113 protein-coding genes, 1 tRNA gene and 2 riboswitches (1 of these 116 only partly in view) are annotated in these 111096 nt (G+C 68.7%); of the genes, 73 read left to right on the top strand and 41 right to left on the bottom strand.

Annotated elements, in window-relative coordinates:
- Positions 1–55, top strand: the final stretch of a protein-coding gene (locus tag BUB76_RS13675) for a hypothetical protein (protein WP_073129349.1). The gene continues 293 nt to the left of window position 1, outside the view; the window shows 55 of its 348 coding nt (coding positions 294–348); the start codon falls outside the window, past its left edge; it ends in the stop codon at positions 53–55.
- Between the two features lie 59 nt (positions 56–114).
- On the top strand, positions 115–864 hold the full coding sequence (locus BUB76_RS13670; protein ID WP_073129348.1) for a YebC/PmpR family DNA-binding transcriptional regulator: 750 nt from the start codon (positions 115–117) through the stop codon (positions 862–864).
- Positions 865–959: 95 nt separating this feature from the next.
- Here the strand turns inward: BUB76_RS13670 and BUB76_RS13665 are convergent, their stop codons facing one another.
- Positions 960–1187: a cytochrome oxidase subunit III gene (locus BUB76_RS13665; protein ID WP_236737920.1), complete on the bottom strand. Its 228-nt coding sequence runs from the start codon at positions 1185–1187 to the stop codon at positions 960–962.
- Positions 1184–1456 (bottom strand): DksA/TraR family C4-type zinc finger protein, encoded by a 273-nt coding sequence (locus BUB76_RS13660; protein ID WP_073129347.1) that lies wholly within the window; start codon positions 1454–1456, stop codon positions 1184–1186. The genes BUB76_RS13665 and BUB76_RS13660 overlap by 4 nt, the downstream gene beginning before the upstream one ends.
- 99 nt (positions 1457–1555) lie before the next feature.
- Between BUB76_RS13660 and BUB76_RS13655 the strand changes: the two genes are divergently transcribed.
- Together BUB76_RS13655 and BUB76_RS13650 are read left to right on the top strand one after the other, a co-directional pair.
- Positions 1556–2152, top strand: coding sequence for a LysE/ArgO family amino acid transporter (locus BUB76_RS13655; RefSeq protein WP_073129346.1), 597 nt, complete (start codon positions 1556–1558; stop codon positions 2150–2152).
- Complete coding sequence (locus BUB76_RS13650; RefSeq protein ID WP_073129345.1) at positions 2149–3039, top strand: DMT family transporter; 891 nt, start codon at positions 2149–2151, stop codon at positions 3037–3039. Before BUB76_RS13655 ends, BUB76_RS13650 begins: the two co-directional genes overlap by 4 nt.
- Here BUB76_RS13650 and BUB76_RS13645 read toward each other — a convergent pair.
- A complete protein-coding gene (locus BUB76_RS13645; RefSeq protein ID WP_073129344.1) occupies positions 2984–3622 on the bottom strand; it encodes a gamma-glutamylcyclotransferase family protein in 639 nt (212 codons plus the stop codon). The genes BUB76_RS13650 and BUB76_RS13645 overlap by 56 nt on opposite strands.
- Positions 3623–3682: 60 nt before the next feature.
- Positions 3683–3768, top strand: a riboswitch (glycine riboswitch).
- A gap of 1 nt (position 3769) precedes the next feature.
- Positions 3770–3841: riboswitch (glycine riboswitch) on the top strand.
- Positions 3842–3888: 47 nt separating this feature from the next.
- Here BUB76_RS13645 and gcvT point away from each other — a divergent pair.
- Genes gcvT through gcvP form a run of 3 tightly spaced genes read left to right on the top strand, consistent with a single transcriptional unit; the run spans position 3889 to position 8293 of the window.
- Positions 3889–5025 (top strand): glycine cleavage system aminomethyltransferase GcvT, encoded by a 1137-nt coding sequence (gene gcvT / locus BUB76_RS13640; protein ID WP_073129343.1) that lies wholly within the window; start codon positions 3889–3891, stop codon positions 5023–5025.
- Positions 5026–5030: 5 nt separating this feature from the next.
- A complete protein-coding gene (gene gcvH / locus BUB76_RS13635) occupies positions 5031–5396 on the top strand; it encodes a glycine cleavage system protein GcvH (protein WP_073129342.1) in 366 nt (121 codons plus the stop codon).
- Between the two features lie 53 nt (positions 5397–5449).
- The gene (gcvP, locus tag BUB76_RS13630) at positions 5450–8293 is read left to right on the top strand and encodes an aminomethyl-transferring glycine dehydrogenase (RefSeq protein WP_073129341.1); all 2844 of its coding nucleotides are present in this window, start codon (positions 5450–5452) and stop codon (positions 8291–8293) included.
- A gap of 99 nt (positions 8294–8392) precedes the next feature.
- Here the strand turns inward: gcvP and BUB76_RS13625 are convergent, their stop codons facing one another.
- On the bottom strand, positions 8393–9724 hold the full coding sequence (locus BUB76_RS13625) for a DUF2254 domain-containing protein (RefSeq protein WP_175550317.1): 1332 nt from the start codon (positions 9722–9724) through the stop codon (positions 8393–8395).
- A gap of 68 nt (positions 9725–9792) precedes the next feature.
- Between BUB76_RS13625 and BUB76_RS13620 the strand changes: the two genes are divergently transcribed.
- A tRNA-Ala gene (locus tag BUB76_RS13620) sits at positions 9793–9868 on the top strand.
- Positions 9869–9941: 73 nt separating this feature from the next.
- Positions 9942–10985 carry a dipeptidase gene (locus BUB76_RS13615; protein WP_073129339.1) on the top strand — a complete coding sequence of 348 codons (1044 nt, stop codon included), beginning with the start codon at positions 9942–9944 and terminating at the stop codon, positions 10983–10985.
- A gap of 34 nt (positions 10986–11019) precedes the next feature.
- Here BUB76_RS13615 and argE read toward each other — a convergent pair whose 3' ends face one another.
- On the bottom strand, positions 11020–12177 hold the full coding sequence (gene argE / locus BUB76_RS13610; RefSeq protein ID WP_073129338.1) for an acetylornithine deacetylase: 1158 nt from the start codon (positions 12175–12177) through the stop codon (positions 11020–11022).
- Complete coding sequence (locus tag BUB76_RS13605) at positions 12174–13355, bottom strand: M24 family metallopeptidase (RefSeq protein WP_073129337.1); 1182 nt, start codon at positions 13353–13355, stop codon at positions 12174–12176. The genes argE and BUB76_RS13605 overlap by 4 nt, the downstream gene beginning before the upstream one ends.
- Before the next feature lie 146 nt (positions 13356–13501).
- Between BUB76_RS13605 and BUB76_RS13600 the strand changes: the two genes are divergently transcribed.
- Positions 13502–14872 (top strand): aspartate aminotransferase family protein, encoded by a 1371-nt coding sequence (locus BUB76_RS13600; RefSeq protein ID WP_073129384.1) that lies wholly within the window; start codon positions 13502–13504, stop codon positions 14870–14872.
- A 9-nt stretch (positions 14873–14881) separates the two neighbouring features.
- Entirely contained in the window at positions 14882–16081 is a 1200-nt protein-coding gene (locus BUB76_RS13595; RefSeq protein WP_073129336.1) for an oxidoreductase, read from the top strand.
- Positions 16082–16119: 38 nt separating this feature from the next.
- On the opposite strand, the gene BUB76_RS13590 is transcribed toward BUB76_RS13595, so the two are convergent.
- The gene (locus tag BUB76_RS13590; protein ID WP_073129335.1) at positions 16120–17322 is read right to left on the bottom strand and encodes a phospholipase effector Tle1 domain-containing protein; all 1203 of its coding nucleotides are present in this window, start codon (positions 17320–17322) and stop codon (positions 16120–16122) included.
- A 339-nt stretch (positions 17323–17661) separates the two neighbouring features.
- Here BUB76_RS13590 and uxaC point away from each other — a divergent pair, with 339 nt between their 5' ends.
- Together uxaC and BUB76_RS13580 are read left to right on the top strand one after the other, a co-directional pair.
- Positions 17662–19068 carry a glucuronate isomerase gene (uxaC, locus tag BUB76_RS13585; protein ID WP_073129383.1) on the top strand — a complete coding sequence of 469 codons (1407 nt, stop codon included), beginning with the start codon at positions 17662–17664 and terminating at the stop codon, positions 19066–19068.
- A complete protein-coding gene (locus BUB76_RS13580) occupies positions 19065–20489 on the top strand; it encodes a mannitol dehydrogenase family protein (protein ID WP_073129334.1) in 1425 nt (474 codons plus the stop codon). The genes uxaC and BUB76_RS13580 overlap by 4 nt, the downstream gene beginning before the upstream one ends.
- Positions 20490–20514: 25 nt before the next feature.
- Here the strand turns inward: BUB76_RS13580 and uxuA are convergent, their stop codons facing one another.
- Positions 20515–21732: a mannonate dehydratase gene (gene uxuA / locus BUB76_RS13575; RefSeq protein WP_073129333.1), complete on the bottom strand. Its 1218-nt coding sequence runs from the start codon at positions 21730–21732 to the stop codon at positions 20515–20517.
- Positions 21733–21853: 121 nt separating this feature from the next.
- Between uxuA and BUB76_RS13570 the strand changes: the two genes are divergently transcribed.
- The 5 genes from BUB76_RS13570 to BUB76_RS13550 are packed head-to-tail and all read left to right on the top strand — an operon-like array spanning position 21854 to position 26661.
- The gene (locus BUB76_RS13570; protein ID WP_073129332.1) at positions 21854–22579 is read left to right on the top strand and encodes a GntR family transcriptional regulator; all 726 of its coding nucleotides are present in this window, start codon (positions 21854–21856) and stop codon (positions 22577–22579) included.
- Positions 22576–23793: an AGE family epimerase/isomerase gene (locus tag BUB76_RS13565; protein WP_175550316.1), complete on the top strand. Its 1218-nt coding sequence runs from the start codon at positions 22576–22578 to the stop codon at positions 23791–23793. Before BUB76_RS13570 ends, BUB76_RS13565 begins: the two co-directional genes overlap by 4 nt.
- On the top strand, positions 23793–24773 hold the full coding sequence (locus BUB76_RS13560; protein ID WP_073129382.1) for a C4-dicarboxylate TRAP transporter substrate-binding protein: 981 nt from the start codon (positions 23793–23795) through the stop codon (positions 24771–24773). Before BUB76_RS13565 ends, BUB76_RS13560 begins: the two co-directional genes overlap by 1 nt.
- Positions 24774–24787: 14 nt before the next feature.
- A complete protein-coding gene (locus tag BUB76_RS13555; RefSeq protein ID WP_084140665.1) occupies positions 24788–25378 on the top strand; it encodes a TRAP transporter small permease in 591 nt (196 codons plus the stop codon).
- Positions 25375–26661, top strand: a complete 1287-nt coding sequence (locus tag BUB76_RS13550; protein ID WP_073129330.1) for a TRAP transporter large permease — start codon at positions 25375–25377, stop codon at positions 26659–26661. Before BUB76_RS13555 ends, BUB76_RS13550 begins: the two co-directional genes overlap by 4 nt.
- A 98-nt stretch (positions 26662–26759) precedes the next feature.
- Here BUB76_RS13550 and BUB76_RS18190 read toward each other — a convergent pair whose 3' ends face one another.
- The 4 genes from BUB76_RS18190 to BUB76_RS13535 form a co-directional block, all read right to left on the bottom strand.
- Complete coding sequence (locus BUB76_RS18190) at positions 26760–27206, bottom strand: hypothetical protein (RefSeq protein WP_236737919.1); 447 nt, start codon at positions 27204–27206, stop codon at positions 26760–26762.
- Positions 27200–28057: a glycoside hydrolase family 3 N-terminal domain-containing protein gene (locus BUB76_RS18185; protein WP_236737918.1), complete on the bottom strand. Its 858-nt coding sequence runs from the start codon at positions 28055–28057 to the stop codon at positions 27200–27202. The genes BUB76_RS18190 and BUB76_RS18185 overlap by 7 nt, the downstream gene beginning before the upstream one ends.
- Positions 28058–28411: 354 nt before the next feature.
- On the bottom strand, positions 28412–29686 hold the full coding sequence (gene rhaI, locus BUB76_RS13540; RefSeq protein ID WP_073129329.1) for an L-rhamnose catabolism isomerase: 1275 nt from the start codon (positions 29684–29686) through the stop codon (positions 28412–28414).
- A 79-nt stretch (positions 29687–29765) separates the two neighbouring features.
- Positions 29766–31868 carry a bifunctional rhamnulose-1-phosphate aldolase/short-chain dehydrogenase gene (locus BUB76_RS13535; RefSeq protein WP_073129328.1) on the bottom strand — a complete coding sequence of 701 codons (2103 nt, stop codon included), beginning with the start codon at positions 31866–31868 and terminating at the stop codon, positions 29766–29768.
- A 173-nt stretch (positions 31869–32041) separates the two neighbouring features.
- Here BUB76_RS13535 and BUB76_RS13530 point away from each other — a divergent pair, with 173 nt between their 5' ends.
- From BUB76_RS13530 to BUB76_RS13500, 7 genes are all read left to right on the top strand, one after another.
- On the top strand, positions 32042–32848 hold the full coding sequence (locus BUB76_RS13530; protein WP_073129327.1) for a DeoR/GlpR family DNA-binding transcription regulator: 807 nt from the start codon (positions 32042–32044) through the stop codon (positions 32846–32848).
- A 21-nt stretch (positions 32849–32869) separates the two neighbouring features.
- The gene (gene rhaS / locus BUB76_RS13525) at positions 32870–33865 is read left to right on the top strand and encodes a rhamnose ABC transporter substrate-binding protein (RefSeq protein ID WP_073129326.1); all 996 of its coding nucleotides are present in this window, start codon (positions 32870–32872) and stop codon (positions 33863–33865) included.
- A gap of 74 nt (positions 33866–33939) precedes the next feature.
- A complete protein-coding gene (locus BUB76_RS13520; protein WP_073129325.1) occupies positions 33940–35460 on the top strand; it encodes a sugar ABC transporter ATP-binding protein in 1521 nt (506 codons plus the stop codon).
- On the top strand, positions 35457–36431 hold the full coding sequence (locus BUB76_RS13515; RefSeq protein ID WP_073129324.1) for an ABC transporter permease: 975 nt from the start codon (positions 35457–35459) through the stop codon (positions 36429–36431). Before BUB76_RS13520 ends, BUB76_RS13515 begins: the two co-directional genes overlap by 4 nt.
- Complete coding sequence (locus tag BUB76_RS13510) at positions 36428–37435, top strand: ABC transporter permease (protein WP_073129323.1); 1008 nt, start codon at positions 36428–36430, stop codon at positions 37433–37435. The genes BUB76_RS13515 and BUB76_RS13510 overlap by 4 nt, the downstream gene beginning before the upstream one ends.
- On the top strand, positions 37432–37749 hold the full coding sequence (rhaM, locus tag BUB76_RS13505; RefSeq protein WP_073129322.1) for an L-rhamnose mutarotase: 318 nt from the start codon (positions 37432–37434) through the stop codon (positions 37747–37749). Before BUB76_RS13510 ends, rhaM begins: the two co-directional genes overlap by 4 nt.
- Entirely contained in the window at positions 37746–39110 is a 1365-nt protein-coding gene (locus BUB76_RS13500) for an FGGY-family carbohydrate kinase (protein WP_073129321.1), read from the top strand. Before rhaM ends, BUB76_RS13500 begins: the two co-directional genes overlap by 4 nt.
- Before the next feature lie 56 nt (positions 39111–39166).
- Here the strand turns inward: BUB76_RS13500 and BUB76_RS13495 are convergent, their stop codons facing one another.
- Genes BUB76_RS13495 through BUB76_RS13485 form a run of 3 tightly spaced genes read right to left on the bottom strand, consistent with a single transcriptional unit; the run spans position 39167 to position 40830 of the window.
- A complete protein-coding gene (locus BUB76_RS13495; protein ID WP_073129320.1) occupies positions 39167–40150 on the bottom strand; it encodes an ABC transporter ATP-binding protein in 984 nt (327 codons plus the stop codon).
- 6 nt (positions 40151–40156) lie between these two features.
- Positions 40157–40468, bottom strand: a complete 312-nt coding sequence (locus BUB76_RS13490) for an ABC transporter permease subunit (RefSeq protein ID WP_236737922.1) — start codon at positions 40466–40468, stop codon at positions 40157–40159.
- Between the two features lie 32 nt (positions 40469–40500).
- Entirely contained in the window at positions 40501–40830 is a 330-nt protein-coding gene (locus BUB76_RS13485) for an alpha-L-rhamnosidase N-terminal domain-containing protein (protein WP_073129319.1), read from the bottom strand.
- Positions 40831–41009: 179 nt separating this feature from the next.
- Between BUB76_RS13485 and BUB76_RS13480 the strand changes: the two genes are divergently transcribed.
- Positions 41010–41996: a LacI family DNA-binding transcriptional regulator gene (locus BUB76_RS13480; RefSeq protein ID WP_214607542.1), complete on the top strand. Its 987-nt coding sequence runs from the start codon at positions 41010–41012 to the stop codon at positions 41994–41996.
- A gap of 33 nt (positions 41997–42029) precedes the next feature.
- On the opposite strand, the gene BUB76_RS13475 is transcribed toward BUB76_RS13480, so the two are convergent.
- The 7 genes from BUB76_RS13475 to BUB76_RS13445 form a co-directional block, all read right to left on the bottom strand.
- Positions 42030–43238: a TCR/Tet family MFS transporter gene (locus BUB76_RS13475; protein ID WP_073129318.1), complete on the bottom strand. Its 1209-nt coding sequence runs from the start codon at positions 43236–43238 to the stop codon at positions 42030–42032.
- A gap of 65 nt (positions 43239–43303) precedes the next feature.
- Positions 43304–44011, bottom strand: coding sequence for an alpha/beta fold hydrolase (locus tag BUB76_RS13470; RefSeq protein ID WP_073129317.1), 708 nt, complete (start codon positions 44009–44011; stop codon positions 43304–43306).
- Positions 44004–44792, bottom strand: a complete 789-nt coding sequence (gene pcaD / locus BUB76_RS13465) for a 3-oxoadipate enol-lactonase (RefSeq protein ID WP_073129316.1) — start codon at positions 44790–44792, stop codon at positions 44004–44006. The genes BUB76_RS13470 and pcaD overlap by 8 nt, the downstream gene beginning before the upstream one ends.
- An 83-nt stretch (positions 44793–44875) precedes the next feature.
- Positions 44876–45844, bottom strand: a complete 969-nt coding sequence (locus BUB76_RS13460; protein WP_073129315.1) for a threonine ammonia-lyase — start codon at positions 45842–45844, stop codon at positions 44876–44878.
- Entirely contained in the window at positions 45841–46659 is an 819-nt protein-coding gene (locus BUB76_RS13455) for an alpha/beta fold hydrolase (protein WP_073129314.1), read from the bottom strand. Before BUB76_RS13455 ends, BUB76_RS13460 begins: the two co-directional genes overlap by 4 nt.
- On the bottom strand, positions 46652–47341 hold the full coding sequence (locus BUB76_RS13450; RefSeq protein ID WP_073129313.1) for a haloacid dehalogenase type II: 690 nt from the start codon (positions 47339–47341) through the stop codon (positions 46652–46654). Before BUB76_RS13450 ends, BUB76_RS13455 begins: the two co-directional genes overlap by 8 nt.
- Before the next feature lie 66 nt (positions 47342–47407).
- Positions 47408–48421 (bottom strand): serine hydrolase domain-containing protein, encoded by a 1014-nt coding sequence (locus BUB76_RS13445; RefSeq protein WP_073129312.1) that lies wholly within the window; start codon positions 48419–48421, stop codon positions 47408–47410.
- 146 nt (positions 48422–48567) lie between these two features.
- On the opposite strand from BUB76_RS13445, the gene BUB76_RS13440 reads away from it, so the two are divergent.
- Positions 48568–49002: an FKBP-type peptidyl-prolyl cis-trans isomerase gene (locus BUB76_RS13440; protein WP_073129311.1), complete on the top strand. Its 435-nt coding sequence runs from the start codon at positions 48568–48570 to the stop codon at positions 49000–49002.
- A gap of 86 nt (positions 49003–49088) precedes the next feature.
- Here the strand turns inward: BUB76_RS13440 and BUB76_RS13435 are convergent, their stop codons facing one another.
- Genes BUB76_RS13435 through fabA form a run of 3 tightly spaced genes read right to left on the bottom strand, consistent with a single transcriptional unit; the run spans position 49089 to position 51671 of the window.
- Positions 49089–49877 carry an enoyl-ACP reductase FabI gene (locus BUB76_RS13435; RefSeq protein WP_073129310.1) on the bottom strand — a complete coding sequence of 263 codons (789 nt, stop codon included), beginning with the start codon at positions 49875–49877 and terminating at the stop codon, positions 49089–49091.
- Positions 49878–49882: 5 nt separating this feature from the next.
- Positions 49883–51109, bottom strand: a complete 1227-nt coding sequence (gene fabB, locus BUB76_RS13430) for a beta-ketoacyl-ACP synthase I (RefSeq protein ID WP_073129309.1) — start codon at positions 51107–51109, stop codon at positions 49883–49885.
- Between the two features lie 52 nt (positions 51110–51161).
- Positions 51162–51671, bottom strand: a complete 510-nt coding sequence (fabA, locus tag BUB76_RS13425; protein ID WP_073129308.1) for a bifunctional 3-hydroxydecanoyl-ACP dehydratase/trans-2-decenoyl-ACP isomerase — start codon at positions 51669–51671, stop codon at positions 51162–51164.
- 137 nt (positions 51672–51808) lie between these two features.
- Here fabA and irrA point away from each other — a divergent pair, with 137 nt between their 5' ends.
- Positions 51809–52249 carry an iron response transcriptional regulator IrrA gene (irrA, locus tag BUB76_RS13420; protein ID WP_073129307.1) on the top strand — a complete coding sequence of 147 codons (441 nt, stop codon included), beginning with the start codon at positions 51809–51811 and terminating at the stop codon, positions 52247–52249.
- A 9-nt stretch (positions 52250–52258) separates the two neighbouring features.
- Here irrA and BUB76_RS13415 read toward each other — a convergent pair whose 3' ends face one another.
- Complete coding sequence (locus BUB76_RS13415) at positions 52259–53131, bottom strand: hypothetical protein (RefSeq protein WP_073129306.1); 873 nt, start codon at positions 53129–53131, stop codon at positions 52259–52261.
- A 140-nt stretch (positions 53132–53271) separates the two neighbouring features.
- On the opposite strand from BUB76_RS13415, the gene miaB reads away from it, so the two are divergent.
- From miaB to metK, 8 genes are all read left to right on the top strand, one after another.
- Positions 53272–54588: a tRNA (N6-isopentenyl adenosine(37)-C2)-methylthiotransferase MiaB gene (gene miaB / locus BUB76_RS13410; protein ID WP_073129305.1), complete on the top strand. Its 1317-nt coding sequence runs from the start codon at positions 53272–53274 to the stop codon at positions 54586–54588.
- A 257-nt stretch (positions 54589–54845) separates the two neighbouring features.
- Complete coding sequence (locus BUB76_RS13405; RefSeq protein ID WP_139250875.1) at positions 54846–55343, top strand: OmpA family protein; 498 nt, start codon at positions 54846–54848, stop codon at positions 55341–55343.
- A 5-nt stretch (positions 55344–55348) separates the two neighbouring features.
- Positions 55349–55645: a hypothetical protein gene (locus tag BUB76_RS13400; RefSeq protein WP_073129378.1), complete on the top strand. Its 297-nt coding sequence runs from the start codon at positions 55349–55351 to the stop codon at positions 55643–55645.
- 207 nt (positions 55646–55852) lie between these two features.
- A complete protein-coding gene (locus BUB76_RS13395; RefSeq protein WP_073129377.1) occupies positions 55853–56827 on the top strand; it encodes a PhoH family protein in 975 nt (324 codons plus the stop codon).
- Entirely contained in the window at positions 56820–57389 is a 570-nt protein-coding gene (gene ybeY, locus BUB76_RS13390) for an rRNA maturation RNase YbeY (RefSeq protein ID WP_073129304.1), read from the top strand. The genes BUB76_RS13395 and ybeY overlap by 8 nt, the downstream gene beginning before the upstream one ends.
- On the top strand, positions 57386–58246 hold the full coding sequence (locus BUB76_RS13385; RefSeq protein ID WP_073129303.1) for a CBS domain-containing protein: 861 nt from the start codon (positions 57386–57388) through the stop codon (positions 58244–58246). Before ybeY ends, BUB76_RS13385 begins: the two co-directional genes overlap by 4 nt.
- The gene (lnt, locus tag BUB76_RS13380) at positions 58239–59768 is read left to right on the top strand and encodes an apolipoprotein N-acyltransferase (RefSeq protein WP_073129302.1); all 1530 of its coding nucleotides are present in this window, start codon (positions 58239–58241) and stop codon (positions 59766–59768) included. The genes BUB76_RS13385 and lnt overlap by 8 nt, the downstream gene beginning before the upstream one ends.
- Positions 59769–59846: 78 nt before the next feature.
- The gene (gene metK / locus BUB76_RS13375; protein WP_073129376.1) at positions 59847–61028 is read left to right on the top strand and encodes a methionine adenosyltransferase; all 1182 of its coding nucleotides are present in this window, start codon (positions 59847–59849) and stop codon (positions 61026–61028) included.
- Between the two features lie 26 nt (positions 61029–61054).
- On the opposite strand, the gene BUB76_RS13370 is transcribed toward metK, so the two are convergent.
- Positions 61055–62044, bottom strand: a complete 990-nt coding sequence (locus BUB76_RS13370; protein ID WP_073129301.1) for a glutathione S-transferase family protein — start codon at positions 62042–62044, stop codon at positions 61055–61057.
- A gap of 279 nt (positions 62045–62323) precedes the next feature.
- Between BUB76_RS13370 and BUB76_RS13365 the strand changes: the two genes are divergently transcribed.
- The 8 genes from BUB76_RS13365 to BUB76_RS13330 all read left to right on the top strand — a co-directional run bounded on the left by BUB76_RS13365 (position 62324) and on the right by BUB76_RS13330 (position 69466).
- The gene (locus BUB76_RS13365) at positions 62324–62539 is read left to right on the top strand and encodes a DUF6732 family protein (RefSeq protein ID WP_073129300.1); all 216 of its coding nucleotides are present in this window, start codon (positions 62324–62326) and stop codon (positions 62537–62539) included.
- A gap of 14 nt (positions 62540–62553) precedes the next feature.
- On the top strand, positions 62554–63744 hold the full coding sequence (locus tag BUB76_RS13360) for a sirohydrochlorin chelatase (protein WP_073129375.1): 1191 nt from the start codon (positions 62554–62556) through the stop codon (positions 63742–63744).
- A gap of 64 nt (positions 63745–63808) precedes the next feature.
- The gene (locus tag BUB76_RS13355; protein ID WP_073129299.1) at positions 63809–64450 is read left to right on the top strand and encodes a precorrin-8X methylmutase; all 642 of its coding nucleotides are present in this window, start codon (positions 63809–63811) and stop codon (positions 64448–64450) included.
- A complete protein-coding gene (cbiE, locus tag BUB76_RS13350; protein ID WP_073129298.1) occupies positions 64443–65645 on the top strand; it encodes a precorrin-6y C5,15-methyltransferase (decarboxylating) subunit CbiE in 1203 nt (400 codons plus the stop codon). The genes BUB76_RS13355 and cbiE overlap by 8 nt, the downstream gene beginning before the upstream one ends.
- 97 nt (positions 65646–65742) lie before the next feature.
- Positions 65743–66444, top strand: coding sequence for a precorrin-2 C(20)-methyltransferase (gene cobI, locus BUB76_RS13345; RefSeq protein WP_073129297.1), 702 nt, complete (start codon positions 65743–65745; stop codon positions 66442–66444).
- Complete coding sequence (gene cobJ, locus BUB76_RS13340) at positions 66435–68213, top strand: precorrin-3B C(17)-methyltransferase (protein WP_073129296.1); 1779 nt, start codon at positions 66435–66437, stop codon at positions 68211–68213. The genes cobI and cobJ overlap by 10 nt, the downstream gene beginning before the upstream one ends.
- 43 nt (positions 68214–68256) lie before the next feature.
- Entirely contained in the window at positions 68257–69027 is a 771-nt protein-coding gene (gene cobM / locus BUB76_RS13335) for a precorrin-4 C(11)-methyltransferase (RefSeq protein WP_073129295.1), read from the top strand.
- Positions 69028–69115: 88 nt separating this feature from the next.
- A complete protein-coding gene (locus tag BUB76_RS13330; RefSeq protein ID WP_073129294.1) occupies positions 69116–69466 on the top strand; it encodes a hypothetical protein in 351 nt (116 codons plus the stop codon).
- Here BUB76_RS13330 and BUB76_RS13325 read toward each other — a convergent pair.
- Genes BUB76_RS13325 through BUB76_RS13315 form a run of 3 tightly spaced genes read right to left on the bottom strand, consistent with a single transcriptional unit; the run spans position 69457 to position 72274 of the window.
- Complete coding sequence (locus BUB76_RS13325) at positions 69457–70560, bottom strand: thiolase family protein (RefSeq protein WP_073129293.1); 1104 nt, start codon at positions 70558–70560, stop codon at positions 69457–69459. The genes BUB76_RS13330 and BUB76_RS13325 overlap by 10 nt on opposite strands.
- Positions 70557–71636 (bottom strand): AMP-binding protein, encoded by a 1080-nt coding sequence (locus BUB76_RS13320; RefSeq protein ID WP_073129292.1) that lies wholly within the window; start codon positions 71634–71636, stop codon positions 70557–70559. The genes BUB76_RS13325 and BUB76_RS13320 overlap by 4 nt, the downstream gene beginning before the upstream one ends.
- Positions 71633–72274 carry a ribonuclease T2 family protein gene (locus BUB76_RS13315; RefSeq protein WP_073129291.1) on the bottom strand — a complete coding sequence of 214 codons (642 nt, stop codon included), beginning with the start codon at positions 72272–72274 and terminating at the stop codon, positions 71633–71635. Before BUB76_RS13315 ends, BUB76_RS13320 begins: the two co-directional genes overlap by 4 nt.
- Before the next feature lie 135 nt (positions 72275–72409).
- Between BUB76_RS13315 and BUB76_RS13310 the strand changes: the two genes are divergently transcribed.
- The 15 genes from BUB76_RS13310 (at position 72410) to BUB76_RS13240 (ending at position 87775) form a co-directional block, all read left to right on the top strand.
- The gene (locus BUB76_RS13310; RefSeq protein WP_073129290.1) at positions 72410–73168 is read left to right on the top strand and encodes a DUF1013 domain-containing protein; all 759 of its coding nucleotides are present in this window, start codon (positions 72410–72412) and stop codon (positions 73166–73168) included.
- A 361-nt stretch (positions 73169–73529) separates the two neighbouring features.
- Positions 73530–74201, top strand: coding sequence for a hypothetical protein (locus BUB76_RS13305; RefSeq protein ID WP_073129289.1), 672 nt, complete (start codon positions 73530–73532; stop codon positions 74199–74201).
- Between the two features lie 3 nt (positions 74202–74204).
- Positions 74205–76631 carry a UDP-forming cellulose synthase catalytic subunit gene (gene bcsA / locus BUB76_RS13300; RefSeq protein WP_073129288.1) on the top strand — a complete coding sequence of 809 codons (2427 nt, stop codon included), beginning with the start codon at positions 74205–74207 and terminating at the stop codon, positions 76629–76631.
- Complete coding sequence (locus BUB76_RS13295; protein ID WP_073129287.1) at positions 76628–79060, top strand: cellulose biosynthesis cyclic di-GMP-binding regulatory protein BcsB; 2433 nt, start codon at positions 76628–76630, stop codon at positions 79058–79060. Before bcsA ends, BUB76_RS13295 begins: the two co-directional genes overlap by 4 nt.
- On the top strand, positions 79060–80130 hold the full coding sequence (locus BUB76_RS13290) for a family 8 glycosyl hydrolase (protein ID WP_073129286.1): 1071 nt from the start codon (positions 79060–79062) through the stop codon (positions 80128–80130). Before BUB76_RS13295 ends, BUB76_RS13290 begins: the two co-directional genes overlap by 1 nt.
- Complete coding sequence (locus tag BUB76_RS13285; RefSeq protein WP_073129285.1) at positions 80115–81545, top strand: hypothetical protein; 1431 nt, start codon at positions 80115–80117, stop codon at positions 81543–81545. Before BUB76_RS13290 ends, BUB76_RS13285 begins: the two co-directional genes overlap by 16 nt.
- 130 nt (positions 81546–81675) lie before the next feature.
- Positions 81676–82380 (top strand): ABC transporter permease, encoded by a 705-nt coding sequence (locus BUB76_RS13280; protein WP_073129284.1) that lies wholly within the window; start codon positions 81676–81678, stop codon positions 82378–82380.
- On the top strand, positions 82374–83087 hold the full coding sequence (locus BUB76_RS13275; protein ID WP_073129283.1) for an ATP-binding cassette domain-containing protein: 714 nt from the start codon (positions 82374–82376) through the stop codon (positions 83085–83087). Before BUB76_RS13280 ends, BUB76_RS13275 begins: the two co-directional genes overlap by 7 nt.
- Positions 83084–83887 carry an ABC transporter substrate-binding protein gene (locus BUB76_RS13270; RefSeq protein ID WP_073129282.1) on the top strand — a complete coding sequence of 268 codons (804 nt, stop codon included), beginning with the start codon at positions 83084–83086 and terminating at the stop codon, positions 83885–83887. Before BUB76_RS13275 ends, BUB76_RS13270 begins: the two co-directional genes overlap by 4 nt.
- The gene (locus BUB76_RS13265) at positions 83884–84342 is read left to right on the top strand and encodes a hypothetical protein (RefSeq protein WP_073129281.1); all 459 of its coding nucleotides are present in this window, start codon (positions 83884–83886) and stop codon (positions 84340–84342) included. Before BUB76_RS13270 ends, BUB76_RS13265 begins: the two co-directional genes overlap by 4 nt.
- A complete protein-coding gene (acpS, locus tag BUB76_RS13260) occupies positions 84339–84755 on the top strand; it encodes a holo-ACP synthase (RefSeq protein WP_073129280.1) in 417 nt (138 codons plus the stop codon). The genes BUB76_RS13265 and acpS overlap by 4 nt, the downstream gene beginning before the upstream one ends.
- Positions 84756–84910: 155 nt before the next feature.
- The gene (locus BUB76_RS13255) at positions 84911–85390 is read left to right on the top strand and encodes a nucleoside deaminase (protein WP_073129279.1); all 480 of its coding nucleotides are present in this window, start codon (positions 84911–84913) and stop codon (positions 85388–85390) included.
- A 53-nt stretch (positions 85391–85443) separates the two neighbouring features.
- On the top strand, positions 85444–86229 hold the full coding sequence (gene lepB, locus BUB76_RS13250) for a signal peptidase I (RefSeq protein ID WP_073129278.1): 786 nt from the start codon (positions 85444–85446) through the stop codon (positions 86227–86229).
- Positions 86226–86903, top strand: a complete 678-nt coding sequence (gene rnc, locus BUB76_RS13245; RefSeq protein ID WP_073129277.1) for a ribonuclease III — start codon at positions 86226–86228, stop codon at positions 86901–86903. Before lepB ends, rnc begins: the two co-directional genes overlap by 4 nt.
- Positions 86900–87775, top strand: a complete 876-nt coding sequence (locus BUB76_RS13240) for a DMT family transporter (protein WP_269085825.1) — start codon at positions 86900–86902, stop codon at positions 87773–87775. The genes rnc and BUB76_RS13240 overlap by 4 nt, the downstream gene beginning before the upstream one ends.
- Here the strand turns inward: BUB76_RS13240 and BUB76_RS13235 are convergent.
- On the bottom strand, positions 87760–88716 hold the full coding sequence (locus BUB76_RS13235) for an NAD(P)H-binding protein (RefSeq protein ID WP_073129276.1): 957 nt from the start codon (positions 88714–88716) through the stop codon (positions 87760–87762). The two genes, BUB76_RS13240 and BUB76_RS13235, sit on opposite strands and share 16 nt — an antisense overlap.
- A 99-nt stretch (positions 88717–88815) precedes the next feature.
- On the opposite strand from BUB76_RS13235, the gene era reads away from it, so the two are divergent.
- From era to recO, 3 genes are read left to right on the top strand one after another with little or no spacing between them, the layout of a single operon-like run.
- Positions 88816–89721, top strand: coding sequence for a GTPase Era (gene era, locus BUB76_RS13230; protein ID WP_073129275.1), 906 nt, complete (start codon positions 88816–88818; stop codon positions 89719–89721).
- A gap of 36 nt (positions 89722–89757) precedes the next feature.
- Positions 89758–90087 (top strand): DUF1491 family protein, encoded by a 330-nt coding sequence (locus BUB76_RS13225; RefSeq protein ID WP_073129274.1) that lies wholly within the window; start codon positions 89758–89760, stop codon positions 90085–90087.
- Positions 90084–90815 (top strand): DNA repair protein RecO, encoded by a 732-nt coding sequence (gene recO, locus BUB76_RS13220; protein ID WP_139250873.1) that lies wholly within the window; start codon positions 90084–90086, stop codon positions 90813–90815. Before BUB76_RS13225 ends, recO begins: the two co-directional genes overlap by 4 nt.
- Here the strand turns inward: recO and BUB76_RS13215 are convergent.
- Both BUB76_RS13215 and BUB76_RS13210 read right to left on the bottom strand, forming a co-directional pair.
- The gene (locus BUB76_RS13215) at positions 90800–91198 is read right to left on the bottom strand and encodes an META domain-containing protein (RefSeq protein ID WP_073129273.1); all 399 of its coding nucleotides are present in this window, start codon (positions 91196–91198) and stop codon (positions 90800–90802) included. The genes recO and BUB76_RS13215 overlap by 16 nt on opposite strands.
- Positions 91199–91316: 118 nt before the next feature.
- Complete coding sequence (locus BUB76_RS13210; protein WP_073129272.1) at positions 91317–93008, bottom strand: acyl-CoA dehydrogenase family protein; 1692 nt, start codon at positions 93006–93008, stop codon at positions 91317–91319.
- A 163-nt stretch (positions 93009–93171) separates the two neighbouring features.
- Here BUB76_RS13210 and BUB76_RS13205 point away from each other — a divergent pair, with 163 nt between their 5' ends.
- Entirely contained in the window at positions 93172–93942 is a 771-nt protein-coding gene (locus tag BUB76_RS13205; protein ID WP_073129271.1) for a sulfite exporter TauE/SafE family protein, read from the top strand.
- A gap of 75 nt (positions 93943–94017) precedes the next feature.
- Here BUB76_RS13205 and BUB76_RS13200 read toward each other — a convergent pair whose 3' ends face one another.
- The gene (locus BUB76_RS13200; RefSeq protein ID WP_073129270.1) at positions 94018–95616 is read right to left on the bottom strand and encodes a phosphoenolpyruvate carboxykinase; all 1599 of its coding nucleotides are present in this window, start codon (positions 95614–95616) and stop codon (positions 94018–94020) included.
- A gap of 332 nt (positions 95617–95948) precedes the next feature.
- Here BUB76_RS13200 and BUB76_RS13195 point away from each other — a divergent pair, with 332 nt between their 5' ends.
- The 6 genes from BUB76_RS13195 (at position 95949) to BUB76_RS13170 (ending at position 100606) form a co-directional block, all read left to right on the top strand.
- Complete coding sequence (locus tag BUB76_RS13195; protein WP_073129269.1) at positions 95949–96650, top strand: response regulator transcription factor; 702 nt, start codon at positions 95949–95951, stop codon at positions 96648–96650.
- Between the two features lie 4 nt (positions 96651–96654).
- The gene (locus BUB76_RS13190; protein ID WP_073129268.1) at positions 96655–98376 is read left to right on the top strand and encodes a sensor histidine kinase; all 1722 of its coding nucleotides are present in this window, start codon (positions 96655–96657) and stop codon (positions 98374–98376) included.
- Positions 98376–98807 carry an HPr kinase/phosphorylase gene (locus tag BUB76_RS13185; RefSeq protein ID WP_073129267.1) on the top strand — a complete coding sequence of 144 codons (432 nt, stop codon included), beginning with the start codon at positions 98376–98378 and terminating at the stop codon, positions 98805–98807. The genes BUB76_RS13190 and BUB76_RS13185 overlap by 1 nt, the downstream gene beginning before the upstream one ends.
- Positions 98808–98963: 156 nt before the next feature.
- A complete protein-coding gene (locus BUB76_RS13180; RefSeq protein ID WP_073129266.1) occupies positions 98964–99383 on the top strand; it encodes a PTS sugar transporter subunit IIA in 420 nt (139 codons plus the stop codon).
- Positions 99384–99653: an HPr family phosphocarrier protein gene (locus BUB76_RS13175; RefSeq protein ID WP_073129265.1), complete on the top strand. Its 270-nt coding sequence runs from the start codon at positions 99384–99386 to the stop codon at positions 99651–99653.
- Positions 99654–99682: 29 nt separating this feature from the next.
- Positions 99683–100606 (top strand): lysophospholipid acyltransferase family protein, encoded by a 924-nt coding sequence (locus BUB76_RS13170; RefSeq protein WP_073129264.1) that lies wholly within the window; start codon positions 99683–99685, stop codon positions 100604–100606.
- Positions 100607–100622: 16 nt separating this feature from the next.
- Here the strand turns inward: BUB76_RS13170 and BUB76_RS13165 are convergent, their stop codons facing one another.
- Positions 100623–101498 carry a 3-hydroxybutyryl-CoA dehydrogenase gene (locus BUB76_RS13165; protein ID WP_073129263.1) on the bottom strand — a complete coding sequence of 292 codons (876 nt, stop codon included), beginning with the start codon at positions 101496–101498 and terminating at the stop codon, positions 100623–100625.
- A 180-nt stretch (positions 101499–101678) separates the two neighbouring features.
- On the opposite strand from BUB76_RS13165, the gene BUB76_RS13160 reads away from it, so the two are divergent.
- Positions 101679–102551, top strand: a complete 873-nt coding sequence (locus tag BUB76_RS13160; RefSeq protein WP_073129262.1) for a DUF6473 family protein — start codon at positions 101679–101681, stop codon at positions 102549–102551.
- Between the two features lie 62 nt (positions 102552–102613).
- Here the strand turns inward: BUB76_RS13160 and BUB76_RS13155 are convergent, their stop codons facing one another.
- From BUB76_RS13155 to BUB76_RS13130, 6 genes are all read right to left on the bottom strand, one after another.
- Positions 102614–103540: an electron transfer flavoprotein subunit alpha/FixB family protein gene (locus BUB76_RS13155; protein ID WP_073129261.1), complete on the bottom strand. Its 927-nt coding sequence runs from the start codon at positions 103538–103540 to the stop codon at positions 102614–102616.
- Positions 103540–104301: an electron transfer flavoprotein subunit beta/FixA family protein gene (locus BUB76_RS13150; protein ID WP_073129260.1), complete on the bottom strand. Its 762-nt coding sequence runs from the start codon at positions 104299–104301 to the stop codon at positions 103540–103542. Before BUB76_RS13150 ends, BUB76_RS13155 begins: the two co-directional genes overlap by 1 nt.
- A 152-nt stretch (positions 104302–104453) precedes the next feature.
- Positions 104454–105026: a cob(I)yrinic acid a,c-diamide adenosyltransferase gene (locus BUB76_RS13145; protein ID WP_073129259.1), complete on the bottom strand. Its 573-nt coding sequence runs from the start codon at positions 105024–105026 to the stop codon at positions 104454–104456.
- A gap of 3 nt (positions 105027–105029) precedes the next feature.
- Complete coding sequence (locus BUB76_RS13140; protein ID WP_073129258.1) at positions 105030–105236, bottom strand: twin transmembrane helix small protein; 207 nt, start codon at positions 105234–105236, stop codon at positions 105030–105032.
- A gap of 87 nt (positions 105237–105323) precedes the next feature.
- Entirely contained in the window at positions 105324–106151 is an 828-nt protein-coding gene (locus tag BUB76_RS13135) for an SDR family NAD(P)-dependent oxidoreductase (protein ID WP_073129257.1), read from the bottom strand.
- A 75-nt stretch (positions 106152–106226) separates the two neighbouring features.
- Positions 106227–106697, bottom strand: coding sequence for an SH3 domain-containing protein (locus tag BUB76_RS13130; protein ID WP_175550315.1), 471 nt, complete (start codon positions 106695–106697; stop codon positions 106227–106229).
- Between the two features lie 124 nt (positions 106698–106821).
- Here BUB76_RS13130 and BUB76_RS13125 point away from each other — a divergent pair, with 124 nt between their 5' ends.
- The 3 genes from BUB76_RS13125 to tuf all read left to right on the top strand — a co-directional run bounded on the left by BUB76_RS13125 (position 106822) and on the right by tuf (position 111063).
- Positions 106822–109137 (top strand): DNA topoisomerase IV subunit A, encoded by a 2316-nt coding sequence (locus BUB76_RS13125; RefSeq protein ID WP_073129255.1) that lies wholly within the window; start codon positions 106822–106824, stop codon positions 109135–109137.
- An 11-nt stretch (positions 109138–109148) separates the two neighbouring features.
- Positions 109149–109757 carry a hypothetical protein gene (locus tag BUB76_RS13120; protein ID WP_073129254.1) on the top strand — a complete coding sequence of 203 codons (609 nt, stop codon included), beginning with the start codon at positions 109149–109151 and terminating at the stop codon, positions 109755–109757.
- A 130-nt stretch (positions 109758–109887) separates the two neighbouring features.
- Positions 109888–111063, top strand: a complete 1176-nt coding sequence (gene tuf, locus BUB76_RS13115) for an elongation factor Tu (protein WP_073127489.1) — start codon at positions 109888–109890, stop codon at positions 111061–111063.
- The last annotated feature ends 33 nt before the right edge of the window (positions 111064–111096 follow it).

Raw genomic sequence — 111096 nt, 5'->3', positions numbered from 1 at the left:
GATCACCCCGCCGGATCGCCCCGCCCTGGGCTTCGGCCCGCGCGTGGGGTCTTGATGCGCCCGGCCCTCGCGGCCTATATCCCTGCCGATCCAGGATACATGATGAGGTAAGCCATGGCGGGCCATTCCAAATGGGCCAACATCCAGCATCGCAAGGGCCGCCAGGACGCCGCCCGGTCGAAGCTGTTTTCCAAGCTGGCAAAGGAAATCACCGTGGCCGCCAAGATGGGCGACCCGGACCCCGACAAGAACCCGCGGCTGCGCCTCGCGGTGAAGGAGGCGAAGTCGTCCTCGGTGCCGAAGGACGTGATCGACCGCGCCATCAAGAAGTCGCAGGGCGGGGATGCCGAGAACTACGAGGAAATCCGCTACGAGGGCTATGGGCCCAACGGCGTGGCGATCATCGTCGAGGCGATGACCGACAACCGCAACCGGACGGCGTCGACCGTGCGTTCGACCTTCTCGAAGAACGGCGGCAACCTGGGCGAGACCGGCAGCGTGTCCTTCATGTTCGACCGCAAGGGGCAGGTGATCTACCCGGCCGATGCGGGCGACGCCGATGATGTAATGATGGCCGCGATCGAGGCCGGCGCCGAGGACGTGGAAAGCTCGGAGGACGGTCACGTGATCTGGTGCGCCGACACCGACCTGAACGAGGTGTCCACCAAGCTGGAAGAGCAACTGGGCGAATCCGAGACCACGAAGCTCGTCTGGCGGCCGCAGACCACCACCGAGATGGACCTCGACGGCATGCAGAAGCTGATGAAGCTGATGGACGCGCTGGACGATGACGACGACGTGCAAAACGTCACCGCCAATTTCGAGGCCTCGGACGAGGTGATGGAGCAGCTCGGCTCGGAGTGAGCCGCCCCGATCGCTGGCGCGATGCGAGAGGCGCTGCCTCTCGCGCTCTCCGAGGTATTTACCGAAAGATGAAGGGGCGGGCCGCGGGTCCGCCCCTAGTCGTTGCGGAAGAAGGGAATGATGAAGGCGATGCAGGCCAGCAGGAACAGCACGCTGCCCGCGAGCGCCCAGGGGCTGCCGATGCTGGCCACGATGAAGGCGCAGGCCGAACCCACGAAAAGCAGCCAGCCGATGAAATCGATCTGGCGGTTGGTGATCCTGCGTCGTCCGTCGTCGTGGCGGTGGAAGGCGAGCTTTTGCGGGCCGCGGGGCTTGCGGCTCATTTCAGCTGGCTGTCCTTGCTGCCGCGCCGGTTGATGCCGCCGCGCGCATTGTAGCTGCCGTCCCGTTCCTGCTGGCAGTCGATGCAGAGCTGCACGCCCGGTCTCGCCGCGCGCCGGGCTTCGGGGATCGGTTCCTCGCATTCGGCGCAGTGGGTGCGGCTTTCGGCCTTCGCCCGTGCCTGCGCCGCGCGCATCCGCTGCAATTCATCCGAGATCGAGGCTTCGATCTGTTCGTTCACGGCCCCGTCGCGGGCCCATCCGCCTGCCATGGCTGATCCTCCTGTCGCGGGAGCGAAACGCGCAGCGTGCGCGCCCGTTCCGCTCACCCCACGCTTGTCGCCCCTCGGCCTTGGGTCTAGCAAGGGCGAATGAACGCCCTCCTGTCCGGCTTCGCGCTGGGCTTTTCCCTTATCCTCGCCATCGGCGCGCAGAACGCCTTCGTCCTGCGCCAGGGGCTGAGACGTGCCCATGTGCTGCCGGTGGTCCTGACCTGCGCCCTGTCCGACGCGGTGCTGATCACGGCGGGCGTGGCCGGGTTCGGCGCGCTGGTGCAGGCCGCGCCCTGGATCACCCCGGTACTGAGCTGGGGCGGCGCGGCCTTCCTCGTGGTCTACGGCGCGATGGCCATGCGCAGCGCCATCGCGGGCGGCGCGGCCATGCGGCTGGATGACGGGCCGCGTGAAAGCCTGCGCTCGGCGGTGCTGACCTGCCTCGCGCTGACCTGGCTGAACCCGCATGTCTACCTGGACACGGTGGTCCTGCTGGGGTCGATCGCGGCGGGGTCCGAAAGCCGCGTGCTGTTCGGCGTGGGCGCGGTGACCGCGTCCTTCGTGTTCTTCTTCGGCCTGGGCTACGGTGCGCGGCTGGTGGCGCCGCTGTTCGCGCGGCCCTTGGCGTGGCGCGTGCTCGACGCGCTGGTGGCGGCGGTGATGTGGGCCATCGCGCTGAAGCTGGTGTGGCCATGAGCGGCGGGCAGAACCGGCCCGTGGCGGGCGCGCTGTGGATGCTGGTCACGGGCCTGCTGTTCGTGGCCGTGACCGCGACGGTCAAGCACCTGGGCGACCGGGTGCCCGCGCCCGAGGCGGCGTTCCTGCGCTATCTGCTGGGGCTGGTCTTCCTGTTGCCGATGCTGGGCGGGCTGCGCCAGGCCCGGCTGGGCCGGCGGGCGCTGACGCTGTTCTCGTTGCGGGGACTGGTGCACGCGCTGGGCGTGATGCTGTGGTTCTACGCCATGACGCAGATCCCCATCGCCGAGGTGACGGCGATGAACTACGTCTCGCCGGTCTATGTCTCGCTGGGGGCCGCGCTGTTCCTGGGCGAGCGGCTGCGCTGGCCGCGCCTGGCCGCGATCGTCGTGGCGCTGATCGGTGTGCTCATCATCCTGCGGCCCGGTTTCCGCGAGGTGAGCACGGGCCACCTGGCCATGGTCGGCACCGCGATCTTCTTCGCCGGGTCCTACCTGATCGCCAAGATCATGTCGGACGAGGTGGCGCCGTCGGTTGTGGTCGCCATGCTGTCGATCTTCGTGACCATCGGGCTGGCGCCCTTCGCGGTGGCGGTCTGGGTCTGGCCCACCTGGTCCGAGCTGGGCTGGCTGTTCCTGGTGGCGACGCTGGCCACCACCGGGCATTTCACCATGACGCTCGCCTTCCGCGCGGCGCCCATCACGGTGACGCAGCCCGTCACCTTCCTGCAGCTGATCTGGGCCACGGCGCTGGGATACTATGCCTTCGGCGAGGGGCTGGACGCTTTCGTGGTCCTCGGCGGCGTGATCGTCATCGCCGCCGTGCTGGTCATCACCCTGCGCGAGGCGCGGATGCGCGCGGTGCAGGAGCCGGCCCAGACGCCCTAGGCTCGGGCGTGGCCAAGGCGGTGTCCTCTGGCGCGATGAACCGCGCGCCAAGGCGCCGCAGCCAGTCGTCGGTCAGGGCGCGGGCCGTGTCGCCCGTGTCCTGTGCGCGCGGATAAAGCGGCCGGTCGCGGTCGGTGGCCACCGGGAGGTCCCACCCGTCCGTGGTTTCCATGAAGCGGGCCACGCCTTCGGGGCCGAACTGGTCGAGAAAGCCGCGCACCACAACATCGAGATAGCTGAGCAGGATGGGGCAGGGCGCCTCGGCCCCCGTGGCGTCGGGAATGGCGTAGACCGCCACCTGCGCTGCGGGGCCGAGGTCATGCTCCAGCCCCAGCGCGTCCAGCCGGTCGTAGCCCCGCTCGCGATGGTCGAGCGCGGCCCAGTCGGCGCCCGGCACCGGTGCCACCAGCCCGTCGATCGCGTGGCCCGGCGCGCGATGGGCCGTCAGGAAGGCCGCCGGGCGCAGCCGCGTGGCCCGCCAACGCCGCCGCCAGCCCGGAAGGCGGGCGCGTGCCACGGGGCCGTAATTGTGCGAGCCGATGTTCACCAGACTGCCGTAGCCGAAGAAATAGGGGTCGTTCATGGGGCCGAGCTAAGCGCGTGCCCGGGGCTTGGCAAGGGCCGCGGAATCGTGGCATGAGTTATGACAGCGACGGGAGACACTGGATCCCAGGGCCGAAGGAGCAACCGCCCCGGTAAACTCTCAGGCAAAAGGACCGCCGCTGACAGACACTCTGGAGAGTCCCCGGGCCACATGCCGGGGCGCCGAAGGGATAGCGATCTCAGGCGCAAGGACAGAGGGGGCATCTTCGCTGGGCGCTGCGCGCCCGTTTGATGCCGGAGGGGCCGATGGCCGACCAAGACCTGATGACCACGCCGCTGCACGCGCTGCACGCCGAGCTGGGCGGCCGCATGGTGCCCTTCGCGGGCTACGAGATGCCGGTGCAATACGCCCCCGGCGTCATGAAGGAACACGTCCATTGCCGCAGCCATGCGGGTCTGTTCGACGTGAGCCACATGGGGCAGGTCATCCTGCGCCCCGGGTCGGGCGACGCGGCCGATGCCGCCCGCGCGCTGGAATCGCTGGTGCCGCAGAACGTTCTGGGGCTGGCCGAAGGGCGGCAACGCTACGGGCTGTTCACGAACGAGGCGGGCGGCATCCTCGACGACCTGATGATCGCCAATCGCGGCGACCACCTGTTCCTGGTCGTCAACGCCGCCTGCAAGGCTGACGACATCGCCCACATGCGCGCCCGCCTGCCCGGGGACGTGACGGTCGAGGAAATCACCGACCGCGCGCTGCTCGCGTTGCAGGGCCCCGATGCCGAGGCCGTGCTCGAGTCGCTGGCGCCGGGCGCGGCGGAAATGTCCTTCATGGACGTCCGCACGCTGGCCTCGGACTGTGGCGATCTGTGGGTCTCACGCTCGGGATACACCGGCGAGGACGGCTTCGAGATCTCGGTCGCGGCCGACCGGGCCGAGGCGTTCGCGCGCGCGCTGCTGGATCACGACGCGGTCGCGCCCATCGGGCTTGGGGCGCGGGATTCGCTCCGGCTCGAGGCGGGGCTTTGCCTTTACGGCAACGATATCGACGCGAGCACGACACCGATCGAGGCCAACCTGCTCTGGGCGATCCAGAAGTCGCGGCGGCCGGGCGGCGAGCGGGCCGGCGGCTATCCCGGCGCGGACGTGATCGGCGCCCAGATCGACGCCGGGGTCCAGCGGCTGCGCGTGGGGCTGCTGCCCGAAGGGCGCGCACCCATGCGCGCCGGCACGCCGATCTTCGCCGGCGAAGCCGACACCGACCCCATCGGTGCCGTCACATCGGGCGCCTTCGGCCCGTCGATCGAGCGGCCCATGGCCATGGGCTACGTTTCGATTGACCATTCCGACGTCGGCACCAAACTCTGGGGCGAAGTGCGCGGCAAGCGCCTTCCCGTAACCGTCCAGTCCATGCCGTTCCGACCGGCGACATACAAAAGGTAGACCCGATGAAATTCACCGAAGAGCACGAATGGCTGCGCCCCGAGGATGACGAGGCGGATGTCGTCACCGTCGGCATTACCGAGCACGCGGCCGAGCAGCTGGGCGATCTCGTCTTCGTCGAACTGCCCGAGGAAGGCACCACCGTCGCCAAGGAGGACGAGGTTGTGGTGATCGAGTCGGTGAAGGCCGCCTCCGACATCATGGCGCCCGTCGACGGCGAGATCATCGAGGTCAACGCCGCCCTGGTCGAGAACCCCGCGCTGGTGAACGAGGACCCGCTGGGCGCCGGCTGGTTCTTCAAGATGAAGGTCGCGGATATCGGCGATCTCGACCAGCTGATGGACGAAGCCGCCTACAAGAAATTCATCTGAGCGGACCCGGTTTTTCCCGCGAAAAATCGCCCGCGTTCGACGGAGACACGATCATGCCGTTCCAGCCCACGGATTACGACCCCTACGACTTCGCCAATCGCCGCCATATCGGGCCCTCGCCGTCCGAGATGGACGAGATGCTGGGTCTGCTGGGGGTCGAGACGCTGGATCAGCTGATCGACCAGACCGTGCCCAAGGCCATCCGCCAGTCCGAGCCGCTGTCGGGTGAGCCGCTTTCCGAGCGGGAACTGCTGTGGCACATGCGGCAGGTGGCGAAGAAGAACCAGGTCTACTCGACCATGATCGGGCAGGGCTATCACGGCACGGTCACGCCGCCCGCGATCCAGCGCAACATCCTGGAAAACCCGGCCTGGTACACCGCCTACACGCCCTACCAGCCCGAGATCAGCCAGGGCCGGCTCGAGGCGCTGCTGAACTACCAGACCATGGTCTGCGACCTCACCGGGCTCGACATCGCCAACGCGTCGCTTCTGGACGAGGCCACGGCGGCGGCCGAGGCCGTGACCATGGCGCAGCGCGTGTCGAAATCGAAGGCCAAGGCGGTCTTCGTCGACCAGAACTGCCACCCGCAGAATATCGACGTCATCCGCACCCGCTGCGCGCCGCTGGATATCGAGGTGATCGTCGGTGATCCCGCGGACATGGACGCCGGCGCCGTCTTCGCGGGCGTGTTCCAGTATCCCGGCACCCATGGCGGGCTTACCGATTTCACCGATGCCATCGCGGCGCTGCACGACACGCAAGGTCTGGGCATCGTCATCGCCGACCCGCTGGCGCTGACCGTGCTGAAAGAGCCGGGCGCCATGGGAGCCGACATCGCCGTGGGCAGCACCCAGCGGTTCGGCGTGCCCATGGGCTATGGCGGGCCGCATGCGGCCTACATGGCCTGCAAGGACGCCTACAAGCGGGCCATGCCGGGGCGGATCGTGGGCGTCAGCATCGACGCGCGCGGCAACCAGGCCTTCCGTCTGAGCCTGCAGACGCGCGAGCAGCACATCCGCCGCGAGAAAGCCACGAGCAACGTCTGCACCGCGCAGGCGCTTCTGGCCGTGATGGCGAGCTTCTATGCCGTGTTCCACGGCCCCGAAGGCCTTAAGGCCATCGCGCAGCGCATTCACGCCAAGACGGTGCACGTAGTCGAAACCCTGCGCGAGGCCGGGTTCGACGTGCAGCCCGAGGCCTATTTCGACACGATCACGGTCGAGGTGGGCGCGCTGCAGGGGGCCATCTTCGACGAGGCGGCGCGCCAGCGCATCAATCTGCGCCGCGTGGGCAAGACCCGGTTGGGCATCACCCTGGACGAGACCACGCGGCTGGAGACCATCGGCCGCCTTTTCCATTCGTTCGGGATCGATCGCGACCCCACCGTGCCCGACCGCCTGCGCCTGCCGCTGGCCCTGCAACGCGAGAGCGCGTACCTGACCCACCCGGTCTTCCACATGAACCGGGCGGAAACCGAGATGATGCGCTACATGCGGCGCCTGTCGGACCGCGACCTGGCTCTGGACCGCGCGATGATCCCGCTGGGCAGCTGCACCATGAAGCTGAACGCCGCGGTCGAGATGGCGCCGATCACCTGGCCCGAATTCGCCATGCTGCACCCCTTCGCCCCCGCCGACCAGGCCGAGGGCTACGCCGAGATGCTGACCGACCTGTCGAAGCGGCTGTGCGAGATCACGGGCTACGACGCCATGTCGATGCAGCCCAATTCCGGCGCGCAGGGTGAATATGCGGGCCTTCTGACGATCATGCGCTATCACCAGGCCAACGGCGAGGGCCACCGCAAGGTCTGCCTCATCCCGGTGAACGCCCACGGCACGAACCCCGCCAGCGCACAGATGTGCGGGATGAAGGTCGTCGTGGTCAAATGCACCGAGCGCGGCGACGTGGATGTCGAGGATTTCCGCGCCAAGGCCGAGGCGGCGGGCAGCGACCTGGCCGCCTGCATGATCACCTATCCCTCGACCCACGGCGTGTTCGAGGACACGGTGCGCGAAGTCTGCGAGATCACCCACCGCCACGGCGGGCAGGTCTACCTGGACGGCGCGAACCTGAACGCCATGGTGGGCCTGTCGAAACCGGGCGAGATCGGGTCGGACGTGTCCCACCTGAACCTGCACAAGACCTTCTGCATCCCCCACGGTGGCGGGGGACCGGGCATGGGACCCATCGGCGTGAAGGCGCACCTGGCCGATCACCTGCCGGGCTACGACCTCGAGGGCGCGGGCGCGTCGGGCGCGGTCAGCGCGGCGCCGTTCGGCTCGGCCTCGATCCTGCCGATCAGCTGGGCCTACTGCCTGCTGATGGGCGGCGCGGGCCTGACCCAGGCGACGAAGGTGGCGATCCTCAACGCCAACTACATCGCCCGGCGGCTCGAAGGGGCCTACGACGTGCTCTACCGCGGGCAGAACGGCCGGATCGCGCATGAATGCATCATCGACACCCGGCCCTTCGACAAGTCGGCCCACGTGACCGTGGACGACATCGCCAAGCGCCTGATCGACAACGGCTTCCACGCGCCCACCATGAGCTGGCCGGTGGCCGGCACCCTGATGGTCGAGCCCACGGAATCCGAGACCAAGGCCGAGCTCGACCGGTTCTGCGATGCCATGCTGTCGATCCGCGACGAGATCCGCGCCATCGAGGATGGCGGCGATGCCGAGAACAACCCGCTGAAACACGCGCCGCACACGGTCGAGGACCTGGTGGGCGACTGGGACCGGCCCTACAGCCGCGAGGAAGGGTGCTATCCGGCGGGTGCGTTCCGCGTCGACAAGTACTGGCCCCCGGTCAACCGCGTGGACAACGTGTATGGCGACCGCAACCTGATCTGCACCTGCCCGCCGCTGGAGGACTACCTGGAGGCGGCGGAGTAGGCGCACCGATCCGGGCGGCGCGCGGGTTTCCGTCCGCGCGCCGTGAGTATTTGCGGACCAGTGATGCAGGGGCGTGGTCCTTCGGGACGTACGCGCGCCCTAGATGTCGGCGAAGTGGCTGGAATTGCGTTCCTCGCCCAGGGCTTCGACCACCGATTCCTTCGCGTCGCCGGCGGACGTGGCGGCCATGTGGCGGGCCGGCGCGACCGCGGCGATGCGGTGCATGTCCTCGATCATCAGGATGCCGTCGCGGGCATAGCTGAGCGCGCGGGCCGACAGCGCCATGGCGGCGTCGGACACCGATGCATCGCGATGCTTCGTAAGCGTCGCGTAGGCCCGCTGCACCGAAAGCTGGACTTCGACGAAGGTGCGGCCGTCGCGGGCGATGGGGTCAAGCGTCGCCAGCAGGGCCGTTCCGCGATCCATCGGATGGACGAACACGTGGGGGGCGCTGGGCTCTTCCATCTCGGCCTCTTGCGGATGGGTGGCCATGAGCTTGGCCAGGCGACCGATGACATCGATGGCGGTGCGCGGGTCGTTGATCCCGGGCGAAAGCGCGCGCATGGCGATCTCGGACAGCACGATCAGGCCCTGGTTCGCGTCCTCATCGGGGGTGCGGCGGTCGCCGATCACCACGGCCGCCGATAGGGCCGTTGCGGTCGCCTGGTCCAGCGTGTCCAGGTCGATCAATCCCAGAGGTGCGCCCTCGTCGATCCAGTCGCCCGGGCCGACCGACAGGTAGACCGCCGCGCCCCGGTCGCGGGCCACGTGATCGAGCGCCGAGACGTCGATGTTCTGGATGAAGCCGAAGCGCTCGGCGTGGAAGGCCGGGGCGTGCTGGGGAATCGCTGTCTTTCGAATGTCCCGGGCGCCGAGGAACGGCGCGTCGCTGCGGGCCTTCAGGCAGGCGCGCGCGCGTTCTTCCACCCGGTCGATCGTCGCCTCGACCGATCCGAGCCCCGCCAGGTGGGCCACCCAGCGCAGAACGGCGATCACCACGAAGATGATGACTCCCACCGAAACGATATAGATGAAGGGCACGTCGCGGGCGTTGATGAACTCGATATTCAGAAGAACGGTCAGCGCGAGCGCGTAGATGAAGGCGCCGATGAAGGTGGCGATCACCGTCTGCGTGCGGCTGTCTTCCTGCAGCAGCCGGTGCGCGCGGGGGGTGGCGTTGGCATCGGCGGCCAGGTGCGCGCTGACCATGATGGACAGAGAGAACGTGGTCACCGTCAGCATGGAGTTCGTCAGGATTGACAGCAGCGCGTCCAGCGCCTCGGCCGAAACGGAGAGCCCGCCCGGCAAGGGCAGCACCGGCACCAGCGGTGCCACGCCGGCGACGACAACCGCCAGCGCGGACAACAGGGCCGCGCGGACCCAGAGACGGCGGGCGAATTGGCGGAAGGACCAGAGGATTTGCGTGATCATCCGTTGCCAGATAGCGCGCCCCGCGCCGCTTGACACGGCCGGGGACATGAGCCATTCACCGCCGCAGTGGGGCCGTAGCTCAGTTGGGAGAGCGCGTCGTTCGCAATGACGAGGTCGTCGGTTCGATCCCGATCGGCTCCACCAAACTCCCCCTGCACGCCGGCCCGCATCGACGCCCCTGACCGGGCGAATGAAGTCTTTCGACCGGAGCCGGACCATGCGCACCCCCCTGATTTTCGACGGCCACAACGACGTGCTGACGCGGCTCTGGTCGTCGGGTGCGGGCGCGGCGGGCTTCGGGAAAGACGCGGGCGCCATAAATGCACCGGCCGCGCGAAAGGGCGGGTTGGGCGGCGGCTTTTTCGCGCTATGGGTGCCGTCGCCCCCCGACGGATCCGACAGCGCGGCGGCCATGCGCGAGCAGCGCTATGACCTGCCCTTGCCGGGGCCGGTCGCGCGGGACACCGCCATGGAGGTCGTCACGGCGCAGGCGGCGATCTTCGACGCGCTGGTCGACGCGGGCCACCTGGTGGCCTGCCGCACGGTCGAGGACCTGCGCGCCGCGCTGGCGGGCGACGGCGGTCTGGCCGCCATCCTGCACCTGGAGGGGGCCGAGTGCATCGGTCCAGACCTTGCGGAGCTGGATCGGCTGCACGCGCGCGGGTTGCGGTCGCTGGGCCCGGTCTGGTCCCGGCCCACGATCTTCGGACACGGCGTGCCCTTCCGCTTTCCGTCGACCGGAGATACCGGGCCCGGCCTGACCGAGGCGGGCAGGCGGCTGGTCGCGCGGTGCCATGAGCTGGGCGTGTTGGTGGACCTGTCGCACATGACCGAGGCGGGGTTCTGGGACGTGGCGGCGATGGAACGGCGTCCGCTGGTCGCCACCCATTCCAACGCCCACGCCATCTGTCCCAGCGCGCGCAACCTGACGGATCGGCAGCTGGACGCCATCGCCGACAGCGACGGGATGGTGGGGATCAACTTCGGCACGGCCTTCCTGCGCGAGGATGGCAAGCGCACGGCCGAGACCGGGCTCGACCCGCTTTTGCGCCATCTCGACCACCTGATCGGGCGGTTGGGCGAGGATCGCGTCGGCTTCGGCTCGGATTACGATGGCACGCTGGTGCCCGAGGCGCTGACCTCGTCGGCCGACCTGCCCCTGCTGCGGAAGGCATTGCGCGCCCACGGGATCGACGATGCGCTGATGCAGAAGCTTTGCCACGAGAACTGGCTGCGCGTGCTGGATCTCTGCTGGCGCTAGGTCGCGGCACGGCTCGACGGGAAAGGGACGCAGCTCAGCGCAGGTGCGCGTCGAGACCGTGCAGCATGGCGAGACAGGCGGACAGCTGGTCGCGCGCGATGAACTCGTCTGGTTTGTGCGCCTGGGCGATATCGCCGGGACCGCAGACGACGGCGTCCATCCCGATGGACTGGAACAGCCCGGCCTCGGTCCCGAAGGGGACCACGTCGCTGCCGTTCGCGCCGGTCAGGGCCTGGGCGATCTCGGCGGCCTCGTTCGCGTCGCAGGGGGTCAGGCCGACCACCTCGCCGATGGTGCGGGTTTCAATTTTCGAACCTTCGTGCACCGATTTCATGGCCGGAAGCAGGACATCGTTGCAGTAATCCCGCATTTCTCCGGTGGCGAAGGCCTGGTCCTCGGGGTTGACCGGCCGCAGCTCCCAGTCGACCTCGGCATGGTCGGCGATGACGTTATGGGCGATGCCGCCGCGCAGGCCGCCGACCTGGAGCGTGCTGCCCGGCGGATCGAACCGGCTGTCGTGCGGGGCGCGGGCGGCCAGCTCGCCCCGCAGGTCCAGCAGGCGGGCGACGAAGCGGGCGGCGTATTCTGTGGCCGAGACGCCGAGGCCCGGGTTCGACCCGTGGCCCGCGAGCCCGTGGAAGCTGGTCGTGTACTCGCAGCAGCCCTTGTGGCCGTCGATCACCCGCATCGACGTGGGCTCGCCGATGATGGCGAGGGCCGGGCGGATGTCCCAACCGGACATCTCGGCCACGAGGGCACGCGCGCCAAGGCAGCCGACCTCTTCGTCGTGGGTGAAGCAGAAATGCACTGGGCGCCGCAGCGTGCCCTGGGCGTAAAGCGGCGCGAGCGCCATGCAGGCCGCGATGAACCCCTTCATGTCGCAGCTGCCCCGGGCGTAGAGCAGCCCGTCGGCCTCGGTCAGCGCGAAGGGGTCGGTGGTCCACTCCTGCTCGGTGACCGGGACGACGTCGGTATGTCCCGACAGCACGATGCCGCCCGAGATGTCGGGGCCGATGGTGGCGAACAGGTTGGCCTTGGTGCCGCTGTCGTCGGTCATGATCCGGCAGCGCGCGCCGGCGTGGTCCAGCCGGTCGGCGAGGTGGCCGATCATCGCCAGGTTGCTGTCGGACGAGACGGTGGGAAACGCCACCAGGTCTGCCAGGTGCGCCTCGCAGGTGGCGAGGTCGGTCATTTCGCCACCAGGGTCTGCGGCACGTCGGCCAGGCATTCGGCCGGGCCTTCCTCGCGGATGACGATGGTCTCGGTGATCTCGAGGCCCCAGTCCTTCATCCACAGCGCGGGCATCAGGTGGAAGGACATGCCCGCGCGCAGCGGCGTCAGGTCGGCCTCGCGCAGCGACACGGTGTGCTCGCCCCAGTCGGGCGGGTAGCTGAGCCCGACCGCGTAGCCCACGCGCCCTTGCCGGTCGATGCCCGCCTTCGCCAGCTCGGCCTTCAGCGCGACGGCGATGTCGCAGGCCCGGTTGCCGGGGCGCGCGGAGTCGAGCGCGGCCTCGATCCCGCGCTGCACGGCGGCCTCGGCATGGCGCATCTCGGACGGGGGATCGCCCAGGTAGACGGTCCGGCACAGCGGCGCGTGATAGCGGCGATAGCAGCCCGAAATCTCGAAGAATGTGGCCTCGTTCGCCTGGAAGGGGCGTCCGTCCCACGTCAGGTGCGCCGCGGCCGCGTCGGGCCCCGAGGGCAGCAGCGGCACGATGGCCGGGTAGTCGCCCCAGGCGCCCTCGACCCCGATCAGCGCGTCGCGGTAGATGTCTGCCACCAGTTCGTTCTTCGGCAGGCCCACCGCGACCCGGTCCATGATGCCGTCGATCATCTTGGTCGAGATCGCGGCGGCCTTGCGCATGAAGGCCAGCTCCTCGTCCGACTTCACGGTACGCTGCCAGTTCACGAGGTTCGTCGAATCGACCCAGGCGGCATCGGGCAGGGCGCCGCGCAGCGCGTCCATGGCCGCGGCGGTGAAATAGTAGTTCTCCATCTCGACGCCGATGCGCGCGCCGCCGTAGCCCAGATCCGCCAGGATCGCGGCAAGGTGCTGCATCGCGTGCCGCTCGTCCGACTGCACCCAGTCGTCGGAGTAACTCAGCACGCGTTCGTCGGGGATCCAGCAGGTGCGGTGCGCGCCGAAGCTGTCCATGTGCCGGCCCCACCACATCGGGTCGGCCTCGAGCTGGATGATGACCCCCTGGTGGACGTAGAAGGACCAACCGTCATAGCCGGTCAGCCACGCCATGTTGGACGGGTTGGTTACGAACAGCACGTCCACCCCGTCGGCCGCCATCTGCGAGCGCACCAGCGACAGCCGCCGCTGGTATTCCGAGACCGAGAAGGCGGGGGCGTAGTTCGGCATCGGCGGGACCTTTCCTTGGCGCGTTCGGCACAGCGCAAAACCAATCGGGCCCCGCGGTCAAGGGGGCAGGGGTTTCAAGTCGCGTGCCGGGGCGGTAAGCCCTGCTTTGACGCCACATGCATGAAAGGGACCCCGCCATGGATGACATCGGCCGCAACGACCAGCTGGCCCAATGGGACCGGGATTACTTCATGCACCCCTCGACGCACCTGGCGCAGCACGCGCGGGGCGAGGCGATGGGCCGCGTGATCCGGGGCGCGTCCGGCGTCCATATCGAGGATCGCAACGGCAACCGCCTGCTCGACGCGTTCGCGGGGCTCTATTGCGTCAACGTGGGCTACGGCCGGCCCGAGATCGCCGAAGCCATCGCCAAGCAGGCGAAGGAGCTCGCCTATTACCACGCCTATGTGGGCCACGGGACCGAGGCCGCGATCACCCTGTCGAAGATGGTGCTGGAGCGCGCGCCCGACCACATGTCGAAAGTCTATTTCGGGCTGTCGGGCTCGGACGCGAACGAGACCAACATCAAGCTGGTCTGGTACTACAACAACATCCTCGGCCGGCCCGAGAAGAAGAAGATCATCTCGCGCTGGCGGGGCTACCACGGCTCGGGCCTGATGACCGGGTCGCTGACCGGGCTGCCGCTGTTCCACGACAAGTTCGACCTGCCGCTGTCGCCGATCCTGCACACCAGCGCGCCCTACTACTATCATCGCGACGACCCCGATCAGAGCGAGGAAGAGTTCTCGGCCCAGTGCGCGGCCGAGCTGGAAGAGCTGATCGCGCGCGAGGGCGCCGACACCATCGCGGCCTTCTGGGCCGAACCGATGCTGGGCACGGGCGGGATCGTGCCGCCGCCGAAGGGCTACTGGGAGGCGATCCAGCCGGTGCTGGAGAAGCACGACATCCTGCTGGTGGCCGACGAGGTCGTGACCGGCTTCGGCCGCCTCGGCACCATGTTCGGATCCGAGCATTACGGGATGGGTCCCGACCTCATCACCATCGCCAAGGGGCTGACCAGCGCCTACGCGCCGCTGTCGGGCTCGATCGTATCCGACAAGATGTGGAAGGTGCTCGAGCGGGGCACGGACGAGAACGGCCCCATCGGCCACGGTTGGACCTACTCGGCGCACCCGGTGGGCGCGGCCGCGGGGGTGGCGAACCTCCAGCTGCTCGATGACCTGAAGCTGATCGACAACGCCGGCACCGTGGGCGCCTACCTGAACCAGCGCCTGTCCGAGACCTTCGCCGATCATCCCCACGTGGGCGAGGTCCGGGGCGAGGGCATGATCGCCGCTGTCGAGTTCGTCGAGGACCGCGACCGCCGCAAGGCCTTCGATCCGGCGAAGAAGACCTGCGCCAAGATCGCGACCGAGCTTCTGTCGCAGGGCGTCATTGCGCGGGCCATGCCCGGCGGCGACATCCTGGGCTTCGCGCCGCCCTTCTGCCTGACCCGCGAGAACGTGGACGAGATCGTCGACAAGACCGCCAAGGCGGTGCGCGCGGCGGGCCTTTAAGGCCCGTTCGTGGCCCCGGCGGCCGATCCGCTGTTCGAGCCGCTGGTCCTGCCCTGCGGCGTCGTGCTGAAGAACCGCATCGCCAAGGCGGCCATGTCGGATTCGCTCGGCGACGGGGCAGGGTGGCCCACCCCGGTGCAGGGGCGGCTGTACGAACGTTGGGCCGAGGGCGGCGTCGCGCTGTCGATCATCGGCGAAGTGCAGGGCGACCCGTTCGCGGCGGAGAAGCCCGGCAACCTGGTCCTGACGGGCGAGTCCGATCTCGAAGCCTTCGCCGCGCTGGCCCGTCGCGGCAGTGAGAACGGCGCGCAGATCTGGCCGCAACTCGGGCACGCGGGGGCCATGGCCCATCCCCCCATCGGTCGGGCGCGGGGTCCCAGCGCACTGGACCTGCCCGGATTGCGGGCGGAGGCGCTGTCGGTCGAAGCCATCGCCGCGCTGCCCGGACAATTCGCCGAAACGGCCCGTCTGGCCCGCCGGGCGGGACTCGGTGGCGTGCAGGTTCACGCGGCCCACGGGTTCCTGCTGAGCCAGTTCCTTTCGCCCCTCTTCAATCGACGCGAAGATGCCTATGGCGGACCGGTCGGCAACCGGATGCGTCTGCTGCTGGAGCTCGTGCACGCGGTCCGCGCGGCGGTGGGTCCCGACCTCGCGGTGGCCGTGAAGCTCAACGTCACGGATCGGTTGGAGGGCGGGCTCATGCCCGACGAGTCGCTGGAGGTGATCCGCGCGCTCGACACCACGGGCATCGACCTGATCGACCTGAGCGGGGGGACCTATTTTCCCGGCGCCGTCTCGGCCTCGGACAGCGGCGGGTCCGGTCCCTATTTCGTCGATTTCGCCCGCCGCGCCCGGCGGGAAACGTCGGTGCCGCTGATGGCCACCGGCGGGTTCAAGACCCACGCGCAGGCACGGGACGCGGTCGCGAGCGGCGCGGTCGACATGGTCGGGTTGGCCCGGGCGATGGTCGTCGCGCCGGACCTGCCGAACCGCTGGCGGGCAGGGCGGGACCCGGAACCGGTATTCCCGCGCTTCACGGATCCGCCCGAAGGTGGTGTGACGGCGTGGTACACCATGCGCCTGACCGAGATCGGCGAGGATCGCGAAACCGACACGCCCGGCGCGTTGCGCGATGCGATCGACCGCTACGAGGCGCGCGATGCCGACCGTGTCGCCACCTGGCGCAACCGTTTCGGGGCGCCGGACTAGGTGCCGTTGCGCGCCCGGTCGCAATCGGTCTGCGCGCGTCAGGTGATCCGGGTCCCGTCGCCGTCCCGCACAAGGTCCCCGTGCATCGCGACAAGGTGCGTGTGAACCCGTTGCAGGCTGGCGGGGCGATAGGGGCGGAAGCCCTCGGTCTTGGCGTCCGCGATCCAGCGCTCGTGCACCGACCCGTGCACCTCGTCGAGCGTCGAGGGGCCTTCGCGATCCAGCGGGCGCAGGCGCATGACTGCGTTCAGGGCGCCGGTCGGGGGCTTCGTGGTATTGCGTAGCGGCCCCATCGGGTTCTGCGACGCCTCGATCCGGGCCAGTGCCTGCGCGTCGAAGGCAAGCCCGGCCTCGCGCGCCCCTTCGATGATCCAGCCAAGCCCGATGCTGGACAGGTCGATGATGTCGCCGCCCCCGCCGACCGACCCGTGGTCGCCCGCGAAGAACTGCTCGAGGTACGGCGTGCCCGCGCCGCTCTCGGCCTCGGCGTTCAACTCGGCGAGGTTGTCCCACCGGGTGGGGGCGAAGGCGCGCCGGCGTTCGTCAAGCGCCACGGCGTGCCGGGCGCTCTGAACCATGCTGGACAGGTTCGCGTCGTGGAATCTGTACTTGCTGGCGGTCCAGCGGCCCAGCAACGGCACCGACGCCGGGACCCCCAGCGCGCCGACCGAGTCCCAGACGCCGAGGTATCGGATCCGCAGGATCGGCGCGTCCGGCATGCCTTGGGACAGACGCCAGGCGTGCTCGGCTTCGGAGGTCACGACCCGCCTGGAAATGCCCGCCCGGAAGGCGTGGCTTTCCTCGGTCGCCGGGTGCGTGGTGTCGTCGTCCATCGTGCGATAGCGCGCGACGGCCCTGGGAATCTCGGGCAGGGCATCGCGGTCGATGATACCGGTCGAGCGGATGAATCCCGTCAGGGACCGCGCCGTGTAGGCCCCGCGGGAAAAGCCGAGGATGAAGATCTCGTCGCCCGGTTCGTAGAGGAAGACCAGGTGGCGGTAGGCCTCGACGATGTTCGACATCAGCCCGAGGCCGAACGCGCCCCCCAGCAGCGGGTCCATCTTCCTCAGCCAGGGCGTCGGCCCACGGCCGGTGCCGACACCCTGGACGTAGATCGGAACCTGGACGGTCCCGGCCTCATCCATGAGGCGCATGGCCTGCGAAAACCGGACCACGTTGGTCGGGGTGATGCTGTCGGACCGGTTCCAGGTCCCGTCGCATAGAATGACGATGCGTTTCATCGTGGTTCTCCTGAAAAATGCTTGCTCAAATGCGGCGGGTGCCGGCCGGAAAAATTGGCCGCCGCCTCCGTCAGCCTCGTCCGATGCAGGGCGCAGATCAACCCGGAATTGATCAGCCATTCCGGGCCTCGCGGCCCGCCGAGGCGCCACGCCGGCGCGAACAAGGTGCAACCCGGTCCCGGGCCGGACGTTGAGACAGCGCTTGCGAGGTCGGGACCGCGCGCGCCCGGGGTGTTTCGCTTGCGGCGCGGGCCCACCGCGGGCCGGGGCCAGTCGACTTGCCCCAACTGACATGCTAGGTGGACCAGAAGGTTACCAGTGGAGGAAATGCGCGAAATCATGCCAGAACTCGATCCAGACCGCCTGTTCCCGGCCGACGCCCGGACCCGCGACATCGCGCGCCAGCTGCATGCGGGCATCGCGGACCGCCCGATCCTCAGCCCCCACGGCCATTGCGACCCGTCCTGGTTCGCCGAGAACGCGCCGTTCAGCGACCCCGCGCACCTGTTCGTGGTGCCCGACCACTACATCTTCCGGATGCTGGTGTCGCAGGGTGTGCAGCTGTCGGACCTGGGGGTGCCCCGTGTCGATGGCGGGCCGGTCGAGACCGATCCGCGCAAGATCTGGCGTCGGTTCGCCGCGCATTACCACCTGTTCCGGGGCACGCCCACGCGGCTGTGGATCGACCACGCGCTGTCCCATGTCTTCGGCGTCGACGCGCCGCTCGAACCCGGGACGGCGGACGCGATCTACGACCAGGTGGATGCCTGCCTGTCGAAGCCCGAGTTCCGTCCGCGCGCCCTGTTCGAGCGCTTCAATATCGAGCTTCTGGCGACCACCGACAGCGCGCTGGACGACCTGGCGCACCACGACCGCATCCGCGAGGCCGGCCTGCCGGGGCGCGTGATCCCGACCTACCGGCCCGACGCGGCGATCGACCCCGAATACGAGGGCTTCGCCGAGAACGTCGCGCAACTGGGCAAGCTGACCGGGTGCGATACCGCCTCGTGGGACGGCTACCTCGAGGCGCATCGCAGCCGCCGCGCGTATTTCCGCGCGCGCGGGGCCACCGCCACCGACCACGGGCATCCCACCGCCCGCACCGAGAGCCTGGATGCCGACGCCGCGGCGCGGCTGTTCCGCACCTGCCTGTCTGGCGAGGCCACGTCCGAGGAGGCCGATGCCTTCCGCGGCCAGATGCTGACCGAGATGGCGCGGATGAGCGTCGAGGACGGCATGACGATGCAGATGCACATGGGTTCGCACCGCAACCATTCGGGGCCGATCATGCGCAGCCACGGGCGCGACAAGGGCTTCGATATTCCCCTGCGCACGGATTTCGTGCGGGCACTGAAGCCGATGCTCGACACCGTCGGGCTGGAGCCGAACCTGCGCATCATTCTGTTCACGCTGGACGAAACCACCTTGTCCCGCGAACTGGCGCCGCTTGCCGGTGTCTACCCCTCGCTGCTGCTGGGACCGCCCTGGTGGTTCTTCGACAGCCCAGAGGGGATCATGCGCTTTCGCCAGCTGACGGGCGAGACGGCGGGCATCTACAACACCGCCGGTTTCAACGACGACACGCGGGCCTTCTGTTCGATCCCGGCCCGCCATGACGTGTCGCGCCGGGTGGACTGCGCCTGGCTGGCCGGACTTGTGGCCGACGGACGGATCGGCATGAACGAGGCAGAGGAAATGGCAGGACAATTGACCACCGATCTCGTGAAGAAGGCCTACGGGCTATGAGCGCGCGCCTGGCCCGCAGCCGCCCCGCCCCCGAAACCGGCATCGTGCATTTCGGCCTGGGCGCCTTCGCCCGCGCCTTTGCCGCGATCTTCGTCGAGCAGGCGATCGAGACGCATGGCGGTGACTGGGGCATCGTCGGCGTCAGCCTGCGCTCGCCCGACACCCGCGACGCCCTGAAGCCGCAGGACTGGACCTATACCGCGGTCGAACTGGGCCCCGACGGCGAGACGCCGCGCCACGTGCAGGTGCTGTCCGACGTGCTCGTCGCCCCCGAGGCGCCCGGGGCCGTGTTCGATGCTCTGGACAAGGCGAACCTGGTGACCCTGACGGTGACCGAGAAGGGCTATTGCCACGTGCCGGCCACCGGGAAGCTGAACCGCGACAACCCGGACATCGTGCAGGACCTGTCGGACCCGGCGTGCCCGGCCTCGGCGCTGGGCTATATCGCCCGCGCGCTGGACGCCCGACGCAAGGCCGGGCGCGCGCCCTTCACGGTGATGAGCTGCGACAACATCCCGTCGAACGGCAACCTGCTGCGCGGGCTTGTCCTGGACCTCGCGGCCGAGATGGACGCCGGGCTGCGCGACTGGATCGCTGAGCACGTCGCGTTCCCCTCGACGATGGTCGACCGGATCGTGCCGGCCACCACCGAGGACGACATCCGGCATATCGAGGGCCTGATCGGCGCCCATGACGCGGCGCCGGTCCGGCACGAGCCGTTCCGGCAGTGGGTGATGGAGGATCGATTCTGCGCCCCGCGTCCCGATTTCGGATCCGTCGGGGCCGAGCTGGTCGAGGACGTCGCCCCCTACGAGCACATGAAGCTGCGCTGCCTCAACGGAACGCACTCGTCGCTGGCCTACCTGGGCTATCTCGCGGGCGCCGAAACCATGTCGGACACCGTCGCGCGGCCGCCCCTGGCCGCCTATGTCCGCCACCTGTGGGACAACGAGATCACGCCGGTGCTGACCGCGCCGCCGGGCGTCGACCTGTCGGACTACACCGCGTCGCTGTTCGACCGGTTCGCCAACCCCGCGATCCATCACCGGACGTGGCAGATCGCCATGGACGGGTCGCTGAAGCTGCCCCAGCGCATCCTCGATAGCGTGCGCGAGAACCTCGACGCGGGCCGCACGCCCGAAGGGTTGTTCCTGGCCATCGCGGCTTGGATGCAGTTCTCGTCGGGCAAGGGGCTCGACGGTGCGCCGATCGAGGTCAAGGACCCGATGGCCGGCCGCCTGGCCGCCTGCTGGGACGGGACCACCGACCCGGACGAGATCGTGGGCCGCTACCTGGCGCTGGACGAGATCTTCGACCCGGCCTTCGCGGCCCGGACCGAGGTGCCCGAGGGTCTGGCCCGCGCGCTGCGAAATCTGCGGGCCGACGGCGCCGAGGGCGCCGCCGGGGCCGTCGCCGGCTGACAACCCGTCGGCCTGACCGGAGGGGTCAGGCCGACGGGCCGACCTTGCCGTGGCTGAGCGCGGCGATCACGCCGCGCAGTTCGGCCAGGCCACGCAGCCGGCCGATCGCGGGATAGCCCGGCTGCGCGTTGCGCCCGTGGTCGTCCAGCAGGTTCTGCCCGTGGTCGGGCCGGAACGGGATCTCGGCATCGCTGCGCCCGGCGTCCCGGCGGCGCTTCTCCTCGCGCAGGGCCGCGGCGACCAGCGCCACCATGTCGGTGGCTCCGCCCAGGTGCTCGTCCTCGAAGAACGAGCAGGGCAGGGTGTCGGTGTCCCGCGACACGTTGCGCAGGTGCAGGAAATGCACGCGGTCGCCCAGACGCTCCATCATGCCCGGCAGGTCGTTGTCGGCCCGCGCCCCGAGCGACCCGGAACACAGCGTGACGCCGTTCGCCGGCACGTCCACCGCGTCCAGCATGGCGCGGTAGTCGGCCTCGGTCGAGACAACGCGCGGCAGTCCCAGCAGCGGGAAGGGCGGGTCATCGGGGTGACAGCAGAGCCGCATCCCCAACCGCTGCGCCACCGGCGCGACCTCGGACAGGAAATCGACCAGGTGGGCGCGCAACCGTTCGTCCGAGACCGATTCGTAGGCCGCCAGGTGGTCCTTCACGTCTTCCATGGTGAAGTTGTCGGCGGCCCCCGGCAGACCGAAGACCACGTTCCGGGCCAGGGCGGCCTTCTGGTCCTCGTCCATCTCGGCGGCCCGGCGCGCGGCCGCGTCCGCCACGTCCCCGGGGAAGCTTTCGGCGGCGCCCGGACGTTCGAGCACGTGAATATCGAACGCCGCGAAGTCGATCAGGTCGAATCGCATGCAGGTCGCGCCGCTGGGGCGCGGCCAGGCCAGGTCGGTGCGGGTCCAGTCGAGCACCGGCATGAAGTTGTAGCACACGGTCTCGATCCCCGCGGCCGCGAGGGCCTCGAGGCTTTGCTTCCAGGCCGCGACATGTTCGCGCCACGGGCCGCTCTGCCGCTTGATATCCTCGGACACCGGGATGCTTTCGACCACTTCCCACGCAAGGCCGGTGGGGCGTCCATCGGGGTGGTGGGCGATCTCGTTCTGCCGGCGCGCGATCTCGTCGCTGCTCCAGGCCGTGCCCGTGGGTACGTGGTGCAGGGCCGAGACGACCCCCTCGACGCCCGCCTGTGCCATGTCGGCGGGGCTCACCTGGTCCTTGGGTCCGAACCAGCGCCATGTCTGCCGCATCGAATGCCTCCCTTTTATCAGCCTTTCCCGATTTATGGGCGAGTGGCGCGCGGATCGAAAGAGAAATCGTATTGACTAGCATGTTAGTTGGCATAGGCTGTGCGCCGGGAGGAACGAATTGATGATCGACCCGAACGTCGCATCGCACGAGCACACGGCAGCCGAGCGCATCGACCCGCGCCAGGCGGTCGGGCCGCAGCTGTGCGGCGTCATGCGCGATCAGATCATCCGCGGCGAACTCGCACCGGGAAGCCGCCTGCTTCGCACCGAGATCGCGACGAAGTTCGGAATCAGCCGCCAGCCGGTCAGCGACGCCTGCGCGCGCCTGGCCGAGGAAGGCCTCGTCGATATCCTGCCCCAGCGCGGCACCTTCGTGAGCCGCATCAACGTCAGCGCGGTCCTGTCCGCCCGGTTCGTCCGCGAGTCGGTCGAGGTCGAGATCGTCCGCCGCCTGGCGGCCGAACGCAGCACGGCCATGCTGGACGAATGCGCCCGCCTGCTGGAAGAGCAGCGCCGCCAGATCGACACGCCGGACCAGCTGCCGTTCATGGCGCTGGACGAGGCGTTTCATTTCCACCTGTCCCGGTCGGCCGGGCAGGCCGCCGCCTGGCGCATCCTGCAACCTCTGAAGACCCAGATGGACCGCCTGCGCCACATCTCGGCGCGCGAGTTGCCGCGTCGCCTGCTGATCGAGCAGCACGAGACATTCGTCGACGCGATCGGGCGGCGCAACCCCGAAGCCGCCGTCGCGGGCATGCGCGATCACCTGCGCCAGATGCTGGACGACCTGCCGGCGCTGATCGAAAGCCATGCCGACTACTTCGACACGCGGGGGGCGGTGCTGTGACGTTGGATGCCTCTGCCTTCACCACCACGTTCCTGCCCCGCTGGCTGGACCGCGTCACCGACGACGCGAACGGCGGCCTTCTGGAATGGCTGGATGACAAGGGGCAGCCCGACATCGAGGGGCCCCGCACCACGCTGGCGCAGGCGCGCTGCGCGTTCGTCCTGTCGCATCTGTATATCGCCACCGGCGTGCCGCGCCTGAAGGACAGCGCGATCCACGCCTGGCGCTTCCTCGACACGCACTTGCGCGACGCGGACGGTGGGTACCGGGCCGCTGTGGCTGCCGATGGCGCACCGATGGACGATGCAGCCAGCGCGACCCGCCGGTCCTACGATCACAGTTTCGTCCTGCTGGCGCTCGTCACGCTCGAAAAGGCCGTGCCGGGCACCGTTCCTCCGGACCGGGTGCCGTCGCTCTGGGCTTACGTCGAGAGGCTGACCGACCCGGCCACCGGGGCGCTCTGGGAAGACGACGCCATGGCACGGGACGGGGCCGGGCCCGGGATGCGCCGTGGCCAGAACCCGCAGATGCACATGCTGGAAGCCGTCTTGCAGGCCTACGAGATGACGGGCGATCCCGTCTGGCGCGACCGGGCGACCGGATATGTCACGCTGGCCCGCGATCACCTTGTCGATCCCGACACCGGCGCGATCCGGGAATGGGTCGGTGCCGACTTGGGGCCGCTCGCGGGTGCCGATGGCGGGCGGCGCGAACCCGGCCACCAGTTCGAATGGGCCTGGCTGCTCCATCGCTATGCCGAGCTTGGCGGCGAGGTTCAGGTGACCGGGATGGCCGATGCCATGATCGCCTTCGCCGAGGCGCATGGCGTCCGCCGCGATGGCCCCATGGCCGGCGCGCCGTTCGACGCGCTGGATCCGGCGGGCGCGGTGCGCGAGGACACCCACCTGCTGTGGCCCATCACCGAGGCCGGCAAGTATTACTCGGCCCGGCACCTGGCCACCGGCGACAGCGACGCCGCCGAAACCGCCAACGCGCTCTGCCGGCTGATGTTCGACCGCTATTTCCCGGCCGGCCCCGCGCCGCGCTGGCACAATCAGCTCGACGGGCAGGGGAAGCCGATCCAGCCGATCGCGCTCAGCCGCCTTGTCTACCACGTTGCGCTGTTCCTGACGGAAGGCGCGCGCGCCGGTCTCTGGCCATTGGCCGGGACCGAAACGCCCGAAACCATCATGCATAGGGAGGAATTCACATGATGAACCGACTGACCTCGACCGCGCTGACCGGCGCCCTTGTTCTGGCTGCCGGTGCTGCCGCAGCCCAGGAATACACGCTCGGTCTGTCCACGTCGCAGCCCACGTCCGATCCGCTGACCCAGGCCATGCTGGCCGCGGAAGAGCGCATCGAAGAGCGCACCGACGGTGCGGTCGACGTGACGGTCTACCCGTCGTCGCAGCTGGGCGAGGACAACGACGTTCTCGAGCAGATCCGCAACGGCGCCCCGCTGGCGGTGCTGGTGGACGCCGGCCGCCTGGCCCCGTTCAAGTCCGAGCTGGGCATCCTGTCGGCGCCCTACCTGGTCGACGACTACACCCAGTACGAGGCCATCACCACGTCGCCCGTTTACGAAGAGTGGGTGGACGAGCTGGCCGAAAGCTCGAACCTGCGGCTGCTGAACTACAACTGGTTCCAGGGCACGCGCCAGGCCTTCACCCAGAAGCTGATCGAAAGCCCCGAGGATCTTCAGGGCGTTCGCATGCGGACCATCGACGCCCCGATCTGGGTCGCCACCATCAACGCGATGGGCGCGACGGCCGTGCCGATGGCGTGGACCGACGTCTATTCCGGCCTGCAGCTGGGATCGATCGACGCCGCCGAGGCGCAGCTGACCGGTGCCGAGGGCATCAACCTGCAGGAAGTGACCACCAACGTGGCCTTCACCAACCACATCCAGCTGTTCACCGGTCTGGTCGTGTCCGAGGAGTGGTTCCAGGGTCTGCCGGAAGACATCCGCACCATCGTCGACGAAGAACTCGACGCCGCGGGCGTTGAAGCGACCGAGAACACCGTCGCCGCGCTGGACGCGGTGCAGGGCCGCATGGAAGAGGCGGGCGTGTCGTTCAACGAGGTCGACCTGGCCCCGTTCCGCGAGGCGACGCTGGGCGTCTACGAGGAGGTCGGCCTGACCGACGCCCGCGAGGCGCTGCAGCCCTACCTGCCCGGCGGGTCGGAATAAGGAGGCGCGCCGGGATGTCTGACAATACCGGGGATTCCGGCGCCCATCGCGACGGCGGCCAAGACCAAGGGTCGCCGTCCGCCGAGACCGGGCGGCGCGGTGCGGGCGCGGTCCTGTGGTCGATCTACGATCGGCTCGAGACCGTCCTGACACTCGTCGCCCTCTCCGCGACCATCCTGACGGTGCTGATCGCCGCCGTCGGGCGAACGGCGGGCATGCCCGTCCGCTCGGCGCCGCAGCTTGCGCTGCTGTTCCTGATCTGGGCGATCATCCTGGGCGCGGATATCTGCCTGAAGAAGGGCGAGCACATCCGCGTGTCCGTCATCGCCGATTCGGTGCCGAACGCGCTCCGCAGGATCCTGGCGGCGCTGCACCTTCTTCTCATCGTGCCGTTTCTCGTTTTTCTCGCGTGGTACGGGTTCGACCTCGCCGCCGGCAACTGGCAACGCCAGCTCGGCGCGACCGGCCTGAGCTACGGTCTCATCACCCTTGCGCTTCCCGTCGGCAGCCTGCTGTTCCTCGTCTCGATCGCGCGGCGGTTCTTCAGCTATGGCCTAGACGCGACGCTGGAGCCGCAGGACCACCATCTCGAGTCCCCCCTATGACGTCGATCCTCATTCTCTGCGCCGCGCTGCTGCTGATCTTTCTCGGCATGCCCGTGGCCTTTTCCATCGGCATCAGCGGGACGGCATATTTCTTGCTGCCCTCGACGGTGCTGCCCGACAGCACCGCCGTTCAGCGGATCGTGGCCTCGAGCCAGTCCTTCCCGCTGCTGGCGGTGCCGCTCTTCATCCTGCTGGGCAACCTGATGAACCGCGCGGGCATCACGCCCCGGCTCATCGACCTGGCCATGACACTGGCCGGCTGGATGCGCGGCGGTCTGGCGCAGTCCACGCTGATCCTGTCGGCGCTGATGGGCGGTATCTCGGGCTCGGCCGTGGCCGACGCGGCGATGCAGGCGCGCATCCTCGGCAAGCCCATGACCGAAGAGGGCTACGATTCGGGCTTCACCGGTGCGCTGCTGTCGGTGGGCGGGCTGATCACGGCGACGCTGCCGCCCTCGCTGGGTCTGATCCTTTACGGCTACCTGGGCGAGGTCTCGATCGGCCGGCTGTTCATTGCCGGCGTCGTGCCGGGCGTTCTTCTGACCATCGCGCTGATGGCGACGACCTGGGGCATCTCGGTGCGCCGCGACTACAAGCCCGCGCGCACCACCTTCCCGACGCTGGCCGAGGTCGGCCGGGGCTTCTACCGCAGCTTCTGGGCGGTGATCTTCCCGATCTGGCTGCTGGTGGGGATCCGCTTCGGGTTCTTCACGCCGTCCGAGGCCGGCGCCTTCGCCGTGGTCTATGCCCTGATCGTGGGCGGGCTGATCTACCGCGAGCTCACGTGGCGCAGCGTCTACGAGGCGATGATGGAAAGCGCCCGCGATATCGGGATGATCATGCTTATCATCCTGTTCTCGGGCGTCTTCGGCTTCGTCATCACCTTCGAACGCGTGCCCCAAAGCCTGACCGAATTCACGCTCAGCGCGATCGAGGATCCCACGGTCCTTCTGTTCATGGTCTCGGGCTTCCTGCTGGCGCTGGGCATGCTGATCGAGGCCACCGTCCTGGTCATGCTGCTGACGCCGATCCTGGTGCCGGTCATCACGGCGGCCGGCATCGACCCGGTGCATTTCGGGCTGATCATGATGACCCTGGTGACCTTCGGTGGCATGACCCCGCCGGTGGGCGTGTCCATGTTCACGGTCTGCGGGATCCTGAACGCGTCCTACGTGGGATATTCCATCCGGCTGATCCCGCTGGCCTGCGCGGTCATGGCGGTGGTCGTGGCGATGATCCTGTTCCCGAACCTGGTCCTGTTCCTGCCAGCGCTTCTCATGTGAGCCGCGCCCGAGCGGCGCACTGCATCCCGAAACGACACAGGGCAGGCCGCGTGGACTGCCCTAAATCGTGTCGATCGGCGCTTTGCCAAAGGGGTGGTTCAGTAGTGGGCGTCCGGCACGACGAAGGCGTCCACCGGGCTTTTCCCCTGCCACGAGGCGCGGCCCAGTAGCAGGTCCACGACCGCGTGCTGCATCGGGTCCATCGTCGCCCAGGCGTTGATGTAGGTCGGCACGCGCGGCGCGTCGTAGAGATAGTAGGGAAACCCGAACGAGATCATCACGACGGGCATGTCGGTCCAGAGGCGGCGCATGGTGCCGTCCTGCCCACCGCCGATGGCCGCCCAGTCCAGGAAGATCCGCCCGCGCGTCAGCAGCGTTTCCTCGGCCAGCGCGTAGATCGCGATCTCGAAGCCATCGGCGGTGATGGGCGTGCCGGGCTCGTGAACCGTTACCTCGAACCCCTCGCGGCGCAGCAGCTCCGGCAGGATGATCTCGTGACGACGCTTCATCATCGGGTCGGCGATGCCCACGGTGAACATCAGCACGCGCCGGTGGCGCTTTGGGTCCAGCGGCAGGGTGGCGTTGATGTCCTTTTTCGCACGGGGGCCCGGTGCAGAAGCTCCGCCATCTGGTCGGCGTTCCGCGCGGGGTCGGGCAGGGCGGGCAGCGTGTCGCCGCGATGCAGGCCCGCCCAGGCCTTCAGGCCCAGCACCCGCGTCACGGCGTCGAAGAACCGCTCGCGCGTGATGCGGCCGGCGTGCAGCGCGTCGCGGATGCCGGCCATCTCGGCCTCGAAGTCCAGCGAGAAGAGAATGACGTCACCGCCCGAAGCGATGATCTGCACCTTGCTGTCGACCGCTTCCATGACCGAGGACAACCCGGCCATGCGGCTGGCGTCCGAGACGACCAGGCCGTTGAAGCCCAGCCTTTCGCGCAGCAAAGTCGTGTTGATCGGGTGGCTGACGGATCCGGGCAGGTAGGCGTCGGCGCCGTCGTCCTGGCCGACCTCGCGTGCGAAGGCGGGCAGGGCGATATGGGCGGTCATCACGCTCATCACACCGGCGTCGATGGCCTCGCGGTAGAGACGCCCGTGGGTCGCCTCCCAGTCTTCCATGGACAGCGAGTTGATCGTGGTGACCAGATGCTGGTCGCGGTCGTCGTGCCACTCGCCGGGCCAGTGCTTGGCCGTCGCGGCGATGCCTTCCTCCTGGAAGACCCGGATCTGGGGCAGGGCATGGCGCGCGATTGTCTCGCAATCCGATCCGTAGCCGCGCGTCGCGACGATGGAGCTGCGCCAGGCCGCGTTGATATCCAGCACCGGCGTGAAGGACCAGTTGACGCCCACGGCCCGCGCCTCGCGCGCCATGATGCGGGCGGCCTCCTCGGTCGCGGTCACGTCGTCGATGGCGGCCAGCGCGATGGGGTCGGGATCTCCGTGCCGAACGGCAGTCTCATGCGCGACCCCTCAAGGTCCGCGGAGACCAGCATCGGCACCTTGGCCGTTGCCTGAAGTTCGGCGATGCGGTCGCGCTCGGCCTCGTAGTCGCCATCGAAGAACCGGTTGATCCCGCCGGGTGCAAGCCCCGCGATCCGTCCGGATTACTCCGCGTCGAACCTGGCCGGGCGCAGGTTGAACAGCTGACCGATCCGTTCGTCCTCGGTCAGGCTGTCCCAGGTGCGGCGCACCCAGTCGTGGCCTCGGCGTCGAGGCTGAAGGGCGGGCGTTCCAGATGCGACAGGTCCATGGGGGTCAGACGATGCCGCCGCCGCCCGAGGCCGAGGCCGGCCGCGTCTCGGCCACCTGCGCGCGGTAGCCGGACCGGCGATAGGCGGCGATCGGGTCGATGGCGCAGCCTTTCTCGCGCCGCGCCATCTGAAGGATCGGCGTCACGTCCGTGCGGAACGCGGTTTTCAGCGTCTCAGACGCCATGAGCGCGTCGTTGTCTTCCTGGAAGCCCGACAGTGCCGCGCGATCCACGATCAGCGCCTGGGCATAGGCGCGCTGCACCTCCATGGCCGAGTTCATCAGGCTTTCGATGGGGTCGGTGACGTTGTGGCTCTGGTCTAGCATGTGCGCGGGATCGAAGCCGGGCGTATCGGCGGCGTCCACGAGTTCATTGAAGACAAGGAACAGCCGGTAGGGGTCGATCGCCGCGGTGTCGAGGTCGTCGTCGCCGTACTTGCTGTCGTTGAAGTGGAAACCGCCCAGCTTGCCGAACTGGATGAGCCGCGCGACGATCATCTCGATGTTCACCGTGGGCGCGTGATGGCCGAGATCGACGAGGCAATAGGCCCGCTCGCCCAGCTCTTTCGCGATCAGGTAGTTGGTGCCCCAGTCCTGCACCACGGTCGAGTAGAACGCCGGCTCGAAGATCTTGTGCTCGGTGAAAAGCCGCCAGTCCTCGGGCAGCTTGCCGTAGATCGCCCGGGCACTGTCGAGATAGCGCTCGAACTGCTTGGTCATATGCGCCTGGCCCGGGAAGTTCGAGCCGTCGCCGACCCAGATGGTCAGCGCCTTCGAGCCGATCTTCTGGCCCAGCTCCATGACGTAGAGATTGTGATCCACCGCCTGCTGGCGCACGTCCGACTTGGTGTGGCTGAGCGAGCCGAACTTGTAGCTGTGGGCCTGCCCCTCGGCGTCCGAGAAGGTGTTCGAGTTCATCGCGTCGAAGCCCAGGCCGGTCTCCTCGGCCTTGGCGAGCAGGTCGGCGGGGCTGGCGTCGTCCCACGGGATATGCAGCGACACGCGCGGAGTCGCGCCCGTGAGCTGGTGGATGACGCCACAATCGTCGAGCTTGTCGAAGATCGAGGCGGGCTCACCGATCCCCGGAAAGCGCGCGAAGCGGGTGCCACCGGTGCCGACGCCCCAGCTGGGCACGGCGACGCCATAGGCCGCGACCTTGTCCTTGATGGTGGCGATGTCGATCCCGCGGCGGTCTAGCGTCGCCCCGAGCGCGTCGTATTCGGCCCGAAGGGCGTCTTCCGCGGTCTCGTTGGCGGCGGCGATGGTATCTTTGTCGATCATGTGGTCCTCCCTGACACCCCGCGATGCAGGGTGTCTCGCTGGAGATCCTGCGGCGCAGGGTCTCCGGGTTCGGTTCATCTCAGCGGGTGAAGGCCTGCACGTTGCCGGCATCGACGTTGACGATGTTGCCGGTGGATTTCGCGCTTTCGTCGCTGGCGAAGAAATAGCAGGCGGCGGCGATGTCCTCGGGCAGCACGCTGCGCTTGAGCAGGCTGCGTTCGCGATACATCTCCTCCAGCCCCTCCTTGTCGGTGCCGTAGGTGCTGGCGCGCTGGTCCAGCCATTCGCCCGACCAGATCTTCGAGCCGCGTAGCACCGCGTCGGGGTTCACCGTGTTCACGCGGATGCCCTCGGGCGCGCCTTCCAGCGCGAGGCAGCGGGCGAGGTGGATCTCGCTGGCCTTGGCGGTGCAATAGGCCGACGCCCCGGGCGAGGCGGCCAGGCCGTTCTTCGAGGCCACGAAGATCATCGATCCGCCGATGCCCTGGGTCTTGAGCATGCGGAACGCCTCGCGCGCGACGAGGAAATACCCCGTCGACAGGATCGACATGTTCTTGTTCCACAGCTCCAGCGTCGTGTCCTCGACCTTGGCCGACGACGCGATGCCCGCGTTCGACACGACGATGTCCACGCCGCCGAACTCCACGGCCATGTCGGCATAGGCGGTCGCGACGGCGTCCTCGCTGGTCACGTTCATCTCGACCGTGCGCACCACGTCGCCCGAGTAGCGCGCGGCGAGGTTGTCCTTGGTGGCGGCCAGCGCGTCGGCGTCGATATCGGCCAGCACCACGCAGGCGCCTTCGGACAGGTACTTCTCGGCCGTGGCCGCACCGATGCCGCCGGCGCCGCCGGTGACGATGGCCACGCGGCCCGCCAGCGATTTCGGGGCCGGCTTGCGCTGCAGCTTCGCCTCTTCCAGAAGCCAGTACTCGATATCGAAGGCCTCCTGCTCGGGCAGGCCCTGGTATTCGCTCACCGCGTCCGAGTTGCGCATCACGTTGATGGCGTTGACGTAGAACTCGGCCGACACGCGGGCCGTGGCCTTGTCGCCCTGGAACGTGATCATGCCGACGCCGGGGACAAGGTAGACCACCGCGTTCGTGTCGCGCATGGCGGGGCTGTCGTCGTGCTTGCAGCGCTCGTAATAGGCGGCGTAGTCGGCGCGGTAGTCCTCGACCATGCCTTTCAGCCGGTCGAGCGTGCCGTCGATATCCGGGTTCGAGGGATCGAAATCCACGACCAGCGGGCGGATCTTCGTGCGCAGGAAGTGGTCGGGGCAGGAGGTGCCCAGAGCGGCCAGGCGTTCCATGTCCTTGGCACCCACGAATTGCAGCACGGCATCCTGGTCATCGAAATGGCCGACCTTGTGGCTGTCTTCCGAGATCATGCCGCGAATCGCGGGCATCAGCGCGGCCGCGACGCGGCGCCGTTCGTCGGCGGGCAGGGTGGGGTGCTTTTCGCCGCCGAAGGCCGGAATGCCGTCGGTCTTGCCCTCGAACCACTCCATGGCGCGGTTGATGATGCGCAGGGTGAGCTCGTAGCACTCCTTCGCGTCGTCGGCCCAGGTGAAAAGGCCGTGGCTTTCCAGCACGACCCCCTTGGCGTCGGGGTTCTTCTTGCAGAAATCCTCGAGCCACAGGCCCAGCTCGTAGCCGGGACGTTTCCACGGCAGCCAGCCGATTTCGTCGCCGTAGATCTCCTTCGTCAGCTCTTCGGAGTTCTTCGACGCGGCGATGGCGATGACGGCGTCGGGGTGGACGTGGTCCACGTGTTTCTTCGGCACGTAGGCGTGGAGCGGCGTGTCGATCGACGCGGCGCGCGGGTTCAGGTTGAACGTGCAGTGGGGCAGGTAGCCCACCATCTCGTCCTCGAACTCGACGCCGCGATACTTGTCCTTAAGCGCGTTCAGCTTGTCCATGTAGAGGGTGGCGAAGCCGTCCATCTCGATCGTCCCGATGTCGCCGCCCGAGCCCTTGACCCACAGGACTTCGACCTCTTCGCCGGTCAACGGATCGGGTTGCATGACCTTGGCCGAGGTGTTGCCGCCGCCGTAGTTGGTCACCCGCTTGTCCGACCCCAAGAGGTTCGAACGGTAGAGCAGCTTTTCCGGCTCGCTCATGGATTGGGCTTTGCTGTCGTCCCACTTGTCGGCGATCCGACCGCTCGCGGCGTCTTTCGGCATGACGTGTCCTCCCCGGATTTGCGCTTGGGCGGAAGATTGATCCTATGACCGCGCAAGTCAATCATTTTCGATCACATACGATCATGCTGCATCGCAGAAATGCGCTTTCGTGACATAATATGATTGACAGTGAGCGGTTTTCTTTCGATCTTGCGAGCAATGGGAGGTTCGGAATGATCGAAAGCGAGCGCCATCGTGTCATCCTGTCGGCTGTGCAGGCCAGGCCTGTCGCGACCGTGGCCGAGCTGTGCGAACTGACCGATGCCTCCGAGGCGACCGTGCGCCGCGACATCGCCACGCTTCACATGCAAAAGAAGGTGCGCCGGGTGCGCGGCGGGGTCGAAAGCCTTGCGCCGCCGCAGTTCGTGGGGCTCTCGGGGCGCCCGTTCGAGACCAACGCCACCCGCGCCGTCGCCGAGAAGCGGGCCATCGCGCAGGCGGCGGTCGAGCTGTGCGACGACGGTGACGCGATCATCATCAACGGCGGGACGACCACGTTCCAGATGGTGCATCCGCTGTCCAACCGGCGCTGCCTTGTCCTGACGAACTCGTTTCCCATCGCCGAGCACCTGCTGAAGCAGTCCAAGAACACCGTGATGATGCCGGGCGGCACGATTTACCGCGAACAGAACATCGTCCTGTCGCCCTTCGAGAACGACATCACCCGCAATTTCGCGGCCAAGCGTATGTTCCTCGGCGCGCAGGGCGTGTCGAAGCTGGGCGTGATGGAGCAGGACCCGCTGATCATCCAGGCCGAGACCAAACTGATCGGCCAGGCCGAAGAGGCGGTGCTGCTGGTCGATTCGTCGAAATTCAAGAACCGGTCCAGCCTGATCCTGTGTCCGTTGGACCGTCTCACGACCCTTATCACCGACGACCGGATCGAGGATGCCGACGCCGCCTATGTCGAGGCGGCGGGCGTCAATCTGATCGTTGCCACCCCGGGCCGCGCGGAGGAGGCGCAGCCCCAGGCAGTTTAACCATCGCTCAGGGAGGAAAGTATGAGCATTACCAAGAATATCGCCCTCGCAACCGGGTTGTTTGCCGGTCTCATGGGGACCACGGCCTTGGCGCAGGACAACACGCGTATCGCGCTGGTGGCCAAGTCGCTGGGCAACGGGTTCTTCGAGGCGGCCGCCCGCGGCGCCGAGGAAGCCGCGGAAGAGATCGGCAATGTCGAGATCATCTATACCGGCCCCACCAGCACCACCGCCGAAGGCCAGATCGAGGTCATCAACAGCCTGATCGCCCAGCAGGTCGACGCCATCGCCGTCTCGACCAACGACCCCGACGCGCTGGTTCCCGCGCTCGAGCGTGCGATGCAGCGCGGCATCACCGTGATCTCGTGGGATTCGGGCGTCGCGCCCGAGGGGCGGCAGATGCACCTCGCCCCGTCCTCGGACGAGCTGATCGGCAAGACCATCATCAAGCTGGCCGCCGATCACATGCCCGATGGCGGGCAGGTCGCCGTGCTGTCGGCGACCTCGACCTCGACGAACCAGAACGCCTGGATCGCCGAGATGGAGTCGGTGATGGACCAGTATCCGGACATCGAGGTGGTCGCGAACGTCTACGGTGACGACCTGGCCGACAAGTCCTACCGCGAGACGCAGGGCCTGCTGCAATCCTATCCCGATCTCGACGCGATCATCGCGCCGACGTCGGTGGGCATCGTCGCCGCCGCGCAAGCGGTGCAGGACGCGGGCAAGGTGGGCGAGGTGAACGTCACCGGCCTGGGCCTTCCGTCCGAGATGGCCGGCGCCATCGAGAGCGGCGCATCGGAAAGCTTCGCGATCTGGAACCCGGTCGACCTGGGCTACGCGGCCGCGACCATCGCCTACAACCTGGCGACCGGCGAGGCGACGGCCGAGCCCGGCGCCGAGATCGACATGGGCCGGATGGGCACCGTCACGCTGGACGAGAACACCACCGCCGCGATGAGCGAGCCCTTCACCTACGACGCCTCGAACATCGACGAGTTCAAGGAAGTCTTCTGATCGACGCCCCGTCGTGACAGGCCCGGCCGACCCGCTCGGCCGGGCCCTTTTTCTACCGTCGGAGAACCGCCGCGATGAAGGATACCGAGACCACCGCCACGCCGGTGCTGCGCCTGTCGGGCGTGACCAAGACGTTCCCGGGCGTCACCGCCCTGTCGCAGGTCGAACTGGCGCTCTACCCCGGCCAGGTCACCGCGCTGATCGGCGAGAACGGCGCGGGCAAGTCGACGCTGGTGAAGATCCTCACCGGCATCTACCAGCCCGACGAGGGGCAAATCGTGGTGGACGGCGACCCGGTGCGGTTTCCCAGCGCGACCGCCGCGACCGAGGCCGGCATCACGGCGATCCACCAGGAAACCGTCCTTTTCGACGAGCTTTCGGTGGCCGAGAACATCTTCCTGGGCCACGCACCCCGCGGCCGTTTCGGGCTGATCGACTGGGCCCGGATGCGCGAGGACGCGGCCGCGATCCTCGACCGCATCGGCGCGCGCATCGACCCCAGGACCTTGCTGGGCGACCTGGGCATCGGATCGAAGCACCTGGTCGCCATCGCCCGCGCGCTGTCGGTGGACGCGCGCGTGGTCATCATGGACGAGCCGACGGCCTCGCTGTCGCAGGCCGAGATCGAGGAGCTTTACGACCTGGTCGAGCGGCTGAAGGGCGAGGGCAAGGCGATCCTGTTCATCTCGCACAAGTTCGACGAGGTCTTCCGCATCGCCGACCGCTACACCGTTTTCCGCGACGGCGAGATGGTGGATGCCGGCATGATCGCGGACACCACCGAGGACAAGCTGGTCGAGAAGATGGTGGGCCGGTCCATGGACGCGATCTTCCCCACCCGCGAGCACAAGCCCGGCGACGAGGTGCTGCGCGTCGAGGATTTCGCCCACCCGACCGAGTTCGACGGCATCTCGTTCACCTTGCGGCGCGGCGAGATCCTGGGGCTTTACGGCCTTGTCGGCGCGGGCCGGTCCGAGGTCATGCAGGCGCTGTTCGGCGTCACGCGACCGTCGCGCGGGCAGGTTCGGCTGAACGGCGAGACGCTTCGCATCCGCGCGCCCGCCGACGCCATCGCCAACGGGATCGTCTACGTGCCCGAAGATCGCGGCAAGCAGGGGGCCATCGGCGCCATGCCGATCTTCCAGAACGTGACGCTGCCATCGCTCGGGACCACGTCGAAGGCCGGGTTCGTGCGCATGGCCGAGGAGTTCGCGCTGGCCCGCAAGTATACCGAGCGGCTGGACCTGCGCGCCTCGGCGCTGGACCAGAACGTGGGCAACCTGTCGGGCGGCAACCAGCAGAAGGTGGTGATCGCCAAGTGGCTGGCGACCCAGCCCGCCGTCATCATCCTGGATGAGCCGACCAAGGGCATCGACGTGGGCAGCAAGGCGGCGGTTCACGAATTCATGGCCGAACTGGCCGCCAAGGGGCTGTCGGTCATCATGGTCAGCTCGGAGATCCCCGAGATCCTGGGCATGTCGGACCGGGTGATCGTGATGCGTGACGGGCTGATGGTCAGCGAACACGACCGCGACGGCCTGACGCCCGAAACGCTGGTCCGCGCGGCCGCAGGCTACGAAGGGGAAGCGGCATGACCGGGTTTCTGAAATCGCGCGAGGCGATCCTGCTGGGCGCGCTGATCGCGCTTATCCTCGTGGTCGAGATGCGCTTCTCGGGCTTCGCGGCGCCGGGCAACCTGGCCGACGTGTTCAACGACACCTCGATCCTCATCATCCTGGCGCTGGGGCAGACATTGGTGATCCTGACGCGCTGCATCGACCTGTCGCAGGCGTCGAACCTCGCTCTGACGGGCATGGTGACGGCCATGCTGAACGCCAGCATGCCGGGCCTGCCAGTGGTCGTTCTGCTGGCCATCGCGATGGGGCTGGGCCTTGTCATGGGCGCGTTCAACGGCATCCTGGTCTGGAAGCTCGAGATTCCGCCCATCGTGGTGACCCTCGGCACGCTCACCATCTACCGCGGCATCATCTTCGTCGTCTCGGGCGGCGAATGGGTGAACAGCCACGAGATGAGCGCGGCCTACAAGGCCTTTCCGCGGGCCGAGTTCCTGTCGCTGCCGGTGATGAGCTGGATCTGCCTTGCCGTGATCGCGGCCTTCGCCATCGGCGTGAACCGCACCGCGCTGGGCCGCGCCTTCTACGCGGCGGGCGGCAACCCGGGTGCTGCGGTCTATACCGGCATCGATGTCGGCAAGACGCGGTTCTGGGCCTTCGTGATCGCGGGCGGCCTTGCGGGGCTGTGCGGCTATCTCTGGGTGTCGCGCTACGCGGTGGCCTACACCGACGTGGCGGGGGGCTTCGAGCTTGACATCGTGGCGGCCTGCGTCGTGGGCGGCATCGCGATCATGGGCGGCTCGGGCACGGTGCTGGGCGCCGTGCTTGGGGCCCTGTTCCTGGGCACGATCAAGAACGCGCTGCCGGTCGCGGGCATCTCGCCCTTCTGGCAGATGGCGATTTCCGGCGCCGCGATCATCATCGCGGTGGCCTTCAACACTCGGCGAGAGACCGGGCGCGTGATCCTGAAATCGGCGGAGGCCAAGGCATGAGCATCGCAGAGGGAACCAAGCCGCGCCGGTTGCCCGACCGGCTGTCGAGCCGACCGTCGCGCATCCTGAAAAGCTGGGAAGTGCTGCTGGCGGGGATCGCGATCCTGATCTTCCTCGCGAACACGCAGGCCAGCCCTTATTTCCTGAACCCGTGGAACCTGAGCGACGCGACCTTGGCCTTCACCGAGAAGGCGATGATCGGTTTCGCCATGGCGCTGCTCATCATCTCGGGCGAGATCGACCTGAGCGTCGCGGGGATCATCGCGCTTGCCTCGACCGCCATGGGGTTCGCCGCGCAATACGGCATGGGCACGCCCGGGCTGGTCCTGATCGGCCTGGCCGTGGGCGTGGTCTGCGGGGCGTTCAACGGCGTTCTCGTGACGCGGCTGGGCCTGCCGTCGATCGTGGTGACCATCGGCACCATGAGCCTGTTCCGGGGCATCAGCTACATCATCCTGGGCGACCAGGCCTATGGCGACTATCCCGACGATTTCGCCTTCTTCGGGCGTGGCTACGTCTTCTGGGTGATCTCGTTCGAGCTGACGCTCTTCGCCCTGTTCGCCCTGATCTACGGCGGGTTGCTGCATTTCACCAATTTCGGGCGGCAGGTCTACGCCATCGGCAACAACGCCACCGCCGCCACCTTCTCGGGCATCCGGGTGGCGCGGGTGAAGATGATCCTGTTCCTGCTCACCGGCGTCATGTCGGGCGTCGCGGCGGTGTGCCTGACGGCGCGGCTCGGCTCCACCCGCCCCTCCATCGCCTTCGCGTGGGAGCTTGAGATCGTGACCATGGTCGTGCTTGGCGGCGTGTCGATTCTGGGCGGGGCGGGGTCGATCCTGGGCGTCGTCATCGCGGCGCTGATCATCGGCATGGTGACCTTCGGGCTGGGCCTGCTGAACGTGCCGGGCATCGTCATGTCGATCTTCACCGGCGCATTGCTGATCGCCGTCATCGCCCTGCCGCGGCTGATCCTGCTGATCCGCAAGGGACGCACCTCATGAGCGAGAAACACGCCTTCATCATGAAGCTGATCCCGGGGCAGGAGGCCGAGTATCGCCGCCGCCACGACGCCATCTGGCCCGAGCTGTCCGAGCTGCTGCGCGAGGCGGGCGTCAGCGACTACTCGATCCACCTGGACCGCGAGACATCGACGCTGTTCGCGGTGCTCTGGCGGACCGGGGATCACGGCATGGATACGCTTCCCGACCACCCGGTGATGCGCAAATGGTGGGACCACATGGCCGATATCATGGTGACGAACGCGGACGCGTCGCCCTACGCGCGGGACCTCGAGACGGTGTTCCACCTGCCGTGACCCGACCGCGCCGCATCGCCGTCATCGACATCGGCAAGACCAACGCGAAGCTGGCGCTGGTCGATGGCGAAACGCTGGCCGAGATCTCCGTGCGCACCCGGCCGAACGCCGTGGTCCACGCGCCGCCCTGGCCGCAATTCGACCTCGAGGGGCACTGGACCTTCCTGCTCGACGGGCTGGCCACGATGCAGGCCGAGCACGGGATCGACGCCGTCTCGGTCACCACCCATGGCGCGTCGGCGGTGCTGCTGGACGCGGACGGGGCGCTCGCCGCGCCGATGCTGGACTACGAACACGACGGGCCGGATTCCGTGGCGTCCGCCTACGACGCGATCCGGCCCGATTTCGCCGAGACCGGCAGCCCGCGCCTGTCCATGGGGCTGAACCTGGGGGCGCAGTTGCATTGGATGTTCCAGGCCGATCCTGGGCTGCGCGACCGGGTCGCGCACGTCCTGACCTATCCGCAGTACTGGGGCTACCGGCTGACCGGGGAGATGGCCTGCGATGTCAGCTCGCTGGGCTGCCACACCGATCTTTGGAACCCGTGGGACGGCGTGCCGTCGTCGCTGGTCGCGCGGCTCGGTCTGTCGGACAAGCTCGCGCCCCCGCGAAAGCCGTCGGAGGTGCTGGGCGGGCTCGCGGACGAGATCGCGGCGCGCACCGGCATCGCGGCGGGTACACCGGTGGCGGTGGGCATCCACGACAGCAACGCCTCGCTTTTCCCCCATCTCGTCGGGCGGGCGGCGCCGTTCTCGGTCGTGTCGACGGGCACCTGGGTCATCGCCATGGCGGTGGGCGGGGCGCCCGGCGCGATGGAAGCCGCGCGCGACACGCTGGTGAATGTCGACGCGCGCGGCGGGCCGGTGCCCTCGGCGCGGTTCATGGGCGGACGGGAATACGAGATCGCGCGTGAAGGATGCGCGGCGACGCCCACCGCGGACGACCGCGCGGCGGTCCTGCGCGGGCTGTTCCTGCTGCCGTCGCTCGAACCCGGAAGCGGCCCGTTCCCGGAGCGCACGGGCGGGTTCAGCGATCCGCCCGCCACGGACGGGCAGAGAATGCTCGCGATCTCGTGGTATCTGGCGCTGATGACCGACACCTGTCTCGAACTGGTGGGCGCGGCCGGTCCGACGGTGGTCGAGGGGCCGTTCGCGCGCAACGCGGATTACTTGCAGATGCTGGCCGCCCTGCGCCCCGATGGGGTCGAGGCGTCCGGCTCGGCCACGGGCACCGCCACCGGCGCGGCGATGCTGTTCGACGACTCCGCGCGGGCCGCGGACGGCGCGCCGGTCCCCGTCGAGGATGCCGAGGCCTTGCGCGCCTACGCGGATGCGTGGCGCGCCCGGCTGGCTGCCGACTGAACACTCCAACTTGATTTCCGGAAACCGGAAGGCGTCCGCCCCGACGCGGATCGCGCTCAGGCGCCGTAGCGGAACTCGCGCTCGGGGTCGGGGCTGATCGTGACGCGCTGACCCTGGTCGATCCTGCGGCTGCCGTCGATCCGGGCCAGCAGCGGGCCGACCTCTTCGGTCTCGACATGCAGGATCGTGTCGGCGCCAAGGCGCTCGACGTGGCGCACGGTGCCGGACCATTCGCCCCCGACCTCGCTGACCGTCACGTGTTCGGGGCGGATGCCGTAGACCTTGCAGCCCTTGGCCTTGGCGACCTCGCCCTCGAACAGGTTCATCTTCGGGGACCCGATGAAGCCCGCGACGAAGGGCGTCGCGGGACGTTCGTAAAGGTCCATGGGCGTGCCGACCTGTTCGATCCGCCCGCCGTTCAGGACCACGATCTTGTCGGCCATGGTCATCGCCTCGACCTGGTCGTGGGTGACGTAGATCATGGTGGCGCCCAGCCGGTCGTGCAGTTCGGTCAGCTTGATGCGCATCTGTGCGCGCAGGGCGGCGTCCAGGTTCGACAGCGGCTCGTCGAACAGGAACACGTCCGGGTCGCGCACGATGGCGCGGCCGATGGCGACGCGCTGGCGCTGGCCGCCCGACAATTCCTTGGGCTTGCGGTCCAGGTAATCTTCGAGCTGCAGGATGCCCGCCACCTCGTCGACCTTGCGGGCGATCTCGTCCTTCGGGGTCTTGGCCAGCGACAGGCCGAACCCGATATTCTCGCGCACCGACAGATGCGGGTAGAGCGCGTAATTCTGGAACACCATGGCGATGCCCCGCTCGGACGGCTCGGCGGCCGAGACGTCGCGGCCCCCGATCTCGATCACGCCGGACGTGTGCACCTCGAGGCCCGAGATCATGCGCAGCAGGGCGGACTTGCCGCAGCCCGAGGGGCCGACGAAGACGCAAAACTCGCCTTGCTCGATCTCGAGGTCGATGCCGTGGATGACCTCGACACCACCGAAGCTCTTGCGCAGGTCTTTAAGCTCTACTCGGGACATGGGTTCCTATCCTTTGACCGCGCCGGAGGTCATGCCGGCGACGATCTGGCGGTTGAAGAAAACGAAGACGAAGAAGGGCGGGATGGTGATCATCAGGATGTTCATGAACAGCAGGTTCATCTGGCTCAGGAACTGGCTAGAGAAGTTGTAGAGCGTCAGCTGCACCGTGATGTTCTCGCGCCCCGGCAGGTAATAGAGCGGGTGGGTGAAGTCGTTGAAGATGGTGATCGACTGCACCACCACCACCGTCAGTGTGACGGGCTTCAGAAGCGGCAGGACGACCTTGAAGAAGACCTGCCACGGCTTCGCGCCGTCGATGATGGCGGCCTCGTCCAGCTCGCGCGGGATGGTCAGTCGCCCAGCCAGATCTCGATCCGGTTCTCGCCGTCGACCAGCAGGTCCGAGACGTCATTGCTCTGGTATGCGACACGATCCTCGTAACAGGTCCAGCCGGGCGTCAGCCGGGCGGTGCCGACCCGCTGCCCGTTCAGCCGAACCTCGTAGAGACCATGGGCCGAGACGTGCAGAACCGGCGCGGACAGTGCCTTGGCATCGAAGCGGGTCGCGACGAACGGCGCCTGTCCCCCTTGGCCCGAATCGCTGTCGGGCGCGATCATCTGCGCGCTCCAGTCCCGATCGGACGCGATCGCCATGGGGGCGGTGGTGGCTTGCACGTTCATGCGTGAATCTCCTCCCGGTTTGCCCGTGCGGTGTGTCTCCACCGCCTTGTGCAACGTTCTACAGATAACGATACACAGATTCGGCTTCCTCGCAAGCCCGGATGTGATAAACAGTGTTCGAGGCAGGAGAAGGGGGTGGGCCCATCAGCGTCGAGCACGATATCTCGCGACCGCCGCGGGTGACGATCAAGACGGTTGCGCGGGATGCCGGCGTGTCGGTCGCCGCGGTGTCGAAGGTGCTGAACAACGCCTACGGCGTGAGCGACGACATGCGCACCCGCGTCATGCGGTCGGTCGAGCGCCTGGGCTACCGCCCGAGCTTTGCCGCGCGGGGCATGCGCGGCCAGACCGACACGTTCGGCGTTCTGCTGATCGACATGCGCAACCCGTTCCTTGCGGACCTGACCGAGGGGATCAAGGCGGGGCTGAACGCAGCGGGCAAGCGGATGATGATCTCGTTCGGCGGGGCCGAGACGGTGATCGAGAAATCGCTGATCGATGCCATGATCGACATGCGCATGGATGGCGTGATCATGGTCGCACCGCGTCTGCCCTCGGGCGAACTCGAAGATTACGCGCGCCAGATGCCGACCGTGCTGATCGGTCACCACGAGCCGGACGCCGCGTCCTTCGACACCGTCAACAGCGACGACGAACGCGGCGCGACCATGGCCGTCGAGCAGCTGGTGCGGCGCGGGTTCCGGGACATCTGGATGCTCTGCGCGCCGCGCCGGGTGGGCGGCCACGAGGTCGGCGACCGGCGCGAGGCGGGATACTACGCCGCCATGCAGGCGGCCGGCCTCTCGGACCGCGCCCGCGTTGTGGAATCCCGCAGCGAAACGGGCGACGACCCGGCCGAATTCTCGGCCCTGCTCGACGCCCTGCCACGTCCCGGCGCCGTCTTCAGCTGGAGCGACATTCACGGCGTCCCCCTCATCACCGAGGCGCGGGCCCGCGGCCTGCGCGTGCCCGAGGATTTCGCCGTGGTGGGCTACGACAATTCCAGCCTTGCGCGGCTGATGCCGGTGAGCCTCAGCTCGATCGACCAGCAGGGGATCGAGGTCGGGCGCAAGGCGGCCGAAACGCTGCTGGCCCGGGTCGAACGGGGATCGAAGGGGCGGCACATCCTGATCCCGCCCAAGCTGGTCCTGCGCACCAGCGGCTAGGGCGCCTGGGCAGGGTCAGCGCCGTTGGGTGGCTCAGGCGCTGGCCGTCCGGTCGCGGCCCAGGAACACCCAGGCGCAGGCGAACATCAACGTCATGGAGACCAGGAACGGCGCGCCCGGCAGGTAGAAGGGCGTGCTGTCGGCGGTTGCGACCCAGAAGACCTGCGTCATCAGCAGCGGCGACACGATCATGGCCAGCGCCCCCGCGCTGGTCAGAAGGCCCTGCAAACCGCCCTGGCTGTTGTCGGGGATGGCGCGGCTCATCAGCCCCTGCAGCGCGGGCGTGACCACGGCCCCCAGCGCCGTCAGCGGCGTCAGGATCAGCGCGATGGTCCCGTTGGCCACGAAGGCCAGCGCGATGAAGGCGCAGGTGTTGAAGGCCAGCCCGTAGATCACCGTGCCCCGGTCGCCCAGCCAGCGGAGCACGAAGCGGATCAGGAAGCCCTGCACGATCGCCAGCGAAATGCCGAACATCGCCAGCGAGACGCCGACCATTTGCGGATCCCAGCCGAAGCGCGCCTTGGCGAAATAGGCCCAGATCGCCGGGTAGACGAAGAACGCCACCTGGTAGAGGAAGAACATCAGCACCAGCCGGCTGACCCCCGGCGTGCGGCCCAGATCCAGCAGCGCGCCCAGCGGGTTGGCCCGGGCCCAGGCGAACGGGCGGCGGATGCGGTCGGTCACCGTTTCGGGAAGGATGAAATACCCGAAGACCAGGTTCAGCGCCGCCAGCGCGCTGGCCATGTAGAACGGCGCGCGCGTTCCGTACTCGGCCAGAAGGCCCCCGATCAGCGGCCCCAGCACGAAGCCCACGCCGAAGGACGCCCCCACCATGCCGAACCGGGCGGCCTTCTGCTCGGGCGTCGAAATGTCCGCGACGAAGGCCGTGGCCGTCGACTGGGTGCTGGCCGCGATGCCGCCCACGATGCGACCCGCGAGAAGGATCCAGATGCTGCCCGCCAGCGCGATCACCAGGTAATCGAGGCTCATCACCAGAAGCGACACCAGAAGGACCGGGCGGCGGCCGAAACGGTCGGAGAGCGTGCCCAGCAGCGGCCCGAACAGGAACTGCATCACCGCGAAGGACGTGGACAGGATCCCGCCCCAGATCGCGGCCTGGGCGAGGTTCCCGCCCGACACGTCCTCGATCAGGTCCGGCATCACCGGAAGGACAAGACCGATCCCCATCGCGTCGATCACCAGGGTGATCATGATGAAGGTCAGTGGCAGGCGGCTGTCCATGGGCGCTCCGGTTGCGACCGGGTCCGTCCGGTCGCGCGCCTCTTGGCCCTCGGGCGGTACGACTGTCAATCCGCGCGCCCCGCCAGCGCGGCCAAGCGTCGCGCCAGATCACCGGGCGCGGCGAAGAACGGCGAATGGGCCATCGCCATGGTCTGAACCTCGCCATCGGGGAAATCGGCGGCCATCTGGCGCTGGAACCCGGCGGGGATCGCCCGGTCGTCGTCGCAGACGATATAGATGCGGGGCACGTCGGGCAGGCTGGGCAGGGCGGTCGCCTGCGGCGCGGTGGGCTGCGGGGTCAGGTGCGCGCGGGCGAAGTCGACCGTGCCCGGCGGGCAGTCGTGGTAGAACAGCGTCTCGACCCGGTCGGGGTCGAAGGTGAAGCTGGCACCGTCCTCGGCGCGGCGGATATGGGGCACCAGGGGCTGGTCGGGCCAGTCGCCGCGCATCTGCGACAGGCTGCGCCCCGGCGTGGGCACGTAGGCGCACAGGTAGACGAGCCGCGCGATCTTGTCCGGTGCGGCCAGCGCGGCGGCGGTGATCGGGAAGCCTCCCATGGAGTGGCCGACCAGCGTCACCGGCGTGTCGATGGTCTCGACGATCCGCGCCGCGTAGGTGTCCAGCGTCACGTCGGCGGGGGGCGTGCGGTCCGCGCCGTGGCCGGGCAGGTCGATGGCGCGTGCCGGTTGGCCCAGGGCCTCCAGTTCGGCCAGCGTATCCCGCCAGCACCACGCGCCGTGGCACGAGCCGTGGATCAACAGCAGTTCAGACATGGCCGGTCGCCGCGATGAAGTCGTTGAGCACGCGGGCGTATTCCTCGGGCTTTTCCACGCAGGGCAGGTGGCCCGCGCCGCGGATCAGGTGAAACTGCGACCCGGGGATCAGGCCCACCGTCTCGCGCACCAGGTCCGGCGGCGTACTGTCGTCCTCGGAGCCCGCGATGCCCAGCGTGGGCAGGCGCAGCGACGCGGTGGGGGTGTAGAAATCGGTGTGCGAGATCGCGGCCGAGCAGCCGCCATACCCGTCGGCCGGCGTCCGGGTCAGCAGGTGGCGCCATTTCATCACCTCGGGGGTGGCGCGGAAGGCGTCCGAGAACCAGCGCTGCATCACCGCGTCGGCCAGCGCCTCGACTCCGCCCATCTTCAGTGTGTCGATGCGGTCCTGCCAGATCTCGCGCGTGCCGATCTTGGCCGCGGTGTTCGAAAGAACCATGGCGCGCACCTGGTCCGGCCGCTTGACCGCCAGGCCTTGCGCGATCATCCCGCCGATGCTGAGCCCGACCAGCAGGCAATCGCGCACCTCAAGGTGATCCAGCAGCCGTTCGAGGTCGGTGACCAGCTGCCCCATGGTGTAGGGCATCTTCGGGCAGTCGCTGAGCCCGTGGCCGCGCTTGTCATAGCGGATGATCCGCGCGCCTTGCGGCATCATGGGCAGGATCGCGTCCCACAGCCGCATATCGGTGCCCAGCGAATTGGCGAAGACGATGGCCGGGCCATCGGCTTTGCCGGTGTCCTCGTAGTGGACATGGAAGCCGTCGAGTTTCGCGATGGGCATGGAACGTATCCTTTGCGATTGTCGGATAAGGTCAAGTCTCGACGTGAAATCGCGCGCGGGACGGACCGAGATGTTGGAAAAGATCAAGCATCGCCGAAGCGCTCCAGCGCCGTTGCGAAGGTCGCGGGGTCCACGTTGCCGCCGGACGCGACGCAGACGACCGTGTCGCCGTCTACCTGGTCGGGCCGGAACAGCGCGGCGGCCAGCGCGATGGCGCCGCCGGGCTCGAGCACGATCTTCAACCGCTTGAAGGCCAGCGCCATGGCGTGCAACGCCTCGTCGTCGCTCACGGTCAGGCCGGGGCCGCAGAGACGGTGCAGGATCGGGAAGGTCAGATCACCCGGCGCGGGCGTCATGACGGCGTCGCAGATGCTGCCGGACTGCCGGTCGTTGCGCTGGATCGTGCCGGACCTGAGCGACCGCGCCACGTCGTCGAACCCCTCGGGCTCGACCGGGCGGGCGCGCAGCCCCGGCGCCCGGCTGTCCAGCGCCAGCGCGACGCCGGATGTCAGGCCCCCGCCGCCGCAGCAGACCAGGACGTCGCCCGTGGTGTCGGGCAATTCGGCGGCGATCTCCAGCCCGACCGAGGCCTGACCGGCGATGACCTCGGGGTGGTCGTACGGCTTGATCAGCGTTAGGCCACGTTCGTCGGCCAGCGCGGCGCCGATCTCCTCCCGGCTTTCGCTGTCGCGATCGTAAAGCACCACTTCGGACCCGAAGGCGCGGGTGTTGGCGACCTTCAGTGCCGGCGCGTCGGACGGCATGATGATCACCGCCGGCACGCCCATGCGGCGCGCGGCCAGGGCCACGCCCTGCGCGTGATTGCCCGACGAATAGGCCAGCACGCCGGCCGCGCGGGTCGCATCGTCCAGCGCGCTCAGCGCCGACCACGCGCCGCGAAACTTGAAGCTGCCGGTGTGCTGCAGGCATTCGGGCTTCACCAGAACGTGGCGGCCGGCGATCTCGTCGAAAAAGGGCGAGGACAGCAGCGGCGTGTGCCGGACGTGCCCTTCGAGCCGATTGGCCGCGGCCAGAACCGCGTCGATATTCACAGCAGCGCCCGCCAGGCCGCGATGGCCTCCAGCGCCTCGGGCTCGTCCAGGAAGGGCACGTGCCCGCGTCCGGGCACCTCGGCCCCGATCATGTCGGGCCGCCGGCGTCGCATCTCGGCCAGTGTTTCGGGGCTGAGCAGGTCGGAATTGGCGCCCCGGATGCAGGCCAGCGGCAGGCCCGCCATGGCGTCGAACAGGGGCCAGAGGTCCGGCGCCGGCTGCGCGCCCGCGGCCTTCACCGCCTCCGCCAGCGCGGGATCGTAGTTGATGACCAGCCCGTCCTCGGTCTGGTGATAGTGCTTGCGCACCTCCTCGGCCCATCGCGTCTCGGGCACGCCTTCGAACCCGGCCATCAGGCTCGCGCGCATGGCGGTCGCCTCGGCATGGGTCTTCTGCGGAGGGTTCCGGCCGATATAGGCCATGATGACGTCCAGGCCCCCGGTCGCGATCTCGGGGCCGATATCGTTCAGGCAGACCCCCGCCACGCGGTCCTTCGCCGTGGCCGACAGCATCATGGCGATCAGCCCGCCCCGCGACGTGCCGAGGATGGCGGCGCTTTCAAGGCCCAGGTGGTCGAGCAGTTCCACCGCGTCGCGCGCCTCGACCGGGACGGTATAGGTCTCGGGCGCGGCCCAGTCCGACAGCCCCCGGCCGCGGTAATCCAGCGCGATCACCCGCGCGCCGTCCAGGTGCGGCGCGACGTAGTCGAAATCGGTGGAATTGCGGGTCAGTCCCGACAGGCAGAGGATCGGCTGACCTTCGCCCCTGTCGGAATAGTGCAGCCGCAGCCCGTCGGACGTCGTGAAGTCAGGCATCTGCCGCGATCTCCGGTATCGTTGTGAGATCTGAAAGAACATGGGCGGGCCGCCCCGGCAAGCGATCCAGAGGCGCGCCGGCGCGGTTCACCCAGACTGTGACAAACCCGTAGGCGGCGGCGAACCCCGCGTCCCAGCCGTTCGACGACACGAACAGCACCTGCTCGGGCGGGCAGCCGAAGCACCGGCCGACCATGTCGTAGACCGCGCGGGCCGGTTTGAAGACGCCCACGTCCTCGACCGACAGGACGGCATCCAGCTGCTCGCCGATCCCGGCCGAGCCGACCGCGCCCTGCAACATCTCGGGCGCGCCGTTGGACAGGATGGCGGTCGCGAGGTCGCGCTGCTTCAGCTTGGCCAGCATGGCGGGCACCTCGGGGTAGGCCGAAAGCTCCCGGTAGAGCGCCAGGAGCCGCTCGCGCAGCTCGGGATCGTCCGCCAGGCCGGCCGCTTCGAGCGCCCAGTCCAGGCCGTCCTGCGTGACCTGCCAGAAATCCGTGTGCGTCCCGGCGGCGGCGCGCAGCCAGCTGTATTCCAGCTGCTTCAGCCGCCAGTCGCGGGCGATGTCGCCCCATTTCGCCTTCAGCGCGTCGCGGCCGGGCTCGTCTGCCGCGTCGCGGGCGGCGGCGGAGACGTCGAACAGCGTGCCGTAGGCGTCGAAGACACAGGTCGTGATGGGCATGGCGGGCCTCCCTCGGGTTGGCGCGACGGTGCCACAGCCCCCGCCGGGGGAAAAGGGCCGGCGGGGTCAGGCCCGGTCGGACGCGGGCAGGATCACCCCTTCGACCAGCGCGTGCAGGCGGCCCAGATGACCGGCCATGGTGGCGGGGCGCGAGATGTCCGATGTCATGACCACCACCAGCCGCCGGTCGGGCACCACGTAGATCATCTGCCCGCCGTAGCCGCGGGCATAGCGCACCTGCACCCCGTCCACCGTCCAGAGAAACCAGCCATAGCCATAAGCGTGCCCGGGGATGTCGGCGGGGGCGGTGGGGCGCCACGACGCGTCGACCCATGTCTTGGGGACGATGCGGGTGCCGTCCAGTTGCCCGCCGTGCAGGTAGGCCTGCCCGAACCGCAGCATCCCCCGGGGCGAGACGCGCATGTCGTTGCCGCCGAGATAGTTTCCCTGCGGATCGCGCGTCCAGGGCGGCAGCGCCAGGCCCAGCGGATCGCCGAGTCGCTCCTGCGCCAGGCGGTGCAGGTCCGTGTCCGCCGCGTTGGCCAAAGCGGTGCCGAGGATGTGGGTGTTGGCGGTGGAATACAGCCGCTCGGTCCCGGGGTCGGCCACCATGGGCGCCGACAGCGCGTCGTAGATCCAGTGGTCGCCCGCGACCCAGCCGCCATAGGTCGACCCGGCGAAGGGCGTCAGCCCCGATTGCATGGTCAGCAGGTGCCGAAAGCTGATCTGGCGCAGACGATCGTCCCCGCGGCGCGGGATCACCCGGCCCAGGTACGGGGCGACGGGCGCGTCGACCGACGGGATCTCGCCCCGCTCCAGCGCGATGCCGCACAGCGCCGAGACCAGCGTTTTCGACACCGACTTGACGTTAACTGGCGTGTCGAGGTCCGGCCCGCGGAAGGTCTGGGCCACGGCCAGCGCGCCGTCCTGCGAAATCAGAAGCGCGTGCAGCTGGTCGAGACCGCGCGCCAGCGTCGCGGCCGGCGCGAAGGCGGAGTCGGCCCGTGCCGCGCGGGGGGCCAGAATGGCGGCCGAAAGCGTTGCAAGCGCGTCTCTTCTGCTGAAAACGGGGTCTTTCATGGACCTTTTTTGCCATTTTCGCGTTTTTCGCGCCACTGCCGGTTTACAGACCGTGTCAGGTTTCCCATGTGTGAGGGGAGCCACATGAGCACCCGCCGAGATTGGCGGCCTCGACGAAATTTCCCCTTACATCGAAGGAGAACGACATGAGCCAAGCGAAGGCAGGCGATACCGTATCCATGCATTATTCCGGCGCCCTGGCCGACGGAACGAAGTTCGACAGCTCGGAAGGCCGCGATCCGCTGGAATTCCAGCTGGGCACCGGCCAGATCATCCCGGGTCTCGACGAAGCGATCACCGGCATGGAAGTCGGCGACAAGAAGACCGTGACCGTCGCCCCCGAGAACGGCTATGGCCCGCGCGACCCGAGCCGCATCCAGGCCGTCCCGCGTGAGCAGATCCCCGATCACATCCCGACCGAGCCGGGCACCCAGCTGCAGATGCAGACCCCCGACGGGCAGACCATCCCCGTTGTCGTGGCGCAGGTGTCGGACAGCGAAGTCACGCTGGACGCCAACCATCCGCTGGCCGGTCAGGAACTGACCTTCGACGTCGAGCTCGTTGACATAAAGGCCGCCTGAGGCAGCCGGGTCGGACACTCTCGATCCAGACGCAAGCAGGCCGCCCCTCGGGGCGGCCTGTTTCGTTTCGCCAGGTGTCCGGCAAATCAGATGTTGTCGGATTGCGGCATCCCCAGCACGTGGTAGCCGCCGTCCACGTGGATGATCTCGCCGCTGGTGCAGGCGCCGTAATCCGAGGCAAGGTACACCGCCGTGCCGCCCACCGCCTCGAGCGTGGCGTTATCGCCCAGGGGCGCGTTCTGCGACGTGTGCTTGAACGTCTTGCGCGCGCCCCCGATCGCCGCGCCCGCCAGCGTTTTCATCGGGCCGGGCGAGATGGCGTTCACCCGGATGCCGTCGCGGCCCAGGTCGTTGGCGAGATAGCGCACCGAGGATTCCAGCGCCGCCTTGGCCACGCCCATCACGTTGTAGAACGGCGTGACCTTGTTCGACCCCTGGTAGGTCAGCGTCAGCACCGTGCCGCCGTCGGGCATGAGCTCCGAGGCGCGGCGGGCCACGTCGATGAAGGAATAGCAGCTGATCGACAGCGAGTTCTGGAAGTTCGCCCGCGTCGTGTTGATGAAGCGGCCCGTCAGCTCGGACTTGTCGGAATAGGCGATGGCATGGACCACGAAGTCCATCCGGCCCCAGCGGTCCTTCAGCATCGCGAAGGCCGCGTCCATGCTGGCGTCGTCGGTCACGTCCACGTCCACCAGGATGTCGCTGCCCACCGATTGCGCCAGCGGCTCGACCCGTTTGCCGAAGGCTTCGCCCTGGTGGGTGAAGGCCAGCTCGGCGCCCTCGTCGGCCATGGCCTTGGCGATGCCCCAGGCAATGGACCGGTCGTTCGCCACGCCCATGATCAGGCCGCGCTTGCCCTTCATCAGGTCAGCCATGGCGCCTACTCCTTGAACTTGCTCAGTAGCATCGACCCGTTCGTTCCGCCGAAGCCGAAGGAATTGGTCATCACGGTATCCAGCCCCGCGTTCTCCACCGGCTCGGTCGCGATCTCGCCCGGGCGGATGGCGGGATCTAGTGTCTCGACGTTGATCGACGGCGCGATGAAGTCGTTCTCGAGCATCAGCAGGCAGTAGATCGCTTCCTGCGCGCCGGTGGCGCCCTGGCTGTGGCCGGTCATGGACTTGGTCGAGCTGATCGGCGGCGCGCTGCCGTCGCCGAACGTGCGGCGCACGGCCTCGACCTCGCCCACGTCGCCGACGGGGGTCGACGTGCCATGGGCATTGATATAGCCGACGCGATCCTGGTCGAAATCCTTCAGCGCCAGCTTCATCGCCCGCTCGCCCCCCTCGCCCGAGGGGGCGACCATGTCGTGGCCGTCGCTGGTGGCGCCGAAGCCCGTGACCTCGGCGTAGATCTTCGCGCCGCGGGCCTGGGCATGCTCAAGGCTTTCCAGCACCACCATGCCGCCGCCGCCCGCGATGACGAAGCCGTCACGGTTCGCGTCGAAGGCGCGCGAGGCCTTCTGCGGCGTGTCGTTGTATTTCGCCGACATCGCGCCCATGGCATCGAAGAGGCACGACAGCGTCCAGTCGAGCTCTTCCCCGCCGCCGGCGAACATCACGTCCTGCGCGCCCAGCTGGATCTGCTGCGCGGCCATGCCGATGCAGTGCAGCGAGGTCGAGCAGGCCGAGGTGATCGAGAAGTTCATGCCCTTGATCTTGAACGCCGTCGACAGGTTGGCGCTGACCGTCGAGGACATGCACTTGGGCACCGCGAAGGGGCCGATGCGCTTGGGGCTGCCCTTTTCCAGAACCGTCTGGTGCGCGCTGAGCATGGCGCTGGTGGACGGCCCGCCCGACCCGGCAATGAGACCGGTGGACGGGTTCGACACCATGTCGTCGGTCAGGCCCGCGTCGGCGATGGCCTGCTGCATGGCGATATGGGCATAGGCCGCGCCGGGCCCCATGAAGCGCAGCGTGCGCTTGTCCACATGGTCGGCCACGTCGATCTTCAGGGTGCCGGCGATCTGGCTGCGAAAGCCGTGTTCGGCCATTTCGGGGCTGGCCTCGATGCCGGACTTGCCGGCCTTCAGCGCGGCGGTGACTTCCTCGGCGGAATTGCCGATGGGCGAGACGATGCCCAGCCCGGTGACGACGACGCGTTTCATTGGCAGGTCTCCGATGTGGGACGGGGCATTGCGACGCTCCTCGCGATGGGGATCAGGATTCCGACAGCGCGACCTTCATGCCGCTCACCTGGTAGATCAGCTCGCCATCGGCATGAACCGTGCCGTCGGCCACGCCCATGGTCAGGCGGCGCGACTGCACGGCCTTGGTGAAGTTCACGTTGTAGGTCAACATCTTGCGGTCCGGGCGGACCATGCCGGTCAGCTTGACCTCGCCCACGCCAAGGGCATAGCCGCGGCCGCTCCAGCCGCGCCAGCCCAGGTTGAACCCGGTCAGCTGCCAAAGGCCGTCGAGACCCAGGCAGCCCGGCATGATCGGGTTGCCGGGAAAGTGGCACTCGAAGAACCACAGGTCGGGATGGATGTCGAACTCGGCCACCACGTGGCCCTTGCCGTGCTCGCCGCCGTCGCCCGAGATGTCGGTGATCCGGTCCATCATCAGCATGGGCGGCTCGGGCAGCTGGGCGTTGCCGGGGCCGAACAATTCGCCCCGGGCGCATTTCAGCAAATCGTCGCGGTCGAAACTGGTGGGATAGGTGGTCATGCCGGATGGCCCCCCTCGGCCGGATCTGGTCGTGCTGCGGTTTCACCGCGTCTATCACCGCCACTTTGGCGCGCGCAAGGGCGGGCCACCGCCATTGCCGATTGAAACCACGGGGTTTTCGCCTGTATAGACGAGCCATGGACAAACGCGACCTTACCCTATCCGACACGGCGCTCCAGACCGGGGCCGACTGGCTTGCCGGCGCGGCGCTCCGGCCCACGCGACAGCGCGTCTCGCTCGCCGCGCTGCTGGTGGGCGACGGGCGGAACCGGCACGTGACCGCCGAAAGCTTGCACGACCTCGCCCGCCGGGCAGGGGAGCCGGTGTCTCTGGCGACGGTCTACAACACCCTGCGGGCGTTCTGCGACGCGGGTCTCATGCAGGAAGTGAACGTCGAGGGGTCGCGGTCGTATTTCGACACGCGCACCGACGACCACCCGCATTTCTTCTGGGAGGACGAGGCCCGGCTCAGCGACGCGCCCGCCGACCAACTGACCATCGCACGCCTGCCCGACGCCCCCGAGGGGATGGAAGTCGCCTCGGTCGAGGTCGTCATCCGCCTGCGCAAGCGGGGCTGAGCCGCCCGCTCAGAACCACTGGCCGGGTTCGATCAGCCCCAGATCCAGCAATTGCTGCGAGTCCCAGTCGAAGCGCACCGAGTTGTGCCATGTGAAATGGCTGACCGCCCAGCGCGACCCGGGATTGGTGCGCAGCGCCTTCGCGGCCCGGAAAGAACAGATCGCCGCCGTCAGGTTGTTGTGCCACGGGCAGGCATAGGTGTTCATCTCTTCGTCCGTCAGCGTGTGATCGGGGCGCAGTTGCAGGCCCGGCTTGGCGCGGAAGATCCCGATCCGGTCGATGCGGCGGCTGTCCTCGGGGACGTGCTCCTCCAGCCGCCAGCGTAACCCTCCGAAGAAATCCAGCTGCCGGTCCTTCGGGTGGTTGTGGTTCGCCGGGTCGGGCCGCCCGGTCGCGTAATATCCCGACTGGTCCAGATGCGCGTCCGTGGGCGAAACCCCGTTCGGGTTCGCGTCGAGATCGGCGGCGTAGAGATCGACCACATAGGTCAGCATCGCGTCGCGCCGTTCCTCGGCGTGGAAGGCCAGAAGCTCGGCCACCGAGCGCGTTTCGCAGAACGGATAGAACAGGTATTCCGCGTTGTAGGTATAGTGGATCCACTGGCCGGGCGCCGCGTCGATCACCGCGTTGACGGCGGCGACTGTGGCGTCCCGGCCCCCCGGACGCCAGCCGACCCGGATGACGCCGCCGGGCAGGGGGGCCGCGGTCTGCACGTGGCCGGGCGCCATCAACAGGATCGTGCGGAACCCCAGCCGCGCCAGGTGTGCCAGCGTGCCGTCCAGTTCGACCGCATCTTCCGCCAGGCAGACCGCCACGGGGCCGCCGCGCGACAGGTCGGGCGGGGCGCCGCGGAATTGGTCCAGATCGCGATATTCGGCCATGCTCGCCCTTCGTGATGCGCTCGCCCCTTCATCGCGCACCCGCGCGCGTTTGCAAAGCGGGCAGGGGGCGGGCGTTGCCTGTGCGGCGGCGCTGCTATAGAGACCGCTCATTCCATCCGCACCGATCGAGGCGTACGCCCATGTCCCAGTCGCGCAAGCTGTATATCAAGACCTATGGCTGTCAGATGAACGTCTACGACAGCGAACGCATGGCCGAGGCGCTGGGCGGGCAGGGCTATACCCAGACCGACACGCCCGACGATGCCGACATGATCGTGCTGAACACCTGCCACATCCGCGAGAAGGCGGCCGAGAAGGTGTATTCCGAGCTTGGACGCTTCCGCCAGTTGAAGGCCGACAAGCCCGACCTGAAGATCGGGGTGGCGGGCTGCGTCGCGCAGGCCGAGGGCGAGGAGATCATGCGCCGCCAGCCGCTGGTCGACCTGGTGGTCGGCCCGCAGAGCTATCACCGCCTGCCCGCGCTCGAGGCAAGAGCGCGTGCCGGCGAGAAGGCGCTCGACACCGATTTCCCCGAGGAAGCCAAGTTCGACGACCTCCCGGCCCGGCCCAAGGCCACGCGTGGGCCGACTGCCTTCCTGACGGTGCAGGAGGGCTGCGACAAGTTCTGCGCCTTCTGCGTCGTGCCCTATACCCGGGGCGCCGAGGTCAGCCGCCCCGCCGCCCGCGTCCTGGACGAGGCGCGCGGCCTGGTCGAGCGTGGCGTGCGCGAGATCACACTGCTGGGCCAGAACGTGAATGCCTACCACGGCCACGCGGGCGGTCTGGCCGGTCTCGTGCGCGACCTGGCGGCCATCGACGGGCTGGAGCGCATCCGCTACACGACCTCGCACCCCAACGACATGGACGACGCCCTGATCGCGGCGCATGGCGAGATCGGCAAGCTCATGCCCTACCTGCACCTGCCCGTGCAGGCGGGCTCGGACCGCATCCTGAAGGCGATGAACCGCAAGCACACCGCCGAAAGCTACCTGCGCCTGATCGAGCGGATCCGTGCCGAGCGACCGGACATCCTGCTGTCGGGCGATTTCATCGTCGGCTTCCCCGGCGAAACGGAAGAGGACTTCCAGGCCACGCTCGACCTCGTGGCCGAGGTCGAATACGGCCAGTGCTACAGCTTCAAGTATTCGCCACGCCCGGGCACGCCCGCCGCCGAGAAAGCCCATGTGGACGAGGCGACGAAGGACGACCGCCTCCAACGTCTGCAAGCCCTGCTGAAATCCCAGCAGCACGCCGTGCAGGACCGGATGGTGGGCCGCGAGGTCGGTGTCCTGTTCGAGAAGGCGGGGCGCGAGCCGGGGCAGATGGTCGGCAAGTCCGAGTATCTGCATTCCGTGTTCGTCGACGCGCCGGACGCGCGGGTGGGCGACCTGGTGCCGGTCACCGTCACCGCCAGCGCGCCGAACTCGCTCGCGGGGCGGCTGCGTTCGGCAGCCTGAGTCGGAGGCGGCGCACCGGCCGCCCTGTCCCGGGCCGCGCGTGCAATCGCGGCAAATCACGCCGATCGTTGTGAAATTGGCAACGATCGGTGTTTTTATTCGTCTTCACAAAGACCTGAAAGCCGTTATGGTCATCCGTGATACGGGGGATGTCGGCCATTTCGCTGCGGTCCGACAACGCATTTCAGGAACAGGAGGCAGCGGTGACACGTATATTTTCGAACCTCGCACGCCTGGCGCTCGTCGCGGGGTTGGCCATGGGCAGTGCCATTTGGGCGGGTGGCCCGGTCGAGGCGCAGCAGCGCGCGGTCGGCACGATCTGGATCGACCCGGACGGTTGCGAACACTGGGTGCGCGATGACGGCTGGGAAGGCTACGCCTCGAACCGCCTGACCCGCAAGGGCACGCCGGTCTGCCACGAGGTCGAGACCTGCGGCGTCATGAGCACCGATGTGCTTTTCGCCACTGACAGCGCGCGGATCGGCGCACAGGGCCGCAAGATGATCGCCGACTTCTTCCAGCAGTCGGGCAGCCGCGCCTACACCATCATCGGCCACACCGACAGCCGCGCCAGCGACGCCTACAACCTGCGTCTGAGCTATAACCGCGCGAACGCGGTCGCCCGCGTCGCGGCAGGCGTCGGCGCCGCCATCAACGACATCCGCGGCTACGGCGAACGCCAGCCCGTGGCGTCCAACCAGACCGCGGCGGGCATGCAGAAGAACCGCCGCGTCGAAATCCTGTGCATTCGGTGAGCGCCATGACCAAGACACCTTTCATCATCCTGGCCGGCGTGCTGGCCCTGGCCGCCTGCGGACCGAAGACCAACCAGACCATCGACCGCGGTTTCGATTCGAAAAGCCTGCAGGACCTTACCAAGACGCCCGGCATCTGGGTCGACGGCGACGGCTGCGAACACTGGGCCATCGACGACGGCATCGAGGGCTACCAGACCAACCGCCTCGACCGTTACGGCAAGCCGGTCTGCGGCCTGCTGCCGCCCTTCACGCTGCACGGTCCCGACGCCGTCGGCTCGCCCGTGCCCGACCCGATCTAGGGCGCGCCCCTTTCCTGGCAGACAAGCCGCGCGGGCGTTCGCTCCGCGCGGCTTTTTCGTTCAAATGCGTGGCCGTCGCGGCGAACGGCACCACTTTCCCTTGCGTGGACGCCCCGAAGGCCCCACCATATCTACATCATAACCGCCAATCCGGAGGAATGTTTGGCCCTTCCCCCCAGCCAAGCCACCGCAACGTCCGACACTGCCCTGGCCAACCGCCCCGGCGAAACGTTGCTCGAATTTCCCGACAATCGCCTTCTGATCGACCTGTGCGGCCAGTTCGACGCCAACCTGGCGATGATCGAACAGGCGCTCGAGACGCAGATCGTGCGCCGCGGCAACCAGTTGATGGTCATGGGCGACGCCGATGCGACGGCCCGGGCGGCGGATGTGCTGCAGGGGCTTTACCAGCGGCTGGAGGCGGGCAAGACCGTCGAGCCGGGGGACGTGGACAGCGCCCTGCGCATGGGCCCGGTCGAGGACGATACCACCGCGCCGGACGCGCAGATGGAGATGTTTCAGCGCGGCCCGATCGAGATCAAGACCCGCAAGAAGCTGGTCGAGCCGCGCACCGACGCGCAGAAGGCCTATGTCCGGTCGCTGTTCGACAATGAACTGGCCTTCGGCATCGGCCCGGCGGGCACCGGCAAGACCTACCTCGCCGTCGCTGTCGGCGTGAACATGTTCATCAACGGCCAGGTCGATCGCATCATCCTGAGCCGCCCAGCCGTCGAGGCGGGCGAGCGGCTGGGCTTCCTGCCCGGCGACATGAAGGACAAGGTCGACCCCTACATGCAGCCGCTCTACGACGCGCTGAACGATTTCATGCCGGGCAAGATGACCGCCAAGCTGATCGAGGAAAAGCGGATCGAGATCGCGCCGCTGGCCTTCATGCGCGGGCGCACGCTGTCGAACGCCTTCGTCGTGCTGGACGAGGCGCAGAACGCCACCGGCATGCAGATGAAGATGTTCCTGACCCGCCTGGGCGAGGGGTCGCGCATGGTCATCACCGGCGACCGCACCCAGATCGACCTGCCGCGGGGGCAGGTCTCGGGCCTGTCGGATGCCGAGCGGCTGCTGAAGCAGATCCCCAAGATCGGGTTCAACTATTTCACCTCGCGCGATGTGGTGCGCCACCCACTGGTTGCCGCCATCATCGAGGCCTACGAGGCCGATGGCTGACACCTTCGTTTCCCTGTCCGAAGCCGACGCGCAGGGGGACCCCGCGCTTCTGGTGGACGTCGTGCTCGAGGATGCCCGTTGGAACGCCATCGGGCTCGAAACGCTGGCCGATACCAGCGCGCGGGCGGTGCTGGACCACCTGGGCCTGGGCCACGGCTGGGAGATCAGCCTGCTGGCCTGCGACGATGACCGGATCCGTGTGCTCAACGGCGATTTCCGCGGCAAGGGCACGCCGACCAACGTGCTGTCCTGGCCCTCGGACGAACGCGGCGCCGATGCGCCCGGCGCCATGCCCGATCCGCCGGACCCGACCGACCCCGAGCTGGGCGACATCGCCATCGCCTTCGACACCTGCGCGCGCGAGGCCGAGGCCGGAGGGCTTGCCCTGGGCGACCACGCGACACATCTGATCGTCCACGCGACGCTGCACCTGCTGGGCTTCGACCACGATGACGACGCCGATGGTGACCTGATGGAGCGTCTCGAGACCGAAATACTTGCGCGACTGGGGCTTCACGATCCATATGCGCCACAGGATGCGACCGACGGAAAGGTGAGATGACCCACGCAGACGACACGGGCGGTGGCCGCCAGGCCCCCGAGCCCGACGACGAAGAGAGTTCCGACAAGGGTTTTTTCGGACGGCTCTTCGATGCCTTCGCCCCCTCCGAGGACGAGGAGGACGACGGCTCGCCGCAATCGCGGACGCCCCCCGGGCTTCTGAACCTGCGGCGGATGCGGGTCGAGGACGTGGCGATCCCCTCGGTCGAAATCGTGTCGGTCCCGGTTGAGATCACGCTGGAAGAACTGGTCGACGTCTTCAAGGAGTCGGGCCTGACCCGGCTTCCGGTCTATGACGGCACGCTCGATTCGCCGCTGGGCATGGTGCACCTGAAGGATTTTGCCCTGCGCCACGGCTTCGGCGGACACACGAGCTATGACCTGCGCGAGATGATGCGCCCGCTGATCTACGCGCCGCCCTCCATGCCCATCGGTGTCCTGTTGCAGAAGATGCAGACGGACCGGATGCACATGGCGCTGGTCATCGACGAATACGGCGGGGTCGACGGTCTGGTGACCATCGAGGACCTGATCGAGCAGGTCATCGGCCAGATCGAGGACGAGCACGATACCGAGGAAGACAAGTTCTGGACGGTGGAGCAGGGCGGCAGCTACCTGGCGCAGGCCAAGACCCCGCTGGACGAGTTCGAGGACGAGATCGGGATGCGCCTGGTCGATCCCGAGGAAGAGGAAGAGATCGATACTCTCGGCGGGCTGGTGGTTCTGTTGACCGGCCGTGTGCCCACCCGGGGCGAGGTCATCCCGCACCCCGCGGGCCCCGAGTTCGAGGTCATCGACGCGGACGCCCGACGGCTCAAGCGTCTGCGCGTCCGGGTGCCCGATACCAGGGATGAGTGACGGCGCGGCGCCGACCCGCGCGGCAACCGGGCGGTGGGCCTATCCGCTCGCGGCCGTCACCGGCGCGGTCGCAGGTCTGGGGCAGGTGCCTTTCGCGCTTCCGCCTGTCGCGCTGGTCGCCTTGGCGTTTGCCGCCCGCATTGCCTTGCGCGCGGCGGGCCCGCGCCGCGCCGCCTGGGTCGGGCTGGCCACCGGCACCGGCTATTTCGCCGTCACCCTGCATTGGATTGTCGAGCCGTTCTTCGTGGACGTGGCGCGTCATGGCTGGATGGCGCCCTTCGCCCTGGTCTTCATGGCCTTGGGGTTCGGCGCCTTCTGGGCCGGGGCCTTCGCGCTGGCGCGCTGGCTTGGCGGTGACCGGGGGCGCTTCGCGCCGGCCTTCGCGCTGTCGCTGGCAGGGGTCGAGCTACTGCGCACCTACCTGCTCACCGGCTTTCCCTGGGCCTTGCTCGGCTATGTCTGGACCGAGACGCCCGCGGCGCAGCTGGCAGGCTGGATCGGCCCGCACGGCCTGACGCTGCTCACCGCGCTGGCGGTGGGTATCGCGGCGGTCGCATCCGGCTGGCTGCGGCCCGCCATGGGCCTCGTGTCGCTGTGGGCGCTGGTCATGCTGGGCGGGATGCTGGTTCCCCCCGCGCCCGGGGCCGCCCGCGACGCGCCGGTGCTGCGCCTGGTGCAGCCCAACGCGCCGCAGGATCGCAAGTGGGATCCGGACTACGCGCAGACCTATTTCCGCCGCTTGCTGGACGCCACCGCGGACCGCGGCGGTGGCCCGCGACCGGACCTGGTCGTCTGGCCCGAGACCGCGATCCCCTACAGTATCACGCCGGGCCACCCGGCGCTGGATTTCGTGGCCGATGCCGCCGGGGGCGTGCCGGTGGCCTTCGGCGTGCAGCGGATCGATGGCGCGCGCATCTACAACTCGCTTCTCCTGCTGGGGCCCGAGGGCCGCATCGACGACACCTACGACAAGCACCACCTTGTGCCATTCGGCGAGTTCATCCCGCTGGGCAGCCTTGCCCGTTACCTGGGCCTGCGCAGCTTTGCCGCGCAGGACGGCTACGGCTACTCGGCGGGGCCTGGCCCGCGGCTGGTGGATTTCGGTCCACTGGGTCGCGCGCTCCCGCTGATCTGCTACGAGGCGATCTTTCCCCAGGACGTGACAGGCGCGCCCGAACGGCCCGACTGGCTCTTGCAGGTGACGAACGACGCGTGGTTCGGCACCTTCGCCGGCCCGCAGCAATCGCTCGCGCAGGCGCGGATGCGCAGCATCGAGCAGGGGCTGCCCATGGTGCGCGTGGCCAATACCGGGATCTCGGCGGTGATCGACGCGCGCGGGCGCGTGCTGGCATCGCTGCCGCTGGGCGAAACGGGATATTTCGACCATCCGCTGCCGCCGGCGGGCACGCCCACGGTCTATGCACGCACCGGCGATTGGCCATGGATGGCATTGATTTTGCTGGGGCTTGCGGGGCTCGGGCTGGCGATGCGGCGCGAAAGACACCTTGATATGGCCGGGTGAACCGAATAGGGGCTTCTGGACCCGAGGGTGCGCAACGGCTTCCTGACGCGTATCCCCATGACCTTGACGGAGCACTTCATGCCAAGGCAGGACTATATCTTCACCTCGGAATCCGTTTCCGAGGGCCACCCCGACAAAGTTTGCGACCGCATCTCGGATGCCGTTCTGGACGCCTTCCTGGCCGAGGAACCCGAGGCCCGCGTGGCGGCGGAAACCTTCGCGACCACCAACCGCGTGGTCATCGGCGGCGAGGTCGGCCTGTCGGACAAGGCCAAGCTGGATGATTACCTCGGCCGGATCGAGGGGATCGCGCGCGACTGCATCCGCGACATCGGCTACGAGCAGGACAAGTTCCACTGGAACACCTGCGAGGTCACGAACCTGCTGCACGCCCAGTCCGCCCATATCGCGCAGGGTGTCGACGGCTCCGAGGACAAGGACGAGGGGGCTGGCGACCAGGGCATCATGTTCGGCTACGCGGTCGAGGACACGCCCGAGCTGATGCCGGCGCCGATCCACTACGCCCACCAGATCCTCAAGCGCCTGTCCGAGGTCCGCAAGGACGGGACCGAGCCGACGCTGGGCCCCGACGCCAAGTCGCAGATCTCGCTGCGCTACGAGAACGGCAAGCCGGTCGAGGTCAGCCAGATCGTGCTGTCCACCCAGCACGCCCACGAGAGCCAGACCAGCGACGACATCCGCGCCATCGTCGAGCCCTATATCCGCGAAGTGCTGCCCGACGGCTGGCTGACCGACGCGACCGAATGGTGGGTGAACCCCACCGGCGTCTTCGTCATCGGCGGACCGGACGGTGACGCCGGCCTGACCGGGCGCAAGATCATCGTCGACACCTATGGCGGGGCCGCGCCCCACGGCGGCGGCGCGTTCTCGGGCAAGGATCCCACCAAGGTCGACCGCTCGGCCGCCTACGCCGCGCGCTACCTCGCCAAGAACGTGGTGGCCAGCGGCATGGCCAAGCGCTGCACCATCCAGCTGAGCTATGCCATCGGCGTGGCCAAGCCCCTGTCGATCTACGCCGACACCTACGGCACCGGCGAGGTCCACGAAGAGCAGATCGAGAAGGCCTGCTATGCCTGCATGGACCTGACCCCGCGCGGCATCCGCGAGCACCTGCAACTGAACCGCCCGATCTACCAGCGCACGGCGGCCTACGGCCATTTCGGCCGCGCCCCCGAGGCCGATGGCGGCTTCTCGTGGGAGCGGACCGACCTGGCCGACGCGTTGAAAAAGGCGGTCTGACCGCCCGGCGGGCGCCCCGCGGCGGCCTAGCCGCGGCCGTGGGGCGCCTCCCAGTCCAGCACCGGGTTGATCGGGATGATCCGGTGCGGGTTAATGTTGTCGTGGCTGTAGTGATAGTGCTGCACGATGTGGTCGAAGTTCACCGTGTCGGCCACCCGCCCGCCATCCGGCGTCCGCCACTGGTAAAGCTCGCGCGTGTAGGCCCACAGGTTGGGATAATCCACGATCCGGCGGCGGTTGCACTTGAAGTGCAGGTGGTAGACCAGGTCGAACCGCACCAGCGTCACGAACAGGCGCCAGTCGGCCTCGGTGATGCGGTCGCCCAGCAGGTAGCGGTTGTTGGCCAGCACCCCCTCGATCCAGTCCAGGCTGTCGAACAGCGGCACGACCGCGTCCTCGTAGGCCGATTGCGACGTTGCGAAGCCCGCCTTGTAGACCCCGTTGTTGACGGTTTCGTAGATCCGGTCGTTCACCGGCTCGATGGCGTCGCGCAGCTCTTCGGGCCAGTAGTCGTCGGTATTGCCGGTGATCCCGTCGAAGGCCGAGTTCAGCATCCGGATGATCTCGGACGATTCGTTGCTGACGATGGTCTCGCGCTGCAGGTCCCACAGGATCGGCACGGTGACGCGGCCGGTCGTCTTCGGGTCCGCGCGCAGGTAGATGTCTCGCGCGAAGGGCAGGCCGTAGACTGTGTCGCCGGTGGCGCCGGGGTAATCGCTGTCGAAGCTCCAGCCGTCGCCCAGCATGTGGGGATGCACCACCGACACGCCGATGATGTCCTCGAGCTGCTTGAGTTTCAGGAAGGCCAGCGCCCGGCTGGCCCAGGGGCAGGCGTAGGAGACGTAGAGGTGATAGCGGTGCGGCTCGGCCCGGAACCCGCCCTCGCCCGTGGGGCCGGCGCTGCCGTCGGCGGTGATCCAGTTGCGGTAGTCCGAGGTCGAGCGCTTGAATTCGCCACCCGTGCTCTCGGTATCGTACCATTGGTCGGTCCAGATGCCGTCCACCAGCTTGCCCATCGCGTCTCTCCTTCCAGTCTGCGTTGCTCCGACACCTAGGACGCGCACGGCGCGCAGACACCGCGAAGCGGCTGCGCGCCCGCGCACATCTGCGCGCATTCGTCTTTGCAACGCCCCCGCACGGGGTGTAAGGCAGACGCGACGACGCCCCAAACCACGCACGGTCGGGGCCGGACAGGTGACCGTCACGCGGCCCGACCCAGACCGGGGGGCCGGGGCGGTATCGTCAGGGTATTCCCGGCGCGCCCGAATGGCCCCGCCCCGAACAGGAGCCCGCCCATGCGCCTTGCCATTTTCCTCGCGATCCTGCCCGTTCCCGCGCTGGCCCATGTGGGGCATCTCGGGCCGCTCGCGGGGCACGACCACTGGGTCGCCGGTGCGGGCCTCGGCATCGCCATCGGGATCGGTCTCTGGCAGGCCGCGAAGGAACGCAAGCGCAGCAAGTCCGAGCCGAAGGCGGAGTCCGAGGAGAGCGAAGAGGAGCAGCCGGCGTGAGCCGGACCGGCGTCATGATCTGCGGCCACGGCTCGCGCAGCCAGTCGGCCGTCGACGAGTTCGCGACCCTGGCCGAGAAGCTGCCCGCCCGCCTGCCGCGGGACTGGGCCGTCGATTACGGCTATCTCGAATTCGCCAACCCGGTGATCCGCGACGGGCTGGACCGCCTGCGCGAGGCCGGCTGCGACCGGATCCTGGCGGTGCCCGGGATGCTGTTCGCCGCCATGCACGCCAAGAACGACATCCCGACGGTGCTGAACACCTATGCCGCGCAGCACGGGATCGAGATCCGCTACGGGCGCGAGCTGGGCGTGGACCCCAAGATGCTGGCCGCCGCCGCGGGCCGCATCCGCGATGCCGTCGCTGCCGCCGATGCCGAACACGGCAAGGTCGACCTGCACGACACCTGCCTCGTGGTCATCGGGCGCGGGGCCTCGGACCCCGACGCGAACGGCAACGTGGCCAAGATCGCGCGAATGCTGCACGAGGGCATCGGCTTCGGCTGGCACGAGGTGGGCTATTCCGGCGTGACCTTCCCGCTGGTCGAGCCGTGCCTGCAGCACGTGGCGAAGCTCGGCTACAAGCGCGTGGTGGTTTTTCCCTACTTCCTGTTCTCGGGCATCCTCATCGACCGGATCTACGGTTTCACCGACCGCGTGGCCGGCGCGCATCCCGACACGCAGTTCGTGACGGCCGGCTACCTGGGCGACCACGACCAAGTGCTCGCCACCTTCGCCGAACGGGTGCTGGAGCTGAAGACGGATCACCCGATCCCCAATTGCGGCATCTGCCCCTTCCGCGAGCAGGTGCTGGCCTTCGAGGGCGGGCGCCATGCCCATGTCGCACCCGCCGAGCGCCTGACCGCCGACCACCCGGCCGCGGGGCCGGTGCCGCCACCCACCTGTGTGCTGTGCAAGTACCGCACCCAGGTGCTGGGCTTCGAGGCCGAGGTGGGCGCGGTGCAGGAAAGCCACCACCACCACGTGGAAGGGCAGGGCGCCAGCGCGCCGGGCTCGAACGTGGCCGACTGCGCGCTCTGCGACAGCTTCTGCACCGGGCTTTGCCGGCTCGAGGCGCAGCACCACCACGATCACCATCACCACCATCATCACGGCGACGGCGATCATCACCACCATCACCACGCCGAGTATCCCCACGCCAATCACCCCTGGGGCCCCGAAAGCGCGCGCCGGACGAAGGCCTGAGCGGCTTCATCTTTCCCCAAATACCTCCGCCGGAGGCATCCGACCTTTCCAGAAAGCGACCCCGTTGCGCCCCTACGAAAAAGATCCCGGCCGCATCTACGCGCAAAGCTTCGCCACCGTGCGGGCCGAGGCGCGGCTGGACCGATTCCCGCCCGGCATGGACGCGCTGGCCATCCGCCTGATCCACGCCTGCGGCATGGTCGAGGTGGCCGACCGTCTGGCCTTCTCGGACCGCGCGGTCGAGGCCGGGCGCGTCGCACTGGCCGCCGGCGCGCCGATCCTGTGCGATTGCGAAATGGTGGGGGCGGGCATCATCCGCCGCCGGTTGCCCGCGGACAACGACGTGGTGGTGACGCTGAACGAGGCGGACGTGCCGGACCTGGCCCGTAGCCTCTCGACCACGCGCTCGGCCGCGGCGGTGACGCTCTGGCCCAATTTCCTGGATGGCGCGGTGGTGGCGATCGGCAACGCGCCCACGGCGCTCTTCCAGCTACTCGAACTGCTCGACGCGGGCGCGGCGAAGCCCGCCGTCATCCTGGGCTTTCCCGTGGGCTTCGTCGGCGCGGCCGAATCGAAGGCCGAGCTGGCCGCGAACCCGCGCGGTTGCGATTTCGTGGCGCTGCGGGGCCGGCGCGGCGGGTCGGCCATGGCGTCGGCCGCCGTCAACGCGCTGGCCGCGGGGCTGGAGACCGACACCCATGTCTGAGCCCTGGCTGCATATCGTCGGCATCGGCGAGGACGGCATGGCGGGCCTTTCGCCCGCCACCCGCGCCGTGGTCGAGGCGGCCGAGATCATCGTCGGGGGCGACCGCCACCACCGCCTGTCCGATGCCGTCACCGCCGAGCGGGTCAGCTGGCCGTCGCCTTTCGACGCGCTGATCGACATGCTCAGGGGCTATCGCGGGCGCCGGGTCGTGGTGCTGGCCACGGGCGATCCGCTGTGGTTCTCGGTCGGCGCGCGCATCGGGCGCGCGATCCCGTCGGGCGAGATCCTGTACCACCCGCAGCTGTCAGCCTTCCAGCTTGCCGCCGCGCGGCTGGGCTGGAGCCTTGCCGATGTCGAGACGCTGACCGTCCACGGCCGCCCGGTCGAGCAGATGATCGCCTTCATCCAGCCCGATGCGCGGCTGCTGATCCTCACCACGGGCGCCGAGACGCCGGCCCGCATCGCCGCATTCCTGGCCGAGCGCGGCTTCGGCGCCTCGCCCATGACCGTGCTCGCGAACATGGGCGGCGCGGACGAGGCGCGGTTCGACGGGACCGCCGAAAGCTGGGACCACGAGGTGCCCGCCTTCAACACGCTGGCCGTCGACTGCGTGGCCGCGCCCGATGCCGCGTTGCTGCCCCGCGTGCCGGGGCTGGACGACGACCTGTTCCGCCACGACGGCACCATGACCAAGCAGGAGGTGCGGGCGCTGACCCTGGCCAAGCTCATGCCCATGCGCGGCGCGCTCTTGTGGGATGTCGGCACAGGCTGCGGGTCGGTGGCGGTGGAGTGGATGCGCGGCGCCCGCTATGCCCGCGCCATCGGGATCGAGCCGCGCGCCGACCGCCGCGCCATGGCCGCCGCCAACGCGCTGGCGCTGGGCGCGCCGCGGTTGGAGCTGATCGAGGGCGAGGCGCCCGCGGCGCTGGACGGTCTCGACGCGCCCGACGCGGTGTTCCTGGGCGGCGGGCTGTCGGCCGAGGTGTTCGACGCCGCCTGGACGCGCCTGAAGCCCCTGGGGCGGCTGGTGGCCAATGCCGTGACGCTGGAATCCGAGGCCGTGCTGATGGAGCTGCACGCCCGCCACGGCGGACAGCTCGTGCGTCTGCAGGCGGCGCGGGCCGAGCCCGTGGGCCGGTTTCGCGGCTGGCGGGCGGCGATGCCGGTGACGCAGTGGAGCCTGATCAAGCGATGAGCGGGTTGCGGGCCGGGCGACCAGGTATTTGTGGAAAGATGAAGCCGGGCCGGGGCGCGTCCCGGGCGCGTGTCGCGCTGGCCCGCGGCGCCGTGCGATGAGCGGCGTGCTCTACGGGGTCGGTGTCGGGCCGGGGGACCCCGAGCTCGTGACGCGCAAGGCGGCACGGCTGATCGCCGGGGCGGGCGTCATCGCCTACCCGACGCTGGCCGGCGCGCCCAGCTTCGCCCGGGCCATCGTGGCGGACCTGATCCCCGGGGATGCCGAGGAAATCGTCATGGACCTGCCCATGCGCGCCGCGCGAGAGCCGGCACAGGCGGTCTACGACGACGGCGCCGCGCGGATCGCCGCCGCGCTGGAGGCGGGCCGCGACGTGGTGTGCCTGTGCGAGGGCGACCCGTTCTTCTACGGCTCGTTCATGTATCTCTACGCCCGGCTGCGCGACCGCCACGCGGTCGAGGTCGTGCCCGGTGTGAGCTCGGTCATGGCGGGCGCGGCGCGGGCGGGCCTGCCGCTGGCCGCGCGCAACGAACGGCTGACCGTCCTTCCGGGGCCCTTGCCCGAGCCCGAGCTGCGCGCCCGGATCGACGGGGCCGAGGCGGTCGCGATCCTGAAGGTGGGCCGCCACCTGCACAAGATCCGCGCCGTGATCCGCGACCTGGGGCTGGAGCCCCGCGCGATCTATGTCGAGCGCGCGACGCTGGCGGCGGAACGGATCTGCCCGCTGTCCGAGGCGCCGGAGAACGCGCCCTATTTCTCGATGATCCTGCTCAACAAGGGGGATGACCCGTGGCTGTGACACCCGTGGTCCTGGCGCTGTCGCGCTCGGGCGAAAGCGTCGCGCATCGCGTGGCCGACCTGCTGGGCGCGCCGGTGCATGGCCGCGCGGGCCGGGTCGACCGCGCCGACGTGTGGTTCGACAACGCGCTGGACCATGCGCGCGATCTGTTCGCCGCCGGCCACCCGGTGGTGGGTGTCTGCGCCAGCGGCATCCTGATCCGCGCCGTCGCGCCGCTTCTGTCGGACAAGCGGGCCGAGCCGCCGGTGCTGTCGGTCAGCGACGACGGCGCCGTGGTCGTGCCGCTTCTGGGCGGGCACCGGGGGGCCAACCGGCTGGCGGCGCGAATCGCCGACGGTCTGGGCGCGCGCGCTGCCGTGACCACGGCGGGCGACCTGGCGCTGGGCGTGGCGCTGGACGCGCCGCCGCCGGGCTACGTGCTGGAAAACCCCGAGGCCGCGAAAGATGTCATGGCGCGGCTGCTGGCGGGCGAGGGGGCGCAGGTCACGGGCGACGCGCCCTGGCTGGCGGACCTGCCGCGCGGGGACGGGCCGGTGGTCGCCTGTTCCGCCGCACCGGTCGAGGCGGAGCTCGTGTTCCGTCCGCAGGTGGCGGTCCTGGGGCTCGGGGCGTCGCGCGACTGCCCGGTGGACGAGATGGCGGCGCTGGTGGACCGGGTCCTCAACGAGGCGGGCATCGCGCCGGAGGCCGTTGCAGCGGTGGCGAGCGTGGACCTGAAAGGGGACGAGCCGGCGATCCTGGCGGTCGCACGGCGGCTGGGGCGGCCCCTGCGCCTGTTCGACGCCGCCGCGCTGGAGCGTGAAAGCCCGCGCTGCGCCACCCGCTCGGACGTGGTGCTGGCCGAGATCGGGACGCAAGGCGTGGCCGAGAACGCGGCGCTGGCCGTGGCCGGCGCGGATGCGACGCTGGCCGTGGCGAAGCAGAAGACCGCCCACGCCACGGCGGCCCTGGCGCTGGCGCCCGCGCCGCTGGTCGAGCTGCCCGGCCGGGCGCGCGGGCGGCTTTCGGTCGTGGGCATCGGGCCGGGCCAGGCCAGCTGGCGCACGCCCGAGGTCAGCCGGCTGTTGGCGGAGGCCGAAACGCTGGTGGGATACGGCCTTTACATCGACCTGCTGGGCCCGCTGGCGGCGGGCAAGGAACGGCACGATTTCCCGCTGGGGGGCGAGGAAGACCGCTGCCGACACGCGCTGGAGCTGGCCGGGCAGGGGTGGAACGTCGCGCTGGTCTGCTCGGGCGACGCCGGGATCTATGCCATGGGGGCGCTGGTCTTCGAGCTGATGGACCGGAGCGACAAGGGCGTGAGCGACGCGGCCCGCCGGGTCGAGGTCGTCTGCTCGCCCGGTGTCTCGGCCTTGCAGGCGGCGGCGGCGCGGGCGGGCGCACCGCTGGGCCACGACTTCTGCGCGATCTCGCTGTCGGACCTTCTGACCCCGCGCGAGGACATCGTGAAACGCCTGCACGCGGCGGCCGAGGGCGACTTTGTCATCGCTTTCTACAACCCCGTCTCGAAGCGGCGGCGCACCCTGCTGGCCGAGGCGCGGGACATCCTGCTGGATCACCGCCCGGCCGACACGCCGGTGCTGCTGGCGTCGTCGCTGGGCCGTCCCGAGGAGGAGATCCGCTATCGCCGGCTGGACCAGCTGGACGTGGACGAGGTCGACATGCTGACGGTCGTCCTGGTCGGGTCCAGCCAGTCGCGGCTGGCACGCCTGGGCGAAGGGCCGCGCATGTTCACGCCGCGGGGCTATGCCCAGAAGGTCGGGCTGTGAGGCGGGCGTTCGGCATCAGGTATTTCAAGAAAGGTGAAGCGCGATGACGGTCTATTTCATCGGCGCCGGGCCCGGTGATCCGGAGCTTCTGACCCTGAAGGCGCAGCGGCTGATCCGGGCCTGTCCGGTCTGTCTTTATGCCGGGTCGCTGGTGCCCGAAGCTGTGGTGGCCGAGGCGCCCGAGGGCGCGCGCGTGCTGGACACCGCCCCCATGACGCTGGACGAGACCCACGCCGAGATCCTGGCCGCCCATGGCCGCGGGCAGGACGTGGCGCGGGTGCATTCGGGCGATCCGTCGCTTTACGGCGCCATCGCCGAGCAGATCCGGCGGCTGAAGCGCGACGGGATCGACTACCAGATCGTGCCCGGCGTGCCGGCCTATGCCGCGGCCGCGGCCGCGCTGGGACAGGAGCTGACGGTGCCGGGCGTGGGCCAGTCCATCGTGCTGACGCGGATGAGCATGAAGTCGACCTCGATGCCCGAGCACGAGACGCTGGAGACTTTCGCGCGCTCGCGCACCACGCTGGCGCTGCACCTGGGCGTGCGCGCGTTGCGCGAGATCGAGCGTCAGCTGGTGCCCTACTACGGCGCCGATTGCCCGGTGGTCGTGGCCTACCGCGTGGGCTGGCCCGACCAGCTTTTCCTGCGCGGCACGCTGTCGGATATCCGCGAGAAGGTGCGCGCGGCGAAGATCACGCGCACGGCGCTGATCCTCGTCGGGCCGGTCATGGGCGAGGTCACCGATTTCGAGGACAGCGCGCTCTACGATCCGGCGATGCCGCACGTCCTGCGGCCGCGCGCCGCGAAGGGATGACCTAGGCGTAAAGTGTTAGTCTCCCGGGGACTTGCCGTAACGACAAATCGATCCAACTCTGGTATACATTTTTCCGGGGGGAACGGTAATGAGTGCATACCTACCTGAGGATCTGGCGCCCGAGCAAATCATCGGCCGCGCGCGGCTGATTGCCCGGCAGCGACGGTTGTCCGTCGTGTCGAACGGCCGGCGCATCCCGGTTCTTCATCTTTGGAAGGGCGGATTCGCGGTGGCGCCGGACATGGCGCGGCACCTGCGTGGCCTGGTCGAGCTTTACGAAGGCGAAAAGCTTCTGGGATGGTGCCTGGTCAGCTCGGGCACGATCGAGGCGGATGCCCACAGGTTCGATTTCAAGCGTTTCACCGCCTGCGCGGAGAACGCGCCGGTGGATTTCGTGCGCATCCTGCCGAAACCGCCGACCAGCGACATTCACATCTGATCTCTCGCGCGGCCGTCGATCAGCACGGCCGTGCCCAACCCGCCCGCCGCCGCGATCGCGGCGAGGCCGAGGCCGGGCGCGCACGCCAGTTCGTGCACCAGCCGCACCAGGTTGACCGCGCCCGAGGCCCCGATGGGATGCCCGCGAGCCAGCGCCCCGCCGCCGACGTTCATCCGTTCTTCCGGCAGGGACAGCGCGCGCGCGGTGGCCATGGCCTGCGCGGCGTAGGCCTCCATCAGCTCGATCCGGGACAGGCCGCCGGGCCCGATCCCGGCGCGGTCCAGCACCTGCGCGATGGCCGCGTCCGGCGCAGCGGCGGGGTTGGCGGGATCCGCCCCCAGCGTGACACCCTCCGCGATGCGCGGGGCCGTCGGCGCATCGTCCGAGCGGGCCAGCAGAACGAAGGCCGCGGCGTCGGCGGCCACGGCGCTGTTGGCGGCCGTGATCTGGCCCACCAGGCGCTGCGCGCGCGCGGCAATCCGCGGGGTGAGGGCCCGGGTGAAACTGTCGCGCTCGAGCCCGGCCATCGGCACGAGTTCGGGCGGGCGCGGGGGGTGGGCCAGGGCCTTGGCGTGGCTGCCCGCGGCGAAGGCGTCCATCTCGGCCTTGCTCAACCCCACCCGGGTCGCGAGCGCATCGGCGGCCGCGGCGAGGTCGGGGTCGGGAAAGCCCGCGGGCGCGAAGGGCGGTCGGTCGTAGAAGCGGGGCGCGTCGGGCGTGCCGGTGGCGCGCAGGGGCCTGCGCGAATAGCTCTCGGCCCCGCCCGCGATGACGCAGCGCGCCGCCCCCGAGCGGATCAGCGCGGCCCCCAGCAACACGGCGTCCAGGCCGCCGACGCATTGCCGGTCGATCGTAAGGCCGGCGACCCGCAGCGGCAGGCCCGAGGCCAGCGCGGCCAGCCGGGCCGGGTTGCCGCCCGCGCCCAGGGCGTTGGCGCAGATCAACTCGTCCACGTCGTCGGGCCCGCGCCCCGCGCGTTCCAGCAGGACGCGGATCACCGGCGCCGCGATCTCGTGCGGCTGAAGCCCCGCCAGGGCGCCGCCGCGCGGCGCCACGGGGCTGCGGCAGGCCGACAGGATGGCGACGCCGGTCACGCCAGCGCGGCGAGAGTGTGCGCCAGGCCGTCGAGGTCGGGCTTGCCGGACGGCAGGCGGGGCAGGGTGGGCACCGTCACGACCCTGTGCGGTGTCCCGGCCGCGCCCACGGCGCGCCGGCAGTCTGCCAGCAAGGCCGCGTCGAGCGACGGATCCGCCTTGCCCTGCCGCACCGCCACCAGCCGCGCGCCGCGCCGCGGGTCGGGCACGGCCACGACCGCCACCGGCGCCCCGGCCCGGTCGGCCAGGAACTGCTCTGCCGGCTCGGGGCTGACCAGCCGGTCGGCCACGTTCACCTGGCGCCCCGCGCGCCCCGTGACGACGAGGCGGCCCTTTTCCATGTGCCCGAGCTCGCCCACGGTGACGAAGCCGTCCGCGTCGCGTCGGGTCAGCGGGTCGGCGCCCGCGTCATAGCCGTCGAAAAGGTAGGGCGAGCGCACCCAGATCAGCCCGTCGCGCAGGCGCAGCTCGACCCCGGGGAAGGGCGTTCCGTCCACGGTGACGAAGCTCAGCTCGGACGCGCCGTAGAAGGTGCTCAGACGGGCCGTGGGAAACGTGACGCGGGCCGCCTCGGCCTGCGCGGCGGTCAGGACCCCACCGCCGACGATCAGCCGGTCGAGCGTCGGAACCGCGCCCCGGCCGGCGAGCAATCCCAGCTGCGTCGGCGTCGCCCAGAGATGCGTGGCGCCGTGGTCGCTGAGCGCGCGCAATTGCGCGTCGGGCCGCATACCCTGCAAACCCAGCAATCCCGCGCCCAGCGCGGCGGCCTCGGCCAGCGCGTAGAGCGTCAGGGAGTGGCCGACATGGCCCAGCGTCGCCACGACCGCGCCGGGCCCGATATCGAACAGTCGCGCGTTGACCTCGAAGCTCGCGCGCCAGCTGGCGGCACTGCGGCGGATGACCTTGGGCGCGCCGGTGGTGCCGCCACTGGCCACCCGGATCCACCGCCCGTCGCCGCCCGTGTCGCGCAGCCCGTCCGGCCCCGCGGTGATGTCGCGTCCGGCGGCCAGCGCGTCCAGCAATCCGCCGTCATCCCCGGCGACCAGCCGCGCCGCGCGGTGACGCTCCAGCCTCATTCGATGGGATCCATAAGCGCGTCGCGCTGGGTGCAGTCGCGGATCACGTCGTCGCCGCAGCGGCGCGGCTCGAGGTCGCGCGTGAGGCAGATGCGCACCTCCTGGATGCGGCGGTCGCGGCAGGTTACGGTCAGCGCATCGGGAAAGAGGCCGGGGTTGTCCTTCAGGAACGCCTCTTCCACCACGCGGGCGGGCAGGCGGACGGGCGTGTCGAGCCGCCGGAACACCGCCGGTTTCTGCACGGCGTCGAAGGCTTGGCGCGCCCGGTCGAAATAGTCGCGCGGTGCCAGCCCGGCGCAGCGGCCATGTTTTTTCCACTGGTACCACGCCGCGCCGGGGGCGCCCATGATGTCGGCCATGGCGGCGGTCTGGGCGCGGCTGGGGTCGGCTTGCGCGGTGTTGCAATATTCGGGGTAGCCCCGGTCGTATTGCGGCCACAGCCCGTGCAGCACCCATCCGAAATCTGCATCCGCGGCGCATTGCGGCGACCCGCGATCGTCGCCTTCAAGCGCGCACCAGCTGGGCGACCAGGACAGCGCGAGGACGTAATAGTCGAACGCCCCGGCGCGATCCTGCGCGGTCGCGGGGCCGGATGACAGCAGGATCGCGGCGGCGAAGACGTGACGAAGGCGTATCATTTGGGGTCTTTCCACGAAGGCACGGGCCGACTATATGCACCTTGAGTTCCCCGACAATGCGAACTTGGGCCCTGGGGGCCCGGCCCCTGATCCGGGCCACGGGGAAGACATGTCTGAGATGAGGAGCGCCAAGCGATGTCCGAAAAGCCGATCATGGCCAAAGCCACCGCCGTCTGGCTGGTGGACAACACGACGCTGACCTTCAAGCAGGTCGCCGATTTCTGCGGCCTGCACGAGCTCGAGGTGCAGGGCATCGCCGACGGCGACGTGGCGGCCGGTGTGAAGGGCTTCGACCCCGTTGCCAACAACCAGCTGACCGCCGAGGAGATCGAGAAGGCCGAGGCCGACCCGCTCCACAAGCTGAAGCTGAAGTTCAACCCGTCCGCCGTGGGCGAGGAAAAGCGGCGCGGCCCGCGCTATACCCCGCTGTCCAAGCGGCAGGACCGCCCGGCATCCATCCTGTGGCTGGTCAAGTTCCACCCCGAGCTGGCCGACAGCCAGATCGCCAAGCTGGTGGGCACCACCAAGCCGACGATCCAGGCCATCCGCGAGCGCACGCACTGGAACATCAACAACATCGAACCCATCGACCCCGTCGCCCTGGGCCTGTGCAAGCAGACCGAGCTGGACCAGCAGGTCCAGAAAGCCGCCGCGAAGAAGGCGCGCGAGGGCGCGGTCATGTCCGACGAGGAGCGGCGCAAGCTGGTCTCGACCGAGCAGTCGCTGGGTGAAGACAACGAGCCCAAGATGCCGTCGGCGATCTCGGGGCTCGAGACCTTCAGCCTTTCGGACACGGGCGAGGAGCTGGAAGAGGAAGACGACCGCGACGTGGCCGACGCCGACAGCTTCTTCAACCTGCCGAGCGAAAGCGGTTCGGACGACGAACAGCCCTGATCGGCGCACGACATTCTGTATGACAAGGGCGGCTTTGGCCGCCCTTTTTCGTTTCGCGATCCGCCCGATTCAACCTGTGGTATTGGGCGTTTCCACGAGATCGTCTGAAATCATCAACTTCCGTGATTTTTCCGCCACTTGTTTTGCGGAGTTCACGCGATGGCTGACGTGGCGCTCGCCCGCGTAAGTCTCGCCGTGCGATTTATCCGGCCAAGATCCCGCACCAAGCGGGACAAGGGACCGCGCATGTCGGGCCCGCATTGTTGAGGTTCAGGGCAGCGATCAACCGCGACACGTTCGCGGCGACTATCGGCCTGCGCTGAAGGTGCCCCAAGGCGCCGTGGGACGAGGGTCGGGCTGGATGAACGGTATCCGCATATCATTGGCATGTGTCGCGCTTGCGGGCGCGCTTGCGCTGTCGGGCTGCATGCCGACCGCGTTGTCGTCGAACCGGACGATACAGCAGCGCATGGAAACGACGCAGTATCGCATGGTCGATACGCAGCGCGCGTGGCTGCACGTGCCGCAAGGGCTTCTGACGCTCGAGCGGGACCTTCAGGGTGTGCGCGAACAGCGCATCGCGCTGCCCAACGACACGTCGCTGTCGGGCGACAATTTCGTGCTGTTGCGCACCCGTGGCGGCGGCGCGCTGCGCGGCGCGCGGTTCGACCTGGAGCGCTTCGTGGAGCTTTCGGGCGGTGCGCCCTATCCGTTCCGGAGCCTGAGCAATCGCAACATGCGCACCGGGTCGGATGCGCTGGGCGCTTTCTTCTGGACCGAACAGGCCATGGGCCCCGGCGTCACCTGCGTCGCCGCCGTCCGCAGCCTGGACCGGTCGGCGCGCCCGCTGCCCGGCCGCGCGGCGGCGGTCGACGTGATGATGCGCAACTGCGTACGGGGCGACGCGCGTGCCGCGCTCGCGCCGATCCGGGCCGAGACCCTTTCGGCCACACCGGCGGCGGGGGCTGGGGCCACCGCCGCCGCACCGACCCTGCGGAACCGCTCGCCCTTCGCGGCGCCGACCGGGGGCTGAGCCATGGCGTTCTTCTTCAAATCCAGCCGGCAGCTTCCGCTTGCCGAAGCGGCGTCGGTCAGCCTGTGGGTCCTGGTGGGCGCCATCGGCGTGATCTTGGCGTCGATCCCGATCTCGACCTGGGCCCAGGCTCTTCTGGGGGTGACGGGCGTGCTGTGCGTCGTGTTGTTGCGCCCGATGGCCGACCGGGCCGCGCCCCGCTTCGCGCTTCTGGCGATCGCCGGGGCGCTGGTCCTGCGCTACTGGATCTGGCGGGTGACCGAAACGCTGCCGGGGCTCGACGCGCCGCTGTCCTTCACCTGCGCCATGCTGCTGCTGATCACCGAGACCTACGCGATCCTCGTTTTCTTCCTCACGACCTTCATGACCGCCGATCCGCTGACACGGCCGGTGCCGCCGACCGTGCGGGTGGATGAGCTGCCCACCGTTGACGTGCTGGTGCCCAGCTATAACGAGCCGGCCGCGATGCTGAAGGTGACGCTGGCCGCGTGCCGGAACATGCACTACCCGGCCGAGAAGCTGCGCGTGGTGCTGTGCGACGATGGCGGCACGGACCAGCGGATCAACAGCGAGGATCCGGCGACGGCACGGGCTGCGGCCGAGCGGCGGGCCGAGCTCCAGGCGCTCTGTGCCGATCTCGGGGTGATTTATTCCACCCGGGCCCGCAACGAACATGCGAAGGCTGGCAACATGACGGCAGCGCTGGCCCTGCTCGACGGTGACCTGGTCGCGGTGTTCGATGCCGACCACGTGCCCAGCCGCGATTTCCTGGCGCGGACCGCGGGGTATTTCCTGAAGCACGACGACCTGTTCCTCGTGCAGACCCCGCATTTCTTCCTCAACCCCGATCCGATCATGCGCAACGTGGGCACGGTCAGCCACTGTCCCCCCGAGAACGAGATGTTCTACGGTCATATCCACCGGGGGCTGGATCGCTGGGACGGCGCGTTCTTCTGCGGCTCGGCCGCGCTGATCCGGCGCGATGCGCTGGACAGTGTCGGCGGTTTCTCGGGTGAGACCATCACCGAGGACGCCGAGACCGCGCTGGACATCCACGCCTCGGGGTGGCGGTCGATCTACGTCAACCGCGCCATGATCGCCGGGCTTCAGCCCGAAAGCTTCGTCAGCTTCATCCAGCAGCGCGGGCGCTGGGCCACGGGCATGATGCAGATGCTGCTGCTGAAGAATCCGCTGATGCGCCGCGGCCTGAGCGTGACCCAGCGCCTGTGCTACGTGAACTCCATGAGCTTCTGGTTCTTCCCGCTGGTGCGAATGGTGTTCCTGCTGGCGCCGCTGGCGTACCTGTTCTTCGGGCTCGAGATCTTCGTCGCCACCCGGGCCGAGGTCGTGGCCTACATGGCGACCTATGTGGCCACGTCCTTCATCGTGCAGAACGCGCTGTTCAACCGGACCCGGTGGCCCTTGATGTCCGAGCTCTACGAGACGGCGCAGGCGCCCTATCTCAGCCGCGCGGTCCTGCGCACCTTCGCGAAACCGCGCGCGGCCCGGTTCAACGTCACCGCCAAGGACGAAACCCTGGACGAAACCGCGATCAGCCCGATCGCCGCGCCGCTGTTCTGGCTGTTCGGCCTGCTGGCGCTGGGCGTCGTCGCGGCGGGCGTGCGGTATTCGCTTTATCCCGGCGACCGCGAGGTGCTGCAGGTCGTGGGCGGCTGGGCGGTCTTCAACCTCGTGCTCGTGGGCGCCGCGCTGGCTTGCGTGCGCGAGACGCAACAGCGCCGGGGCGCCCCGCGCGTCAAGCTCGACGAGCCTGCCATCGTCGCGCTGGCGGGGCATCCGAACCGCAAGATGGCCGCGACGGTCATCGATGGCTCCCTGTCGGGCCTGTCGCTGGAGATCGCCGATGGCCCCGACATCGCGCCCGGCCAGGTGGCCGAGGGGGCACCGCTGCGCGTCCTGCCCGCGCTGGTCGAGGCGCCGTCGCTGGCGCACCCGATCTCGGGCCATGTCCGCTGGTCCCGCCGCGAGCGCGGCAAGATCGCCATGGGCATCGCCTACGACGAGAACCAGCCGACCATCGTGGCCGAGACGGTGGCGCAGATGATCTATGGCAGATCAAGCCGCTGGGCCGCCATGCGCGATCATTACTTCCACGAGAAGGGCTTGCTGGGCGGTATCCTGTATATCCTGCGGCTGTCGCTGCGCGGCACCGTGTCGGCCTTTGCCGCGCTGGCGGCCGAGCCGGGGCGCCGCCGCCGCGCCGCGCAACGGGCGCTGCACTCGACCATCGCGCTCGAGCCGCCGGCCCATATCGTGGCTTTCGCAGGGTACGAGGATTTCGCGGCCACCGGTCAGACCGTGCCCTTCGCGCCCGAGACAGATGACGACCTGGTGGCCGAGCCTGCCGCCGCCTTTGCCGGGTTGCGCGCCACCGGATCCGGCGCCCAGGGGATGGAGCGCGGCCAATGACCCTTCGCTCGCATACGATCATCTTCGCGGCCCTGGCGGCCTGCACACTGGCCGCCGCGCCCGCGATGGCCCCGGCCGAAGAGGGCGGCATGATCCGCATCCCCGACCTTACGGCGGTCGACGAGACCGCGCCGGCCAGCGGCAATATCGACGTGGTCGCGGGCGAGATGGACCTGCCTTCCGCCGCCGCGGCGCGCATGCAATTCCACCGGCCCGCCAACGGGCCGGTCCCCGTCGCGGTCGAGGCCCGCGAACCGATCCTGTCGCCGCTGCTGTCGCCCATGCCGATCCTGCCCGGTCAGACCCGCCTGCGGTTGCAGGGTGAATTTCCCGAGGCCGAGTTCACTTTGTTCCTGCCCCAGGGCACCCCCCGGGGACAGCTGGTGCTGGACCACGAAAGCGGTGTGGATGTCCTGCCCGACAGGTCATCGATGGAAGTCTTCGTGAACGACGTGTCGGTGGGCACGTTCCCCTTGGGCAAGTCGTCCGGCGACGCGCCGGACAGCCTGGCCGTTCCGTCGAACGTCTGGCTGCCCGGCGCGAACCGCGTCCGCATCGCGCTGTCGCAGGTGCACCGCATCTATTGCGGGCCCGAGGCGGCGTTCGACCTTTGGACCGATCTCGACCTGGCGACGTCGGGCGCGCTCATCGACGAACGCCCGATGATCTCGGGATCCGCGGACTTCGTGGCCGCCGTGGCGAGCGACGCGGTGGCGGGACGCGCGATCGAGCTGCGCGATCCGGGTGGCATCGCCGAGGGGGTCGCGGCCACGCTGGACATCGCGGCGTACCGGCTCGGCCGGATGGTCGGCGGTCACACCCTGCGCTATGCCGAAAGCAGTGGCTGGCCGGTGGTCGCGGCGCCCGCGGAAGACGACGCGCCCGCCAGCGCCGAGGACACGACGGATGAGGTCGAGGCGGCACCCGAAGGGCCCTCGCACGCCCGCATCACCCTGATCCACCGTGGCGCGCTGGCCATCGATGACGGCCGCCCGGACATGGAGTTCCGTCGCGCCGGCGACGGGGCCGAGGTGCTGGTCCTGCGGCTCGACCCCCAATCCTCGAACCAGCACGTGGACGCCGCCCTTGGCGTGGCGTTCGACGAGCTGATGGCCCACGCGCGGGAAGAGGCGCCCGGTCTGTCGCCGACCAGTGGGCTGTCGGTGGGCGCCGGAACCCTCATGCGGCCCGGCGGGCCGGTGCGCCTGTCGGATCTGGGCATGCAGACCATCCGCACCTCGTCGCATTATTTCCACCGCAGCCAGGTCTTCACCCTGCCGCGCGACTGGTTGATCCTGACCGCGCAGAAGGCGGTCCTGCATCTTGACTACGCCTACGCGCGCAAGCTGCCGAACGAGGCCAAGCTGCTGATCAAGGTTAACGGCGAGACGGTCCGCCTGCTGCCTCTGGTGGACGAAGGCGGCGTCTTGATCGAACAATTCCCGGTCAAGTTCGCCGCCAACCTTCTGCGCGAGGGGCCCAATCTTCTGCAATTCGAAGCGCTGATCCCCGGCGCACCGTCGGACTTCGCCTGCCCCGAGAACGCATTCCCCAAGCTCGAGATCCGGGGCAGCACGACACTGGCCGTTCCCGCCTCGCCACGGATGCGCGTGCCGGACCTGCGCGGGGCCACCGCGGCGCTGCGGGCGGGGAATCTCGACCTGGCATCGTCGGGGGCCGCGGATTTGTCGATGGCCGACCGGCTGTCGCTGGTCACCGCGCTCGGGATGCCGTCCGAGGGCGCGGCGCATCTCACCGTGCTGAGCGCCGATGCCCTGCCGCGACTTCCCATGGGGGATTATAGCTTCTCGCCGCTGGCCCTGCGCGACGTCCTGACCAAGTCGCCCATCGTCGAGCTGCCGCCGCCGGCGTATGATGCCCGGATCGGCGAGGTGCCAGATGACAGCCCCTTCATCGGCCCCGTCGCCGGGTCCGAGCCGCCGCGCACCGCCCGCCTGGCCGGCCTGTTCGGGCAAGCGGTGGGCACGGTCGCCGCGAACGTCGCCGCCGTCCAGGCACGGCTGCTGCCGGACGCCGATGCCGACGCCGATGCCTGGCTCGACGCGCAGCGTGGGCAGGCGATCCTGTTGCAACTGGACGTGGCCCGGCCCGACCGCCTGTGGCTGGTGCTGGGCCCCCGGACGGATTTCGCCCACGTGGCCGCGCGACTGGCGGCGGGCCGGCGCAGCATCGCGGGACCGAACGGCCAGATGGCGGTGCTGGGCCATGACGACACCTGGCGCAGCTGGGCCGACAGCCGCCGCATGCCCGAGCTGCGCGAGCGTCTGACCCTCGCCAACTTCCGGCAAGTGGCCGGGAATTACGCGTCGTGGCGCCCGCTCTATTTCACCGCGGCGCTGTTCGGCGTGGCCCTTGTCTTCGCGGCCCTCGCCCTGCGGCTGGTCGTCCTGACGCGGAGGCCGGATTGATGCGGCGGCGCGATCTGCTGGCGGGCCTGGCGGCGTTGCCGCTGGCCCGTAACGGCCGTGCCCTGGCGGCGTCCGGGGCGGGCGACCACCCGCTGGCCCGCGCCTGGGCGGCGTGGAAAGCGGCGCATCTCGAGGCATCGGGCCGGGTGGTCGACGGCCTTCAGGGCGGTGCAAGCCATTCCGAGGGGCAGGGCTATGGCATGGTGCTGGCCAGCGCTCTGGGCGACGAGACGGCGTTCGACGCCATGCTGGACTGGACGCTGGCGCACCTGGCCCTGCGCGACGACGCGCTGCTCTGCTGGCGCTGGCTGCCGGACGCGGCCACGCCCGTGCCCGACCGCAACAACGCGTCGGATGCGGACCTGTTCTTTGCCTGGGCGCTCATGCGCGGGGCCGACCGGTTCGACCGGCCCACGCTGGCCAGCCGCGCCGGGGCGACCGTCGCCGCCTTGTCGGCCCGCTGCATCACGCCCTGGCCGGGGCAGGAGGGGCGACTGTTGCTCGTGCCGGGGGCCGAGGGCTTCGCCATCGACGGCGGCCACGTGATCAACCCGTCCTATTACATGCTGCGCGCCATGCAGGAGCTGGGCGCGCGGTTCCGCGACGCCCGTCTGGTGGCGGCGGCGCGGGACGGAAACGAATTGCTTGCCGACCTGGCGCGGCTCGGTCCCGTGCCCGACTGGGTCGAGGTGACCGCCGGGGGCTTCGGCAACGCGCTGCAATTCTCGTCCAACGCCGGCTACGAATCGCTGCGCGTGCCGCTCTGGATGATCTGGTCGGCCCGACCGGACCACCCGGCCGTGGCGCGTGCCTACGCGCCGGGCTCGGCCCGCGCGGTGCCCGACGGGCTGACGGCGACGGTGGTCGACGGGACGACCGGTGCCGTGCTCGAGACCTCGGCCGATCCCGGCTACCGCGCCATCGCGGCGCTGACCGCCTGCGCAGTCGATCGCAACATGGGCTCGGCCATGCCGCCCTTCGACGCCGCGCAGCCCTATTACCCCGCCACGCTTCACCTTTTCGCCTATCTCGCCCAAATGGACGTGCTTCCCGAATGCTTCCCCATCTGATCCCGCACCGTGCCGCCCTGCTGGCCCTCGCCCTTGCCGCCGTGTCGCCCGTGGCCGAGGCCCGCGATCTTCCCGCCGCCGAGCTGCGCGCGCTGAAATACTACGTCGAGACCGGCGACCGCAGGTCCGCCAGCGCCGAGCTCGCCCGGCTGAAGGCGCGTTATCCCGATTGGGCGCCGCCCAACGACCTGACCCGGATCGGCAGTGGCGCGTCGGCGACCGACGGCCCCGGCGACGAGGCCAATCGCGTCTGGCGGCTGATCGAGATCGGCAATCTCGAAGCGGCCCGCGGGCGACTTGATCACCTCAAGGCGGTCCATCCCGACTGGCAGCCGCCGGCCGAGATGGAGGAGCTGTTGTCGCTGGCCGAAACGCAGGCCGCGTTCGACGGTGCCATCGCCGCCGGCGACGCCCCCGCCGCCATCGCGGCGGTCCGGGCGAATCCGTCCATCCTGCGCTGCGACCGGGTGAACAACGCGTGGCAACTGGCGACGATGCAGCACAAGACCGGCGACACGGGCGCGGCGCTGGCCACCTATCGCGGGGTCCTGGGCAGCTGCACCGATACCGGCGTGCTGGTCGCCACCTTGCAGAAGGCCCATTCCATCGGCACCCCGGCCGACACGCGCACGCTGGCCGAATTCGCCCGCGCCCGCCGTCCCGCCGCGCGGGCCTCGATCGACACGGCCGAGGCGCAGCTGCTGGGCGCCGGCGATGCCGCCCCGTCCGCGCCGGCCCGGACGGCCACGGCCCGGCCCGCCAGTCGCGCCGTGGCGGCGCCATCGACCCCGCCCGCTCGGACGGTGCCGGTCGCGCCGGAGGCGGGCGCCACCCCGCCACGGGGCGCGCTGCCCGACACGGGCGACGCCCGGGTGGCTTCGGTGCGCGAGGCGGCGCGGGCCGGGGCCTGGGCGCAGTGCCTCGACCGCTCGACGGCGCCGCGCTCGGTCGACGTGCTCTACGAGCGCGGCTGGTGCGCCTACAACCAGAACCGATCGCTCGAGGCGCTGGCGGCCTTCCGCACCGTCTCGACCTCGGGGCTCGACGCCGTCGTCCGGCGGGATGCACGGTTCGGCATGATCCTGGCCTTCCTCGCCAACCAGATGACCGAGGATGCCGCCCGGCTTGCAGCGACCACTGACCTGACGGACGAGCAGCGGTTGCAGGTCGAGGCGGTCATCCTGGACCAGCGCGGCGTGCGGGCCTTCCAGCAGGACGATTTCCGGGGCTCGATCACGTATCTCGACGCGCTCGAACGGCTGACCGGTGGCATCCGCCGCGATCTCGCGATCATGCGGGCCTATGCGCACCTGAACGCGGGCGACCGGCGCACGGCCTATCGCCAGTTCGAAGACCTGCACGACCAGCTGGCCACGCCCGAGACCCGCAAGGGCCTGAACGCCGCCCGGGGCTGATCGCCGGTCCCGACGCGGCGGACGGAAAGGGTGCGCGGTGCGCCGTGCCGAGCGGGGCGGCGCAGCATGTCGGGTTGACGTCGGCCCGGCGGGCTGAATATCTCGCGCCGAAGCTTGAGCAGGCGGGCGCATGAACGACATCTGGGCCGGGATCGCGGCGGCGATCCGGCTGATCCTTACCGCCGACGCGGACCTGGTCGAAATCTCGCTCAGGTCTTTGCAGGTCACGCTCAGCGCGCTGGCCATCGCCTGCCTGATCGCGCTGCCGCTGGGCACGTTCCTGGCGATCCAGCGGTTCCGTTTCCGCCGTGGCGTCATCGCGGTGCTGAACGCGCTGATGGGGCTGCCGCCGGTGGTGGTCGGCCTCGTGGTCTATATCCTGCTGTCGCGCGCCGGGCCCTTCGGGGTGCTGAACCTGCTGTTCACGCCCACGGCCATGGTGATCGCGCAGGTCATCATCATCACGCCCCTGATCGCGTCGATCACCCACCAGGCCATGCGCGATCTCTGGGCCGAGTATCACGATCTGCTGATCTCGCTGAACACGGGCAAGCTGCAGCGCGTGGCGACCCTGATCCGCGACGGGCGGCGGTCGCTGATGACGGCGGCGCTGGCCGGGTTCGGCCGCGCCATCGGCGAGGTGGGGGCGATCATGATCGTGGGCGGCAATATCGAGCACCACACCCGCGTGCTGACCACCGCCATCGCGCTGGAGACCGGGCGCGGCGATTTCGCCCTGGCGCTGGGCCTTGGGTTCGTCCTGATCGGGCTGGCACTGGGGGTGAACCTGCTGACCCACTGGCTGGGCCGGACCGAGGTCGAGGGCAGATGGTGAGCCTGTTCCCCCTGACCCTGACCGAAGGCCTCGTGCGTCGGCGGGGGCAGGTCATCATGGGGCCCGTCTCGCTGACCGTCGAGGGACGCGGGCTCACGGTGCTGATGGGGCCGAACGGGGCGGGCAAGTCGACCTTGCTGAAGGCCCTGCACGGGATCGAGCGGTTGAGCGCGGGCCGCCTGCGCCATGGCTGCCCCTCGGACCAGTCCCACGCGGCGCAGGCCTTCGTGTTCCAGACGCCGGTGGTGCTGCGCCGCTCGGTCGCCGCGAACCTGGCCTATCCGCTGAAGCTGCACGGGGTCGGCCGCGCCGAACGCGCCCGGCTGATCGAGGACTGGTCCGCGCGCATCCGGCTGTCGGACCGGCTGGACCAGCCCGCCGCGCGCCTGTCGGGCGGCGAGCGCCAGAAGCTCGCCACTGCCCGCGCGTTGATCCGGTCGCCGCAACTGCTGTTCCTGGACGAGCCGACGGCCAATCTCGACGGCCGTTCCACGCGCGAGATCGAAGACCTGTTGCGCGCGGCCCGCGACGGCGGCACAAGGATCGTCATGGCGACCCATGATTTCGCACAGGCCCGGCGTCTGGCAGACGACGCCTGGTTCATGATGAATGGCCGCATCGTCGAAACGGGGCCATCGCCGCAGTTCTTTGACACACCGGCGCGGTCGGAAACCCGCGCGTTCCTCAGGGGGGATATCCTGGAATGAAAGCCTTTCTATCAATTCTTCTGGCCGTTTGGGCGGGCGTCGCCGTCGCGCAGGACCGTACCATGCGGATGGCGGTGACCACGTCGTTCGAGAACTCGGGTCTGGCGGATGTCCTGCTGCCCGCGATCGCCGAGGACACGGGAATCGAGGTGCAGCTGCTGGTCGTGGGCACGGGCCAGGCCATTCGCCTGGGCGAGGCGGGCGATGTCGATGCCGTCCTCGTCCATTCGCGCCCGGCCGAAGAAGCGTTCGTCGCCGCCGGCCACGCGCCCTACCGCCGCGAGATCATGTATAACGACTTCGTGCTGATCGGGCCCGAGGCTGACCCGGCGGGTATCGCCGACACCGGGACGGCGGCGGAGGCCTTGGCGGCCATCGCGTCCACCGGTGCGCCCTTCGTCAGCCGCGGCGACGACAGCGGCACCCACAAGGCCGAACTGGCGCTTTGGGACGCGGCCGACGTGGCGCCGCGCGGCGACTGGTACCGTCCCGTGGGCGCGGGAATGGGCGCCGCCCTGAACACGGCCGCCGGCATGGATGCCTATATCCTGGCGGACCGCGCGAGCTGGCTGAACTTCGCCAACAAGGGCGATCTCGCGCTGCTGTTCTCGGGCGACCCGGTGCTGTTCAACCAGTATGCCTACCTGCCGGTGAGCCAGGACGAGCACCCGGACGTCCGCGCCGACCTTGCGGCCGAGCTGGAGGACTGGCTGGTTTCCGACACCGCGGCCGAACTGATCGACGGCTACCGCGTCGCGGGCGAGCAGCTGTTCACCTTCAACGCCTCGCCGGCCGAATGAGGACAGGGGTTGCGCTCATCGCGCTGGGTCTGGCGCTTTCGCCCGCCACGCCGGGCGTCGCGCAGGGCCTGCGCGACTGCGACACGTTCGAGGCCAATGCGCGCAACCTCGTCTTCCCCGTGGACGCCAACACCCGCAGCTTCGCCAACGGGGCCGTGCGTTTCATCACGTTGGACACGGGCGGCGAGCCCGCCTGCTGTTCGGCCCATCTCATGGTGCTGCTTCCGGACCCGGAGGAGCCATTCGATATCTGCCGATTGATCTCGCACCGGGACAGCCTGGGCTTCACGGGCCTGTCGCTGGACCGGGCGGATGCGGGCTATGACCCCGCACGGGGGCTTCGGGTTGCCATCCCCGGCGTGGTGCAGGACGGCTCGGGCCCACGGCCGCTGACCCTGGGGGTCGGGGTGAACCAGCAGACCGGCGTCGTCACCGCGGATATTGCCCCGCGATGATCCTGGGCGTGGGCACCGACCTGGCGAATATCGACCGGATCGCCGGCACGCTCGAGCGGTTCGGCGACCGCTTCCGCAACCGCGTCTTCACCGAGACCGAGCAGCGCAAGGCGGAACGCCGCGCCGACACGCCCGGCACCTACGCCAAGCGCTGGGCCGCGAAAGAGGCGTGTTCGAAGGCCCTTGGCACCGGGCTGCGCATGGGCATCGCGTGGAAGGACATGGCCGTCAGCAACCTGCCCACCGGCCAGCCGGTGATGCATGTCACCGGCTGGGCGGCCGATCGCCTGGCCGCCATGACCCCGCCGGGGCACGAGGCGATCATCCACGTGACGCTGACCGACGATCACCCCTGGGCACAGGCCTTCGTGGTGATCGAGGCGCGGCCCATCGGCGCCTCGGCAACCACCTGAGCGGACCGGCTGGCGCCAATGCGAGAGGCGCTGCCACTCGCGCGCTTTTTCGACTATTTCGGGACAAACGAAAGGGGGCGGGGCCGCCGCGTGACGGCGGGAACCGGGCCCGGACACCCGCGTTCGTCGTGGCAATCAGGACAAGGATCACAGCCATGGCCGAAACCGAGCCGACCGAGGCCGAAACCGCGACGCTGGCCCGCGCCATCACCCGCGCGCAAGGCCTGGCCGAGCGCGGGCAGGGCGCGCCCATCGTGGCCGCCGTGATGGATGGCGACAAGGTCATGGCCTGGGGTGACAACGAGGTCCACGTGGACCAGGACCCCACCCGCCACGCCGAGATCGTGGCCATCGCCCATGCCTGCGCGGACCAGGGCCATCCGGACCTGTCGGGCAAGACGCTGATCACGACATTGCAACCTTGCGAGATGTGCCTGGGCGCGCTGCGCTTCGCCGGGATCTCGCGCGTGGTCTTCGCCGCGGGCCGGCCGCGCGTGAAAGACGGGTATTTCCAGTTCCACGGGCTGGAACTTGCCGATTTCGCCGCCGCCTGCGACGGAGATCTGGACTGGGCCGGTCACGTGATGGAAGACGATGTGCTGAACCTTTACGGTGCGCGCGAGGCCTCGGCTTGACACCCCGCGGCAGGCCACTCATGTAGCGGCAGCTTGCGACGAAGGGGGCCCCCATGGCCAAGGCCGAAAAGACCGACGGCATTCTCGAGACGGTCAAGACCATTGTCTACGCGCTGCTGATCGCGGGGATCTTCCGCACGCTGTTCTTCCAGCCCTTCTGGATCCCGTCGGGATCGATGAAGGACACGCTGCTGGTGGGCGACTTCCTGTTCGTCAACAAGATGGCTTACGGTTATTCCGAGCATTCCTGCCCGTTTTCCATGTGCAAGTTCATCGACGGCCGCTGGCTGGGCTCTGAGCCCGATCGCGGCGACGTGGTGGTGTTCCGCCACCCGGTCACCGGCAGCGATTTTATCAAGCGGCTGATCGGGTTGCCGGGCGACACGGTGCAGGTGCAGCAGGGCGTGGTCTATATCAACGGCGAGGCCGCCCCGCAGGAGCCCGCCGGCGAATTCGTCGAGACCTACGAAAAGCAGGGCCCGTTGGGTAACCTGCCGCAATGCTCGAACGCGGGCGTCGCGCTGGGATCGGACTGCGTCAAGCAGCGCTATAGCGAGACGCTGCCCGGCGGCGTGACCCACGACATCCTCGATATCCGTGAGGCGAGCCTCGACAACACGCCGGTCTACACCGTCCCCGAAGGCCACTATTTCTTCATGGGCGACAACCGCGACAATTCGACCGACAGCCGGGTCAGCCCGTCGGCTATGGGCGTGGGCTTCGTCCCCTACGAGAACCTGATCGGCCGCGCCGACCGCGTGATCTTCAGCTCGGCCGGGCGGTCCATGCTGTTCTTCTGGACCTGGCGCGGCGACCGGTTCTTCGAAGAGATCATATGAAGCTGTCGGCCGAGCAGACCGCGTTCGCCGAACGGCTCGGCCACCACTTCCGTGACCCCGAGCTGCTGATCCGCGCGCTCACCCACAGCTCGATCGGCTCGCCCACCCGGCCAGACAACCAGCGGCTGGAATTCTTGGGCGACCGAGTGCTGGGCCTGGTCATGGCCGAGGCGCTGCTGACCGCCGATCCCGACGCGCCCGAGGGGCAGCTGGCGCCGCGTTTCAACGCCTTGGTGCGCAAGGAAACCTGCGCCGCCGTGGCCCGCGATTGCGACCTGGGCGCCGTGCTGCGATTGGGCCGGTCCGAGATGATTTCGGGCGGGCGGCGGAAAGAGGCGCTGCTCGGCGACGCGATGGAGGCCGTGATCGCGGCCGTCTACCGCGACGGCGGGCTCGAGGCCGCCCGCAAGATCATCCTGCGGCACTGGTCCCGGCGGCTTGAGACGGTCGAGGCCGACAGCCGGGACGCCAAGACCGCGCTGCAGGAATGGGCGCAGGCGCGCAGGCTGCCGCCACCCAGCTATGTCGAGGTCGGGCGCAGCGGTCCCGACCACGCGCCCGTCTTCACCATCGAGGCGCGGCTCGAGACCGGGCAGAGCGCGCGGGCCGAGGCGCCGTCGAAGCGCGGCGCCGAGCAGCAGGCCGCCGCCGCCCTCCTGGACCGGCTGGAGTGAGCGACACCCGCGCCAACCTGCTCGGGGCGGGATTCATGGTGCTGGCGATGCTGGGGTTCGCCATCGAGGACGCGCTGTTCAAGGCTGCCACGCGCAGCGCCTCGGCGGGCATCGGCACGCTGATCTTCGGAACCACGGGTCTTGTCCTTTTCTTGCTCTTGTCGGCCCGGGCGCGCGAACCGGTCTGGTCGGCGGATTACCTGTCGCCGGTGATGCTGTGGCGCTCGGGCTTCGAGATCGGGGGCCGACTGTTCTATGCGCTTGCGCTGGCCTTCGCGCCGCTGTCCACGACCTCGGCCATCCTGCAGGCGGCGCCCCTGGTGGTGACGCTGGGCGCGGCGCTGGTGCTGGGCGAGCGGGTGGGGCTGTCGCGCTGGGTCGCCACGGGCATCGGGTTCCTGGGCGTTCTGCTGATCCTGCGGCCCTTCGGCGACGGCTTCAGCCCCGCCTTGCTGTTCGCCGTTGGCGGCATGATCGGCTTCGCCGGTCGGGACCTTGCCACGCGCGCCTCGACCCCGCGGCTCTCGCGCTGGCAGCTTGGCGTCTCGGGCTTCGCCATGGTGGTCATTGCAGGCGCGGTCATCACGGTGGCCGAAGCCGAAAGCCGCCTGCCGGATCTGCCCGGTCTGCTGGCCCTGCTGGCGGCGGGATCGGTGGGCGTCGCGGCGTATACATCGCTGACCGGGGCGATGCGCACGGGCGAGGTGTCGGTGGTCGCGCCGTTCCGCTATGCCCGGCTGATCTTCGCCCTGATCCTGGCGGCGGTGCTGTTCGGCGAAAGGCCTGACATCGCGACCTATATCGGTGCCGTGCTGATCGTGGGCAGCGGCATCTTCACTTTGGTGCGCTCGGGCCGTCAGAAGACGGCGTGATCGCCACGCGCGTCGCTGGTGCCCGTGGCGGCCAGCCGGGCGTAGTGGTCGCGCAGGGTGTCGCGGCCGGTCTCGGGCGTGGCGTCGGCGTCATAGCGGCCGATGGCCGGGTCCCAGACCAGCATCGACTCGGTCGCGTAGTAGTGCCCGATCCGCGCAAGCTCGGCCTTGGTGCGCAGGCGCGGCAGGGCGACGGCGCCCGCGTCCAGCAGCCGCGCGGCCCCCGACAGGATGCGCGGCGACACGCTGCGAAAGCGGGGCGTGCGGCCCAACGCCTCGAACAGCATGTGACCCTGTTCACGCGGAGTGATCGCGGGGCCGGGGCCGCCGATGGGCAGGATGCGGTTGCGCTTGTCGCTGTCCGACAGGCAATCGGCCATGAACCGGGCAAGGTCCCGGTCGCTGATCGGCTTGCACGCCGTCAGCCGCCCGTCACCGAAGAGCAGGAACGGCTTGCCCGCGCGCAACCGGTCGATCTGACCCGACAGCGATTTGAAATAGGCGGTGGGCCGCACGATGGACCAGTCGAGCCCGGCGGCCCGCCACGCCGCCTCGGTTCGGAGCTTGGCGTGCTGAAAGGCCAGGTGCGGCTTCTGCACGCAGATGGCCGACAGCAGAACGGCCCGCCGCGCCCCCGCGTCACGGGCCGCGTGCAGGGCATCGACGGTGGCGTGGTGGTCGATGGCCTCGGCCTCGGCCGGAACGCCGGTGCGCGAGGCGAGGCAGGACACGACCGCGTCCACCCGCGCGCCCGCCAACCCGTCGCGGCGAAGCGATGCGGGGTCCTCCACCCGGGCCACCCGCGCATCGACCCCGGGCGGCGCCGATGCACCGGGCCGGAGCGGGCAGATCACGTCGTGGCCACGCGCCACCAGCTCGGACGCCACCGCGCGGCCAATGGTGCCGCTGCCGCCCAGAAGAAGAACCCGCATGCCCGCCATGGCCGCAGACTAGGGGGCGGCGCGGGCCGGGCCAAGCGTTCTGGCAAAGGCGCGCGCGATGGGATAGACCGCCGCCTTGACCCGATAGGAGACACCCACATGACCACACGCGCCGGCTTTGTCGCCCTGCTGGGCGAGCCCAACGCGGGCAAGTCCACGTTGCTGAACCGCATGGTGGGCGCCAAGGTCAGCATCGTGACCCACAAGGTGCAGACGACGCGCGCCCGGATCCGCGGCGTGGCGATGGAGGGCGACGCGCAGCTGGTCTTCGTCGACACCCCCGGCCTGTTCCAGCCGCGCCGCAGGCTCGACCGCGCCATGGTCGCCGCCGCGTGGTCGGGGGCGGCGGATGCCGACATCGTCGTGTTGCTGGTCGAGGCGCATCGCGGCCTGACCGACGGGGTCGAGACGATCCTGTCGGCCCTGGAAGAGCGCGAGATCAAGGCGCCGGTCGTGCTGGCCATCAACAAGATCGACCGGGTCGAGGCCAAGACGCTGCTGGGCCTGACGGCGAAGCTGAACGAACGCCACGACTTCGCGCAGACCTTCCTGATCTCGGCCGAGCGCGGCAGCGGCACCGACGATCTGAAGGCGTGGCTGGGCGGCGCGCTGCCCGAGGGGCCCTGGCTCTATCCCGAGGACCAGATCGCCGACCTGCCCATGCGGATGATCGCCGCCGAGATCACGCGCGAGAAGCTGACCCTGCGCCTGCACCAGGAACTGCCCTACCAGCTGACGGTCGAGACCGAGGGCTGGGAAGAGCGTGATGACGGCTCGGCCCGGGTCGACCAGGTCATCTACGTGGTGCGCGACGGGCACAAGGGCATCGTGCTGGGCAAGGGCGGCGAGACGATCAAGGCCATCAGCCAGGCTGCCCGGGCCGAGCTGTCCGAGTTCACGGGCCGCAAGATCCACCTGTTCCTGCAGGTGAAGGTCCGGCCCGGCTGGCTGGACGAGGCCGAGCGCTATACCGAGATCGGGCTGGATTTCGGCGATGGCGCCTGAGCGCGGCGGATTTCTTGTGATGGTCCGGGGGCTGGCGTGGCCCGGCTGACCGCCGATTTCTGGGTGCGCGCCTATCTGCGGCGGCTGGCGGTCGAGGACATCCCGGCCTTCGTCACCGCGCGCGGCGACGATACCGCCGGCGCGGTGCTGGTCGTGGTCGCCACGCTGGACGGGCAGGCGCGCGCCTTCCAGCGCAGCTTCGACTTCGAGACCGGCGCGCGCATGTGGATGGAGCTGACCAGCGGCCCCGAGGCCGACGTGGCCGCCTCGGTCGCCAGCCAGCGGCGCATGGACCCCGACCTGTGGGTGATCGAGGTCGAGGATCGGCAGGGGCGCCACCTGCTGGATCAGCCGGGGCTGGAATGATCGAGTGGTGCGAGGAGGGCCTGGTTTTGGCCGTCCGCCGCCACGGCGAATCGGGCGCCATCGTCGACGCGCTGACCCCCGATCACGGCCGCCACCTGGGCGTTGTCCGGGGCGGGGCCGGCCGGCGGCTCGCGCCGCTGCTCCAACCGGGCGCGCAGATGGCCCTCACCTGGCGCGCGCGGCTCGAGGATCACCTGGGCAACTACACGGTCGAGCCGGTGCGCTCGCGCGCGCATCTCATGGGCGATGCGCTGGCGTTGGCGGGGCTGACATCGGTCACGGCGCTGCTGGCCTTCGTGCTGCCCGAGCGCGAGGAGCAGCCGCTGCTCTACGCCCAGAGCACGGACCTGCTGGACCGGATGGGCGACGACGCCGACTGGCCGCTGTCCTACCTGTTCTGGGAGGTCTCGCTGCTGGAGCAGCTGGGCTTCGGCCTGGACCTGACCTCCTGCGCCGCCACCGGCAGCCGCGAAGACCTGGCCTTCGTGTCGCCGCGCTCGGGCCGGGCGGTTTCGCGGGACGGGGCGGGCGACTGGGCCGCGCGGCTGCTGCCGCTTCCGCCCTGCCTTCTGGGGCAGGGACCGGCCAGCGCGACCGAGCTCATGCAGGGTCTCGCCATCACCGGCCATTTCCTGGGGGAACGGGTGGCGCCCGCCTTGGGCGAGCGTCCTCTTCCCGCCGCCCGCGCGCGCCTGGTCGAACGGCTGGAGCGTCAGTTCCTGGCCTGAAACACCATCTCGGTGCCGCCGGGGTTCGACAGGATCAGGGTCGGCCCCGACACCTCGGCCAGGGTCACCGCGCGCAAGGCTGCGAAATACGCGGTCTCGAGCGCAAGGTCGGGGCAGGCGCGTTTGGTCGCGCGGATGGCCCCGATCTCGATCCACGGGTAGGGCACGGTCTGCGCCGCGGAAAACGCGTTGCAGGGCCCAGTGCCGGTGACGCCATCCGGGCCGGGAAAGCTCAGCGTCGCATCGGCCCCGAAGGGCGCCCCGTTCAGGCTTTGCAGGACGTAGGCGTCGGCCGGCGCGTAGCGCGCGACGCTTTCATCGCGCTGGCATCCCGCCGCGACCGCAAGCGCGACTCCGAACGAAAGCGCCGCCCCCAGCTTCATCTTTCCAAAAATACCTATGGCGATACCCGTCAATCCGCGTCGGCGGGGCAACGGCAGCGACGCGCCTCAGCCAACGCGGACACGCACCTGCGGACCCCGAGCGGCCCGCCCGTCCCCCTTACCCCAGAAGCCGGCGCGCGATGACCTGCGCCTGGATCTCGGCCGCGCCTTCGAAGATGTTCAGGATCCGCGCGTCGCACAGGATGCGGCTGATCGGGTATTCCAGCGCGAAGCCGTTGCCGCCGTGGATCTGCAACCCGTTATCGGCCGCCGCCCAGGCCACGCGGGCGCCCAGCAGCTTGGCCATGCCCGCTTCGAGGTCGCAGCGCTTGCCGGCATCCTTCTGGAAGGCGCTGAAATAGGTCAGCTGGCGGGCCACCGCGATCTCGACCGCCATCATCGCCAGCTTCCCGCTCACCCGAGGGAAGGCGATCAGGGCCTTGCCGAACTGCTTGCGGTCGGTGGCATAGCGCATGGAGGCGTCCAGCGCCGATTGCGCCACGCCGATCGCCCGGGCCGCGGTCTGGATGCGGGCGGACTCGAACGTCTCCATGAGCTGTTTGAAGCCCTGGCCTTCCTCGCCGCCCAGCAGGTTGTCGCCCGCCACGCGGAAGTCGTCGAAATTGACGGTGTATTCCTTCATACCGCGATAGCCGAGCACCTCGATCTCGCCGCCCGAGATGCCAGGGTCCTGCCACGGGGCATCGTCGGTGCCGGGGGTCTTCTCTGCCAGGAACATGCTGAGGCCACGATAGTCGTTGGTGCCCGGCACCGTGCGGGCCAGCACGGTCATCACCTGCGTGCGCGCGGCGTGGGTGATCCAGGTCTTGTTGCCGTTCAGCACCCAGTCGTCGCCGTCGCGGGTGGCCTTGGTGCGCAGCGACCCGAGATCCGATCCGGTGTTGGGTTCGGTGAAGACGGCCGTGGGCAGGATCTCGGCCGAGGCGAGACCGGGAAGCCACTTTTCCTTCTGCGCCTCGGTGCCGCCGCAAAGGATCAACTCGGCTGCGATCTCGGAGCGGGTGCCAAGGCTGCCCACGCCGATATAGCCGCGCGACAGCTCCTCGCTCACCACGCACATGGAGGCCTTCGACAGGCCGAAGCCGCCGTATTGTTCAGGGATGGTCAGGCCGAAGACGCCCAGCTCGGCCATCTCCTGGATGACCTCCATCGGGATCAGCTCGTCTTTCAGGTGCCATTCGTGGGCGTAGGGCTCCACGCGGTCGACGCAAAAGCGGCGGAACTGCTCGCGGATCATCTCGAGCTCGTCGTCGAGGCCCGAGCGGCCGACGGTGATCTCGGCCGACTGCTCCTGCATCAGGGCCACCAGCTCGCTCCGGGCGGACTGGGTGTTGCCCTGGCGGCTGAGGGTCGTGACCGCGTCGGTGGCGAAGGCGGCCAGATCGTCGGCCCCGAGCTCCAGGTCCTGCGGGCGCAGCATTTCGCCCTGGCTCATGGGCAGGCCGCCCGACATCTGCGACAGGTATTCGCCGAAGGCGACCTGGAGGATCAGGCGCTCGAGCGGGCGCAGATGCCCGGACGCGTCCAGCCGTGTCGCCCAGTCGTGCATCTGGTGCAGCGCCTGCACGTAGGTCGCGAGCCAGGCCAGCCCGTGCGCCGCGGTCTGGTTGGCTTCGATCAGCTTGGCCGAGACGCGGTCATTCTCGGTAACGCGCGCACGCAGCCGGTCCTTCGCCGTGGCCAAAAGCGCGTCGGCGGCGGGCAGGGCGTCGGCGGTCAGCGACAGCAGGTTCTTCAGCACGGCGCTGGGGGCGGTCAGATCGGTCAGGTCCTGTCCGTCATGGGGCATCGCGGGTCTTCCTTATGCTGCAGTTGCGAAGGGGCCTAGCCCGCCGACGTCCGACGCGCAAGAAGATTTCAAACGGATCACCGCTTTTGCACGAAAATGACGCAGCGACTTTGTTGCGTCGTTTTCACTGGCACCCCGACACGGGCTGCGCCTAAGTCGCGCCATGGATGCCCTTACCGACCTGCTCAGCCCCTCCGTGCTGCTTTACGCGGCGTGCGTCACCCTTGTCGCCGGGTTCGTGAAGGGCGCGGTGGGCTTCGCGATGCCTCTGGTGATGATCTCGGGCATCTCGGTCCTTGTCGAGCCCCGGCTGGTGGTGGCCGGCATCGTGCTGCCGATCCTCATGTCGAACGGCCTGCAGGTGCTGCGCGCGGGGCTGGGGGCGGCCTGGGACGCCATCGTGGATTATCGCCGCTACATCCTGATCGTCTTCGTGATGATCCTGATCTCGGCGCAGTTCGTGACGGTGATCCCGGCCCAGACCATGTATCTCGTGCTGGGCATCCCGGTGGTGGTCCTGTCGGCGCTGCAACTTCTTGGCGTGCGGTTCAGGATACCGCCCCACCGCCGGACCCTGGCCGACTGGGGGCTTGGGTTGGCGTCCGGCACGCTGGGCGGGCTGGCGGGCACCTGGGGGCCGCCGACGGTGCTGTACCTGCTGGCGCTCGACACGCTTAAGGCGCGGCAACTGGCGGTGCAGGGGGTGGTCTACGGCCTTGGGTCGGTCGCGCTTTTGGCCGGGCACCTGCAATCGGGCGTGCTGAACCGCGAGACGGTGCCGTTCTCGCTCATGCTGCTGGTGCCCGCGGCGCTAGGTATATGGGTGGGGTTCCAGCTGGGCGACCGGCTCGACCAGGAGAAGTTTCGCAAGATCACCCTGATCGTGCTGATCGTGGCCGGGCTGAACCTGATCCGGCGCGGCCTGATCGGCTGACCGCCACCATCCCGCATGAAATAAAGGGGACCGCCGGTGGCGATCCCCCTCGGAAAATCACGGATCTTTCGGCGCTTATCCCAGCGCGATGGCGCGCACGTCGTCGTCGATATGCGTTTCGTACTGGGCGAAGTTGTCCGAGAACATCTTGACCAGTTTCGCCGCCTGCGCGTCGTAGGCCGCGCTGTCGTCCCAGGTGCGGCGCGGGTTGAGCAGCACGTCCGGCACACCGGCGACCGAGGTCGGCACGTCGAAGCCGAAATTCGGATCCTTGCGGAACGGCGCCTTTTCCAGCGACCCGTCCAGCGCGGCCGACAGCAGCGCGCGGGTGGCCTTGATCGGCATCCGCTGGCCTTCCCCGAAGGCGCCGCCGGTCCAGCCGGTGTTCACCAGCCAGCAGGTCGCGCCGTGCTTGGCGATCTTCTTCTTCAGCAGCTCGCCGTAGACCTCGGGGCGGCGCGGCATGAAGGGCGCGCCGAAACAGGTCGAGAAGGTCGGCTGCGGCTCGGTCACGCCGCGCTCGGTCCCGGCCACCTTGGCGGTGAAACCCGACAGGAAGTGATACATCGCCTGCGCGGGCGTCAGCCGCGCGATGGGGGGCAGCACGCCGAAGGCGTCGCAGGTCAGCATGATGACGTTCTTGGGGTGCCCGCCCAGGGCCGTGTCCGACGCGTTCGAGATATAGTTCAGCGGGTAGGCGCAGCGCATGTTGGCCGTGAGGCTGTCATCGTCGAAGTCCAGGTCGCGCGTGTCGGGATCAAAGACCATGTTCTCGATCACGGTGGCGAATTTCTGGGTGGTCGCGAAGATCTCGGGCTCGGCCTCCGGGTCGAGGCCGATGGTCTTGGCGTAGCAGCCGCCTTCGAAGTTGAAGGTGCCGCGGTCCGACCAGCCGTGTTCGTCGTCGCCGATCAGCACGCGGGCGGGGTCGGCCGACAGGGTGGTCTTGCCGGTGCCCGACAGGCCGAAGAAGACGGCGGTGTCGACGGGGTTGCCCGGCGCGTGGTTGGCCGAGCAATGCATGGGCATGATGCCCTTCTCGGGCAGAAGGTAGTTCAGCAGGGTGAAGACCGATTTCTTGTTCTCGCCCGCGTACTCGGTCCCGCCGATCAGGATCAGCTTGGCGTCCATGTTGATGGCGATGACGGTATCGGACCGGCAGCCGTGCTTCGCGGGGTCGGCCTTGAAGCTGGGGCAGTTGATGATGGTGAAATCGGGCGTGAACTCGGCCAGCGCGTCGCGGTCGGGCCGGCGCAGAAGGTGACGGATGAAAAGGCCGTGCCAGGCAAGCTCGGTGATGACCCGCACGTCCAGCCGGTGCGCGGGATCGGCACCGCCGAAAAGATCCTGGACGAAGTAATCGCGGCCTTTCATGTGCTCCAGCATGTCGGCGTGCAGCGCGTCGAACTTGGCGGGCTCCATCGGCGGGTTGTTCTCCCACCAGATGCTGTCCTCGACCGACGGGGTGCGAACGACGAACTTGTCCTTGGGCGAGCGGCCCGTGTGCTTGCCGGTGGCCACCAGAAGGGTGCCGCCCTGGCCGATCTTGCCTTCACCCCGACCCAGCGCGGCTTCCATCAACAGGGGTTCGGTCAGGTTGTACTGGACGGACCCGAGCCCGGTGATGCCCTGATGCTCCAGCGTGTGGTCGGGGTTGCAGATGCCGTCGGTCATGGTCGCTCGCGCTCCGTCATTCCGACCGGCGGGCTGCCGGCCACGCGGGCTGTTAGCATAACAGAATGGCGCGAGATAGTGACAGGATTGACGGTTATCGATAACAGAAGACGGTTTAGCGCAATCAAATTACCCGGGTAACGCTAGGGAAGCCTGCGGGCGGCCCACTGCGATAATTTAGCCATCATTAACGACTTTCCTGCCAGATCACGGGGAGGATAAGTCGGTGATTCGCGAAATCTGTTGCCTTGGTCGGTCCAAACCGGGATTATGACGAAAAATAAGACAATAATTCGACCAGGCAAAAATCGCGCAGTATAAGGACACATCCCATGTCGAAGATTGCATTGGTGGATGACGACAGGAACATCCTGACGTCCGTCGCCATGACGCTCGAGGCCGAGGGCTTCGAGGTCGAGACCTACAACGACGGCCAGCAGGCCCTGGATGCCTTCAACCGCAAGCTGCCGGACATGGCCGTGTTCGACATCAAGATGCCCCGCATGGACGGCATGGACCTGTTGCAGCGCGTCCGCCAGAAGACCGCGATGCCCGTGATCTTCCTCACGTCCAAGGATGACGAGATCGACGAGGTCCTGGGCCTGCGCATGGGCGCCGACGACTACGTGAAGAAGCCGTTCAGCCAGCGCCTGCTGGTCGAACGCATCCGCGCGCTCCTGCGCCGGCAGGAGGTCCTGTCGGGCGAGGAAGTGACCGAGGTCGAGGCGAGCCAGGTGATGACCCGGGGCGAGCTGAAGATGGACCCGGCGCGTCACGCCGTGACCTGGAAGGGCAAGGACGTTTCGCTGACCGTGACCGAGTTCCTGCTGCTGCAGGCGCTGGCGCAGCGGCCGGGCTTCGTCAAATCGCGCGACCAGCTGATGGATGTCGCCTACGACGACCAGGTCTACGTGGACGACCGGACCATCGACAGCCACATCAAGCGCCTGCGCAAGAAGATGCGGTCGGTCGACAACGACTTCTCGGCGATCGAGACGCTCTACGGTATCGGCTACCGTTACAACGAAGAATAGCGCCATGACCATGGCGTCCGAGGCAGACCTCCCGCAGAAGGGCAACCAGCAGGCCAAGGTCGTGCTGGGCGAGGACTGGGTGCGCGCGGACGCCACGGCCGAACGCGAGCTTCGCACCAAGCACGATCGCCGCGGGCTGCTGTCGATGAACCGCTCGCCTCTGGCGCGCAAGATCATCACCTTCAACCTGCTGGCCATCATGGTGCTGGTCGCGGGGGTGCTGTTCCTCAACCCGTTCCGGGACTCGCTGGTGATGCAGCGCGAGGCGGCGCTGGTGAACGAGGCGGCGCTGCTAACCTCGGCCTTCGAAGCGCAGCTTCTCCAGGACCCCGATGCCCGCTTCGGCTTGGGGCTCGACGCCAAGGCCACGCTCGAAGCGGTCAAGCTGAACCCGAATTCCGAGGCCTTCGTCTTCGATCGTGACCAGCGCATCATCGCCACCACGCGCGAGTTGCCCGCGCGGGAAGCCATCGCCGTGCGCGGGGTGAACGAGGACAATAGAAGAACCGTCATCTCGGATGCGCTGGATACCGTCTGGACCAGCGTGGCATCGCTTCTTGCCAAGGAAGATCCGGCGCAGGCCGAGGCCGAAACCGAACGGCTGGCCGCCAACCTCGTGGCGCGCACCTATCGTGGCGAGACCCAGGTCGAAACCGGGCTGGTGCGCGACGGCCGGGTGATCTTCGCCGTCGCCTCGCCCATCATGCAGGGCGACGAGATCCTTGGCGTGGTCGGCCTGACGTCGGGCGCGGGCGAGATCGACCGCCTTGTCAGGGCCGAGCGCGAGCAGGTGCTGCAGATGTTCGTCATCGCCATCCTCGTCAGCATCGGCCTGAGCCTCGTTCTGGCCTCGACCATCGCCAACCCGTTGTCGGACCTTGCCGCCGCGGCCGAGATCGGGCGCGACAAGAACGCCCGCACGGTCCGCCCCTCGCGTATCCGCATTCCCGATCTGAGCGCCCGACCGGACGAGATCGGGCGGCTTTCCGGCGCGCTGCGCGGGATGGTCGCCGCGCTTTACGACCGGATCGACGCCAACGAGCAGTTCGCCGCAGACGTGGCCCACGAGATCAAGAACCCGCTTGCCTCGCTCCGCTCGGCGGTGGGCAGCCTGCGCTTCGTCAAGAAGGAAGAGCATCGCGACAAGCTGCTGGACGTGATCGACCACGACGTGCGCCGCCTCGACCGGCTGGTCAGCGACATCTCGAACGCATCGCGGCTGGACAGCGAACTGGTGAAGGAGGAGGAAGAGTGTTTCAACCTCCTGGCCATGCTCAGCAATATCGCGGAATACCTTGGCCGCGAGGCCGCCGAGAAGAAGGTCGAGTTCATCGCGGACCTGCCCAAGGATCCGATCATCATCGACGGCCTGGAAAGCCGGCTGGCGCAGGTCTTCGTGAATCTCCTGACCAACGCGATCTCGTTCTGCGACGAGGGTGACGCCATCCGTATCTGGGCGCGGCGCCGTGACAACCGCGTCCTGGTGGTGGTCGAGGATACCGGCCCCGGCATCCCGGAAAGCGCGCTGGGCAAGATCTTCAACCGCTTCTACTCGGAACGGCCCGAGGGCCAGTTCGGCAACAACTCGGGCCTCGGCCTCGCGATCTCCAAGCAGATCGTCGAGGCGCATGGCGGCGTGATCTGGGCCGAGAACATCCAGCCCACGGATGCCGATCCCACGTCCGAGCCGCTGGGCGCGCGCTTCGTGGTCGGCCTTCCGGTCTGATGCCGGGCGACCCCGCGCTGGTCCATGCCAGCGCGGTGGCCCTCTGGGGGCGGGGTGTCCTTATTCTGGGCGCGGCGGGCGCGGGCAAGTCCAGCCTCGCGCTGACATTAATGGCACATGGCGCGCGCCTGATCGCCGATGACCGCACCTGCCTTGCCCCGCGTGACCAGCGCCTCCTGGCCTGGGCTCCGAAGACCCTTTTGGGCCGGATCGAGGCGCGCGGCGTCGGCATCCTATTTGCCGATCCCGCACCGCCCACGCCCATCGCGCTGGCCGTCGATCTCGACCAAGCCGAAGCTGACCGCATCCCGCCAAAACGCAGCTGGGCGCACTGCGACATCGCGGTCCCTTTGATCCTCGGGCGTGCGAACCCATCTCTGCCTCATGCGATTCTGCAATGGATGAAGGGCGGACGCGCTGACGATCCCTGACGCGGATTTCCTAGCGCAAGCGCATCACATATCCGTCTGGCCTCTCGCAGCTGCGGCGAAAGCGCTTGCGGATCCTGTGTCCGGGGTGTCAAATTTTATAAGGGAGCTTGAACGCCGCGCGTGGAAAGATCGCGGCACAGGCAAAGGGTTCACGCCGTGATCGGCATCGTCATCGTCGCCCATGGTGGGCTTGCTCAGGAATTCTTGTCCGCCGTCGAGCATGTCGTCGGCCGGCAATCCGGCGTGCGCGCGATCTCGATCGAGCCCGAATGCGACCGCGGAAGAAAGCAAGCCGAGATCTGTGCCGCCGCGGATGAGGTCGACTCAGGTGACGGCGTCGTGGTGGCGACGGACATGTTCGGCGGTTCTCCGTCGAACCTGTCGCTGCTGGCGTGCAACCCCGATGACCGGCGCATCGTCTACGGCGCCAACCTGCCGCTGCTCATCAAGCTCGCGAAGTCCCGCCACCTGAGCGTGGGCGAGGCGGTTAGCGCATCCCTGATGGCCGGCCGCAAATATATCGACTCCATGTCCGAGCCGCAGCCCGACCTGCGCATCGCCGGGGGCAAACGGTGAATGGCGACCCGCAGCCTTGAAATCATCAACGAGAAGGGCCTGCACGCGCGTGCGTCGGCCAAGCTGGTCGAAACCGTGGAAGGCTTCGACGCCCAGGCCCAGATCTACCGGGATGGTCAATCGGCCGCAGGCGACAGTATAATGGGGCTCTTGATGCTGGCGGCGTCACGCGGCACCACGATCGAGGTGGAAACCACCGGACCCGAGGCCGACGCGTTGGCCGATGCCATTGCCGCCCTTGTGGCCGACCGGTTTGGCGAGGGTATGTGACGCCAGCTGGGAGGAGCGAGAGCGCCGCGATGACCAATTCCCTGGCCTTCAAGCGGGCCGCCCGACTGGGCAAGCCCGATACGCCCGCGCCCGCACTGGCCGGGCAGGGCGATGGCAGCAGCCTGTCGGAACAGAGCTATGACCGCCGCCGCCTGAGCTATGCCACGACCTTTCCGCACCCGGTCCAGCGCCGCATCATCCAGAGCATGGAGTTCTGCACCGGCAAGCTGCGCCTACTACGGCTGATCCGCCGGTTCGAAGCCATGGGCGTGCCGCACGGCCAGCCCTTCTGGGCGCAGGCCCTCGGTGTCATGGGGATTTCGCTGGAGACACCCGACGAGCAGATCGACCGGATTCCGGCAACGGGCCCGCTGGTCATCACCGCGAACCACCCCCACGGGCTGGTCGACGGCATGGTCCTGGCCGAGCTCATCGGGCGGCGGCGCACCGACTACAAGATCCTGACCCGCTCGCTGCTGACCGGCGTGGTCGAGATCGACCGATTCATGATCCCGGTGCCCTTCGCCCACGAACCGGACGCGTTGCAGCAAAGCCTCGAGATGCGGAAGGCCGCCATGGCGCACCTGGCACGTGGCGGCTGCGTGGTGCTGTTCCCCTCGGGCGTGGTGGCAGCGTCGGAAACGGCGTTCGGCCCCGTGGTCGAGCCGCCCTGGAACCCCTTCACAGCCAAGATGATCCAGCGCTCGGGCGCCGCGGTGGTCCCGGTCCGGTTTCCCGGCGCCAATTCGCGCGCCTACCAGGTGGCCGACAAGCTGTCGCCGGTGCTGCGGCAGGGGCTGCTGCTGCACGAGGTGGTGCGCGCGCTGAACAAGCCGCAGCGCCCCGTCGTGGGGCACCCCATCGCGCCCGAAACCGTCGCAGCGCATGCCGGCGACGGGCGCCGTTTCATGGCCTGGCTGCGCGAGCACACGCTGTCCCTGGGCGGGGACTAGGCCCGCCCGGCGCCGGTCACCGGGTCGGGACCGGCTCGTCCCCGCGATAGTCGTAGAAGCCCCGGCCGGCCTTGCGGCCCAGCCATCCGGCCTCGACATACTTGGTCAGAAGGGGGCAGGGGCGGTATTTCGTATCGGCCAGCCCGTCGTGCAGCACGTTCATGATGGCAAGGCAGGTGTCGAGCCCGATGAAATCGGCCAGCTCCAGCGGGCCCATCGGGTGGTTCGTGCCAAGCTTCATCGCCTTGTCGATGGACTTCACGTTGCCCACGCCCTCGTAAAGGACATAGACCGCCTCGTTGATCATGGGCATCAGGATCCGGTTGACGATGAAGGCCGGGAAATCCTCGGCGGTCGCCGCGGTCTTGTCCAGCCGCTCGACGACATCCTGGCAGGCCTTGAACGTCTCTTCGTCGGTGGCGATGCCGCGGATCAGCTCAACCAGGCTCATCACCGGGACGGGGTTCATGAAGTGGAAGCCCATGAATTTCTCGGGCCGGTCCGTCTTCGACGCGAGCCGCGTGATCGAGATCGACGAGGTGTTCGAGGTCAGGATCGTCTCGGGCTTCAGGTGCGGCACGAGCTCGGCGAAGATCGCGTCCTTCACCGCCTCGCGCTCGGTCGCGGCCTCGATCACCAGGTCGGCCTGCCCGAGGTCGGCGAGCGTGCCGGTGGTGCTGATCCGCGCCATCGCGGCATCGCGGTCCTCCTGGCTGATCTTCTCGCGCGCGACCTGGCGATCCATGTTGCGGCCGATCAGCTCGACCGCCGCGGTCAGGGCATCGCCGTTCACGTCGTTCAGCACCACGTCATAGCCGGCCAGCGCGCAGACATGGGCGATCCCGTTGCCCATCTGTCCGGCGCCGATCACGCCCACCCGTTCGATCGTCATGTCGCGTGATCCTTGTCCGCTGAATTGGCTGGCGCGACCTTATGCGCGGGCCACGCGGCGATGCAACCCGACAGCGACGGCCGCCCGATAGCGCGAATTGTCCGGTTAGCTTTTTTCCAACTTCCTCGTGCGAATTCCTCCGCCGGGTGAGTGAAACGAGATGCGTCGGGGGATATCGCGATGGCGATCGAAGGACTGGGCCAGGGGCCCTTGGACTATGCTGTGTGCACGTATGGCGCGTCGCGGCTCAGGTGTCGCGGGCCGCGGCGCCACCTGGACGGGGGCGACTACGTTGCCGTACTGGGCGGGATCGAGACGTTCGGCCGCTTCATCGAGCAGCCCTATCCCGACCTGCTCGAGGTCGCGCTGGGGATGAAATGCGTGAACCTCGGCGTGCCGCACACGGGGCTCGACGCCTGGCTGGCCGACGAGACCTTTCTCGACATTTGCGCGGGCGCGCGCGTGACCGTCATCGCGGTGCCGGGGGCCCACATGCTGCGCAACCGCTTCTACACGTTGCACACCCGACGCAACGACCGGGTGGTGCGCCAGACCGAGTTTCTCGAGCGGGTCTATCCCGACCTGGACCTGTCGCAGAACTTCTTCGTGCGGCACCTGCTGGCCGATCTGGCCGCCAAGTCGGAGCGGCGTTTCGCGCTGATCCGGACCGAGCTTCAGTCGCTGTGGATTTCTCGCATGAACCAGCTTTGCGCGCGGATCGGCGGCGACGTGGTGCTGGTCTGGCTGGGCGAACGGTCACCGGATGCGGGCGGCAATCTTCCGGACGACGGCGACCCGCCGCTTGTCACGCGCGAGATGCTGCGGGCGCTGCGTGGCCGGATCAAGGCCACGATCGAGGTGATCGACGCCTCCGACACGCGAGAGGCGGCGCTGGAGGCCAAGGTGTTCGCACCGCACGAGGCCGAGGCGGCGCAGCGTGTGCCGGGGCCCCTTGCCCATGCGCGGGTGGCGGAGAGCCTGGCGCGCGTCCTGCGCAGCCAGCTGGATCTGAAAGGACCCGCCGGTCCAAGGCTCCAGCGTCGGTCTGCCTGAAACGAAAGGGGCCCGCCGCGATGCGACAGGCCCCTTGGTCCGGCTGTTGCCCGAAGGGCGCGTTACAGCTTGCTTTCCAGCTCGGGCACCGCCTCGAACAGGTCGGCGACGAGACCGTAATCGGCGACTTGGAAGATCGGCGCCTCTTCGTCCTTGTTTATCGCGACGATGATCTTGCTGTCCTTCATGCCGGCCAGGTGCTGGATCGCCCCCGAGATGCCGACCGCGACATACAGATCGGGCGCGACGACCTTGCCGGTCTGGCCCACCTGCCAGTCGTTCGGAGCGTAGCCCGAGTCGACCGCAGCACGCGAGGCGCCGACGGCGGCGCCCAGCTTGTCGGCCAGCTTCTCGATCATGGCGAAATCTTCCTCCGAACCGACACCGCGACCGCCGGACACGACGATACCGGCGCTGGTCAGATCGGGGCGGTCGGATTCGGCCACGTGATCCTCGACCCATTCAGACAGGCCCGGCGCGTCGCCGGTGGCCACGTCCGACACCTCGGCCGAGTTGCCGGTGCCCGCCGCGTCGAAGGACGATGTGCGGATCGACACGACTTTCTTCGCGTCCTTGGACTTCACCGTCTGGATCGCGTTGCCGGCATAGATGGGGCGTTCGAACGTGTCCGCGTCCACCACGCCCGAGACGTCGGTGATGACCATCACGTCCAGCAGCGCGGCGACGCGCGGCAGGATGTTCTTGGCGTCCGTGGTGGCGGGGGCGACCACGTGGTCGTAATCGCCGGCCAGGCTGACCATCAGGGCGGCGGTCGGCTCGGCCAGGCGGTGACCGTAGATCGCGTCCTCGGCGACCAGGACCTTGGCCACGCCGTCGATGGTCGCGGCTTCCTTGCCCGCGTCGGCAGCCTCGGCGCCGCAGCACAGAACGTGGATATCGCCCAGCGGCTTGCAGGCGGCCACGGCCTTGGCGGTGGCGTCCATGTTCAGCGTGCCGTTGTCGACTTCACCCAAAAGCAGAACAGTCATCAGATCACCCCCGCTTCGTTCTTCAGCTTGTCGACCAGCTGGTCGACGGATTCCACGATGATGCCGGCCTTGCGCTCGGGCGGCTCCGAGGTCTTTACGATCTCGAGCCGGGGGCTGACGTCGACGCCGTAATCGTCGGCCGTCTTCTCATCCAGCGGCTTCTTCTTCGCCTTCATGATGTTGGGCAGCGAGGCGTAGCGCGGCTCGTTCAGGCGCAGGTCGACCGAGACCACGGCGGGCATCTTGACCTTGATCGACTGCATGCCGCCATCGACCTCGCGCTTGACCAGCGCGTGGTCGCCATCGACCTTGATTTCCGACGCGAAGGTGGCCTGCGACCAGCCCAGCAGGGCCGCCAGCATCTGGCCGGTGGCGTTCATGTCGTTGTCGATGGCCTGCTTGCCGCAAAGCACCATGCCCGGCTGTTCCTCGTCGACCACGGCCTTCAGCAGCTTCGCGACGGCCAGCGGTTCGATATCGGTGTGCACGTCATCGGCTGCGGTGATCAGGATCGCGCGGTCGGCGCCCATGGCCAGCGCGGTGCGCAGGGTTTCCTGCGACTGCTTCACGCCGATCGAGACGACGACGACCTCTTCGGCGTCGCCGGCCTCCTTCATGCGGATCGCCTGTTCCACGGCGATCTCGTCGAAGGGGTTCATGGACATCTTCACGTTGGCCAGGTCCACGCCCGAGCCGTCGCCCTTGACCCGCACCTTGACGTTATAGTCGATCACCCGCTTGACGGGGACGAGAATTTTCATCGGTCATCCTCCATTCGTTTGGCGCAGACCCTAGACCCTTGGTTCGGGCGAAGACAGGGGAAAAACGACGCATTTCGGCCGTTTGACGCAGTGTTCCGGGCGCTGATCCGGGGTGTTCGGAACGGCCCGCCCGCAGAGCGGCGCGCGCTGGCTCAGCGGTTGGCACCCGGCTTCCACAGGATGTCCTCGCGGCCATCGTCATTGGCGATGCGCGCGGCGCAGAAACACCAGTCCGACAGGCGGTTGAGGTATCGCACCGCCGCCGGGTTCACGTTTTCCAGCGTCGCAAGCTCCATGGTCAGACGCTCGGCCCGGCGGGTGACGGTGCGGCACAGGTGCAGATGCGCCGACAGCGCGCTGCCGCCCGGCAGGATGAAGCTGCGCAGCGGCTCCAACGCGTCGTTCATGGCGTCGATCTCGCGCTCCAACCGGTCGGTCTGGGCGTCGGTCATCCGCAGCGGCGTGTATTCCGCCTCGGCGTCCTTCTCCATGTCGGGGCGGCAGAGGTCTGCGCCCAGGTCGAACAGGTCGTTCTGGATGCGCGCGATCTGCTGGGCCACCTCGCCGGTCGCGTGCAGCCGCGCGAGGCCGAAGGTGGCGTTGACCTCGTCCACCGTGCCGTAGGCGGTGACGCGCGGGCTGTGCTTGGCGACCCGCGTGCCGTTGCCCAGGGCGGTTTCGCCCGCGTCACCGGTGCGGGTGTAGATCTTGTTCAGTACGACCATGGTTCAGCCTCCCGTGCGGCGGAAGAAGACGAAGATCAGGATGATCACCACGGCGATCCCCTGCGCGTAAATCCGCCAGCGCATGTACTTGTTGGATTGCTTGGCGGAATCGGCACCGCCCTTTCCGAATGTGCTGATACCCTTCAGCAGGATCGCCAGCACCACGAGCACGGCGATGACGACGAGAATGAATAGCGGATCACTGAACATTGGATCTCCGTCTGTTATCCGAGCCGTGCCACCTAGCGGGCCGCGCCGCGAAGGCGACCCTGCGCGGCCCGCGCGGTGGCCGCAACCCTATCCGCGGGCGCAAAGCGCGTCCAATGCGGCACGGGGCAGCAACCGCCGCGCGGCGGCCATGAGGTGCGTGGGCACCGTCACCTTGTAGTGCGAGCGTGGCCGGGGCGTGGTCAGGGCCTTCAGCAGCACGCGCGACACCGCGCCCGGCGGCAGCTGGAACAGATCGCCGCCCGACGGCTCGTAGAGGCGTTTCAGCAGGCTCCGCTCGTATTGCGCCCGGCGCGGCGAGGATTCCCAGTCGATCCAGCGTTCGAAATGCGGGATCGAGTTGGCGCGGATCCGCGACGCGATGGGCCCCGGTTGCAGGGTGATGATATGGAGGGGCGTGTCGCGCATCTCGATCCGCAGGGTGTCGGTCAGCCCTTCCAGCGCGTATTTGCTGGCCGAGTAGGCGCCGCGCCAGGGCAGGGGCACGAAGCCCAGAACGCTGGAACACTGGACGATCCGCCCGTGACCCTGCCGGCGCATGACGGGGATCGCGGCGCGCGTCAGGTGGTGCAGGCCGAAGACATTGGCCTCGAACACCGACCGCAGCGCGTCCGTCGGCAGGTCCTCGACCGCGCCGGGGCAGGCGAAGGCCGCGTTGTTGTAGAGCGCGTCGAGCGTGCCGCCTGTGCGCTCCAGCACATCGGCGAGGGCAGCGTCGATGCTGGAAGTCTCCGCCATCTCGATCCGGGCCGTCTCGACCCCGGCCGAGCGGAACCGCGCCGCGCTGTCCTCGTCGCGCACGCCCGCGAAGACGCGCCAGCCCGCGCGATGCAGCGTCATCGCGGCGTCAAGCCCGATCCCGCTGGAACAGCCGGTGATGAGAATGCTGCGCGCCATGGTCGCCGGTCCCCGCCCAAAGAAAAACCCGCCACCGGAATGGGGCGGGTTCGACCGGGGTGCAAGGGGTTGGTGTCAGCCCTGTTCGGGCTGAAGGAAGCGGCCGAAGATATAGGCCTCGATCCCGCTGTCGGGGATGAAGATCCGCATCCAGCCGTCCGGCGTCTCGGACAGCACTTCGACCCGCTGGTCGCGGACGACCTGGTCGACCACCTGGTTCGCCGTCGATGGGCCGGAGCGTACGTTGACGCGGTTGCCGGTGACCACGTGCAGGTCCTGCTGGGGCAGCATGGGCTGCAGGCTGGCCGTCTGGATCATTGCCGCTTCCTCGGGCTCGGGCTCCGGGGCGATTGTCGCCGCGAGTGCGCGTTCTATCGCACCGCGTTCGTCGTCCAGCGCCAGGCGCGCGGTTTCGGCGGGCTCGGCCGCGGTCGCAACCCGGTTGAAGTCGGGGTCGTCGCTTCCCATCGGCCGTTCGACGTCGCGGCCGACGACGGCCATGGTCACACCAATGCAAAGCAACAAGCCAAGGCTCAGTCGAATCATGGAATCGCCCCCGTTCAGTTCGTTCAAGATTACCATGAGTTAACGGCCCACCTGAGAAAAAGTTCGCCGATCGCGCGCGATTTGGCGTCTTTACCAGACTTCCGGCGAAGGCTATCCCCGAACCATGAGCGACGATCCCGCCGATCCCGAAGACATTCCCACCCCGGATTCGCTGACCGAGTCGCTGTCGCGCGCGATTGGCGAGCGCTACCTGACCTATGCACTCAGCACGATCATGCACCGCGCGCTGCCCGATGCGCGCGACGGGCTAAAGCCGGTCCACCGGCGGATACTGTTCGCGATGCGTGAACTCAGGCTCGGGTCCACCGGCGGTTTCCGCAAGTCCGCCAAGATCTCGGGCGACGTGATGGGCAACTATCACCCCCATGGCGACGCGGCGATCTACGACGCGATGGCCCGGCTCGCGCAGGAATTCAACGTCCGCTACCCGCTGGTCGACGGGCAGGGCAACTTCGGCAATATCGACGGCGATAACCCGGCCGCCAGCCGCTATACCGAGGCGCGGATGACCGCGGCGGCCGAGGCGTTGCTGGAAGGCCTGAACGAGAACGCCGTCGATTACCGCGAGAACTACGACGGCACGCTGACGGAACCTGTCGTGCTGCCCGCGTCCTTCCCGAACTTGCTGGCCAACGGCTCCTCGGGCATCGCCGTTGGCATGGCGACGAACATACCGCCCCACAACATCGTCGAGCTGTGCGATGCGGCCGTCCACCTGATCAAGACGCCCGACGCGCGCGACGACACGCTGCTGAACTACGTGAAGGGGCCGGATTTTCCCACTGGCGGCGTGATCGTCGAAAGCCCCGAGAGCATGGCCGAGACCTATCGCACCGGGCGCGGCGGCTTCCGCCTGCGGTGCAAGTGGGAGAAGGAGGATCTGGGCCGCGGCCAGTGGCAGATCGTCGTCACCGAGATCCCGTACCAGGTGCAGAAATCCAAGCTGATCGAGAAGATCGCCGACCTGATCCAGACCAAGAAGCTGCCCATCCTCGCCGACATCCGCGACGAGTCGGCCGAGGATGTGCGCGTGATCCTCGAGCCCAAGTCGCGCAGCGTCGATCCCGAGATCCTGATGAACATGCTCTACAAGCAGTCGGACCTCGAAACGCGCTTCGCGATGAACATGAACGTGCTGATCGACGGCCGCACGCCCAAGGTCTGTTCGCTGAAGGAAGTGCTGCGCGCCTTCCTCGACCACCGCCGCGACGTGCTTTTGCGCCGCTCGCGCCACCGGCTCGAGAAGATCGACCACCGGCTCGAGGTGCTGGAAGGCTTCATCATCGCCTTCCTGAACCTCGACCGGGTGATCGACATCATCCGCTACGACGACGATCCCAAGTGCGCGCTGATGGCGCAGGACTGGGGCACGATCCCGCCCCGCGCCACGGACGAGCGGGATTACGTGTCGCCCCTGCCCGGCGACGGCGAGACCGACCTGAGCGAGGTGCAGGCCGAGGCGATCCTCAACATGCGGCTGCGCGCCCTGCGGCGGCTGGAGGAGTTGGAGCTTCGGCGCGAACGTGATGCCCTGCTCGAGGAGCGTGCGGCGCTCGAAGACCTGCTGGCCACGCCCGACGTGCAGTGGGCCCGGATCACCGACCAGCTGCGCGAGACCAAGAAACAGTTCGGCAAGGATTACGAACGGGGCCACCGCCTGTCGCGGATCGAGGAGGCGGTCGAGGTCGAGGACGTGCCGATCGAGGCCATGATCGACCGCGAGCCGATCACCGTGGTGTACAGCCAGATGGGCTGGATCCGCGCGATGACCGGCCATATCGACCTGGGCCGCGAGCTGAAGTTCAAGGACGGCGACGGCCCGCGTTTCATCTTCCACGCCGAGACCACCGACCGCTTGCTGCTCATGGGCTCGAACGGACGGTTCTATACCTTGCCCGCCTCCGGCCTGCCCGGGGGCCGCGGCATGGGCGAGCCCGTGCGCCTGATGGTCGACCTGCCCAACGAGGCGCAGATCGTCGAGCTGCGCATCCACCGCCCCGGCGGCAAGCTGCTGGTCGCGTCCTCGGCCGGCGACGGATTCGTCCTGCCCGAGGATGACGCCGTGGCGCAGACCCGCGCGGGCAAGCAGGTGCTGAACGTGCGCGCGCCCGCCACCGCGCTGCTGGCCAAGCCCGTAAGCGGCGATCACGTCGCCACCGTTGGCGAGAACCGCAAGGTCCTGGTCTTCCCGCTGGACGAGCTGCCCGAGATGGCGCGCGGCAAGGGCGTGCGCCTCCAGAAGTTCAAGGATGGCGGCCTGTCGGACGCCACGACCTTCACGCTGTCCGAGGGCCTGTCGTGGCGCGACCCGGCCGGTCGGACCCGCACCGAGACCGACCTCGCCGAATGGACGGCCAAGCGCGCGGGGGCGGGCCGGATGGCGCCGCGTGGCTTCCCGCGCGACAACAAGTTCACCTGAAGGAGCCGCCGATGATCCTCCGCCTCTTGGCCCTCGTCGGCCTCGTCACGCTTGCCGGCTGCGCCGCGAATTCCCTCGATGAGACGCCCGAGGCGCTGGGCGACTTCCGGCTGGGCTACAACATCGTGCAGGCCCGCGACGTGGAACAGGGACCGTTCTCGCGCGAGGCGACGAAGGACGAGCTGACCACCGCCCTGGCCGACGCGGTCGAGGCGCGGCTGGGCCGCTATGATGGCGACGGGCTCTACCATCTCGGGATCGCCATCGGCGGCTACGTGCTGGCGCTGCCGGGCCTGCCGGTGATCTACACCCCGAAATCGGCGCTGATCTTCGAGGTCAACGTCTACGACAACGCCACCCAGCAGCGTCTGAACGCCAAGCCGCACCGCATCACCGCCTTCGAAGGGGTCGAGAACATCGCGCCCATCGTCGGGTCGGGCCTGGTGCGCGGCAAGGAGGAGCAGCTGGAAAACCTGGCCACGGACGGGGCGCGCGCGCTCGAGAACTGGCTGATCCGCAACGCCGAATGGTTCACCCCCGAGCCGGGGCAGACGCGCGTGGAATTCGACCGCGACGCGCTGGATGCGCAGGCGCAGGCGGCCATCGCGGCGCGGCCCTGACGGGGCGCGCCGGACCGGTCGGACCGGCCTTGCAATTCCGCCTTTCGGTCGCTAATCAGCCCGCGTCAATCCACCCGGGCCAAGCCCCTGTCGCGGCCCCCATTTTACACCAGACGAGGCGCTGACTTTCATGGCGAAGGCAAAGTTCGAACGCAACAAACCGCACGTGAACATCGGGACCATCGGTCACGTTGACCACGGCAAGACGACGCTGACCGCGGCGATCACCAAGTATTTCGGCGACTTCCGCGCTTACGACCAGATCGACGGCGCGCCCGAGGAGAAGGCCCGCGGCATCACGATCTCGACCGCGCACGTGGAGTACGAGACCGAGGCCCGCCACTATGCCCACGTGGACTGCCCCGGCCACGCCGACTACGTGAAGAACATGATCACCGGCGCCGCGCAGATGGACGGCGCGATCCTGGTGGTGAACGCCGCCGACGGCCCCATGCCGCAGACGCGCGAGCACATCCTGCTGGGCCGCCAGGTCGGCATCCCCGCGATCGTGGTCTACATGAACAAGGTCGACCAGGTGGATGACGAGGAGCTGCTGGAGCTCGTCGAGATGGAAATCCGCGAGCTGCTGTCGTCCTACGAGTATCCCGGCGACGACATCCCGGTCATCCCGGGCTCGGCTCTGGCCGCGATGAACGGCGAGAACCCCGAGATCGGCGAAGAGTCGATCAAGAAGCTCATGGCCGCCGTGGACGAGTACATCCCGACGCCCGAGCGCGCCGTGGACCAGCCGTTCCTGATGCCGGTCGAGGACGTGTTCTCGATCTCGGGCCGCGGCACCGTGGTCACCGGCCGTGTGGAGCGTGGCGTGATCAACGTGGGCGACGAGATCGAGATCGTCGGCATCCGCGACACCAAGAAGACGACCTGCACCGGTGTCGAGATGTTCCGCAAGCTGCTGGACCGCGGCGAAGCCGGCGACAACATCGGCGCGCTGCTGCGCGGCGTGGACCGTGACGGCGTCGAGCGTGGCCAGGTGCTGTGCAAGCCCGGCTCGGTGAAGCCGCACACGAAGTTCGAGGCCGAGGCCTACATCCTGACCAAGGAAGAGGGCGGCCGCCACACGCCGTTCTTCGCGAACTACCGCCCGCAGTTCTACTTCCGCACGACGGACGTGACCGGCACGGTGCAGCTGAACGAAGGCACCGAGATGGTCATGCCGGGCGACAACGTGCAGTTCGGCGTCGAGCTGATCGCGCCGATCGCCATGGAAGAGAAACTGCGCTTCGCCATCCGCGAAGGCGGCCGCACCGTCGGCGCCGGCGTGGTGTCGAAGATCATCGAGTAATCGGAACGCATCCCGGCGCACCCCGCCGGGATG

This window comes from Palleronia salina, from assembly GCF_900141995.1.
Classification (GTDB): Bacteria; Pseudomonadota; Alphaproteobacteria; order Rhodobacterales; family Rhodobacteraceae; genus Palleronia; species Palleronia salina.
The sequence above is the reverse complement of the archived record's forward strand: the minus strand, read 5'-3'. Positions and strand labels throughout refer to the sequence as shown.

Excerpts from the sequence above, each read along its gene's own strand:
- BUB76_RS13670 (WP_073129348.1), top strand. The coding sequence starts at position 115 with ATGGCGGGCCATTCCAAATGGGCCAACATCCAGCATCGCAAGGGCCGC.
- BUB76_RS13665 (WP_236737920.1), bottom strand. The coding sequence starts at position 1,187 with ATGAGCCGCAAGCCCCGCGGCCCGCAAAAGCTCGCCTTCCACCGCCAC.
- BUB76_RS13660 (WP_073129347.1), bottom strand. The coding sequence starts at position 1,456 with ATGGCAGGCGGATGGGCCCGCGACGGGGCCGTGAACGAACAGATCGAA.
- BUB76_RS13655 (WP_073129346.1), top strand. The coding sequence starts at position 1,556 with ATGAACGCCCTCCTGTCCGGCTTCGCGCTGGGCTTTTCCCTTATCCTC.
- BUB76_RS13650 (WP_073129345.1), top strand. The coding sequence starts at position 2,149 with ATGAGCGGCGGGCAGAACCGGCCCGTGGCGGGCGCGCTGTGGATGCTG.
- BUB76_RS13645 (WP_073129344.1), bottom strand. The coding sequence starts at position 3,622 with ATGAACGACCCCTATTTCTTCGGCTACGGCAGTCTGGTGAACATCGGC.
- gcvT (WP_073129343.1), top strand. The coding sequence starts at position 3,889 with ATGGCCGACCAAGACCTGATGACCACGCCGCTGCACGCGCTGCACGCC.
- gcvH (WP_073129342.1), top strand. The coding sequence starts at position 5,031 with ATGAAATTCACCGAAGAGCACGAATGGCTGCGCCCCGAGGATGACGAG.
- gcvP (WP_073129341.1), top strand. The coding sequence starts at position 5,450 with ATGCCGTTCCAGCCCACGGATTACGACCCCTACGACTTCGCCAATCGC.
- BUB76_RS13625 (WP_175550317.1), bottom strand. The coding sequence starts at position 9,724 with ATGATCACGCAAATCCTCTGGTCCTTCCGCCAATTCGCCCGCCGTCTC.
- BUB76_RS13615 (WP_073129339.1), top strand. The coding sequence starts at position 9,942 with ATGCGCACCCCCCTGATTTTCGACGGCCACAACGACGTGCTGACGCGG.
- argE (WP_073129338.1), bottom strand. The coding sequence starts at position 12,177 with ATGACCGACCTCGCCACCTGCGAGGCGCACCTGGCAGACCTGGTGGCG.
- BUB76_RS13605 (WP_073129337.1), bottom strand. The coding sequence starts at position 13,355 with ATGCCGAACTACGCCCCCGCCTTCTCGGTCTCGGAATACCAGCGGCGG.
- BUB76_RS13590 (WP_073129335.1), bottom strand. The coding sequence starts at position 17,322 with ATGAAACGCATCGTCATTCTATGCGACGGGACCTGGAACCGGTCCGAC.
- uxaC (WP_073129383.1), top strand. The coding sequence starts at position 17,662 with ATGCCAGAACTCGATCCAGACCGCCTGTTCCCGGCCGACGCCCGGACC.
- BUB76_RS13580 (WP_073129334.1), top strand. The coding sequence starts at position 19,065 with ATGAGCGCGCGCCTGGCCCGCAGCCGCCCCGCCCCCGAAACCGGCATC.
- uxuA (WP_073129333.1), bottom strand. The coding sequence starts at position 21,732 with ATGCGGCAGACATGGCGCTGGTTCGGACCCAAGGACCAGGTGAGCCCC.
- BUB76_RS13570 (WP_073129332.1), top strand. The coding sequence starts at position 21,854 with ATGATCGACCCGAACGTCGCATCGCACGAGCACACGGCAGCCGAGCGC.
- BUB76_RS13560 (WP_073129382.1), top strand. The coding sequence starts at position 23,793 with ATGAACCGACTGACCTCGACCGCGCTGACCGGCGCCCTTGTTCTGGCT.
- BUB76_RS13555 (WP_084140665.1), top strand. The coding sequence starts at position 24,788 with ATGTCTGACAATACCGGGGATTCCGGCGCCCATCGCGACGGCGGCCAA.
- BUB76_RS13550 (WP_073129330.1), top strand. The coding sequence starts at position 25,375 with ATGACGTCGATCCTCATTCTCTGCGCCGCGCTGCTGCTGATCTTTCTC.
- rhaI (WP_073129329.1), bottom strand. The coding sequence starts at position 29,686 with ATGATCGACAAAGATACCATCGCCGCCGCCAACGAGACCGCGGAAGAC.
- BUB76_RS13535 (WP_073129328.1), bottom strand. The coding sequence starts at position 31,868 with ATGCCGAAAGACGCCGCGAGCGGTCGGATCGCCGACAAGTGGGACGAC.
- BUB76_RS13530 (WP_073129327.1), top strand. The coding sequence starts at position 32,042 with ATGATCGAAAGCGAGCGCCATCGTGTCATCCTGTCGGCTGTGCAGGCC.
- rhaS (WP_073129326.1), top strand. The coding sequence starts at position 32,870 with ATGAGCATTACCAAGAATATCGCCCTCGCAACCGGGTTGTTTGCCGGT.
- BUB76_RS13520 (WP_073129325.1), top strand. The coding sequence starts at position 33,940 with ATGAAGGATACCGAGACCACCGCCACGCCGGTGCTGCGCCTGTCGGGC.
- BUB76_RS13515 (WP_073129324.1), top strand. The coding sequence starts at position 35,457 with ATGACCGGGTTTCTGAAATCGCGCGAGGCGATCCTGCTGGGCGCGCTG.
- BUB76_RS13510 (WP_073129323.1), top strand. The coding sequence starts at position 36,428 with ATGAGCATCGCAGAGGGAACCAAGCCGCGCCGGTTGCCCGACCGGCTG.
- rhaM (WP_073129322.1), top strand. The coding sequence starts at position 37,432 with ATGAGCGAGAAACACGCCTTCATCATGAAGCTGATCCCGGGGCAGGAG.
- BUB76_RS13495 (WP_073129320.1), bottom strand. The coding sequence starts at position 40,150 with ATGTCCCGAGTAGAGCTTAAAGACCTGCGCAAGAGCTTCGGTGGTGTC.
- BUB76_RS13485 (WP_073129319.1), bottom strand. The coding sequence starts at position 40,830 with ATGAACGTGCAAGCCACCACCGCCCCCATGGCGATCGCGTCCGATCGG.
- BUB76_RS13475 (WP_073129318.1), bottom strand. The coding sequence starts at position 43,238 with ATGGACAGCCGCCTGCCACTGACCTTCATCATGATCACCCTGGTGATC.
- BUB76_RS13470 (WP_073129317.1), bottom strand. The coding sequence starts at position 44,011 with ATGTCTGAACTGCTGTTGATCCACGGCTCGTGCCACGGCGCGTGGTGC.
- pcaD (WP_073129316.1), bottom strand. The coding sequence starts at position 44,792 with ATGCCCATCGCGAAACTCGACGGCTTCCATGTCCACTACGAGGACACC.
- BUB76_RS13455 (WP_073129314.1), bottom strand. The coding sequence starts at position 46,659 with ATGCCTGACTTCACGACGTCCGACGGGCTGCGGCTGCACTATTCCGAC.
- BUB76_RS13450 (WP_073129313.1), bottom strand. The coding sequence starts at position 47,341 with ATGCCCATCACGACCTGTGTCTTCGACGCCTACGGCACGCTGTTCGAC.
- BUB76_RS13445 (WP_073129312.1), bottom strand. The coding sequence starts at position 48,421 with ATGAAAGACCCCGTTTTCAGCAGAAGAGACGCGCTTGCAACGCTTTCG.
- BUB76_RS13440 (WP_073129311.1), top strand. The coding sequence starts at position 48,568 with ATGAGCCAAGCGAAGGCAGGCGATACCGTATCCATGCATTATTCCGGC.
- BUB76_RS13435 (WP_073129310.1), bottom strand. The coding sequence starts at position 49,877 with ATGGCTGACCTGATGAAGGGCAAGCGCGGCCTGATCATGGGCGTGGCG.
- fabB (WP_073129309.1), bottom strand. The coding sequence starts at position 51,109 with ATGAAACGCGTCGTCGTCACCGGGCTGGGCATCGTCTCGCCCATCGGC.
- fabA (WP_073129308.1), bottom strand. The coding sequence starts at position 51,671 with ATGACCACCTATCCCACCAGTTTCGACCGCGACGATTTGCTGAAATGC.
- irrA (WP_073129307.1), top strand. The coding sequence starts at position 51,809 with ATGGACAAACGCGACCTTACCCTATCCGACACGGCGCTCCAGACCGGG.
- BUB76_RS13415 (WP_073129306.1), bottom strand. The coding sequence starts at position 53,131 with ATGGCCGAATATCGCGATCTGGACCAATTCCGCGGCGCCCCGCCCGAC.
- miaB (WP_073129305.1), top strand. The coding sequence starts at position 53,272 with ATGTCCCAGTCGCGCAAGCTGTATATCAAGACCTATGGCTGTCAGATG.
- BUB76_RS13405 (WP_139250875.1), top strand. The coding sequence starts at position 54,846 with ATGGGCAGTGCCATTTGGGCGGGTGGCCCGGTCGAGGCGCAGCAGCGC.
- BUB76_RS13400 (WP_073129378.1), top strand. The coding sequence starts at position 55,349 with ATGACCAAGACACCTTTCATCATCCTGGCCGGCGTGCTGGCCCTGGCC.
- ybeY (WP_073129304.1), top strand. The coding sequence starts at position 56,820 with ATGGCTGACACCTTCGTTTCCCTGTCCGAAGCCGACGCGCAGGGGGAC.
- BUB76_RS13385 (WP_073129303.1), top strand. The coding sequence starts at position 57,386 with ATGACCCACGCAGACGACACGGGCGGTGGCCGCCAGGCCCCCGAGCCC.
- lnt (WP_073129302.1), top strand. The coding sequence starts at position 58,239 with ATGAGTGACGGCGCGGCGCCGACCCGCGCGGCAACCGGGCGGTGGGCC.
- metK (WP_073129376.1), top strand. The coding sequence starts at position 59,847 with ATGCCAAGGCAGGACTATATCTTCACCTCGGAATCCGTTTCCGAGGGC.
- BUB76_RS13370 (WP_073129301.1), bottom strand. The coding sequence starts at position 62,044 with ATGGGCAAGCTGGTGGACGGCATCTGGACCGACCAATGGTACGATACC.
- BUB76_RS13365 (WP_073129300.1), top strand. The coding sequence starts at position 62,324 with ATGCGCCTTGCCATTTTCCTCGCGATCCTGCCCGTTCCCGCGCTGGCC.
- BUB76_RS13360 (WP_073129375.1), top strand. The coding sequence starts at position 62,554 with ATGATCTGCGGCCACGGCTCGCGCAGCCAGTCGGCCGTCGACGAGTTC.
- cbiE (WP_073129298.1), top strand. The coding sequence starts at position 64,443 with ATGTCTGAGCCCTGGCTGCATATCGTCGGCATCGGCGAGGACGGCATG.
- cobI (WP_073129297.1), top strand. The coding sequence starts at position 65,743 with ATGAGCGGCGTGCTCTACGGGGTCGGTGTCGGGCCGGGGGACCCCGAG.
- cobM (WP_073129295.1), top strand. The coding sequence starts at position 68,257 with ATGACGGTCTATTTCATCGGCGCCGGGCCCGGTGATCCGGAGCTTCTG.
- BUB76_RS13330 (WP_073129294.1), top strand. The coding sequence starts at position 69,116 with ATGAGTGCATACCTACCTGAGGATCTGGCGCCCGAGCAAATCATCGGC.
- BUB76_RS13320 (WP_073129292.1), bottom strand. The coding sequence starts at position 71,636 with ATGAGGCTGGAGCGTCACCGCGCGGCGCGGCTGGTCGCCGGGGATGAC.
- BUB76_RS13315 (WP_073129291.1), bottom strand. The coding sequence starts at position 72,274 with ATGATACGCCTTCGTCACGTCTTCGCCGCCGCGATCCTGCTGTCATCC.
- BUB76_RS13310 (WP_073129290.1), top strand. The coding sequence starts at position 72,410 with ATGTCCGAAAAGCCGATCATGGCCAAAGCCACCGCCGTCTGGCTGGTG.
- BUB76_RS13305 (WP_073129289.1), top strand. The coding sequence starts at position 73,530 with ATGAACGGTATCCGCATATCATTGGCATGTGTCGCGCTTGCGGGCGCG.
- bcsA (WP_073129288.1), top strand. The coding sequence starts at position 74,205 with ATGGCGTTCTTCTTCAAATCCAGCCGGCAGCTTCCGCTTGCCGAAGCG.
- BUB76_RS13295 (WP_073129287.1), top strand. The coding sequence starts at position 76,628 with ATGACCCTTCGCTCGCATACGATCATCTTCGCGGCCCTGGCGGCCTGC.
- BUB76_RS13290 (WP_073129286.1), top strand. The coding sequence starts at position 79,060 with ATGCGGCGGCGCGATCTGCTGGCGGGCCTGGCGGCGTTGCCGCTGGCC.
- BUB76_RS13285 (WP_073129285.1), top strand. The coding sequence starts at position 80,115 with ATGCTTCCCCATCTGATCCCGCACCGTGCCGCCCTGCTGGCCCTCGCC.
- BUB76_RS13280 (WP_073129284.1), top strand. The coding sequence starts at position 81,676 with ATGAACGACATCTGGGCCGGGATCGCGGCGGCGATCCGGCTGATCCTT.
- BUB76_RS13275 (WP_073129283.1), top strand. The coding sequence starts at position 82,374 with ATGGTGAGCCTGTTCCCCCTGACCCTGACCGAAGGCCTCGTGCGTCGG.
- BUB76_RS13270 (WP_073129282.1), top strand. The coding sequence starts at position 83,084 with ATGAAAGCCTTTCTATCAATTCTTCTGGCCGTTTGGGCGGGCGTCGCC.
- BUB76_RS13265 (WP_073129281.1), top strand. The coding sequence starts at position 83,884 with ATGAGGACAGGGGTTGCGCTCATCGCGCTGGGTCTGGCGCTTTCGCCC.
- acpS (WP_073129280.1), top strand. The coding sequence starts at position 84,339 with ATGATCCTGGGCGTGGGCACCGACCTGGCGAATATCGACCGGATCGCC.
- BUB76_RS13255 (WP_073129279.1), top strand. The coding sequence starts at position 84,911 with ATGGCCGAAACCGAGCCGACCGAGGCCGAAACCGCGACGCTGGCCCGC.
- lepB (WP_073129278.1), top strand. The coding sequence starts at position 85,444 with ATGGCCAAGGCCGAAAAGACCGACGGCATTCTCGAGACGGTCAAGACC.
- rnc (WP_073129277.1), top strand. The coding sequence starts at position 86,226 with ATGAAGCTGTCGGCCGAGCAGACCGCGTTCGCCGAACGGCTCGGCCAC.
- BUB76_RS13235 (WP_073129276.1), bottom strand. The coding sequence starts at position 88,716 with ATGGCGGGCATGCGGGTTCTTCTTCTGGGCGGCAGCGGCACCATTGGC.
- era (WP_073129275.1), top strand. The coding sequence starts at position 88,816 with ATGACCACACGCGCCGGCTTTGTCGCCCTGCTGGGCGAGCCCAACGCG.
- recO (WP_139250873.1), top strand. The coding sequence starts at position 90,084 with ATGATCGAGTGGTGCGAGGAGGGCCTGGTTTTGGCCGTCCGCCGCCAC.
- BUB76_RS13215 (WP_073129273.1), bottom strand. The coding sequence starts at position 91,198 with ATGAAGCTGGGGGCGGCGCTTTCGTTCGGAGTCGCGCTTGCGGTCGCG.
- BUB76_RS13210 (WP_073129272.1), bottom strand. The coding sequence starts at position 93,008 with ATGCCCCATGACGGACAGGACCTGACCGATCTGACCGCCCCCAGCGCC.
- BUB76_RS13205 (WP_073129271.1), top strand. The coding sequence starts at position 93,172 with ATGGATGCCCTTACCGACCTGCTCAGCCCCTCCGTGCTGCTTTACGCG.
- BUB76_RS13200 (WP_073129270.1), bottom strand. The coding sequence starts at position 95,616 with ATGACCGACGGCATCTGCAACCCCGACCACACGCTGGAGCATCAGGGC.
- BUB76_RS13195 (WP_073129269.1), top strand. The coding sequence starts at position 95,949 with ATGTCGAAGATTGCATTGGTGGATGACGACAGGAACATCCTGACGTCC.
- BUB76_RS13190 (WP_073129268.1), top strand. The coding sequence starts at position 96,655 with ATGACCATGGCGTCCGAGGCAGACCTCCCGCAGAAGGGCAACCAGCAG.
- BUB76_RS13185 (WP_073129267.1), top strand. The coding sequence starts at position 98,376 with ATGCCGGGCGACCCCGCGCTGGTCCATGCCAGCGCGGTGGCCCTCTGG.
- BUB76_RS13175 (WP_073129265.1), top strand. The coding sequence starts at position 99,384 with ATGGCGACCCGCAGCCTTGAAATCATCAACGAGAAGGGCCTGCACGCG.
- BUB76_RS13170 (WP_073129264.1), top strand. The coding sequence starts at position 99,683 with ATGACCAATTCCCTGGCCTTCAAGCGGGCCGCCCGACTGGGCAAGCCC.
- BUB76_RS13165 (WP_073129263.1), bottom strand. The coding sequence starts at position 101,498 with ATGACGATCGAACGGGTGGGCGTGATCGGCGCCGGACAGATGGGCAAC.
- BUB76_RS13160 (WP_073129262.1), top strand. The coding sequence starts at position 101,679 with ATGGCGATCGAAGGACTGGGCCAGGGGCCCTTGGACTATGCTGTGTGC.
- BUB76_RS13155 (WP_073129261.1), bottom strand. The coding sequence starts at position 103,540 with ATGACTGTTCTGCTTTTGGGTGAAGTCGACAACGGCACGCTGAACATG.
- BUB76_RS13150 (WP_073129260.1), bottom strand. The coding sequence starts at position 104,301 with ATGAAAATTCTCGTCCCCGTCAAGCGGGTGATCGACTATAACGTCAAG.
- BUB76_RS13145 (WP_073129259.1), bottom strand. The coding sequence starts at position 105,026 with ATGGTCGTACTGAACAAGATCTACACCCGCACCGGTGACGCGGGCGAA.
- BUB76_RS13140 (WP_073129258.1), bottom strand. The coding sequence starts at position 105,236 with ATGTTCAGTGATCCGCTATTCATTCTCGTCGTCATCGCCGTGCTCGTG.
- BUB76_RS13135 (WP_073129257.1), bottom strand. The coding sequence starts at position 106,151 with ATGGCGCGCAGCATTCTCATCACCGGCTGTTCCAGCGGGATCGGGCTT.
- BUB76_RS13130 (WP_175550315.1), bottom strand. The coding sequence starts at position 106,697 with ATGATTCGACTGAGCCTTGGCTTGTTGCTTTGCATTGGTGTGACCATG.
- BUB76_RS13125 (WP_073129255.1), top strand. The coding sequence starts at position 106,822 with ATGAGCGACGATCCCGCCGATCCCGAAGACATTCCCACCCCGGATTCG.
- BUB76_RS13120 (WP_073129254.1), top strand. The coding sequence starts at position 109,149 with ATGATCCTCCGCCTCTTGGCCCTCGTCGGCCTCGTCACGCTTGCCGGC.
- tuf (WP_073127489.1), top strand. The coding sequence starts at position 109,888 with ATGGCGAAGGCAAAGTTCGAACGCAACAAACCGCACGTGAACATCGGG.